The 115,343-nt window shown below is 61.2% G+C and carries 102 protein-coding genes (2 of these 102 cut by a window edge); 55 read left to right on the top strand and 47 right to left on the bottom strand.

Translation table 11 applies throughout. The features are described from left to right. From HP556_RS09585 to HP556_RS09565, 5 genes are all read left to right on the top strand, one after another. On the top strand, nucleotides 1–257 hold the end of the coding sequence (locus HP556_RS09585) for an N-acetylmuramoyl-L-alanine amidase (protein ID WP_175366790.1). The gene continues 694 nt to the left of window position 1, outside the view; the window shows 257 of its 951 coding nt (coding positions 695–951); its start codon lies off the left edge, out of view; the stop codon is at nucleotides 255–257. Further along, on the top strand, nucleotides 257–706 hold the full coding sequence (locus tag HP556_RS09580) for a hypothetical protein (protein ID WP_175366789.1): 450 nt from the start codon (nucleotides 257–259) through the stop codon (nucleotides 704–706). Before HP556_RS09585 ends, HP556_RS09580 begins: the two co-directional genes overlap by 1 nt. Beyond that, complete coding sequence (locus HP556_RS09575; RefSeq protein ID WP_175366788.1) at nucleotides 660–902, top strand: hypothetical protein; 243 nt, start codon at nucleotides 660–662, stop codon at nucleotides 900–902. The genes HP556_RS09580 and HP556_RS09575 overlap by 47 nt, the downstream gene beginning before the upstream one ends. Before the next feature lie 74 nt (nucleotides 903–976). Then, nucleotides 977–1,288: a hypothetical protein gene (locus HP556_RS09570; protein WP_175366787.1), complete on the top strand. Its 312-nt coding sequence runs from the start codon at nucleotides 977–979 to the stop codon at nucleotides 1,286–1,288. Between the two features lie 520 nt (nucleotides 1,289–1,808). Next, nucleotides 1,809–2,084, top strand: coding sequence for a hypothetical protein (locus HP556_RS09565; protein ID WP_093760270.1), 276 nt, complete (start codon nucleotides 1,809–1,811; stop codon nucleotides 2,082–2,084). A 354-nt stretch (nucleotides 2,085–2,438) separates the two neighbouring features. Here the strand turns inward: HP556_RS09565 and HP556_RS09560 are convergent, their stop codons facing one another. The 9 genes from HP556_RS09560 to HP556_RS09520 form a co-directional block, all read right to left on the bottom strand. Further along, nucleotides 2,439–2,675 (bottom strand): hypothetical protein, encoded by a 237-nt coding sequence (locus HP556_RS09560; RefSeq protein ID WP_175366786.1) that lies wholly within the window; start codon nucleotides 2,673–2,675, stop codon nucleotides 2,439–2,441. Nucleotides 2,676–3,016: 341 nt separating this feature from the next. Continuing rightward, nucleotides 3,017–3,436 (bottom strand): hypothetical protein, encoded by a 420-nt coding sequence (locus tag HP556_RS09555; protein ID WP_175366785.1) that lies wholly within the window; start codon nucleotides 3,434–3,436, stop codon nucleotides 3,017–3,019. Between the two features lie 328 nt (nucleotides 3,437–3,764). Then, on the bottom strand, nucleotides 3,765–4,511 hold the full coding sequence (locus HP556_RS09550) for an SDR family NAD(P)-dependent oxidoreductase (RefSeq protein WP_175366784.1): 747 nt from the start codon (nucleotides 4,509–4,511) through the stop codon (nucleotides 3,765–3,767). A 39-nt stretch (nucleotides 4,512–4,550) separates the two neighbouring features. Further along, a complete protein-coding gene (locus tag HP556_RS09545) occupies nucleotides 4,551–5,510 on the bottom strand; it encodes a sugar kinase (RefSeq protein WP_175366783.1) in 960 nt (319 codons plus the stop codon). Nucleotides 5,511–5,543: 33 nt separating this feature from the next. Beyond that, nucleotides 5,544–6,230, bottom strand: a complete 687-nt coding sequence (locus HP556_RS09540; protein ID WP_093760258.1) for an L-fuculose-phosphate aldolase — start codon at nucleotides 6,228–6,230, stop codon at nucleotides 5,544–5,546. A 76-nt stretch (nucleotides 6,231–6,306) separates the two neighbouring features. Further along, complete coding sequence (locus HP556_RS09535) at nucleotides 6,307–6,876, bottom strand: peroxidase-related enzyme (protein WP_068738357.1); 570 nt, start codon at nucleotides 6,874–6,876, stop codon at nucleotides 6,307–6,309. A gap of 15 nt (nucleotides 6,877–6,891) precedes the next feature. Continuing rightward, the gene (locus HP556_RS30470) at nucleotides 6,892–9,204 is read right to left on the bottom strand and encodes a molybdopterin-dependent oxidoreductase (protein WP_175366782.1); all 2,313 of its coding nucleotides are present in this window, start codon (nucleotides 9,202–9,204) and stop codon (nucleotides 6,892–6,894) included. 33 nt (nucleotides 9,205–9,237) lie between these two features. After that, nucleotides 9,238–10,005 (bottom strand): CoA transferase, encoded by a 768-nt coding sequence (locus HP556_RS09525; RefSeq protein ID WP_175366781.1) that lies wholly within the window; start codon nucleotides 10,003–10,005, stop codon nucleotides 9,238–9,240. Further along, nucleotides 10,005–10,811: a CoA-transferase gene (locus HP556_RS09520; protein WP_175366780.1), complete on the bottom strand. Its 807-nt coding sequence runs from the start codon at nucleotides 10,809–10,811 to the stop codon at nucleotides 10,005–10,007. Before HP556_RS09520 ends, HP556_RS09525 begins: the two co-directional genes overlap by 1 nt. 251 nt (nucleotides 10,812–11,062) lie before the next feature. On the opposite strand from HP556_RS09520, the gene HP556_RS09515 reads away from it, so the two are divergent. From HP556_RS09515 to HP556_RS09495, 5 genes are all read left to right on the top strand, one after another. Further along, complete coding sequence (locus tag HP556_RS09515; RefSeq protein WP_175366779.1) at nucleotides 11,063–12,214, top strand: ABC transporter ATP-binding protein; 1,152 nt, start codon at nucleotides 11,063–11,065, stop codon at nucleotides 12,212–12,214. Further along, on the top strand, nucleotides 12,211–14,007 hold the full coding sequence (locus HP556_RS09510) for an ABC transporter permease subunit (RefSeq protein ID WP_175366778.1): 1,797 nt from the start codon (nucleotides 12,211–12,213) through the stop codon (nucleotides 14,005–14,007). The genes HP556_RS09515 and HP556_RS09510 overlap by 4 nt, the downstream gene beginning before the upstream one ends. 28 nt (nucleotides 14,008–14,035) lie before the next feature. After that, on the top strand, nucleotides 14,036–15,124 hold the full coding sequence (locus HP556_RS09505) for an extracellular solute-binding protein (RefSeq protein WP_089267920.1): 1,089 nt from the start codon (nucleotides 14,036–14,038) through the stop codon (nucleotides 15,122–15,124). An 82-nt stretch (nucleotides 15,125–15,206) separates the two neighbouring features. Continuing rightward, on the top strand, nucleotides 15,207–15,962 hold the full coding sequence (locus tag HP556_RS09500) for an IclR family transcriptional regulator (RefSeq protein WP_175366777.1): 756 nt from the start codon (nucleotides 15,207–15,209) through the stop codon (nucleotides 15,960–15,962). Between the two features lie 538 nt (nucleotides 15,963–16,500). Next, nucleotides 16,501–16,716 carry a hypothetical protein gene (locus tag HP556_RS09495; protein WP_175366776.1) on the top strand — a complete coding sequence of 72 codons (216 nt, stop codon included), beginning with the start codon at nucleotides 16,501–16,503 and terminating at the stop codon, nucleotides 16,714–16,716. Nucleotides 16,717–16,787: 71 nt separating this feature from the next. Here the strand turns inward: HP556_RS09495 and cysK are convergent, their stop codons facing one another. Further along, on the bottom strand, nucleotides 16,788–17,843 hold the full coding sequence (cysK, locus tag HP556_RS09490; protein ID WP_175366775.1) for a cysteine synthase A: 1,056 nt from the start codon (nucleotides 17,841–17,843) through the stop codon (nucleotides 16,788–16,790). Nucleotides 17,844–18,096: 253 nt separating this feature from the next. Here cysK and HP556_RS09485 point away from each other — a divergent pair, with 253 nt between their 5' ends. Next, the gene (locus HP556_RS09485; RefSeq protein ID WP_246297553.1) at nucleotides 18,097–19,878 is read left to right on the top strand and encodes an adenylate/guanylate cyclase domain-containing protein; all 1,782 of its coding nucleotides are present in this window, start codon (nucleotides 18,097–18,099) and stop codon (nucleotides 19,876–19,878) included. Between the two features lie 165 nt (nucleotides 19,879–20,043). Here HP556_RS09485 and HP556_RS09480 read toward each other — a convergent pair whose 3' ends face one another. After that, nucleotides 20,044–20,226, bottom strand: a complete 183-nt coding sequence (locus tag HP556_RS09480; RefSeq protein ID WP_175366774.1) for a hypothetical protein — start codon at nucleotides 20,224–20,226, stop codon at nucleotides 20,044–20,046. Between the two features lie 368 nt (nucleotides 20,227–20,594). Here HP556_RS09480 and HP556_RS09475 point away from each other — a divergent pair, with 368 nt between their 5' ends. The 4 genes from HP556_RS09475 (at nucleotide 20,595) to HP556_RS09460 (ending at nucleotide 24,081) form a co-directional block, all read left to right on the top strand. Then, the gene (locus tag HP556_RS09475; protein ID WP_175366773.1) at nucleotides 20,595–20,966 is read left to right on the top strand and encodes a hypothetical protein; all 372 of its coding nucleotides are present in this window, start codon (nucleotides 20,595–20,597) and stop codon (nucleotides 20,964–20,966) included. 92 nt (nucleotides 20,967–21,058) lie between these two features. Further along, complete coding sequence (locus tag HP556_RS09470) at nucleotides 21,059–21,709, top strand: glutathione S-transferase family protein (RefSeq protein WP_175366772.1); 651 nt, start codon at nucleotides 21,059–21,061, stop codon at nucleotides 21,707–21,709. Between the two features lie 44 nt (nucleotides 21,710–21,753). Beyond that, on the top strand, nucleotides 21,754–22,533 hold the full coding sequence (locus tag HP556_RS09465; protein ID WP_175366771.1) for an enoyl-CoA hydratase/isomerase family protein: 780 nt from the start codon (nucleotides 21,754–21,756) through the stop codon (nucleotides 22,531–22,533). 156 nt (nucleotides 22,534–22,689) lie between these two features. Further along, complete coding sequence (locus HP556_RS09460; protein ID WP_210269132.1) at nucleotides 22,690–24,081, top strand: hypothetical protein; 1,392 nt, start codon at nucleotides 22,690–22,692, stop codon at nucleotides 24,079–24,081. Here the strand turns inward: HP556_RS09460 and HP556_RS09455 are convergent, their stop codons facing one another. The 7 genes from HP556_RS09455 to HP556_RS09425 all read right to left on the bottom strand — a co-directional run bounded on the left by HP556_RS09455 (nucleotide 24,082) and on the right by HP556_RS09425 (nucleotide 33,006). Continuing rightward, nucleotides 24,082–24,765 (bottom strand): class I SAM-dependent methyltransferase, encoded by a 684-nt coding sequence (locus HP556_RS09455; RefSeq protein WP_175366769.1) that lies wholly within the window; start codon nucleotides 24,763–24,765, stop codon nucleotides 24,082–24,084. 13 nt (nucleotides 24,766–24,778) lie between these two features. Further along, entirely contained in the window at nucleotides 24,779–25,771 is a 993-nt protein-coding gene (locus HP556_RS09450; protein ID WP_175366768.1) for a glycosyltransferase family 2 protein, read from the bottom strand. 141 nt (nucleotides 25,772–25,912) lie between these two features. Further along, nucleotides 25,913–27,451 carry a hypothetical protein gene (locus HP556_RS09445; protein ID WP_175366767.1) on the bottom strand — a complete coding sequence of 513 codons (1,539 nt, stop codon included), beginning with the start codon at nucleotides 27,449–27,451 and terminating at the stop codon, nucleotides 25,913–25,915. 26 nt (nucleotides 27,452–27,477) lie between these two features. Next, nucleotides 27,478–28,491 carry a UDP-glucose 4-epimerase GalE gene (gene galE / locus HP556_RS09440; protein WP_175366766.1) on the bottom strand — a complete coding sequence of 338 codons (1,014 nt, stop codon included), beginning with the start codon at nucleotides 28,489–28,491 and terminating at the stop codon, nucleotides 27,478–27,480. A 128-nt stretch (nucleotides 28,492–28,619) separates the two neighbouring features. Next, nucleotides 28,620–29,585, bottom strand: coding sequence for a metallophosphoesterase (locus HP556_RS09435; protein ID WP_246297551.1), 966 nt, complete (start codon nucleotides 29,583–29,585; stop codon nucleotides 28,620–28,622). A 7-nt stretch (nucleotides 29,586–29,592) separates the two neighbouring features. Next, a complete protein-coding gene (locus tag HP556_RS09430) occupies nucleotides 29,593–30,024 on the bottom strand; it encodes a GlcG/HbpS family heme-binding protein (protein ID WP_175366765.1) in 432 nt (143 codons plus the stop codon). A gap of 12 nt (nucleotides 30,025–30,036) precedes the next feature. After that, nucleotides 30,037–33,006, bottom strand: coding sequence for an FAD-binding and (Fe-S)-binding domain-containing protein (locus HP556_RS09425; RefSeq protein WP_175366764.1), 2,970 nt, complete (start codon nucleotides 33,004–33,006; stop codon nucleotides 30,037–30,039). Nucleotides 33,007–33,238: 232 nt separating this feature from the next. On the opposite strand from HP556_RS09425, the gene HP556_RS09420 reads away from it, so the two are divergent. The 5 genes from HP556_RS09420 to HP556_RS09400 all read left to right on the top strand — a co-directional run bounded on the left by HP556_RS09420 (nucleotide 33,239) and on the right by HP556_RS09400 (nucleotide 38,847). Continuing rightward, nucleotides 33,239–34,438: a pyridoxal-phosphate-dependent aminotransferase family protein gene (locus tag HP556_RS09420; RefSeq protein ID WP_175366763.1), complete on the top strand. Its 1,200-nt coding sequence runs from the start codon at nucleotides 33,239–33,241 to the stop codon at nucleotides 34,436–34,438. 110 nt (nucleotides 34,439–34,548) lie between these two features. Further along, nucleotides 34,549–35,346, top strand: coding sequence for an enoyl-CoA hydratase/isomerase family protein (locus tag HP556_RS09415; RefSeq protein WP_175366762.1), 798 nt, complete (start codon nucleotides 34,549–34,551; stop codon nucleotides 35,344–35,346). A gap of 183 nt (nucleotides 35,347–35,529) precedes the next feature. Then, nucleotides 35,530–36,537 (top strand): Bug family tripartite tricarboxylate transporter substrate binding protein, encoded by a 1,008-nt coding sequence (locus HP556_RS09410; RefSeq protein WP_175366761.1) that lies wholly within the window; start codon nucleotides 35,530–35,532, stop codon nucleotides 36,535–36,537. A gap of 239 nt (nucleotides 36,538–36,776) precedes the next feature. After that, nucleotides 36,777–37,319: a tripartite tricarboxylate transporter TctB family protein gene (locus tag HP556_RS09405; protein ID WP_175366760.1), complete on the top strand. Its 543-nt coding sequence runs from the start codon at nucleotides 36,777–36,779 to the stop codon at nucleotides 37,317–37,319. 10 nt (nucleotides 37,320–37,329) lie between these two features. Then, entirely contained in the window at nucleotides 37,330–38,847 is a 1,518-nt protein-coding gene (locus HP556_RS09400) for a tripartite tricarboxylate transporter permease (RefSeq protein WP_089267956.1), read from the top strand. 29 nt (nucleotides 38,848–38,876) lie between these two features. Here the strand turns inward: HP556_RS09400 and HP556_RS09395 are convergent, their stop codons facing one another. Next, the gene (locus HP556_RS09395; protein WP_175366759.1) at nucleotides 38,877–39,806 is read right to left on the bottom strand and encodes a glycosyltransferase family 2 protein; all 930 of its coding nucleotides are present in this window, start codon (nucleotides 39,804–39,806) and stop codon (nucleotides 38,877–38,879) included. 122 nt (nucleotides 39,807–39,928) lie between these two features. Then, on the bottom strand, nucleotides 39,929–41,122 hold the full coding sequence (locus HP556_RS09390; RefSeq protein WP_175366758.1) for a CaiB/BaiF CoA transferase family protein: 1,194 nt from the start codon (nucleotides 41,120–41,122) through the stop codon (nucleotides 39,929–39,931). 507 nt (nucleotides 41,123–41,629) lie between these two features. Between HP556_RS09390 and HP556_RS09385 the strand changes: the two genes are divergently transcribed. The 18 genes from HP556_RS09385 to HP556_RS09300 all read left to right on the top strand — a co-directional run bounded on the left by HP556_RS09385 (nucleotide 41,630) and on the right by HP556_RS09300 (nucleotide 62,363). Then, a complete protein-coding gene (locus HP556_RS09385) occupies nucleotides 41,630–42,622 on the top strand; it encodes a glycosyltransferase family 2 protein (protein WP_175366757.1) in 993 nt (330 codons plus the stop codon). After that, nucleotides 42,609–43,226: an acyltransferase gene (locus tag HP556_RS09380; RefSeq protein ID WP_175366756.1), complete on the top strand. Its 618-nt coding sequence runs from the start codon at nucleotides 42,609–42,611 to the stop codon at nucleotides 43,224–43,226. The genes HP556_RS09385 and HP556_RS09380 overlap by 14 nt, the downstream gene beginning before the upstream one ends. A gap of 77 nt (nucleotides 43,227–43,303) precedes the next feature. Further along, nucleotides 43,304–43,849: an acyltransferase gene (locus tag HP556_RS09375; protein ID WP_175366755.1), complete on the top strand. Its 546-nt coding sequence runs from the start codon at nucleotides 43,304–43,306 to the stop codon at nucleotides 43,847–43,849. Between the two features lie 212 nt (nucleotides 43,850–44,061). Continuing rightward, nucleotides 44,062–44,919, top strand: coding sequence for a class I SAM-dependent methyltransferase (locus HP556_RS09370; protein WP_175366754.1), 858 nt, complete (start codon nucleotides 44,062–44,064; stop codon nucleotides 44,917–44,919). Next, entirely contained in the window at nucleotides 44,919–45,794 is an 876-nt protein-coding gene (locus HP556_RS09365) for an ABC transporter permease (protein ID WP_175366753.1), read from the top strand. Before HP556_RS09370 ends, HP556_RS09365 begins: the two co-directional genes overlap by 1 nt. Continuing rightward, complete coding sequence (locus tag HP556_RS09360) at nucleotides 45,791–47,161, top strand: ATP-binding cassette domain-containing protein (protein ID WP_175366752.1); 1,371 nt, start codon at nucleotides 45,791–45,793, stop codon at nucleotides 47,159–47,161. Before HP556_RS09365 ends, HP556_RS09360 begins: the two co-directional genes overlap by 4 nt. A gap of 98 nt (nucleotides 47,162–47,259) precedes the next feature. Continuing rightward, nucleotides 47,260–48,108, top strand: coding sequence for a methyltransferase domain-containing protein (locus HP556_RS09355; protein ID WP_175366751.1), 849 nt, complete (start codon nucleotides 47,260–47,262; stop codon nucleotides 48,106–48,108). A 107-nt stretch (nucleotides 48,109–48,215) separates the two neighbouring features. Beyond that, nucleotides 48,216–49,106 (top strand): class I SAM-dependent methyltransferase, encoded by an 891-nt coding sequence (locus tag HP556_RS09350; protein WP_175366750.1) that lies wholly within the window; start codon nucleotides 48,216–48,218, stop codon nucleotides 49,104–49,106. 91 nt (nucleotides 49,107–49,197) lie between these two features. Beyond that, nucleotides 49,198–51,882, top strand: a complete 2,685-nt coding sequence (locus HP556_RS09345; protein ID WP_246297549.1) for a methyltransferase domain-containing protein — start codon at nucleotides 49,198–49,200, stop codon at nucleotides 51,880–51,882. Next, entirely contained in the window at nucleotides 51,879–53,024 is a 1,146-nt protein-coding gene (locus HP556_RS09340) for a glycosyltransferase (RefSeq protein ID WP_338117554.1), read from the top strand. Before HP556_RS09345 ends, HP556_RS09340 begins: the two co-directional genes overlap by 4 nt. Nucleotides 53,025–53,159: 135 nt before the next feature. Then, nucleotides 53,160–54,320, top strand: coding sequence for a glycosyltransferase family 4 protein (locus HP556_RS09335; protein ID WP_338117553.1), 1,161 nt, complete (start codon nucleotides 53,160–53,162; stop codon nucleotides 54,318–54,320). A gap of 32 nt (nucleotides 54,321–54,352) precedes the next feature. After that, nucleotides 54,353–56,212, top strand: coding sequence for an asparagine synthase (glutamine-hydrolyzing) (gene asnB / locus HP556_RS09330; protein ID WP_175366748.1), 1,860 nt, complete (start codon nucleotides 54,353–54,355; stop codon nucleotides 56,210–56,212). 46 nt (nucleotides 56,213–56,258) lie between these two features. Beyond that, a complete protein-coding gene (locus HP556_RS09325) occupies nucleotides 56,259–57,185 on the top strand; it encodes an NAD-dependent epimerase/dehydratase family protein (RefSeq protein WP_175366747.1) in 927 nt (308 codons plus the stop codon). Then, the gene (locus tag HP556_RS09320; RefSeq protein ID WP_338117552.1) at nucleotides 57,182–58,114 is read left to right on the top strand and encodes a glycosyltransferase family 2 protein; all 933 of its coding nucleotides are present in this window, start codon (nucleotides 57,182–57,184) and stop codon (nucleotides 58,112–58,114) included. The genes HP556_RS09325 and HP556_RS09320 overlap by 4 nt, the downstream gene beginning before the upstream one ends. A 2-nt stretch (nucleotides 58,115–58,116) precedes the next feature. Next, on the top strand, nucleotides 58,117–59,217 hold the full coding sequence (gene gmd, locus HP556_RS09315; protein ID WP_175366746.1) for a GDP-mannose 4,6-dehydratase: 1,101 nt from the start codon (nucleotides 58,117–58,119) through the stop codon (nucleotides 59,215–59,217). 279 nt (nucleotides 59,218–59,496) lie between these two features. Beyond that, nucleotides 59,497–60,435 (top strand): GDP-L-fucose synthase family protein, encoded by a 939-nt coding sequence (locus HP556_RS09310; RefSeq protein WP_175366745.1) that lies wholly within the window; start codon nucleotides 59,497–59,499, stop codon nucleotides 60,433–60,435. A 10-nt stretch (nucleotides 60,436–60,445) separates the two neighbouring features. Then, on the top strand, nucleotides 60,446–61,195 hold the full coding sequence (locus HP556_RS09305; protein WP_175366744.1) for a glycosyltransferase family 2 protein: 750 nt from the start codon (nucleotides 60,446–60,448) through the stop codon (nucleotides 61,193–61,195). 16 nt (nucleotides 61,196–61,211) lie between these two features. Next, entirely contained in the window at nucleotides 61,212–62,363 is a 1,152-nt protein-coding gene (locus HP556_RS09300; protein ID WP_276509732.1) for a glycosyltransferase, read from the top strand. Between the two features lie 20 nt (nucleotides 62,364–62,383). On the opposite strand, the gene HP556_RS09295 is transcribed toward HP556_RS09300, so the two are convergent. After that, complete coding sequence (locus tag HP556_RS09295) at nucleotides 62,384–63,295, bottom strand: alpha-1,2-fucosyltransferase (RefSeq protein WP_175366743.1); 912 nt, start codon at nucleotides 63,293–63,295, stop codon at nucleotides 62,384–62,386. A gap of 222 nt (nucleotides 63,296–63,517) precedes the next feature. Here HP556_RS09295 and HP556_RS09290 point away from each other — a divergent pair, with 222 nt between their 5' ends. After that, entirely contained in the window at nucleotides 63,518–64,471 is a 954-nt protein-coding gene (locus HP556_RS09290) for an NAD-dependent epimerase/dehydratase family protein (protein WP_175366742.1), read from the top strand. 106 nt (nucleotides 64,472–64,577) lie between these two features. Here HP556_RS09290 and HP556_RS09285 read toward each other — a convergent pair whose 3' ends face one another. The 6 genes from HP556_RS09285 to HP556_RS09260 form a co-directional block, all read right to left on the bottom strand. Further along, complete coding sequence (locus tag HP556_RS09285; protein ID WP_175366741.1) at nucleotides 64,578–65,354, bottom strand: SGNH/GDSL hydrolase family protein; 777 nt, start codon at nucleotides 65,352–65,354, stop codon at nucleotides 64,578–64,580. A gap of 100 nt (nucleotides 65,355–65,454) precedes the next feature. Then, nucleotides 65,455–66,267 carry an FkbM family methyltransferase gene (locus tag HP556_RS09280; protein WP_175366740.1) on the bottom strand — a complete coding sequence of 271 codons (813 nt, stop codon included), beginning with the start codon at nucleotides 66,265–66,267 and terminating at the stop codon, nucleotides 65,455–65,457. Between the two features lie 89 nt (nucleotides 66,268–66,356). Then, nucleotides 66,357–66,845, bottom strand: coding sequence for a GtrA family protein (locus tag HP556_RS09275; protein ID WP_175366739.1), 489 nt, complete (start codon nucleotides 66,843–66,845; stop codon nucleotides 66,357–66,359). Beyond that, on the bottom strand, nucleotides 66,826–68,487 hold the full coding sequence (locus HP556_RS09270) for a hypothetical protein (protein WP_175366738.1): 1,662 nt from the start codon (nucleotides 68,485–68,487) through the stop codon (nucleotides 66,826–66,828). The genes HP556_RS09275 and HP556_RS09270 overlap by 20 nt, the downstream gene beginning before the upstream one ends. 7 nt (nucleotides 68,488–68,494) lie before the next feature. Further along, on the bottom strand, nucleotides 68,495–69,232 hold the full coding sequence (locus HP556_RS09265) for a class I SAM-dependent methyltransferase (protein WP_175366737.1): 738 nt from the start codon (nucleotides 69,230–69,232) through the stop codon (nucleotides 68,495–68,497). Nucleotides 69,233–69,243: 11 nt separating this feature from the next. Next, a complete protein-coding gene (locus HP556_RS09260; RefSeq protein ID WP_210269130.1) occupies nucleotides 69,244–70,695 on the bottom strand; it encodes a glycosyltransferase in 1,452 nt (483 codons plus the stop codon). Nucleotides 70,696–71,111: 416 nt separating this feature from the next. Between HP556_RS09260 and HP556_RS09255 the strand changes: the two genes are divergently transcribed. After that, nucleotides 71,112–72,269, top strand: a complete 1,158-nt coding sequence (locus tag HP556_RS09255) for an AGE family epimerase/isomerase (RefSeq protein WP_175366736.1) — start codon at nucleotides 71,112–71,114, stop codon at nucleotides 72,267–72,269. A gap of 13 nt (nucleotides 72,270–72,282) precedes the next feature. On the opposite strand, the gene HP556_RS09250 is transcribed toward HP556_RS09255, so the two are convergent. Continuing rightward, nucleotides 72,283–72,735 carry a GtrA family protein gene (locus HP556_RS09250; RefSeq protein WP_089268162.1) on the bottom strand — a complete coding sequence of 151 codons (453 nt, stop codon included), beginning with the start codon at nucleotides 72,733–72,735 and terminating at the stop codon, nucleotides 72,283–72,285. Nucleotides 72,736–72,826: 91 nt separating this feature from the next. Beyond that, on the bottom strand, nucleotides 72,827–74,056 hold the full coding sequence (locus HP556_RS09245) for a phenylacetate--CoA ligase family protein (RefSeq protein ID WP_175366735.1): 1,230 nt from the start codon (nucleotides 74,054–74,056) through the stop codon (nucleotides 72,827–72,829). Between the two features lie 73 nt (nucleotides 74,057–74,129). On the opposite strand from HP556_RS09245, the gene HP556_RS09240 reads away from it, so the two are divergent. Next, nucleotides 74,130–74,756, top strand: a complete 627-nt coding sequence (locus tag HP556_RS09240; protein ID WP_175366734.1) for a TVP38/TMEM64 family protein — start codon at nucleotides 74,130–74,132, stop codon at nucleotides 74,754–74,756. Here HP556_RS09240 and HP556_RS09235 read toward each other — a convergent pair. The 4 genes from HP556_RS09235 to HP556_RS09220 form a co-directional block, all read right to left on the bottom strand. After that, nucleotides 74,753–75,592, bottom strand: a complete 840-nt coding sequence (locus tag HP556_RS09235) for an ATP-binding cassette domain-containing protein (RefSeq protein WP_175366733.1) — start codon at nucleotides 75,590–75,592, stop codon at nucleotides 74,753–74,755. The two genes, HP556_RS09240 and HP556_RS09235, sit on opposite strands and share 4 nt — an antisense overlap. Before the next feature lie 164 nt (nucleotides 75,593–75,756). Further along, nucleotides 75,757–77,037: an ABC transporter substrate-binding protein gene (locus HP556_RS09230; RefSeq protein ID WP_175366732.1), complete on the bottom strand. Its 1,281-nt coding sequence runs from the start codon at nucleotides 77,035–77,037 to the stop codon at nucleotides 75,757–75,759. A gap of 55 nt (nucleotides 77,038–77,092) precedes the next feature. After that, complete coding sequence (locus HP556_RS09225) at nucleotides 77,093–78,166, bottom strand: branched-chain amino acid ABC transporter permease (RefSeq protein WP_175366731.1); 1,074 nt, start codon at nucleotides 78,164–78,166, stop codon at nucleotides 77,093–77,095. A gap of 5 nt (nucleotides 78,167–78,171) precedes the next feature. Next, the gene (locus tag HP556_RS09220; protein WP_089268124.1) at nucleotides 78,172–79,065 is read right to left on the bottom strand and encodes a branched-chain amino acid ABC transporter permease; all 894 of its coding nucleotides are present in this window, start codon (nucleotides 79,063–79,065) and stop codon (nucleotides 78,172–78,174) included. A 77-nt stretch (nucleotides 79,066–79,142) separates the two neighbouring features. Between HP556_RS09220 and HP556_RS09215 the strand changes: the two genes are divergently transcribed. After that, nucleotides 79,143–79,550, top strand: a complete 408-nt coding sequence (locus HP556_RS09215; protein WP_175366730.1) for an endonuclease domain-containing protein — start codon at nucleotides 79,143–79,145, stop codon at nucleotides 79,548–79,550. Nucleotides 79,551–79,660: 110 nt separating this feature from the next. Here the strand turns inward: HP556_RS09215 and HP556_RS09210 are convergent, their stop codons facing one another. Continuing rightward, complete coding sequence (locus HP556_RS09210) at nucleotides 79,661–81,592, bottom strand: long-chain fatty acid--CoA ligase (RefSeq protein ID WP_175366729.1); 1,932 nt, start codon at nucleotides 81,590–81,592, stop codon at nucleotides 79,661–79,663. Next, nucleotides 81,589–82,410, bottom strand: a complete 822-nt coding sequence (locus HP556_RS09205; protein WP_093760123.1) for an ABC transporter ATP-binding protein — start codon at nucleotides 82,408–82,410, stop codon at nucleotides 81,589–81,591. Before HP556_RS09205 ends, HP556_RS09210 begins: the two co-directional genes overlap by 4 nt. A 227-nt stretch (nucleotides 82,411–82,637) precedes the next feature. Here HP556_RS09205 and HP556_RS09200 point away from each other — a divergent pair, with 227 nt between their 5' ends. Beyond that, nucleotides 82,638–83,312 carry a Crp/Fnr family transcriptional regulator gene (locus HP556_RS09200; RefSeq protein WP_093760121.1) on the top strand — a complete coding sequence of 225 codons (675 nt, stop codon included), beginning with the start codon at nucleotides 82,638–82,640 and terminating at the stop codon, nucleotides 83,310–83,312. 197 nt (nucleotides 83,313–83,509) lie between these two features. Here HP556_RS09200 and HP556_RS09195 read toward each other — a convergent pair whose 3' ends face one another. The 7 genes from HP556_RS09195 to HP556_RS09165 all read right to left on the bottom strand — a co-directional run bounded on the left by HP556_RS09195 (nucleotide 83,510) and on the right by HP556_RS09165 (nucleotide 92,115). After that, the gene (locus HP556_RS09195; RefSeq protein ID WP_089268120.1) at nucleotides 83,510–84,205 is read right to left on the bottom strand and encodes an ABC transporter ATP-binding protein; all 696 of its coding nucleotides are present in this window, start codon (nucleotides 84,203–84,205) and stop codon (nucleotides 83,510–83,512) included. Further along, on the bottom strand, nucleotides 84,205–84,954 hold the full coding sequence (locus tag HP556_RS09190) for an ABC transporter ATP-binding protein (protein ID WP_175366728.1): 750 nt from the start codon (nucleotides 84,952–84,954) through the stop codon (nucleotides 84,205–84,207). The genes HP556_RS09195 and HP556_RS09190 overlap by 1 nt, the downstream gene beginning before the upstream one ends. Continuing rightward, nucleotides 84,951–86,264, bottom strand: coding sequence for a branched-chain amino acid ABC transporter permease (locus tag HP556_RS09185; RefSeq protein ID WP_175366727.1), 1,314 nt, complete (start codon nucleotides 86,262–86,264; stop codon nucleotides 84,951–84,953). The genes HP556_RS09190 and HP556_RS09185 overlap by 4 nt, the downstream gene beginning before the upstream one ends. Beyond that, on the bottom strand, nucleotides 86,261–87,208 hold the full coding sequence (locus HP556_RS09180) for a branched-chain amino acid ABC transporter permease (RefSeq protein WP_068738207.1): 948 nt from the start codon (nucleotides 87,206–87,208) through the stop codon (nucleotides 86,261–86,263). The genes HP556_RS09185 and HP556_RS09180 overlap by 4 nt, the downstream gene beginning before the upstream one ends. 202 nt (nucleotides 87,209–87,410) lie before the next feature. Continuing rightward, entirely contained in the window at nucleotides 87,411–88,643 is a 1,233-nt protein-coding gene (locus HP556_RS09175; protein ID WP_089268117.1) for a branched-chain amino acid ABC transporter substrate-binding protein, read from the bottom strand. 128 nt (nucleotides 88,644–88,771) lie between these two features. After that, nucleotides 88,772–91,216, bottom strand: coding sequence for a CaiB/BaiF CoA-transferase family protein (locus tag HP556_RS09170; RefSeq protein ID WP_175366726.1), 2,445 nt, complete (start codon nucleotides 91,214–91,216; stop codon nucleotides 88,772–88,774). 62 nt (nucleotides 91,217–91,278) lie between these two features. Then, entirely contained in the window at nucleotides 91,279–92,115 is an 837-nt protein-coding gene (locus HP556_RS09165) for a uroporphyrinogen-III synthase (RefSeq protein ID WP_175366725.1), read from the bottom strand. Nucleotides 92,116–92,274: 159 nt separating this feature from the next. Between HP556_RS09165 and purU the strand changes: the two genes are divergently transcribed. Then, the gene (gene purU / locus HP556_RS09160; RefSeq protein WP_175366724.1) at nucleotides 92,275–93,135 is read left to right on the top strand and encodes a formyltetrahydrofolate deformylase; all 861 of its coding nucleotides are present in this window, start codon (nucleotides 92,275–92,277) and stop codon (nucleotides 93,133–93,135) included. A 33-nt stretch (nucleotides 93,136–93,168) separates the two neighbouring features. On the opposite strand, the gene HP556_RS09155 is transcribed toward purU, so the two are convergent. Together HP556_RS09155 and HP556_RS09150 are read right to left on the bottom strand one after the other, a co-directional pair. Beyond that, the gene (locus HP556_RS09155; RefSeq protein WP_175366723.1) at nucleotides 93,169–93,435 is read right to left on the bottom strand and encodes a hypothetical protein; all 267 of its coding nucleotides are present in this window, start codon (nucleotides 93,433–93,435) and stop codon (nucleotides 93,169–93,171) included. Nucleotides 93,436–93,547: 112 nt separating this feature from the next. Further along, nucleotides 93,548–95,272, bottom strand: coding sequence for a winged helix-turn-helix domain-containing protein (locus tag HP556_RS09150; RefSeq protein ID WP_175366722.1), 1,725 nt, complete (start codon nucleotides 95,270–95,272; stop codon nucleotides 93,548–93,550). A 213-nt stretch (nucleotides 95,273–95,485) separates the two neighbouring features. Here HP556_RS09150 and HP556_RS09145 point away from each other — a divergent pair, with 213 nt between their 5' ends. After that, the gene (locus tag HP556_RS09145; RefSeq protein WP_231077453.1) at nucleotides 95,486–98,281 is read left to right on the top strand and encodes an autotransporter outer membrane beta-barrel domain-containing protein; all 2,796 of its coding nucleotides are present in this window, start codon (nucleotides 95,486–95,488) and stop codon (nucleotides 98,279–98,281) included. A 231-nt stretch (nucleotides 98,282–98,512) separates the two neighbouring features. Further along, nucleotides 98,513–101,683 (top strand): autotransporter outer membrane beta-barrel domain-containing protein, encoded by a 3,171-nt coding sequence (locus tag HP556_RS09140; RefSeq protein WP_338117551.1) that lies wholly within the window; start codon nucleotides 98,513–98,515, stop codon nucleotides 101,681–101,683. A 534-nt stretch (nucleotides 101,684–102,217) separates the two neighbouring features. Here the strand turns inward: HP556_RS09140 and HP556_RS09135 are convergent. Then, complete coding sequence (locus tag HP556_RS09135; protein ID WP_175366719.1) at nucleotides 102,218–102,709, bottom strand: MarR family winged helix-turn-helix transcriptional regulator; 492 nt, start codon at nucleotides 102,707–102,709, stop codon at nucleotides 102,218–102,220. Between the two features lie 247 nt (nucleotides 102,710–102,956). Between HP556_RS09135 and HP556_RS09130 the strand changes: the two genes are divergently transcribed. The 6 genes from HP556_RS09130 (at nucleotide 102,957) to HP556_RS09105 (ending at nucleotide 108,905) form a co-directional block, all read left to right on the top strand. Beyond that, nucleotides 102,957–104,126, top strand: a complete 1,170-nt coding sequence (locus HP556_RS09130; RefSeq protein ID WP_175366718.1) for an ABC transporter substrate-binding protein — start codon at nucleotides 102,957–102,959, stop codon at nucleotides 104,124–104,126. A gap of 223 nt (nucleotides 104,127–104,349) precedes the next feature. Then, nucleotides 104,350–105,216, top strand: coding sequence for a branched-chain amino acid ABC transporter permease (locus tag HP556_RS09125; RefSeq protein WP_175366717.1), 867 nt, complete (start codon nucleotides 104,350–104,352; stop codon nucleotides 105,214–105,216). Between the two features lie 7 nt (nucleotides 105,217–105,223). Then, on the top strand, nucleotides 105,224–106,267 hold the full coding sequence (locus HP556_RS09120; RefSeq protein ID WP_175366716.1) for a branched-chain amino acid ABC transporter permease: 1,044 nt from the start codon (nucleotides 105,224–105,226) through the stop codon (nucleotides 106,265–106,267). Beyond that, entirely contained in the window at nucleotides 106,264–107,016 is a 753-nt protein-coding gene (locus HP556_RS09115) for an ABC transporter ATP-binding protein (protein WP_089268231.1), read from the top strand. The genes HP556_RS09120 and HP556_RS09115 overlap by 4 nt, the downstream gene beginning before the upstream one ends. Further along, a complete protein-coding gene (locus HP556_RS09110) occupies nucleotides 107,009–107,755 on the top strand; it encodes an ABC transporter ATP-binding protein (RefSeq protein WP_175366715.1) in 747 nt (248 codons plus the stop codon). The genes HP556_RS09115 and HP556_RS09110 overlap by 8 nt, the downstream gene beginning before the upstream one ends. Before the next feature lie 31 nt (nucleotides 107,756–107,786). Further along, nucleotides 107,787–108,905: a cobalamin-independent methionine synthase II family protein gene (locus tag HP556_RS09105; protein ID WP_175366714.1), complete on the top strand. Its 1,119-nt coding sequence runs from the start codon at nucleotides 107,787–107,789 to the stop codon at nucleotides 108,903–108,905. Nucleotides 108,906–108,993: 88 nt separating this feature from the next. Here HP556_RS09105 and HP556_RS09100 read toward each other — a convergent pair whose 3' ends face one another. Next, complete coding sequence (locus HP556_RS09100; protein WP_175366713.1) at nucleotides 108,994–110,304, bottom strand: UDP-glucose dehydrogenase family protein; 1,311 nt, start codon at nucleotides 110,302–110,304, stop codon at nucleotides 108,994–108,996. 179 nt (nucleotides 110,305–110,483) lie between these two features. Between HP556_RS09100 and HP556_RS09095 the strand changes: the two genes are divergently transcribed. The 3 genes from HP556_RS09095 (at nucleotide 110,484) to ahcY (ending at nucleotide 114,657) form a co-directional block, all read left to right on the top strand. Continuing rightward, nucleotides 110,484–111,839 carry a hypothetical protein gene (locus tag HP556_RS09095; protein WP_089268228.1) on the top strand — a complete coding sequence of 452 codons (1,356 nt, stop codon included), beginning with the start codon at nucleotides 110,484–110,486 and terminating at the stop codon, nucleotides 111,837–111,839. Between the two features lie 60 nt (nucleotides 111,840–111,899). After that, the gene (gene metK / locus HP556_RS09090) at nucleotides 111,900–113,093 is read left to right on the top strand and encodes a methionine adenosyltransferase (RefSeq protein WP_089268239.1); all 1,194 of its coding nucleotides are present in this window, start codon (nucleotides 111,900–111,902) and stop codon (nucleotides 113,091–113,093) included. A 142-nt stretch (nucleotides 113,094–113,235) separates the two neighbouring features. Continuing rightward, nucleotides 113,236–114,657: an adenosylhomocysteinase gene (gene ahcY / locus HP556_RS09085; RefSeq protein ID WP_175366712.1), complete on the top strand. Its 1,422-nt coding sequence runs from the start codon at nucleotides 113,236–113,238 to the stop codon at nucleotides 114,655–114,657. Between the two features lie 54 nt (nucleotides 114,658–114,711). Here ahcY and HP556_RS09080 read toward each other — a convergent pair whose 3' ends face one another. Further along, a protein-coding gene (locus HP556_RS09080) for an LLM class flavin-dependent oxidoreductase (RefSeq protein WP_175366711.1) crosses the window boundary here: on the bottom strand, nucleotides 114,712–115,343 show its 3' portion. The gene runs 394 nt beyond the window's last position; 632 of the gene's 1,026 nt are visible here — the last part of the coding sequence; the start codon falls outside the window, past its right edge; its stop codon occupies nucleotides 114,712–114,714.

Raw genomic sequence — 115,343 nt, 5'->3', positions numbered from 1 at the left:
GCGACGAGCTCGCGCCCGTCACGCCCGGCACCGACTACGCCGCGCCGATCGGCACCCGCGACACCGACGAGAGTGCAGGCGGCGTTCCCGCGCTTTGGCGCCTGGCCAAGAGCCGGATTACCCAGGCGACAGCCGGCATGGGCCTAACCTCCGTTGTCGGCCTGTTGAGTGACTGGCGATCGCTGGCGGTGATCTGCGCATTCATCGTGATCGCCTGCTGCGGTTACATCATCTATCGCCGCAGCCTGGTGCAGTGATGCTTGTCGATCTGTTTTGGACCGTTGCGACATCGAACCTGGTGCTGGCGATCGTCGGCATCGTGGCGCTGGCCTGTATCGTGGTCAGCCACGTGCCGTTGATCCGTTGGATCCCCACCATCGATCACTGGATGAAGCTCGCCACGGCCATCGGCTATGTCGCGCTGTTCCTGCTGGGACTGCTGATCGGGCATCGCCTGTCGGACGAGCGCGCTGAAACGAAGCGATTGAAGGGCGAGCTTGAATGGTCGCGCAATCAGTTGGAGCAACAGGAGGCACAGGCGCAGGACGCCGAGCGCCTGAAGGAGGAGGCCGAGACCAGGGCGGCAGCCATCAAAGGAGAGTTGGATGACTACCGCAAAAGCTTCACTGGCCGTCCGGACGGTAAGTGCACTTTCACTGATGACGATCTTCAGCGGTTGCGCCAGCTCCGGCGTCACACCCGCTAGTACATCGGTGCAGATCTCGCGGTCCTGCGAGCAGCTGGCGCAAACCGTCGACCATCCGGAACCGACGATCGAAACCGATCCGCGCGTGACGGTCGGCGAATATGCCGTGGCGCTCGACACGGCCAACACCAATCTGGACGCGACGCGGACCTGCCAGGTGCGCCAGCGCGAGCGGATGAAGGCCGGCCGGCTGTGAGCGACGCGGATACGCAGGCCGCCATTCGGGACCTTTGCAGCCAGGTTGGCGAGCTGACCGGGACTGTAAAATTGATGACAGACACATGGCGAGGTCAGGAAGCCTCAGCCTCGGCCGGCCGCCGCGAGGTCTATCAGAAGCTCGAAGCGGTGAAGGCTGAGGTGACCGGACTACAAAATCAGGTGGGTGGCCTCAGCAAGGAGGTCGCTGTGCTCGCGCCTTCAGTGAAGGCCTTCGACAATGCCCGGCAGCAGGCCAAGGGAGCGCAGACGCTGGGTAAGATCATATGGGCGGCGATCGGCATCGGCGGCGTCGGGCTGGGCTCGTTACTCACCTGGGCACTCGCAAACTGGATCTCGATCACGCCGAAATTCCCGCCGCATTGACCGTGCCACACGCCGTGCGACAAACGCCGGATTTCGTCGGAAAAGCTCTGTGGTGCGACACGTAAGTCATTGATAGAGCAGGTGAACCAAGTATCTCTTAATCACCGGGTCCTAGGTTCGAGCCCTAGTGCGCCCACCAAAAAATCTCAACAAATCAGATTGTTAGAATTTCGGTGGTCAGTCATTCCGACCGGACGTCGTCTGTCATTCTGACGGGTCACCTGCTTTTGGTGTTTCGCTGAGCCAACCATCAACCAGACGGCCAAGCCACGAAGAAACGTCGAAAACCCGTTGAGCCCCCTCCGCGCGCTGTAGCGACCTTTCCGGAGCTCTTTGCAAACCCGAGCGAAAACGCGGACCGAATTTTTCTATTGGTCCCGAGCCCTCTGTGGGAGGTGGCCAGGTGGAACCGCCGGGATGCGTGCACGTTCCTACATCTGGAGAAACAGCATTCTGGTGCCGTCGTGCGGCGCGCTTTGCATTCAAGTCCAATCACCAAGCAGCAAATGGGAGTTTGTCGATGCTCAGCGCCTTCATCAACGGAAAAGATATCAAAACCGGTACCGTGATTTCTGTCGTCGCCAAATCGGTGGCGCCGGGAGAAACGCTTGCGCTCGAATACCCAAACAAAAGTCGGGTGTCAGGTAAGGTGATCTCAGCTTCGCACAGCGAGCTCGAATTGGAGATCAATTCGGAGGCCTGGCGGCTGCGTCCACACGCCCCGAGCGACAGCACCATCCACAATGACCTGTCCGATAAGGATGCATCATTCTGGACGGTCCAGGCGAAGCTCTAGACTATTCGTCCTGGCCGGTTTGCGACCTCAGCGGCCCGGTTTGAAAACCGCGGTGGCCGAATTTAAGAAACGTTAGGGGCAGACGGGCCACTATCTGCAGATGAAGCTCTTTTTGTGGTTTTGCGCGGGGTCGGCGGCCGGGATTCTGGCGACGGTAATCTTGTGTCTAGCGCTCGTGCTGGGCGTCAGTCAGTTCGGAATACCCAACGATCATCCTGTGGTGAAGTACATGATCCATGGCATCGCAACGATATGCTGGGTGTTGGGAATAGGCGCCGGCCTGTATTTTCATTTTCGGCACCGATCTGGTTTTAGGCTTCCCAAGCAGTAAGGCAGCCTCAGTGGGCGGCTCTTTCATTTTGGCGACCTGGGGGCGGATCGATGGATAGTCTCAAAGCCCACGCGCGGTTCGTTCAGGATCTTCGCTAGAGGATCGTGTTTCGGAGGCGTCCGAGGGGATGCCGTCGGTTTGTGCCGGCGCTCGACGACCATGGCGCGCTCGGCATTGGCCGCGCGCGAACCGTGCTCTTCAACAAAGCCGATCCTGGGTTCGTCGAGCAGCTTGGACTGCCATGCTTTTGTATTCGTCATCCCGTCATTCTAGCCGATGGCGTGCGGCTCTGCAAAAGCCCGCGGGTGAGGGCGGGTGGAGACCGCACGCGCAACGCCGCCCTGGGCGGAGTATGATCGCCCCGGCGACGTTGGCTAAACACTGGGCCCTCAAATCCCCAGTTCAAATTGGTACGATGGACGTGGCTGAAAGGTTCAAGGGAGCCAAAGAAAAAACGCCCGAGGGTATCGAGCGGGCTGTGGCGGTGTTCGGTTCGGCGATATGCCGCGAGACGTCGAGCATAGCCAAGACCCTGCCAATGCAATGAAAACCCGCCGAGCTGCGCCGGCGGGTTTCTTCTGCCTACTGGCGATACGGCTCGTCAGGGAGTGGTCCGAGCGGCCCGCGGCGTCGCTGCAGGCGCAGCGGTCCTGGTTTTCTGGATTGCCTGGCTGACCGGTAATTGCAGCACGATTGCCTTCTGCCCGGGCCTCAGGTCGGTGACGAGAACAATCCTGCCATTTGAGAATTCCAGCGCGTCGTGGTGATTGTGATACTGGCCCATGTCAATTTGACGAAACCGTGCTAGTCGATCGTTGACGTTGCGGCGAAACACCCATCCATCGACTCGGACGTTTTCTTCAAAAGCGATCTCGGTGCCAGGGCGAAGGCATACCGCAACGTTTGGATCGTCGAAGCTTGCGAACCCTTTGGTCGTCGTCGAAGGAAATCTTGTCGATACCAACCTATCCGCCACCTCTGCGGGACGGTTGGCGACCGCGTGCAGGCTGTAATCACACATGGATGCGCTCCTATGGACGGCCACCCAGCAAATGCTGCAACATCCGTGAACCTCGTTGGTTGCAGCGCGGGGCAAAAAAAGCTGTCGGCCCAGGCGTCACCTCATTCTGACCGCGCCAAAATTCCAAGCCTAACGTCCAGATAGGCGCGTCCAGGATCGCTTCGACGTTCGACCGCCGCCTTCACGCGTCTGGTCGAAGCGCTGCGTTATCGTTTGTGAGTATGGAGCAGGGGCCGCCGTATCATTGCGCGGTCCCGGATACGCACGTCCGCGAAGTCCGGCAGGGTCGTGCGTTCGTTGCCGGGCGTCGATCTCGGATTGAGGTCGATTAGCTGTAGAAGATACCGCCATCCACGTTGAGTGCCTGGCCCGTCACGAAGGCGGAATCGTCGGAGGCGAAGAATGCGACTGGGCCGACGACGTCTTCCGGCTCGCCGAGCCGATGCAGGTCGGTGATCTTCTCGAAATAGGTGACCCGCTCCGGATCGCGCAGGTTGTTGCGGCCCATCTCGGTGAGGATGATGCCGGGGCATACGGCATTCACCGTGATGCCATGGCCACCGAATTCCATCGACGAGACCCGCGTGAAGCCCACCACAGCGGATTTCGACGCGGCATAATGCGACTGGCCGGGGCCGCCGGTGCGCGCGGCCAGCGATGCGATGTTGACGATGCGCCCGTATTTGCGCTCCTTCATGTGGACGACCATCGCCTGGGTCATCTGGAACACGCCGCGGACGTTCACGGCGAAGGTCTGGTCCCAGTGTTCGGGCGTGGTTTCTTCGATGGTCGCGAGACGCAGGATGCCGGCGTTGTTGACGAGAACATCGACATGGCCGAGACCCGCGACCGCTTCCGCAACCGAGCGCTGGCAATCCTCGAGCTCGCTGACATCTGCCAGAACAGGAATGCAGTTGCCGCCGAGCTTCTTCACATCCGTGACGGTCTCCAACAGCGTGCTCTCCTGCGACGCGATGTCCGTCAGAGCGAGATTGTAGCCGCGCTTGGCGAGGCCAAGGGCGATGGCACGTCCGATTCCGCGGCTGGCCCCGGTGACGATGGCATGTCTGGTCATGTGATGTTCCTGCTTCTATGAAAGCTGTCGATGGATGGATTAGGTGCGTGCGCCGCGGACGGGCAGCGTGTTCATCGCCTTGACCGTCTCCTCGAAGGACACGAGATTGGCGCCGGAACCGAGCCCCGTCGCGACGATGGCGGCCGTGGCTGTCGCCAGTTTTGCGCAGTCCAGCAGGTCCCAGTCGCGGACCAGGCCGGCGATGAAGCCGCCGGTATAGGAATCGCCGCAGCCGGAGGTGTCGCGCACCGTCACCTCGAAGGCCGGTACCGTGAACTGCCGCCCGTCGCGCGTCATGATGAAAGAGCCGTGTTCGCCGAGCGAGATCGCGCAGGCACCGGCGCCCTTGCCGATGAAATACTGCGCGCAGGCCGCGGGATCGTCGGTGCCGACCAGCGCGTGGGTCTCGTCGATGCTCGGCATGAAGAAGTCCGTATAGGGCATCAGCGGTTCGACCAGTGCCAGCGTCTCGCCGCGTGCCTGGATGAGATCGACGGTGGTGATGCAGCCGGCCGCCTTGGCATCGCGCAAAAGCGCCACCGTCGGCTCGCCGTCCATCGCCAGCAGCGAGCCGACGCCGCCAAGATGCAGCACCTTGCTGCGGCAGGCGGCTTTCTGCGCTTCGGGCGAAATCTTCCAGCGCGCGGAGGCGCCGCGCGCATGTAGCACCGGGCGCGAGCCATCCGGACGGATCGGCAGGATGGTGGCGGAGGTCGGCACGCCGGCCATCCGCTCCATCACCGAAATATCGATGCCCTCGCGTTCCATCGCATTCAGCACCCAGTCGGCCTTCTCGTCGGCGCCAACCGCGCCGACGGCGAGCGCCTTCAGCCCGAGGCGCGCGCAGGGCACCACGGTGCCGCCCGCGGTGCCAGCGACCGTGAGCCGGATCTCATCGATCAGCGCGCGGCCGCCGCCGGCCGGGATTTCAGTGATGGGGACGCCGAGGATGTCCAGGATGTAGGTGCCGCAGACGCTGACGTCGTGGGGATGGGCCATGTGGCAAGTCTCGCAATTGTTGGTGCTGGTTTGTTAGGTCGAGGTTTTCGGCGTGCCGTCGGTGTCGCGCAGGCCGTATTGTCCCCATCGCTTCAGGATGCTGTCGATCTCGGCATCCGGCAGCAGCGGCGGCGTGCCGAGTTGCAAGCAGCCGTGATACTGCTTGGCGAGCACCTCGACCTCCACTGCAAGCCACATCGCCTTGCGCAGATTGGGGCCGATGGCGATCAGCCCGTGATGGGCGAGCAGGCAGGCGCGGCGATGGCGCAGCGCCTCCAGTGCCGCTTGCGACAGTTCCGCGGTGCCATATTGCGCATAGGGCGCGCAGGGGATGTCGTTGCCGCCGGCCGCCGCGATCATGTAGTGGATCGCGGGAATGCTGCGGTTCATGATCGCGATGATCGTGCAGAAGATCGGATGCGCGTGCACGACGGCATTCGTTTCGGGCTTGGCCTTGAGTATGTCGAGGTGGAAACGCCATTCCGTCGAGGGCACGCGGCCAGCCGGCGCCGTCCACGAGCCATCCCATTTCATCGCGACGATGTCTTCCGGCCGCATGCTGTCATAGGGAACACCGGACGGCGTCAGCAGGATGCCGTCCCCGGTGCGGACGCTGATATTGCCGGACGTGCCCTGATTGATACCGGCAGCCGACATTTCGTGGCAGGCATCGATGATGGCCTGTCGGGTTGCGACGTCTGCGGCGCTTGGATGCGTCATGGCTTGTTTCCTCGAAAGTCGTCGCTGCGGCTCTTACCGGCCGCTGCGGGCGATCGTTATATCGGTGCGAGGCGGGTCAGCGCCCCATGGCGAAGAATTCGTCGTTCGGCCGCATGCTGGTGACATTCGCCAACCGGTTCGACATGCCGAAGAAGGCGGCGATGGCAGCGATATCCCAGACGTCGTCCTCCGTGAAGTCGTGGCGCTTCAGCGCCTCGATATCGGCATCGCCGACCTCGTAAGCCTGCATCGAGACCTTCATGGCGAAATCGAGCATCGCGCGCTGCCGCGGCGTGATGTCGGCCTTGCGATAGTTCACCGCGATCTGGTCGGCAATCAGCGGGTTCTTGGCGCGGATGCGCAGGATGGCGCCATGCGCCACCACGCAATACTGGCACTGGTTGGCATTGCTGGTGGCCACCACGATCATCTCGCGCTCGGCCTTGGTGATTGGGCCTGGCTTGTCCATCAGCGCATCATGATAGGCGAAGAAGGCGCGGAATTCGTCGGGCCGGTGCGCCAGCGTCAGGAACACGTTGGGCACGAAGCCGGACTTTTCCTGCACCGCGAGGATGCGCGTGCGGATGTCCTCCGGCAGGCTGGAGATTTCGGGGACGGGGAAGCGGCTGATGGCTGGGGTGGTCATGGTTTGTGTTTCCTCTCAGGCAGTCGCGAGTGCAACCAGTCTGTCCTGGTATTCTTCAAAAGCGTCGCGTTGATCTGCAATATGGGGTTCGGTGCGGACCAGGCATGTATGCGCCGAGCAGCCCTGGCCGAATTGCGAGGTGCCGATGTCGAGCGTCAGCACGTTCGGATTGCCGGCGACTTCGAGACCAGTCTCAGCGCGCGGGGTGAACCAGGCGCCGGTCGGCAGCACCAGCACGCCGGAGCGCACGCTGTCAGTGATATCAGCAGTGGCGAGACAGGCGCCGCGTGCATTCCAGATGCGGATGGTCTGTCCGTCGCTGATGCCGCGCGCCGCGGCGTCGTCGGGATGCAGCCGTGCCTGTTCGCGGCCGTTGCGCTTGTTGGCCACGCTGGCGACGCCGGTTTCGATCTGGCTGTGCAGCCGGCCGGCCGGTTGATGCGAGATCATGTGCAAGTCGGACGCATCGCTACCGTTTCCGAGCCATTCCGCCGGCTCAACCCAGGCCGGATGCGACGGACAATCGGCATAACCGAGCCGGGCGAGGGTCTTGCTGCCGAGCACAATCTTGCCGCTTTCGGTCTTGAGCGCATGCGCCTCGGGATCGATGCGGAAATCGGCGAGGAAAGTGTGGTCGGCGCGCACCGGGCAGCGCGTATAGCCGTCGTGCCAGAATGTTTCGAAGTCGGGCATGTCGAAGCCGAGCCGCTCGGAGGCGTCCTGCCGGCTCGCCTCATAAAGATGACGGACCCAGCCGATTTCGTCGCGGCCTTCGTTGAAGCGGTCGGCAACGCCGAGCTTGCCGGCGATGCGGTCGAAAATCTCGAAGTCGGGCAGCGAGTCTCCGACCGGCTTGATGGCCTGTTTCATCGCAATGATGAAGTCGGAGCGCCTGTTGCCGGCAAGGTCGTTGCGTTCGATCGATGTGGTCGCCGGTAGCACGATGTCGGCGCGCTGTGCCGTCGCGGTGAACATCGGATCCTGGACGATAATGGTCTCGGGCCGCGTCCAGGCTTCGGACAGCCGGTTGAGATCCTGATGGTGATGATAGGGATTGCCGCCGGCCCAGTAGACCAGCCTTGTGTCCGGATAGGTTCGCGTCTCGCCCTCATAGGTGAAGGTCGCGCCGGGATTGAGCAACATGTCGCTGATGCGCGCCACCGGGATGAAACTGTCGATCGGGCGCGTCAGTTGCGAGATGGCCGGTGACTTGCCGAGATTGGAGGGCGAGCCGACGCCGCCGAGCGAGGCATAGCCGTAGCCGACACCGCCGCCCGGCAGCCCGATCTGGCCGATGATGGAGGCGAGGCCGAGCGCTGCCCAGAACGGCTGCTCGCCATGATGCGCGCGCTGCAGGCTCCAGCTCACGGTAAGCATGCTGCGGGTATCGACGAGGCGTCGCGCCAGCTGGCGGATGCCGTCGGCATCGAGCCCACAGATCTCCGCGGCCCAGGCTGCATCCTTGCGAATGCCATCGGACGAGCCGTCGAGATAGCCGAGCAGTTGCTCGGCGCCGCTGGTGCAGCGATCGAGGAAATCCCGAGCGTGCCGGCCTGCCTTCACGATCTCGCCGGCGAGGCCCAGCATCAGCGCGGTATCAGTGTTCGGGCGGATCGGCCACCATTCGGCATCGACCCAATCCGGCATATCGTCCTTCAGCGGCGAGACGTGAACGATGCGGATGCCGCGCTCGGCGATTTTCCTGAGATAGGATTCGAGGCGGTGGGCGCCGATGCCACCGGCTTCGGTCTGCGCGGTGCGTGGCGATAGTGCGCCGAACACCACCAGCGTCTCGGTGTGTGCGGCTATGGTGTCGAGCGTATTGGCCTGGCCGTCGCAAGCATCGGAGCTTCCCAGCGTATGGCGCAGGATCACCGGGCCGGCAGCAATGGAATATGTATCCACATGCCGGGTGAAGCCGCCGACCAGATTGAGCATGCGCTTGAGCAATGACGACGCATGATGCAGGCGGCCCGAATTGGTCCAGCCATAGGAGCCCGCGAAGATCGACGCATTGCCGTGGGTGCTGGAGACGCGACGGATTTCGTCGGCCACCAGCGTGGTCGCCTCATCCCAGCTGACGGGCACGAACTTCTCCGCGCCGCGCTTGCGCCGATCGCTGTGCTCGCGCTTGTCGAGCCAGCTGGAGCGCACCATCGGACGCAGAACGCGGCGTTCAGGATTGGCCCATTCCGGCACCGAATGGATGATCGGCGAGGGGGCGGGATCATGGGCGAACGGCTCGATGCCCACGATCTGTTCGTCCTGCACGAGGATCGTATAGGCGCCCCAGTGACTGCAATGCGGGATTCGCTTGATCTCACTCACGCATCGTCTCCGTGTCGTTGCTCGCCGGTCCTGTCAGGATGCATGGGACAGCGGCCGTTCGATCTCGCGCCGCATCTGCGCGGCGAAGTCCGGATAGGTTTCGGCGACCTCGTCGTAAACACGCCCGCGCAGCAAAGCCAGCGTCTGCGGATCCGGCAGCGCGGTCTGTTCCGGCTGGCTTTCATGGGTGAACTGGAAGCCGGTGGCGTCCTTGATACCTGCGAGGTCGTGTCCGGGATGGACACTCTGCAGGTCGAAGCCCGGACGCGTCTTGTCGAAGCGGAACAGCGCCTTGCTCGTCAACAGCGCGATCGGGCCGCCACTGCGGTAAACGCCATCGTCGCTGACGCCGGGCGCGCTGATGAAATCCACCTTCTCGACCAGAGTGCGTGGCGTGTGCTCCTCGCGAAACAAGATCACGCGCGGCACCACGTAATAAAGATAGGCCGATCCGAACGAGCCGGGCCATCGCACTGGCGTCTGCGGATAGTCGCCGGTGCCCACCAGATTGACATTGCCGCGGCCGTCGATCTGGCCGCCTCCGAGGAAGAAGGCATCGATGCGGCCCTGGCCGGCGCAATCGAACAGTTCGGCCGAGCCGTTGGTGAAGAAATTGTGCTCCACCGATCCGAGGATCGAGATGCGCGGGCCTTTCTCGCCGGCCTGCTGCTTTAGCGCTCGCAGCAGCATGGCGCCGGCCGCGGGGATCGGTGAGGACGCACCGACAGCGACATGCCGGACGCCGTCGAGCAGCTTGGCGACGGTGCAGATCAGGATTTCGCGCGGGTGAACCTCGCTCATCATGCGGGTTCCATCTGTGCGTTCGTCATGTAGTCGGCAAAACCCTCGGCGCTGCGCGCGGCGCGCGCATAGCGCAGGATCTCGGCCGTGTCGGTCGGATACTCGCCCCACAGGCCGTAGGGCCAAGCGCCCTTCGGCGCGACGGCGACTTCGGTGACATAGAGCGCCGGCAGCACGCCCGCTGCGCTCATCTCATTGGCGAGCAGGCTGTCGTCCACGATGCGCTCGACAGTGACAAGCGTGGTGGCCGACGCATAGGCCATCGCGGCGAGTTCGCGGCGTCGCCCAATCCACACATTGCCGAATCGGTCGGCCATCGGTGCATGGAAGATCGTGATGTCGGGCTTGATCGCGGGGATGAGCACGATGGGATCGCCGCCATCCGCCAGCGGATTGTTGATGACGCGCCAGTCGCTGCGGTGGTGCAGCAGGTCGCTGCCGATCAGCCCGCGCATCGGCATGAATGGGCTGCCCTTCTGCGCGGCCATCAGGCCGGCATGGATAGCGGGGCAGGTGGCGTCCTTCAATGCGATCGCGCCGTCCTTGACGGCTGCGTTGAAGCGCGGCGCGCCGCCAGCTTCGCCGAGCGAGACGGCGCTGGTCTCGACCGACCGAACCAGACCGGCACCGACGAGTTGGTCCACCTGAAGGCCACCAGTCGGCACGCAGACGAGATCGAGATTACGCGTGTTGCGCTCTATGATCGGGCGCGTCATTGCCATCGAGACGCCGGCATAATCCACCGGCAGCGCTAGCCGGATTCCCGGCTCCACATACTTCGCCAACGCGCGAAGATCGCTTACCACAATTCGCCTCCCGATTTTATTGTTCTATATTGTAGAACGTAGTTCTAAATAAAGTTAGTCGCGCCGCGCCGCGGCTGTCAATCCGTTTGTGTCGCGAAGCGCTTTGCCCATAGGGGAAAATGCAAACCCGTCGGTAAGTCGATGATGACCGACGCGTCGTCGCATCGCGCATTCACTTGACAAGACGATGCGTCGCGCCAACAATAATTGGAATAACGTCTCATAATATAGAACGACCAGGGAGGTTGATGATGGCTGAGCCATTGGCGCTGCGCGTGGGACATTCCGGCGCGGGTGTTCCGGCGTCGCAGTCGGGTGGCGCTAGCGAGCGTCAGGTCATCGGTTCGCGCATCGTAGTTCGCGATGCCGAAAAACGGTACGGCCAGTTCCATGCCGTCAATCGTATCAATCTCGATATCGAACCCGGCGAATTCATCACACTGCTCGGCCCGTCCGGCAGCGGCAAGACCACATTGCTGAACCTGTTGGCCGGTTTCCAGAACCTCGACGGCGGCGAGATTCTCGTCGACGGCAGGCCGGTGCACAACGTGCCCACGCATAAGCGCGGATTCGGCATGGTGTTCCAGAGCTATGCGCTGTTTCCCAACATGACGGTGACACAGAACGTCGCGTTCCCGCTGCGCATGGCCGGCGTTGATCGCGCCACCACCGAGCGGCGTGTTGCCGAGACGCTGGAAATCATGCGCCTGTCGGATCATGCGAACAAATCGCCGTCGGAAATGTCCGGCGGACAGCAGCAGCGCGTCGCGATTGCGCGCGCCATCGTGATGCGGCCGAAGGTCGTGCTGATGGACGAGCCGCTCAGCGCGCTCGACCGTCGGCTGCGCGAATCGATCCAGATCGAGATACGCGATCTGCATCAGACGATCGGCAGCACGATCCTGTTCGTGACGCATGATCAGGGCGAGGCGCTCACCATGAGCGATCGCATCGCCGTGCTGGATGCCGGCAGGATCGTGCAGATCGGCCGCCCGCTCGACATCTATCGTCACCCGTCCAATCGTTTCGTGGCGTCGTTTGTCGGCGAGAGCAATCTGATCGAAGCCGAGATCATGCAGAAGCGCGGCACCACCGTGACGCTGAAGAACCGCGCCAGCTATGTGTTCGATGCCGAGAGCCGCGACGCCATCGATGTCGGCCGCGTCACCGTGCTGGTGCGGCCCGAGCGCATCGCGATCGCCAACGAGCCGACCGCAAGCTCGACGCCGGTGACCGTGACGTCGGCGATCTTCCTTGGCGAGATCTTGCGCATCGAGGCGCAAATGGACGGCGGCGACACGCTGCTGATCCGCTGCACCGACACCGCCAGGCGGCCGCTGCCCGATGTCGGCGATCGCCTGCATGTGAGCTGGGGTCCGGAAGACTGCTGGGTGCTGACATGACGACGATCTCGCTGTCCGAGGAGCCGCGGCATCAGGCGAGTTCCAACCTGGCCATGAAGCTCAAGAACCCCGCGCTGCTACTGCTGCCCGCGGTCGCTTTCCTGTCGTTCATCTATCTGCTGCCGCTGGTCGATCTCATTCGCATCAGCATCAGCGGGCCAAGCTGGCTGACTTATTTTCAGCGCGTCTTTGCGGTGCCGCTCTATTGGGAATCGCTGGTCCGGACCATGCACATCTCGGTCACGGTCGCATTCCTGTGCCTGTTGTTCGGCTATCCCACCGCGCTGCTGATCCATCGCACCCGCGGCATCACCCGTGCTCTGATCGCCACCGCGATCGTGCTGCCATACTTCATCGCGATCCTGATCCGCACCTATGCCTGGATGGTGCTGCTCGGCCGCAACGGCCCGGTCAACAAGTTCCTGGTGTCGATCGGTATCCTGAGCGAGCCGGTCCAGTTGCTGTTTCACCGCGGCACCGTGCTGCTCGGCATGACGGCGGTGCTGCTGCCGCTGATGGTGCTAACCATCTATTCGAGTGTGTCGCGGCTGGATCCCGGCTTGACGCGCGCGGCGCTGGCCAGCGGTGCCGGGCCTATCGCCGTGTTCTGGCGGGTTTTGCTGCCGCTGACGCTGCCCGGCATTGGCGCCGGCTTCCTGCTGGTTTTCGTGGCCGCGATCGGCTTCTTCATCACGCCGACGCTGCTCGGCGGCCCGGGCGACCAGATGTTCGCCATGCATATCACGCAGCAGGCGGACTCGGTGACGTCTGAGGGCTTCCTGCAGGCGCTGGGCGTCGTGTTGTTGTTGATCACGCTGCTGGTGGTTGCCATCGCCGGACGTTTCCTTGGCCTGGAATTCATCTGGGGCGGGCGCAAGCTCACCGAGACGACAGCAGGGAAGGTCGCGCCAGCGGCAACGTCCGCCACCGCGCGTCGCAGTTTCGGCAGCGCATTCGCCGACGCCATCGGCTGGCCGCTGCTCCGGCTGTTCGGCATGCTGCCGGCCAGTTGCGGCACATGGACGGTCCGTCTGATGGGTGGCTTGGTGGTCGCGCTTCTGATCCTGCCCATTATCGTGGTCATGATCATCTCGTTCAGCAGCGCCAGCTATCTGACCTTTCCGCCGCCGGGCTTCTCGCTGCGCTGGTACGAGCAGTTCTTCTCCGACACCAACTGGATGCGCGCGTTCTGGACATCCGCGCTGATCGCGGCGGTCTCGGCCTTCATTGCGGTCGGTCTCGGTACATGCGCGGCGCTGGGCATCGTCAGGGGTAATGTGCGCGGCAAATCCGCGATCATGCTGCTGCTGGTCAGCCCGATCATCGTGCCGCCGGTGGTGCTCGGCTTGTCGCTCTACACGCTGTTCCTGAAGTTCGATCTGGTCGGCTCGGTGTTCGGCCTTGCGGCGGCCCATGCTATCGGCGGTTTGCCGATCGTGGTGGTGATCCTGTCTGCTGCGCTGCAGAACGTGGACTCGCGGCTCGAACAGGCCGCCTCGGTCCATGGCGCGTCGTCGCTCACGGTGCTGCGGCTGGTGACGCTGCCGGCCATCGCGCCGGGCCTTGCGGCCGCGACCTTCTTTGCGTTCCTGCATTCGTTCGACGAATTGGTGCTCACCCTGTTCCTGTCGAGCGCGCAGCTGAAGACGCTTCCGTTGATGCTGTGGGGCGACATCTATTACCGGCTCAATCCGGTACTGGCTGTCGTGTCCACGCTCGAAGTGCTGCTGGTCGTGGGAGGACTGTTCCTCGCCCGGCCAGTGCTCGCAACGTCGCAAAAAGCGACCCGATGACCAACGATCAAACAGGAGGAAACATACTATGCTGGGAATGAAACGCTTCAGGCTGCCGGCCTTGGCTTCGGCGGCGTTCATCGCCATGGGGACGGGTCTGGCCGTTGCCCAGAGCAACGTCGTCATCATGCAGGATCCGGGCGGCGGCTATGGCGATGCGCTGCGCAAGGTGATGTACGATCCGTTCGAGAAGGAAACCGGCATCAAGGTCGTCACCGTGCAGGAAGCGCGCAGCGGTCCGCGCATCAAGGCGCAGGCCGAAGCTGGCAAGGCGCAGTGGGACCTGACCTTCATTTTCGATCAGGAAACCAAGCTGCTCGGCGACTGCTGCCTGGCTGACATCGACTATTCCAAACTGTCGGAATCCGCGCAGAAGACCCTGGCGGCGATGCCGGACAATCTGAAGCGCAAGAAGGGTGTCGCGCTGCAAGTGATCGGCGTCGGCCTCGTCTACAACAAGGACAAGTTCAAGGGCGATAAGGCACCGCAGAACTGGGCCGACTTCTGGGACGTGAAGAAGTTTCCGGGGCGCCGCTGCATGCCAGCCTGGCCGCGCTTCACCTTCGAGGCCGCGCTGATGGCCGACGGTGTCGACAAGAGCAAGCTGTATCCGATCGACATGGAGCGTGCGCTCAAGAAGATCAAAGAGATCAAGCCGCATATCGTCAAATGGTGGACCACCGCCGCGCAGCCGCCGCAGCTGATCCTCGATGGTGAGGCCGATATGTGCCAGGCCTATACAGGGTCGATGAGCAAACTGGCGCTGGAAGGCGCTCCGATTGATCTCACCTTCAATCAAGGCTTCGTCTATTACGACTTCTTCTCGATTCCGAAGGGCGCGCCGAACTATGATAACGCGCTCAAGCTGCTGTCCTGGCGTCTCGACCCCAAGCGCGCCGCCCAGCTGACCTCCACTTTCCCGGTCGCGCTTCCTTCGAAGGTCGTGTTCGATGCGGCGACGGACAAGAACGTCGCGCGCTATTGGGCGAACAATCCCGAGAACATCTCCAAGGCGATCGAATGGAGCCCGGACTTCTGGGGGGCGCCATCGCCCGCGGGCAATTCGACCAATGAAGAATATGCGCAGGAAAAGCTGAACGCACTGCTTGCCCAGTAAATCGCGCCATACAACAATGAGGCCGGCGGCCCAGGGCCGCCGGTCTGTTCGCAACAGAGAACTCCCCACATCGGCTGCTTGGATGGATAAGGCATTTATCAAGGGACTGAGGCTCGTCGAGGCGCTCGCGATGAGCGAGCAGCCGCGCGGGGTCACCGATCTCGCCAATGAGCTGAAGTTCACCAAGAGCAATGTGCATCGCCTGCTGACGACGCTCCAATCGCAGGGCTTCGTTCGCCAGATTCCGCCGCACAGCACCTACGAGCTCACAACCAAGCTATGGGTGCTCGGCAATCACGTCATTCAGCGCATGGATCTCATCCATATCGCACGCCCGGCGATGACGGCGCTGGCCGAAGTTACCGGAGAGACCGTTCATCTGTCGGTGCTCGAGGGCACCGACGTTGTCTATGTGGACAAGATTGAAAGCGCGCATCATATCCGCGCGCATACCAGCGTCGGCATGCGTGCGCCTGCATTCACCATGGCAACCGGGAAGGCGATGCTCGCGCAAATGCCAGACGAATATCTGGAGAACTTTCGCCCGCATCTCAGGCGTTATACGGATACGACGCGAACGACCATCGAGGAGTTGCGCGAAGACATCCATGCGGCACGGGTACAAGGTTACTCGTCAGTGCTGCATGGCGAATGGCGAGAAGGTATCGCCGCCTGTGCTTGCGCCATCGTTGGACGCTCCGGTGAACTCGTTGGAGCCATCGGCATGTCTGGCCCGGACATCCGGGTCAAACGAAAGCAGATCAAGGAATACGCCGTTCACGTGATGGAAGCGGCGCGCGCCATCGGCCTAGCGCTCGGCCATGTTCGTGCGATGTGAACAATGGCTGCCCATTCGAAGTCCGTGATACCGCATCGATGCTTCGGTTTGGACGCCTGAATCACGTCTAAGCCGATGCCTTCAATCGGCAAAAAACGGAAGACCGTACTTGCGAGATTACCCCGTAAGCGGACATATCCGGACATGTCAAAATCGACCCGAATGACCCACACCAGACATGGGCTGTTTCGATCTCCTGGGCACCGGCGCGCGCGGTCGCAGGAGCGCGGCGAGCACAGGGACGTCACCCGCGACGCCGCGAAATAACTGGTAGTACTCTCGCAAACCGTCGCGTTCGCTGTGAAAGCGAAAGTTGATCGACTGCCGCTATTGCGTGGTGGCCTTGGCTGAGCATCGTCGGCCACGGCCATCACCAGTGATCAACAAGGTGTCCGCTGCACGCGTTTTGCATGTCCTGCTTCGAAGTCGCTGGCGTCGAATCTACTTTCAATGGCGACAACTGAATCGCCACGATTTTGCCTCCGAGCGATCGGCTAATCTCGCAACGTCACGCAATGATTCTCGCGAGGCATTTGGGATGAATGATTTGATCCTCTGGAACGAGCTAACGCGCCGCGAACAGCGAATTATGAACAAGCTGTTCGGCGGCGGATCAGCCTATGGTGATGGTCCGATAGAAACAGTCAACCTCATGCGGCTCGGTCTGATCACCGAAAGCGGATTAACCTCGGCCGGCCTCGAGTTATTCATTGCTGCTTTCAAAGCGCAACGAGACGTCTGTCGGGCGAACTGATTGCGCGCAGAGCATCGCGTTCCGGTCCGGGCCTCATAACGTCGGATGTTTTTTTATTCGATCTTTGCAAATCAAGAGCCAGGCTTGAGCTGTCCGTTCGGCGTAGAGCGTGAGATCTCAAGCTCTTCCTCGTTCATGTCTGCCGACACATCAGCGAAAAGGGGTGTGCTTAAATAGCGCTCGCCGGTATCGGGAAGCATGCAGAGAATATTTGCCCCTTTCTCTGCCTCGGCTGCAACCTTGAGCGCGCCCGCAAAGGTTGCGCCTGAGGTAATACCCACAAAGATGCCCTCTTTGGTAGCAAGGTCCTTGCTGCAGCGAATGGCATCCGGACCGGAGATCGCTAAGATGCGATCGATGACCTTCATTGCGACGGCATCGTCGGTGAGTTTTGGGATGAAATCCGGCGTCCAGCCTTGCATCGGATGGGGCTTGAATGTCGGATGCGGGGCGGCCGGAGTTCCATCTGAGTTTCGCGACTGCGGGGTGCCACTGGCCAACAACTGCGCATCCTCTGGCTCGCAAACCACTATCTTCGTTTCGGGACGCTCCTCTGCGAGCACCCGCGCGACGCCCTTTAACGTTCCGCCCGTTCCATAGCCCGTGATCCAATAATCCAACCGTTCTCCGGAGAAATCGTCGAGTATCTCACGCGCTGTCGTACGCGAATGAATATCGGGATTGGCTTCATTCTCAAACTGCCTAGTCATGTACCAGCCATGCGCCCTGGCGAGCTCGATGGTCTTGTTGATCATGCCTACGGCGCGCTCAGCCGCGGGAGTTACGATGACCTTCGCTCCAAGGAACCGCATGAGCTTACGCCGCTCGACGCTAAATGGCTCTGCCATGGTGATCACAAGCGGGTATCCCTTGGCGGCGCAGACCATGGCAAGACCAATGCCCGTATTTCCACTTGTCGCCTCTATGACCGTCTGACCAGGCTTGAGCTCTCCGGATTTTTCGGCCGCCTCGATTACTCCGAGAGCCAATCGGTCCTTCACTGAACTAAGCGGGTTGAAGGCTTCAATTTTTACGAAGAGATTCACGCCTTCCGGCGCCAGACGATTGATCCGCACTACCGGCGTATTACCGATCGTTTCGACGATACTTTGATATTTCCGTCCCATGATGCATTTCCCGACATTGCGTTGTTTGCGACGGCTCCAATTGCCATGCATTGCGTCGAAGCTGCCCTCGGTTATTGGGGACAATCATTGGGCGCGCAAGAGTTAGCTTTCAGGGCGTACCCGACTTCACCGCCCGTCCTGATTGATCGTAGCGCGGCAAATGGACCTGTTTTGAACATTGTACCTAGCGGAACAGCCACCGCCTATGCTTTGGTAGAGGCAGATAGTTTTTCACCGAGCCAGGGAGCGTTTTTTGCCCGGCGAGCGCGTGGAACGGCGACTGGCGGCTGTGCTGGCGGCGGATGTCGCCGGCTATAGCCGGTTGATGGGTCATGCCGAGGAGCGCACGCTTGCGGAGCTAAAGGCGTTTCGAAAGACGCTTGTCGATCCCAGGATCGCCACGCACTGCGGTCGCATCGTCAAGACCACTGGCGATGGCATGCTGGTCGAATTCGCCAGTGCTGTCGATGCAGCGCGCTGTTCGGTGGAAATCCAGCAAGAGATGGCTCAACAAAACGCCGCCGTTCCGCCGGAACTCAGGATTGAATTTCGCATCGGCATACACGTTGGGGACATCATCATCGACGACAACGATATTTTCGGCGATGGTGTCAACATCGCAGCCCGTCTTGAGGGAATTGCCGAGCCAGGCGGCATCTGCATCTCCGATGATGCACACAGGCAAATTCGCGGCAAGCTCGACGTCGCCTTCGACGACATCGGCGAGCAGACTTTAAAGAATATTGCCGAGCCAATGCGCGTATGGCTCATACGGCTTGCCCGCGAGAGCGCCCCTGCGATCCCGTCAAATTCGTCTGCGAAACAAGTTCGAGATCTAGCGCTACCTGACAAACCGTCCATCGTCGTCCTGCCGTTCGACAACATGTCCGCTGAGGCGGGTCAGGATTACCTTGCTGATGGTATCGTCGAGGCAATTACCGCAGCTCTTTCGTGCATTCGCTCTTTTTTCGTCATCGCCCGTAGCTCAGCGTTCACCTATAAGGGCCGCGCGATAAATGCGCGCAACGTCGGTAAGGAGTTGGGCGTTGCTTATTTGCTTGAGGGTAGCGTGCAGAAAGTCGGCAATCGCCTCCGCATTATCGTTCAGCTAATCGAAACCGAGGGAGGGGCACATGTTTGGAGCTCACGCTTTGACGGCGCAGTCGACGAGTTCTTTGACCTCGAAGACCGAATAACGGAGCAGGTGGCAGGCGCTCTACAGCCTTCCATCCGCATTGCCGAGATTGAGCGGTCGCGACGCAAACGGCCGCAAGACCTGAGCAGCTATGACTATACTATGAGAGCGATGCCTCATGTCTGGGCGTTGGAGAAGGAAGAAAGCGCTAAAGCGATTGAACTTCTCGAAAAGGCGCTCGCGATTGATCCCGAATATCCCCTAGCTTTGTCGCTTGCTGGTTGGTGCCACGCCCAGCGCTCGGTCTATAACTGGGCGGACGACATCGTTGGAAGCCAGGCAATGGCGCGATCGCTCGCCGAGCGGGCAGCAGAGATGAGTGGCGATGACCCTATCATTCTGGCGGTACTCGGCGCAGTGCACACATTTGTACGCAACCATGGAACCGCGCGTATACTGCTTGAGCGAGCCGTCAGCCTCGACCCCAACGCTGCATGGGCCTGGAGTAGGCTCGGATGGCTAGAGAACTATGCCGATCAGCCTCAGAAGGCGATTGACAATTTCGAGCGCGCTCTGCGCCTGAGCCCGATTGATCCAATGAATTTCAACAACTATGTAGGAATAGCCTCTGCGCATGAAGTAGCGCAAGAATACGACAAGGCTGCCGCGTTCTATCGGCGCGCCCTCGAAGAACGGCCAAACGCTAGTTGGATTTATCGCAATTTGGCGTCGGTCCTGTCGGGAGCCGGCCGGGTCGGCGAAGCTAAACAAGCATTCGAGGAGTTGATGCTTACTTACCCCGATCTGACGATTTCAAAATTCAAACAGGCAATGGTGTTTTCGCCTGCTGTTCTGAACCGTATGGCAGAAAACCTCCGAAAGCTCGGGTTGCCTGACTAGAACGACCGGAGAGAGCCGGCCGGCATCGATACCTTTCCGAGCACATCTCGATGAGTTGACTTCCGCTTGTGGCACTTTCGGACCTGAGGCGATGTCCGACCTGAGTCCGTAATCGGCACCTAAGCGGACGTCCGCCGTCCCGCTCCAAGTTTATGTGTTCACGCCCTAGTGAGGCATCCGCATCGTTGTCGCCTGATCGCTCGCCTCGTGTTGCTCAAGGCGATCGGCTTCCTGGCGGTATGCGTGCGATGCTTCGACAAGTCGCGTGACGGTGACGGCATCCAGAATAGTCTTTGCCAACCGTTCGGCGCGGGTCGCTTGTTCTCTGAGATACTGAACCCTGGTCATCTAGTGCCCTCACACTTGTCGATACAAGTTGAGTCAATTTCGATCGTTCCCAGCCTGTTCCCAGATCCTTAACGGATCGTAAGCGGTGTTGGAGTCGCAGTGAAGTTTGTCCAGGTTGTGGTAAACGCGGCGGCGTCGACCCTAATACTCCCGCGCAAACGGACATTCACGTTAAGCCCGAACATTTCGCCTGAGGTGGTAGGCCTGTAAATCGCCTTCACCCTCGTTATTCGCGCCGTTGCTATCCCCGGTTCAAACGGGGAGATCGCAATGTCGGAGAATGCAGGCGTCGCCAAGCGGCTGGAGAAATTTCCGGCGTTCGACGGCTTCCGGGGGATTGGCGTGGTGGTGTTTACCCAATCACGCGTTTGCTGCTACGCGAACGGGCCAAGACCGGCCGCATCAAGGACTTCTATATGCGCCGGGCGCTGCGCATCTTCCCGGTCTATTACCTCACGGTGCTCGTCTGCTACTTCATCTTCAGATTGGGTCCGGCGCATACGCTGAGCCTTCTGACCTACACGTTCAATTTCTATCATCCACTGCATGCGGTGCCGAACCCGCTGGAACACACCTGGTCATTGTCGGTGGAGGAGCTTTTCCGCTGGCCGCATCAGTTGCAACCGAGGCGCGAAGCCGTCGTGATCGGCCTCGGTGACGTGCGCGTGGTGATGGGTGTCGTCGGATCGGGAAGGGCGAAGCCGGTTTGCCGGGACCATGTAGCGAAGGGCAAGTCTTGACGAAGAAGGGCAAGACTTGACGAAGCGTCGCGGCTGCTTCTCATTGGCTGGCAGCACAGCGATAGTCCGTGCCTGCTTGGAGGTCTCGCCCGATGATCACGCTCTATCACTGCGCCCGCGCGCGCTCGTTCCGCCCGCTATGGACGCTTGAAGAGCTCGGGCTGCCCTATGAGCTGAAGATGCTGCCGTTCCCGCCGCGTGTCTTTGCGAAGGAATATCTCGGCATCAATCCGCTCGGCACCATCCCGCTGATGCTCGATGGCGAGACCCGGATGACGGAATCGGCGGCGATCGCGCAATATCTCGTCACCAAACATGGCCCGACGCCGCTGGCCGTCGGCATTGACGAGCCGGACTACGGCGCGTTCCTGAACTGGCTGCATTTCGGCGAGGCCACGCTGACCTTCCCGCAGGCGCTGGTGCTGCGTTATTCGAAGCTCGAGCCGGAGGAGCGCCGTCATCCGCAGGTGGTCGAGGACTATTCGAAGTTCTTTCTTGGACGGTTGCGTATGATCGAGACCATCACCACCGGCAAAGACTATGTCTGCGCCGGCCGTTTCACCGCCGCGGACATTTCTGTCGGCTATGCACTGTTGCTGGCCAATCGTCTCGGGCTTGCATCGCAATTCGGGCCGAGCGTCACAGCCTATTGGGCGCGATTGCAGCAGCGCGAGGGCTACCTGCGTGCGGTTGAGTCCGAGAACCGCGCCGGCGACGCGCTGGGTTTGGCGCGCCGCTTCTGAGCGGCTATACCAGCCGCATCAACTTCAACCAAGCGAGCAGACCGATGGCCGATGATAGAGTAATCCTGGAGAAGAAGGGCGCCGCACTCTGGATCACCATCAACCGGCCGGAGAAGCGCAATGCCATGAATGGCGATGTCATCGCCGGCATCGCCAACGGCTATCACACCGCCCACGAGGATGCGGGCGTACGGGTGATCGTTCTGACCGGCGCGGGCGAGAAGGCGTTCTGCGCCGGCGCTGATCTGGCGAATGCGGGTGCGGCCTTCTCGATGGATTTCTCCAAGCCCAATGGTGATCTCGCCGATCTCATGCGGCTGTCGCAAAACGCCACCAAACCCGCCATCGCCCGCGTTAACGGCGTCTGCATGGCCGGTGGCATGGGTTTGCTCTGCATGACCGACATGGCGGTGGCCGCGGACAACGTGATCTTCGGTTTGCCCGAGGTGAAGGTCGGCGTGTTTCCCATGCAGGTGCTGGCGCTGCTGCAGTCCATTGCGCCGCGTCGCCTGGTCAACGAATGGTGCATCACCGGCGAGCCGTTCGACGCGCAGACCGCGCTTGGCGCTGGCCTGCTGAATCACGTGGTGCCGGCGGCCGAGCTCGACAGCAAGGTCGACTGGCTGATCGCGCGCATCACCGACAAGTCGCCGACCGCGATCCGCCGCGGAAAATATGCGATGCGCGCCATCGCCGCGATGTCGTTCGACGAGAGCATCGCCTATACCGAAAGCCAGATCGCGATCCTGTCGATGACCGAGGATGCGAAAGAAGGCCTCAAGGCGTTTGGCGAGAAGCGCAAGCCAGTGTGGCCAGGCAAATAGGGCGGCTCTCGGTGGCGCGCCACGACAGACCATCGAGCCGGCGCACGGGCGCATCGTCAGCCTTAAAGTGGAATTAACAGTGTCGCCGTACCCTCGTAGCCCGTGAGCGACCAGGCCATCAGCAGCCCAGCCAAACAGTTCCCGGTGCGGGCAACGATGCCTTTGCTGGTGAGCGCGTGCGTCTATGGCCTGCTGCTGGCGCTCGGGCCGCGGCTGCTGAACGATCCGGACAGCTATTCTCATATCGCGATCGGCCGCTGGATCCCGGCGAATGGCGTCATTCCGTCGACCGACTCGTTCTCCTTTTCCATGCATGGCGGTCATTGGCTTGCCTTCGAATGGCTCTCCGAGGTCATTTACGGGGCGGTCTATACGTTTGCCGGCTGGCAAGGCGTCGTGGCGCTCGCTGCCGCGGCCATCGCGCTTTCCGTCGGGATTCTGACCCGGTTCCTGCTGCGCGAACTTGCGCCGAAGCCGGTATTGATCATCGTTACAGCCGTGGTCGTTCTTCTCGCGCCCCATCTGCTGGCGCGGCCGCATGTATTGGCACTTCCGGTCATGATGACCTGGGCGACCGCGCTCGTTCGTGCCATGGATACGCGTGCACGACCGCCTTACTGGGCGTTACCGCTGCTGGTCCTTTGGGCCAATCTCCACGGCAGCGTCATCCTGGCACTGGGGTTGATCGGACCCGCAATCCTCGAAGTCCTCATACGAAACAAGCTCCGCGAGCGGCCTCGCGAAGTGCTCCATTGGCTCGCTTTCACGGCTCTCGCTGTTGCCGCATCCTGCCTGACCCCTTACGGGCCCGGCACGCTGTTGATGCCGCTGACGACGCTGGGTCTTGGCGATGCGCTCAACTGGATCGGCGAATGGCGGCCACAGAATTTCGGCCGCATCGGGGTCTTTGAGATCCTGCTGCTGGCGGGAATCTTTGCGCTGTCGCGGGGCGTGACGCTTCCCGTGGTGCGGGCTCTGGTCTTAATCGGCCTGTTGCATTTTGCTCTGGCGCAGGTGCGCAACGCGGATCTGCTTGCCATGCTGGCGCCACTCTATCTTGCCGCGCCGATCGCGCAGCAGTTTCGCAGCTGGGCCGCATCCAATGAGGCCGGCTCAGGTCGGGCGCTGCAGGTCGGTGCCCTCGGTGTCATGATCCTGGCGACCGTAATCGCTTCGGCGCGCGACGTTCGCCCCGCCGCGCGAAATACGCCACAGGCAGCGGTGGCCAGCGCCGGTCTGACCGCGGCGAACCGCGTGCTCAACGATTATTCGTTTGGCGGCTATCTGATCTTCGCGGGAATTCCCACTTTCATCGATGGTCGCGGCGAACTCTATGGCGGCAGATTTCTTCATCGCTACAACAGCAGCCTATCGCTGGCGGACCTGAATGATTTTCTGAAACTGCTCGACGATTACAAAATAGATGCCACGCTGCTGGAGCCGGAAACTCCGGCGGTGGCGTTGCTCGATCGGCTGCCAGGCTGGAAGCGCGTCTATGGCGATGACGTCGCGGTGGTCCACAAGCGGCAGAATGCAACGGCGAAGTAATTAGGCCGTGGCGAAAGTGGCGTATTGTGCGCCAAGCGGCAGGCCACTGAAGGCGTTTTCGACACGCCGCGCGGCTTTCGCTTCCCAGGGCAGTAGCAGGAAATGACGCGAAGCGATGTCGCGGAGGCCGGCGCCTGCCATGATCTTTTGCGTCTTGCCCGCGCCAAGCAATATCGCGTCGCGATCGAACTCACAGCGCGCGACAGCAAGACGGGTCAGCGGATTGAACGGGTTGTGTTCGATGACACAGACCAGCCCTCCTGGCCGCACAACGCGCCGCATCTCACGCATGAAGCCCGCCCATTCGGCGGGCGGGACGTGATGCATGACGCAGATCGTGGTGACGAGATCGAAGCTGGCATCGGTGAAAGGAAAAATGCGGCCATCGAACGCTTGGTAGGCGACATCGGGGTTGTCGACCTGTGCCTGCGCAATACTGGCGGAGGATACGTCTATGCCGCTGAGTTGACCGACCATGCCGCGCAGCAGTGGATGGAAGCTGCCAACGCCGCACCCGACATCGAGCATGTCAGGCTTTTTTGATCGAAGTCGCTCTGCGATCAATTCGCGCAGCAGATCGGCCTTTGCACGCATGAAGAAGCTATGTGGCAGGCCGGAAAAGTCGATCGAGGATTGAACGACGTCGCGGTAGTTGCTGCGGTAGCTGTCGAACAGCTGGCTCATGACATCCGCTCCGTCAGGCGCTGCGCGAGGTGCGGTAAGATGTTTCGGCTTGATCGCGGTCGAAACCGACGCGGTTCTGTACGACATAAAGTGGACGATGTTTCGCTTCTGCGTGGATGCGCCCGACATAGAGGCCGACGATGCCGGTCATCAGCATGTTCAACCCGCAGAGCAGCGACACGATGACGATGATCGACGACCAGCCGGCAACCAGATGCGGGTCGTTCGTCATCCAGAGCAGCAACACCCAGGCGCCGTACAGCAGGGCCATGCCCGACACCGCGAGACCGCACCAGATCGCCAGCCGCAGCGGCGCATCGGAAAAGCCGAGAGCGGCCGACATGGCGAGCCGGGCCATCTTGAACAGCGGATATTTGGTTTCGCCGGCGGCGCGCTCAAGGCGATGGAAACTCACTTCGGCCTGGCGGAAACCGAGCCAGGCGATCATGCCGCGCACGAAGCGATCGCGCTCCGGCATCTGGCGCAACGCGTCCAGCACCTTGCGGTCGATCAGTCGGAAATCGCCGACGTCTGCCGGGATACGAACCGAGGTCATACGGCCAAGCACCCGATAGAACACATGGGCGGTGGCGCGCTTGAACGCGCTTTCACCCGCGCGGGACAGGCGCCGCGCATAGACCACGTCATTGCCTTCGCGCCACTTGGCGATCAGTTGTTCGACGACTTCAGGCGGGTCCTGCAAATCCGCGTCCATGACGACGATCGCGTCGCCTTGCGCGGCGTCCATGCCGGCGGTGATGGCCACCTGGTGGCCGAAATTGCGCGACAGGCCGATGTAACGGAAGCGTGGATCACTCCTGGCGAGTGCCTGCAGCACGATGGGGCTGGTGTCGCTGCTGCCGTCGTCCACGAAGATGGCTTCCGCGGGCGCGTCGAGGCGGTCGAGCAGCAGTCCCAGCCGGCGGACCAACACAGGCAGCACGGCCTCCTCGTTATAGACCGGCACGACGATGCTGTAGATGATCCGCCCGCCATCAATCGCCATTTTGGAGTTCCGCCCTGCTGAATGGCGGGATCCTAAGCCCTGATGGTTAAGGCGGCCTTGCAAAGCGCCTTGAAATCAGGCGCCTTGACCGCCTTTGCGCGGTTCCATGAGGCAGGCCCAGGTGCGAACCAGACCGCGTGGCTATGGCCGCCTGTCAATCTTGTACAGGACAAATCGTGCTGACCTGTCCACCTCTTGCAGTCTGTCGGGCAGCGGGTTCGCCGCAGCGGGGCCAAGCACATAGAGATAGTCGAAATCGCGGTGCCAGGTCTGGATGAACGATGGCACGGCTGCTGTCGTACCGCCGGCCGCAATCGCGCTGAGCAGCCGCATCGGCACAGGGCCGCCATATGGAATGGCGAGCCGCTGCATGTCGACACGGGGGCGAATGGGCTGCTTGCCAATCTCGGTGAACACGTTGGGGACGAAAGCATTCGCGTAATGCACGGCCAGCGTCGGGGCATAGGCCATTGGATACTGCGTAAGGTCTTTGAATGGCGGGTCGTCGCCATCGCCGCTCGTTCCCACGAGTACCCGCGAACCGCGGTCAAGCTTTTGAAACGAAGCGATCAGCGCCGCATAGTCTGCGCGATAAGAGAGCCAGACCGCAAATACGGTTGCGAGATTGGCGATGATGACGCCGCTGACGACCAGCAATACGGCAGCCAGCCATTTCCGGTTCGGTAGCGATAGCGAGCAGAACGCTGCAACGATGATCACTGCGGCAGGGATAATCCGGAGATCGGCAAATGACGTGCCGAGAAGCTTCGATGGAATGACGAGGTAAAGAAGCGCAAAACCGGCGGCGAGCCAAATGCCGACCGGTTCGATCTTCAAGACGTTGCGCTTGAACGCCAGATACGACAACCCCAGCAGGGCCAGAACGCTGGCGGCGGACACCGTCAAATCATAGCCGTTCATGATGCGAAACAGCCAGAGCGGTTTGTACTGCAACAGCCACTCCGTCCCCTCGCTGCCAACAGAACCGGCGGTGGCGCGCATAACCAGAAGCAGCAGAGCGACCGGCAGGCCGAGAAGCACCAGTCGCAATGCGGTGACGTGATACGGCGCCCTCCGTTGATGGGCGCGCCATAGCTCATAAAGACCGATCGCTGCGCCATAGATGCCGAGCGAAAAGAAATGAACCGCGAAGAGCGCCGAGACGAAAAAGGTATTGACGACGAGCCGCGTCAGGAACGAACGCTCGATGACCATCAGATAGAACGCGATCCCCCAAAGCGAGACGCCAAGACCGAATTCGAAATTCAGAAAACCCCAGCTGAAGGGCAGGCAGTAGACGAACAAGAGCGCGACGAAGCCGCCAATCTGAACTCGGCCCTTCACGACCCGTTCGAGGGCCAGTGCGCCACCAATAATCAATATTTGGCTGCAGAGCAGAAACAGCCGGGTCGCGCTCTCGACGCCGACCCACTGCGCGAGCCGTGGGACAAGCAAATCCATCCCAAGATTGGAATACAGCGCCCAGCGGACTTCATAATATGGATTGGCTCCTGGATCCCCATTCTGGGCCAGAAGATACATGCGGGCGAGGTGATTGGGGTAATCCACCATCGCCGGAATCGGAGTCAGCAATGTGGGAAGAAGCGAGGCTGCCGCCAGCACTGCGAAAATGATGATTCCTGCAGATCGATTGGGATCCGCCTGCGTTCGCGCAGACATGGCCTTCGAATTTCGCGTAATCATGTTCACTGGTCGAGATAGCCGTTGGGATTTTTCCGCTGCCAGTTCCAGGCGTCACGACACATCTCTGCAATGCCGCGCTTTGCGTGCCATCCGAGAACATCTGCTGCAAGCTCTGCGCTTGCATAGTAGCTGGCGATATCGCCAAGGCGTCTCGGCGCAAAAGTGACAGGGATCATCTTTCCGCTCGCACGCGTATAGGCGTCAACCAACTCCAGAACGCTGGTGCCTTGGCCGGTTCCCAGATTGACCTTAAGGATCCGCTGCTTGTCGACACAGTCGAGGGCTGCAATATGGGCGGCGGCCAGATCGACCACATGGCCGTAGTCACGTATGCCAGTGCCGTCCGGTGTCGGATAATCGTTGCCATAAACATTGAGCGCGGGCAGTCGCCCAATAGCGACGCGTGAAATATAGGGCATCAAATTATTCGGAACGCCATTGGGATCTTCTCCGATCAGCCCGCTTTCGTGGCTGCCGACCGGATTAAAATAGCGCAGAATCGCGACGTTCAGCGGGCTTAGGGAATGGGCAATGTCGATGAGCAATTCCTCGGCCTGCATTTTAGTGCGGCCATAGGGGCTGACTGGTGCGAGCTTGTGGTCCTCCCGCAAGGGCAGCACGTCCGGCTCGCCATAGACGGTCGCCGACGATGAGAAGACGATATTGCGCACGCCGGTCTGCTGCATGGCCTGCGCCAGCCTCAGGGTTCCGACCACGTTGCAATCGTAATACTCAGCCGACTTGCTGACGGAATCCGCAACCGACTTTAGTCCGGCAACGTGAATGACAGCGCTGCAGCCATACGCCGACAGGGTCGATATCAACGTGTTGACATCGCGCACATCGCCTTTGACGACATCCGGCGCCGTGCCGGTGATCCGCCGAATCCGATTGATGACTTCCGGATGGCTGTTGCCGAAATTGTCATAGATCACGACCTGACGACCGGCGTGCATGAGCTCCACGCAGATATGCGAGCCTATAAAGCCGGCACCGCCTGTAATCATCACCGTCATGTCGGAATGGTCCTGCCTGGAAGCTGTCGGGCAACCATCGACACTAGCCCTGTCAGCTTAATAAACGGCAGCTCGTGGTGACAGGTGGCGGCTGACAGCCGCTTTGGTTAGTAAATCGTATCCAAGAACTAGCCGGTGCGTTTCAGCCGGTGCAGCGTCACTTCCGGAGGGCAATTCAGTCGCACCGGGAGCAGGCTGGTGCCGACGCCGACGGATGTATAGCCGGCCATGCCTTCATGGCGCCACGCGCCGTTCCCCATATGGCGCGGCAACACGGCCTCCAGCTTGATGGCGTAGCCGCCGGGCAGGCAGAGCTGGCCGCCATGGGTGTGGCCGCTCAACATCAGATCGAAATCGTGCTCGGCCGCCTCGGCATAGGTCTCCGGCGTGTGCGATAGCAGGATCGAGAAGGCGTCCTTCGGAATTTGCGACGCGACCTTCGGGATGTCGTCAGCAAGGTAGAAATGCGGATCGTCGACACCGGCGAGATAGATCCTCTCGTCGCCGCGAGCGATCGTCTCGCATTCGTTGAACATCATGCGGATGCCCATGGCTTCCAGCGCCGGCGTCATGCGGATGCTGTCGTGATTGCCGAGAACGCCATAGACGGGATCGTGCAGCCTCGTGCGAAGTTCACCGACACCTTCGGTAGCGCGCTGATACGGCCCATAGGTCTTGCCGCGATAGTCGCCGGTCAGCACACAGATGTCGTAATCGAGATCGCCGACGAAGGAGATCAGGTGGTGCAGCGCATCCTCGCTGAGATCGACGTGGAGATCGCTGATATGCAGGATCGTGAAGCCGTCGAACGCGGCGGGCAGGCGCGGTGAGGCGACGATATTCTCGCGGACCAACACGCGGTTAGCCTCGCGGCGGGCGCGGCCATAGAGGCCGGTGAGTTGCAACGCGGTGCGGATGATCGGTGGTGCGGTGAGCCAGTTCTCCAGATTGAAGAACAGGCGGCCCTGGCCGAACAGCTGGTGATCGCGATGGGTCTCGATCTCCAGCCGGGCCTTCACATGCGCATCGCCGATACGGTCGATCAGCGGGCGTAGCGCGCTGTCGTCGATCGGGGGATGCGGTGGCTGAGTCAACGTCGATCTAGCCGGTCGAGGCCTTGAGGCCGGCCGTCTCGATGCCCGCGACGGCTGCGATCTCGTCATTGTCGGATGTATCGCCAGAGATGCCGATGGCGCCGAGCAGGCTGCCCGATGTGTCATGAATGAGAACGCCGCCCGGCACCGGGATCAGCGCACCGCGTGCCATGGTATTCACGGCATCGATGAAGAACGGCTGTTCCTCAGCACGCTTGAACAAAGCCCGCGAGCCGAGCCCCATGGCCAATGCGCCATAGGCTTTTCCGTGGGCGACTTCGCCGCGCATCAGGCTGGTGCCATCCTGCGCGATGGTGGCCTTCACGCAGCCGCGAGCGTCGAGCACCGTAATGACCATGGGCTTGAGCTTCATCTCGATCACCTTGGCGAGAGCGCCATCGATGATCTTGCGGGCTGTATCGAGGGTGAGGTCGGCCATATCGGTTGTTTCCTAGTTGAGCGTGGAAGAATGGACGTTTGTTGCGGCGCCGTCGAGGCTCATGGCCAGCACGCGCGCGACATGCAACGCGTGACGGGAGGCGCCGTCAGCGATCTGGTGCCGGCAGGATGTGCCGTCGGCGATGATTAGCGTATCGGCGTCGGCCTTGCGCACGGCGGGTAGCAACGACGCTTCGGCCATCTGGATCGAGACGTCATAGGTGTCGGCACCATAGCCAAACGCGCCCGCCATGCCGCAGCAACTGGATTCGATGGTCTCGACCTTCAGATCCGGGATCAGGCGCAAGGCCTGTTCGACCGGCTTGAACGCACCGAATGACTTTTGATGGCAGTGGCCGTGAACCATCGCCTTCGGCGCGATGGGCTTCAGCGGCAGTTGCAGCCGGCCGGCCTCGGCCTCGCGGACCAGGAATTCCTCGAACAGCATGGCGTGCGCGCTAACGCTCCTGGCCGTATCGTCGGAACGTAGCGACAGCAATTCATCGCGTAGCGTCAGCAGGCAGCTCGGCTCAAGGCCGACGATGGGGACGCCGCGTGCCGCGAAGGGCGCAAAGGTGGTGACGAGACGGTCGAGTTCGGCGTGGGCCTGATCGATGAGGCCTGCCGAAAGGAAGGTACGGCCGCAGCACAGGGCACGACTGCTGCGATCCACTGGCTTCGGCAGATGCACGCGGTAGCCGCCGGCGGTGAGCACGCGCAATGCATCGTCGAGATTCTCGCGCTCATAGGCGCGGTTGAAGGTGTCGGCGAACAGCACGACCTCGCGGCCATCGATGGGACCGACGGCTTCGGCGTCGCTGTGAAACACGTCGCTGCGCCATTCCGGCAGGCTGCGCTTGGCGCTGATCCCTGCATAGCGTTCCAGCAGGTTGCGCAGCAGCGGGCTCTTGTTGCGCAAATTCGCAAGCGGCGCGGCACGCGCGGCCAAAGCGGCATAGCGCGGCAGATACCCGACAAGGCGATCGCGCAGGGTGAGACCATGTTTCGCGACGCGTGCGGACAGAACCTCGATCTTCATCTTGGCCATATCGACGCCGGTTGGGCATTCATGGCGGCAGGCCTTGCACGACACGCAAAGTTTCATCGTGTCGGCCATGGCATCCGACGTCAGCGCATCCGGGCCAAGCTGGCCGGAGATTGCCAGCCGCAGTGTGTTGGCACGGCCGCGGGTGACGTCTTTCTCGTTGCGCGTCGCGCGATAGGACGGGCACATCACGCCGCCCTCTAACTTCCGGCATGTGCCGTTGTTGTTGCACATTTCGATGGCGCCCTGGAAACCGCCGCCGGCGCCGGGCCAGGCGGACCAGTCGAGAGCAGTCTTGAGCTCGCCGACGCGATAATCCGGCGTGTAACGAAACAGCGAACGATCATCCATCTTGGGCGGATCGACGATCTTGCCGGGATTGAGGACGTTCTGCGGATCGAAGCGATGCTTCACTTCGGCAAAGTCGCCGATGATCCGCTCGCCGAACATTTCGGCGTGGAATTCCGAGCGCACGAGTCCGTCGCCGTGCTCGCCGGAGTGCGAGCCCTTGTATTCCCTGACCATCGCGAAGGCTTCTTCGGCGATGGCGCGCATTGCCTTGACGTCCTTGTCGAGCTTCAGGTTCAGCACCGGGCGGACATGCAGGCAGCCTTCCGAGGCGTGTGCATACATGGTTCCGGTCGTATCGTGCTTCCTGAAGATCGCGGACAGGCGGTCGGTGTAATCAGCGAGATGCGGCAGCGGCACCGCGCAGTCCTCGATGAAGGAGACCGGCTTGCCGTCCTGTTTCATCGACATCATGACATTGAGGCCGGCGGCACGAAATTCGGCGATGCCCGATTGCAGAGCAGGCTCGGTGACATCGACGACGCCGCCCCATTTGCGCGTCGGGTTGTTCCAGCCAAAGCCGAGATCGCCCATCAATGTGCCTAGCTCTTTCAGCTTGGCGGCATTGGCGGCCTGATCCTCTTCCGCGAATTCGACGATCAGGAGTGCATCCGGATCTCCGCGCACCGCGCTCTTGATGATCGGCTGGAACATCGCGATGTCGCGGCCGAGTGCGATCATGGTGCGGTCGACCAGTTCGACGGCGATGGGCTTGAGCTTGACCAGATGCTGGGTCGCATCCATCGCTTCATAGAAGCTGCCGAAGTGACAGACACCGAGCGCCTTGCTGCCGATGAGCGGCCACAGCTTGAGTTCGACCTGTGTGGTGAAGGCGAGGGTGCCTTCGGAGCCCACGAGGAGATGCGCCAGGTTGTTGGCGGTGTTGCGCGGTGTCAGCGCATCGAGATTGTAGCCGCCGACACGGCGCTGCACCTGCGGGAAGCGCTCAGCGATCTCGGTCGCTTCACGCTCACCGAGCGCCAGCATGTCGCGAAACAGGGCAGGCGCATCGTCCCCGGAATTTACTTCGCCGAAATGCAGCAGGCTGCCATCGGCCAGTGCGGCATCCATCGCGATCGTGTTGTCGCGCATGGTGCCGTAGCGCAGCGAGCGACCGCCGCATGAATTGTTGCCGGCCATGCCGCCGATGGTGGCGCGTGACGCGGTGGAGACATCGACTGGAAACCACAGCCCGTGTTTCTTGAGCTGCCGGTTGAGATCGTCCAGCACAATGCCGGGCTCGACGATGCAGGTGCGGTTCTCGACGTCGAGCGAGATGAGCTTGTTGAGATGTTTGGAGAGGTCGATGACCATGCCGTCATTGACGGTCTGTCCGCATTGCGAGGTACCGCCGCCGCGCGGCGTAACGATGCGGCCATCGTCGCGGCAGATCGCCAGCGCGCGCAGCGCCTCGTCGATGGTGCGCGGAACGACCACACCGAACGGTACGATCTGGTAGAACGAGGCATCGGTGGCATAACGGCCGCGATTGAACAGGTCGAAGAACACATCGCCGGAGACTTCTCGTGACAGCTTGGCAGCCAGCGCGCTGTCTGCAGCCGTGCTCCGAATGATTGCCGCCTTCGCCATGGATTCCCGCCTTGTCCCTCTATCGTCCTGTCTTGCATCCGGATTCCGGCTTGGCAACCCGGAGGTGCCGCGCTCCGGCAGTGGCAATAAGGAGCTACGGGAGGGATAAGAAATCCTCATGGCTGCCCCACGTTTTTCTTCGGCGCTCTGGTATACCAGACGCGGGACAAGCCGTTTGAAAGGTGCTATCCGGGCGTTTCAATAAAAATGGACTCCCTGGGAAGGACGAGACATGACCGTGCACACCGGAAGGCATTTCCTGCAGATTCCTGGCCCGACCAACGTGCCCGACCGGGTGCTGCGGGCGATGGATATGCCCACGCTGGACCATCGCGGTCCCGAATTCGCCGAGCTCGGCCTCCACGTCATTGCTGCGATGCAGCGTGTATTCCGGACCAAGCAGCCGGTCATGATTTATCCGTCCTCGGGCACCGGCGCCTGGGAAGCCGCCATCGTGAACACGCTGTCGCCGGGCGACAAGGTGCTGATGGCCGAGACTGGCCAATTCGCGACCCTGTGGCGCGGTCTCGCCGAGAAATTCAAGCTCGATATCAATTTCGTGCCGGGCGACTGGCGCCACGGCGCCGATCTCGCCGAGATCGAGAAGCGTCTTGCCGCCGACAAGTCGCACGCCATCAAGGCCGTGATGATCGTCCATAACGAGACCTCGACCGGTTGCGTCACCCATCCGCAGGACGTCCGCAAGATCATGGACCGCGTGAAGCATCCGGCGCTGCTGATGGTCGATACGGTGTCCGGCCTCGGCTCGCTCGAATATGAACATGACGCCTGGGGCATCGACGTCTCCGTCGCCGGTTCGCAGAAGGGCCTGATGCTGCCGCCGGGCCTCGGCTTCAACGCCGTCTCCGAGAAGGCGCTCGCAGCCTCCAAGACCAACAACTCCTTCCGCTCCTACTGGGACTGGGAAGAGATCATTGCCGCCAACAAGCTTGGCTCCTGGCCCTACACGCCTGCGACCAATCTGCTCTATGCGCTGAAGGAAGGCGTGGCGATGCTGGAGGAGGAGGGGCTCGACAACGTGTTCGCGCGCCACAAGCGCCACGGTGCGGCCGCTCGCGCCGCCGTCAAGGCCTGGGGTCTCGAGACGGTCTCGATCGAGTCGCATGATCACTCGCCCGCACTGACCGCAGTGCTGATGCCGGAAGGGCATGACGCCGACGTGTTCCGCAAGGTGGTGCTCGAAAACTTCGACATGTCGCTCGGCACCGGCCTCAACAAGTGGAAGGGCAAGATCTTCCGCATCGGCCATATCGGCCACTTCAACGACCTGATGCTGATGGGCACACTGGCCGGCGTCGAGATGGGTCTCGAACTCGCCAAGGTCCCGCACCGCGCCGGCGGCGTGATGGCAGCGATGGATGTGCTGACCGGCAAAAGCGTGGTGCCGATGACCAAGGCGGCGGTGGCTTAAGCGCGCGAATTCTCGCCTTTGAGGCCTAACAATCTACTGGAGGCTGGAGCATAATCGCTCCAGCCTTTTCAACATGTTGCGGCGGAATGCTGCACCAGAGGACGAATCACATGAACGTGCCAACGCCTGCCAATGAAGACCTGCTGTATTCCGTCGAGAACGGGATCGCGAAGATCACGTTCAACCGCCCGCAGGCGCGCAATGCCATGCTGTTCTCGATGTATGAGCGGATGGCAGAGATCTGCCAGGCCGCCAATGAGGACCGCTCGATCAAGGCGATCATCCTGACCGGCGCCGGCGACAAAGCCTTCGCTTCGGGTACCGACATCTCGCAATTCCGCGAATTCAAGACGGCGCAGGACGCCCTCGATTACGAAGCGCGGATCGACCGCGTGCTCACCGCGCTGGAGACCTGCCGGGTGCCGACCATCGCCGCGATCGCCGGTGCCTGCACCGGGGGCGGCGCCGGCATTGCCGCCTGCTGCGACCTGCGCATCGGTACGGCTGCCACGCGCATGGGCTTCCCCATTGCCCGCACCCTCGGCAACTGCCTGTCGATGTCCAATATCAGCCGCGTGATGGCGCTGGTCGGACCGGCCCGCACCAAGGACATGATCTTCACCGCCCGCCTCATCGAGGCTGACGAGGCGCTGGCGCTGGGTCTGATCAACGAGATCGTGCCCGATGTCGAGACGCTGCAGCGCCGCGCGTTGGAACTCGCCCAACTGGTCGCGAGCCATGCCCCGATCACCCTCGAAGTGACCAAGGAAGCCGTGCGCCGGCTGCGCCCGACCCTGACCCGCGAGGAGGGCAAGGATCTCGTGCTCAAGGCCTATATGAGCGAGGATTTCCGCGAGGGCATGGATGCCTTCCTGAACAAGCGCAAGCCGAACTGGCAGGGGAAATAACGGGCGGGCGGCGGTCTCGGGCGATCGCCTCATTCCGCCGCCCGGCAGCTAAACAGCCGGCCCCTGACCAAAGTCGGCCTTCGCATGCGCGGGACATGCTTGAAGTCACGGTCAATACCCCGCACAATAGAACCAACGAAAAGTGGCGGGCAGCCAACGTCCGCGTCTACAGGGAAGAAACCAATGTCCAAGTCGATCAGGGCCACAGCTGCGCTTGCAGCCGTGTTCGCCAGCGCGCCCATCCTCTCATTGGCCACGTCGCCGGCTACGGCCTGGGAGCCCACGAAGCCCGTCGAAATCGTCGTTGCAGCGGGCGCCGGCGGCGCCTCCGACCAGATGGCGCGCATGATGCAGGCTGCCATCCAGAAGAACAATTTGATGAAGGCGCCGGTGGTGGTGTCGCTCAAGGGTGGCGCATCCGGTGCGGAAGCGCTGATCTACATGAAGTCCAGCGAGGGCGACGCCAACAAGGTGCTGATCGCCTATTCGCTGATCTACATGCTGCCGCTCTCGGCCAAGATCCCGTTCAACTGGCGCGACCTGACGCCGGTCTCCGTCGTCGCCATGGACCAGTTCGTGCTGTGGGACAATGCGGGCGGCGCCAAGACGGTGAAGGAATTCATCGCGGCGGCCAAGGCTGCATCGTCGCCGTTCAAGATGGGCGGCACCGGATCCAAGCGTGAAGACCATGTGCTGACGGTGTTCATGGAAAAGCAGACTGGCGCCAAGTTTTCCTATCTGCCCTACAAGTCGGGCGGCGAGGCGGCGACGCAGCTGGTCGGCAACCACACCGAAGCCAACGTCAATAACCCCAGCGAAAATCTCGAAGTCTGGCGCGCCGGTCAGGTGCGGGCGCTCTGTGTCTTCGACAAAGAACGTATCGCCTACAAGACCAAGGTGACCGAGACGCAGTCGTGGAACGACATCCCGACCTGCAAGGAAGAGGGCCTCGACGTGCAGTATCTGATGCTGCGCGCCATGTTCCTGCCCGGCAAGGTGACGCCCGAGCAGCAGGCCTTCTATGTCGACCTGTTCGAGAAGGTGACCAAGACGGCCGAATACAAGGACTACATGGAGAAGCAGGCGCTGAAGCCGATCTTCCTGAAGGGGCCGGAGATGCTCAAGTTCCTCGAAGAGGACGATGCGCTCAATAAGTCGCTGATGACCGAAGCGGGATTCGTGGCGAAGTAAGTAACTGCGAAGCGACGTCTCTTCTCCCTCGCCCCGCCCTTGCGGGGAGAGGGGTGGGGTGAGGGGCTCTTCGATCCGCAGGCTCGGCGATTTGCTTTGCGTTCGTGCCTCGCCCCTCACCTGAAGCCGTCGCTTCGCTCAGGCTTCGACCTCTCCCCGCCTAGCACAGCTCCGCTGTGCACGGGAGCGGGGAGAGGTTAGCACCATATCATTCCGCCAGTTCCCATCTGCGAGACCCCATGTCCAACACCGACCTCGAAATCATCGTCGAAGATCCGACCGCTCCGGAGGACGACTCGCCCTCCGTCGTCAGCACGCGCACCGTCGAGATCATCGCCTCGCTGGTTCTGCTGGCACTCGCCATCGTGCTTGGCTTTGACAACTGGCGCACCGGCATAGCCTGGGACTCCACCGGGCCTCAGCCGGGCTATTTCCCGTTCTATCTCTCGGTCATTCTGGGCGGCGCCAGCCTTTACGGGCTGATCACGACGTTCTTCGCCCGCAGCGGCAGTTCCGACACTTTCGTCACCCGCGCACAATTGCGGCGCGTGGCGTTGGTCTTCGTGCCCACCGCATTGTTCTGCCTAGCCACGCAGTTCCTCGGCATCTATGTCGCGAGTTTCGTGCTGATCGCCGGCTTCATGCGCATGGTCGGCAAGATCGCGCTGTGGAAGTCGCTGCTGACCGCCTTCGTGTTCACTGCGATCATGTTCGTCACCTTCGATGTCGCGTTCGACGTCATCATGCCGAAGGGGCCGATCGAATCGGCTCTCGGTCGCTAGGACTTTAACTATGGAAGCCTTTGGATTGTTGATGCACGGCTTTGCCGTGCTGATGACCTGGAAGATCATCTCGCTGATGGTCGTGGGTCTCGTGCTCGGGATCTTTGTCGGCGTGCTGCCGGGCCTCGGCGGCCCCAATGGCGTCGCCATTCTGTTGCCGCTGACCTTCACCATGGATCCGACCTCGGCCATCGTGATGCTGTCCTGCATCTATTGGGGCGCGCTGTTCGGCGGCGCCATCACCTCGATCCTGTTCAACATCCCCGGCGAGGCGTGGTCGGTGGCCACCACCTTCGACGGCTATCCGATGGCGCAGCAAGGCAAGGCTGCGGAGGCGCTGACGGCGGCGTTTACCTCGTCCTTCATCGGGTCGCTGGTGGCGGTGATGCTGATCACATTCCTGGCGCCGATGATCTCATCCTTCGCGCTGAAATTCGGCCCGCCGGAATTCTTTGCGGTCTATCTTCTGACCTTCTGCTCCTTCGTCGGTCTCGGCCGCGAGGCCAAGCACAAGACCGTCATCTCGATGGCGCTGGGGCTGCTGATCGCCGGCATCGGCATGGACACGGTGTCGGGCAATCTGCGCATGACCTTCGGATCGGACAATCTCCTGCGCGGCATCAACTTCCTCGTCGCCGTGATCGGCCTGTTCGGCATCAGCGAAATCCTGCTCACCATGGAAGAACGCCTCGCGCTGCGCGGCCATGCCGCCAAGATCAGCCTGCGCACGGTGCTCAAGGTCTGGATGGATCTGCCGAAATACTGGGTGACGCTGCTGCGCTCGTCGGTGATCGGCTGCTGGCTCGGCATCACGCCGGGCGGCGCCATTGCGGCGTCCTTCATGGGCTACAACCTCGCCAAGCGCTTCTCCAAGGATCCCGAGAGTTTCGGTAAGGGCCGCATCGAAGGCGTGTTCGCACCGGAAACCGCTGCGCATGCGTCGGGCACCGCAGCGCTGCTGCCGATGCTGGCGCTCGGCATTCCCGGTTCCGGCACCGCGGCGATCCTGCTCGGCGGCCTGATGGTGTGGGGGCTCAATCCCGGACCGCTGTTGTTCGTCGAGCACAAGGACTTTGTGTGGGGGCTGATTGCCTCGATGTATCTCGGTAATGTGGTCGGTCTCGTCATCGTGTTGACGACCGTTCCGGTCTTCGCCTCGATCCTGCGCGTGCCATTTGCGGCCGTGGCGCCAATGATCGTGGTGTCCTGTGCCATCGGCGCTTATGCGATCCAGAATGCCATGTTCGACATCTGGCTGATGCTCGGCTTCGGCGTCGTCGGCTATGTCTTCAAGAAGATCGGCATTCCGCTCGCGCCATTCACGCTGGCGCTGGTGCTCGGCAGCCGCGCCGAGGATGCGTTCCGCCTCGCCATGATCGGCTCCGGCGGTAGTGTCGGTGTGTTCTGGTCCAATGGCCTGGTCGGCACCATCACCACGCTGGCGATCACGCTGCTGTTCTGGCCACTGATCGATCGTGCCTTTACGGCCGTTGCACGCATCTGGCGGCCGACGCCGGTGACGACGTAAATCGTGCTCGCGCGTGGCTTGATGGAGACCTAATCCGGCAGTGACGGATGCGCCAGATATGCCAGCAGCTTTATCTCGCGGCGTCCGCGGGTGACAGTGTCGAGCACGAGGCCCGACGAAAATGAGAGCACGCCGACGATCATCAGGCCGGTCGAGAGCACGGCGGTGGGCAGCCGAGGCACCAACCCTGTTTCCAGATAGGTGACGGTGACGGGAATCGCGAGGCCGATGGAGACGATGCCGAAAAACAGGCCAATCGTGCCGAAGAAGCGCAGCGGCTTTTCCGAACGATAGAGCTTCATGATGGTGCCGAGGATCCGGAAGCCATCCTTCCACGTGTTGAGCTTGCTGATGGAGCCCTGTGGTCGCGCGAAATATGGCGTCTCGATTTCAGCGACCGGCAGTGCGAGCTGCAGCGCATGAACGCTCAGTTCGGTCTCGATCTCGAAACCATCGGACAGCACCGGGAAGGATTTGACAAAGCGTCTCGAGAATACGCGATAGCCTGACAGCACATCCTTGAAGTTCTGACCGAACGTCATTGACAGAAAGCCGGTGAGCAGTGAGTTACCGGCACGGTGACCAAGGCGATAGGCGGCAACCTGCTGTTCGATGCGGCGGCCCACCACCATGTCGAGGCGATCGTTTAACAGCGCTTCGATCATGGCTGGTGCAGATGTCGCGTCGTAGGTCGCATCGCCATCGACGAGAACATAGACATCGGCATCGACGTCACCGAACATGCGGCGGACGACATGACCCTTGCCTTGACGCGGCTCGCTGCGAACAATCGCACCCGCCTGCGAGGCTACTTCGCGCGTGTGATCTGTCGAGTTGTTGTCGTAGACATAAATCGTGGCGGCCGGCAGCGCCCTGCGGAAATCGTTCACGACTGTTGCGACTGCGACCTCTTCATTGAAGCAGGGGATCAGGATAGCCACGCGGGGCGGTGCGGTCATGGAGCCTTCCTGCGGGTTCGAGGGGCAGCACGATCTCCGATCGACTGCGCCTGGACGAAGATGTGCTCCCGATTAATGCAGCCTCTGGCGTTAATTTTCATAGTACTTGATGGTTCACCGCCTCAGACCACCTTGCCGCGCCGCAATTCGGCGATCTCTTCGGCACCAAAGCCAAACTCGGCGAGTAGCTCCTCAGTCTGCTCGCCGACTTCTGGCGGCCGAGCGGCCATGTGGCTCGGCGTGCGTGACAGCGTGAAGGGCTGACCGACCAGCGTGATCTTGCGGTTCTGATCGTTGGGAACGTCTTGCGCGAGGCCCAGATGCTTGACCTGTGCATCTGCGAACATCTGGTCGACGGAGTAGATGGGCCCGCAGGGCACGCCGGCGGCATTGAGGTCGTTGACCCATTCCTCGGTGGTACGCTTTTCGGTGCAGGCGCTGATCGCGTCGTTGAGGGCGTCGCGGTTCTTCGAGCGGGCAGGGCCGGTGGCGTAATCGGGATGGGTGATCAGTTCAGGCGCACCGATCGCCTGGGCGCAGCGCTCCCAGATCTTGCCGCCGGTGGTGGCGATATTGATGTAACCGTCGGAGGTCTTGAACACGCCGGTGGGAATACTGGTCGGGTGATTGTTGCCGGCCTGTTTGGGCACGTCTTGTTCCATCAGCCAGCGCGCGGCCTGGAAATCCAGCATGAAGATCTGGGCCTGCAGCAGCGAGGTCTGCACCCACTGGCCCTGGCCGGAGACATCGCGCTCCAGCAGCGCTGTGAGCACGCCCAGCGCGCAGAACAGCCCGGCGGTGAGGTCGGCAACGGGAATGCCGACCCGCATCGGGCCCTCGCCGGGGGCGCCTGTGATCGACATCAGGCCGCCCATGCCCTGGGCGATCTGATCGAAGCCCGGTCGCTTGTGATAGGGGCCGTCCTGGCCGAAGCCGGAAATGCTGCCATAGACGATGCCGGGATTGATCGCCTTCAGGCTCTCATAATCGATGCCGAGCCGCGCCTTCACGTCGGGCCTGAAATTCTCGACCACCACATCGGCTTTCTCGACCAGCCGCTTGAACACCGCGAGACCGCGCGGGTCCTTCAGGTTCAAGGTCATGGCCCGCTTGTTGCGGTGCAGGTTCTGGAAATCCGAGCCCTGCCGCGGGCCGCCGGGCTGCTCGGAACCCGCGTCATCGCTCAGCGCGTCGATCTTGATGACATTGGCGCCCCAGTCCGCGAACTGCCGCACCGCTGTCGGGCCCGAACGGATCCGGGTGAGGTCGAGAACGGTAAACCGTGAGAGGGCCTGCGAGGCGCGCGGGAAGGGCATTCAGAGGGCTCCGACTCGCACGGCATGGGCGCACGAGAACCATTGTGGTGATAATGTCTGTACTCGTGCGATCCTGCAAATCTGGGATCTCGCCAATAGTTCCATGATTGCGTTGCACCACTTACGCGCAGGTTCTGGGATTGCGGCGGAATCGGTCGGAGCGAAATTCAACAATGAGTCTAACCGGTTATGATTACGGTCGGTCGCCCTTGCGAAGCTTGCGAGTATGGTAACGACCCTGTAAAAGGCCGGAAACGAGTTGATGGCGCCCAAACCAGACCGTTTATCACCGCGTCGCGCATCGGAGCGACTTCTCGCATTATTGGCGATGAGAATACTTAGAATGCAAGGTGTCTCGATGGGGGCGTTTGTTTCGAGGATGCGGCTGGTGGCGTTGATATGAAATCGGAGGCGGTGCAGCGATCGCACGTTGCGTGCCCTAAACTTCTGTATCAGCGGGTGTTTTTCCTCGCGTGTGTTGTGGGAGCACGGTAGAACCGCTGCAGCATGCTCATAAATCATACCGAACGAGCAATGAATCGTACTCCCATCGCATTTTTTGCCTACAACCGACCGGAGCATGCAGATCGTGCGTTGCGGTCACTCGCGGCATGCCGACGCTTCGACGAATGCGATCTGTTCCTATTCGCCGATGGGCCCAAGACTGAGGCAAGTGAGGCGTCACGAGCGCAGATTGAGGCCACGCGTGCTGTGCTGCGTGACTGGGCTTCGCGTCTCGACGCCGAACTGGTTGAGCGCGACGTGAATCTGGGTCTTGCCCGCTCGATACACGCCGGCGCAACGGCGCTTTGCGAGCGCTATGGGCGCGCCATTGTCATCGAGGACGATCTCGTTCTCGGTTCGGACTTTCTCGACTTCATGATTTCCGCGCTCGATCGATACGCGGACGATGCGGCAGTCATGCAGGTTGGCGGTTATACGCTGAGCCCGCCGAAGAATCTGTCGACGGATGCATTTCTACTGCCGGTGACGACGACTTGGGGTTGGGCGACCTGGAAACGCGCTTGGGAGGCTTTCGCCTGGCAGCCGCATGCGCTGGATGAGGCTCGGCGCGACGCTGAATGGAAGCAGTTGTTCGATCTTGCCGGTCCAGGCTTCTATAACGGCATGCTGGACGATCGTCTTGCCGGCCGCAACGATTCCTGGGGTATTTTGTGGTGGTATGCAGTTTCTCGCCGCCGAGGACTGGTGGTTTATCCCGCGCAGACACTGGTATGGAACGGGGGGTTCGATGGATCCGGTGTCCATTGTGGCGATGCAGATTTCACGGGGCAGGCAGGTATCAATCCGGATGCCTGGCGCATGCAGCAGCCGCCGCGGTTTCCGGAAAAGGTTTCGTTTGAGCAAGAGCATCTGGAGCAGCTCGAAGCTTTCGTCGCCGGTACGGCTGCGGTTGCACCGGCAAACCCGCAGACAAGATCGGGGTGGCGTTCCCAGCTGGGACGATTCAAAGCAAGGCTCGCGCATGCGTTTAGTTGATCGCGTGAAGCGTGGCGTCGTTTCTCGACTCGCGCGCGCTTTCGAGCGCGAGCGCGTTTCCTCGTCGCTCGTCACGAATTTCATCCTTCATCCGGGAGCGACAGTGCTGCCCGAGGGCAGTGTTGAAAACCTGACGGAAGATCGAGCCAACATCGAAATTGGACGCAGCAGCTATGTACGCGGGCGTCTGCTGACCTATGCACATGGCGGCAGAATCCGCATCGGAGAGTGGTGCTACATTGGGGTGAGGTCGGAAATCTGGTCGATGGATTCCATTGAAATCGGCAATCGTGTACTGATATCGCACAATGTGAACATCCATGACGGGACGGCGCATTCGGCTAATGCGGTGGAGCGGCATGAGCACTTCCACACGATGATCACACGCGGTCATCCGAAATCCGCGGATGAGTTGCCTGGCGTCCACTCGGCACCGGTGATTATCGAGGATGACGTCTGGATCAGCTTCGGCGTGACAATCCTGCGCGGCGTGAGAATTGGCGCTGGAAGCATCATTGCTGCGGGCGCAACGGTCGTTGACGATGTGCCGCCGGGTGTCGTTTATCGCTGTAACATCACACCTCAGATTGTCCCACTGAAATGATCAGGCGCTTTCTCATTCGCGGCAGGGATGCCGTTCTACGCCGGCGCGATGCGATTGCTCGCGTGGCGACCGCTTCAATGATCTCGGCCGACTCGGATGCTCCGTTACTGGAAGGTGCGGTCATCGACTGCCGCTCCGGCAATGCCAAAGAGCGGGTTTCCTTCGGCAAGCAATCGGTGATCGGCTGCCGGATCGTGCTCGAGAGGGACGTCGGCAACGTTTCCATTGGCGAGCGAAGCTATCTCGGTTCCTCGACGATTATCTGTGCGATAGGCGTCAGCATCGGCGACGATGTTCTGGTGTCTTGGGGGTGCACGATCGTAGATCATGATTCTCATTCGCTGGATTGGCGTCGCCGCAGTCAGGACGTGGCGGATTGGCGCGCCGGCCTCTTGTCGGGCGGACTGGCCGATGCTAGCCGCTCAAAGGATTGGAGCGTCGTTGAGATGGCTTCGATCTCGATCGGGTCAAAGTCCTGGATCGGCATGAACGCAACTGTGTTAAAGGGCGTCACCATCGGTGAGGGGGCAGTTGTCGCAGCGGGATCTGTCGTCACGAAAGATGTTGCGCCGTGGACCCTTGTTGCGGGAAATCCAGCCCGTCCGATCAAGGAACTCCGGTAAGAAGTTGGCCCCCCCTCGGGACGTCGTTCTCATCGCGTGGGTTCTTGATATGTTTCGAGGTCGCATCGCGATTGTGGCCTGCGCGACGTTGAGTTAACTGGGGCGCTCGGTAGAAGTCGCCTGCGGCAAAGCTTGGATGCTCCGTCGTGCTGGCGGTGTGACGACGATCGTCGGCGATGTCGACATGGGACACTTCGGTAATGGTGAGTCAGATGACCTGGGAAGAAGCTGTCGAGTGGCTCCGCGATCAGCCCGAACAGCAGGTTTTGGTCCGCGCCTGTTATTTCGACGACCCACTCGCCGAAGCCGCCGAGCGCTTCTGGAACAGTGAAGAGTGGAAGGCGATTGCTTCATTGCTGCCGCCGGCGTCTGGGCGCGCGCTTGATATGGGGGCGGGGCGAGGCATCAGCAGCTATGCCTTAGCCCGGGATGGCTGGCAGGTGACCGCGCTTGAGCCGGATCCAAGCGACCTGGTGGGTGCAGGCGCAATTAGGATGCTATCCCAGGCGACCAGTTACCCCATCGAAGTAGTCGCAGAATACTCGGAGAGGTTGCCATTCGCCGATGCGACTTTCGACGTCGTCAATTGCCGACAGGTTCTGCATCACGCCCGCGATCTCCAGCAAACATGTCGTGAGATATTCCGCGTGCTCAAGCCCGGCGGCGTGATGGTCGCCACGCGCGAGCATGTGCTGACACGTCGCGCCGATTTAAACACGTTTCTACAACAGCATGCGCTTCATAAATTCTATGGCGGCGAGAACGCGTTTCTTCTCTCTGAATATCTCGATGCCATGCGAAGCGCCGGGCTGCGGGTCGACAACGTGATGGCGCCGCTTGATTCCCCGATCAACTATTTCCCGATGACGATCGATCAACACTTCCTCTATTGCACGCGTCCCGTCGCAGACAAGATCGGCCGGCCCGTGACGAATGCGCTGTTCGATCGTCGCCACCCGCTCGGCAGATTTTTGTTCAGCCGTCTCGTTGCGGCAATCAATGCACGCGACAATACGCCTGGGCGTCTTTATTCCTTCCTGGCGGTGCGGCCGACAGACGGGAACATATGATGGCGACCGATTTCCAAGGCGACCTTCGGTCGCGGACAGTAGTGCGCACTTATACCGCGATGGGTCCGTCACTCAGTCCGCTAACGTCTTTGCGCATGGCTTTCGGCGAGCTGTACTGGTCACGTCATGTCGTATGGCATCTGTTTAGACGCGATTTCGTTGTAGGATTCCGGCAGAAGCTGCTTGGCTATCTCTGGATCGTGCTTGTTCCCCTAATTGGCATTGCCAGTTTTGTCTTCATGCAGTCGACCGGCATTCTGAATCCGGGCGACATCGGCTACCCGTATCCGGTTTTTGTTTTCATTGGCACGACGTTGTGGGCGATTTTCATGACTGCCATGGGCAATGTGGCAAATGGCCTGATCGGCAACACCGATCTTGTCATGCGTACGAACATCCCAAAAATCGGCCTAGCCGTCACTGGACTGGCGCCGCTGTCGTACTCGGTGCTCGTGGGTTTCGTCGTGCTGGCGATCGTCATGATGACGGTTCGTATGCTGCCGTCGGCTTGGGCAGTTCTTTATCCGTTCGCGATACTCCCGATTATCTTGTTGGGCGTTGGTATGGGTCTGATTTTATCCGTTGTCGGCGCCGTCGCGCGCGACGTCACCGGGATGGCCACGACCGTGATCAACCTCGTGATGTATGTCACCCCGGTCATCTACGAGACCAAGTTCGAGCACCCGGTGCTGCAATTCATCGTTCTCTGGAATCCGCTGACCTATTTAGTAGACACGCCGCGCTCGCTATTTGTGCTCGGTCGGGTGCCAAATCCACTTGGCTTCACACTCTCGACGATATTTGCCCTGGTGGTGTTCTGCGTGGGCATCCACGCCTTCTATATCATCAAGGACAAGGTTTCGGAGCGCCTGTGACAAGCAAAGATTGGGCTATCCGCGCCGAAGGGGTGTCGAAAAAGTTTGGCCTGACACTTCGTCAGTCGATGAATTATGGCCTGCGCGACATCGGCGCGCGGCTGCTCGGCCGCTCCAATAGCGAAACGCTGCGCGAAGGCGAATTCTGGGCCGTGAACGACGCCAGCTTCGAGGTGCGCGGCGGGCAGGCGCTCGGGATCATGGGTGTGAACGGCAGCGGCAAGACGACTCTGCTGAGAATTCTCAACGGTGTATATGCGCCTGATCGTGGCATGGTCCAGATGAAGGGGCGGGTCGGCGCGCTGATCGCCGCCGGGGCCGGTTTTGCCCCGATGCTGACCGGCCGGGAGAACGTTTACGTTAATGGTGCGTTGCTCGGCCTGTCGACCCGCGAAATCGATGGCTTGATGGACGAGATCGTTGCTTTTGCGGAGCTCGGCCAATTCATCGATTTGCCGGTGAAGAACTATTCGAGTGGCATGTATGTACGCCTTGGCTTCGCGATTGCTGCGCTCAGCCGTCCCGATGTGCTGCTGATGGACGAGGTGCTCGCCGTCGGCGACATGAATTTCCAGAAGAAGTGCTACGACCATATTCTGCGTCTGAAACGCGACGGTGCAGCGATCATTCTGGTCTCGCATTCCCCGGGCGCGATCTGGTCCGTTTGCGACCGCGGCCTCTTCATGGACAAGGGCAAGGTGCTCGTCGAGGGGCCTGTCGAGGACGTCATCCGCGCCTATGACGATCAGAATTCGCGAAATGCCAAAACGTCGGCCGCGCAGTTCGAAATCGCGGCCGGTACGCACGCCGGGAAAATCGAGTCGGACAATGAGGCCGGCACGAGCGCCGAGGAAGTCATTCCAAATTCCTATGGCCACAACAAGGGCGGCACCGGCGACGCCATATGCACCAATGTGGTGTTGCGCGATGTCGGCACGGAACAGCCGAAGGAGGAATTCGGTTTCGGCGAACCGATCCTTATTACTGCGGACGTAGAACTGAAGGAGACGCAAGAAGACCTGCTGATCAGATTCACGGTCGATGCGGTTCATTACCGTTTCATCGTAACAGTCGACAATTATGAGCAGGGGCTGGAATGGAAGCGTGTCGAGGCCGGACGATATTCGCTCAGGGTCGTCATGAAGGATCCCAACTTCCGGCCTGGGGCCTACACGTTCAATATGGGAATATCCCGCAAGACGGTGGGCGTTCATCTCTTCTATTGGTTCGGTGCAGCCCGTATGGTGGTGCTGCATCCGTCCGACAAGTTCCTGTATTCGGACAACAATGCAATCATGTTCATCAACAGCGATTTTGCGCTGGAGGCCGTGGCGTCCGGGAGTATCGTTGGGGCACCGGTTGCCTAACAATGTTTACTGCAACCCAATCAGCGCGGGGACGCGCAGCAACAAACGCCGAGGGTGACCGTGGCCTTTGCCTCTATGTGTGACAAGGAGCAGCTTCGGTGGCATTGATCCGTCGATTAGCAAAGAGATTGTCGGGATTGATAAGCGGACCGCAGCCGGAGCGTCCTCGCATTCCCTATTCGGAAAACGGCTGGGATCACATCCCAAAAGGGGAATACGACTACGTGCCGAAAGGAACTCACGTGTTCGGTCCTGCTGACCGATTCTTGCTGGTGCCCAAAAATCGATATCGTGCAGTGCTGCTACCGGGCCAGGAACGGCGGACGGAGCTTGGCGTTGGATGGATCACCGAAGATAACAGTTCGGAAGGTTATGATCTGCTGTGGGGAGAGGCCGACAACCTGCATGAATATCGGATCGAAGCCGACAGTGTGCGGGAGAAGCTGAAGGTCGAAATCGTTGACCGTATCGAACATCGCATCGCTGCTGACGCCAATATCGTCGATATCGGTTGCGGGGTCGGGGATCTGCTGGGAGAGATTCGACGGCGTCGACCGGGCGTCCGTGTGTCCGGTCTAGACTTTTCCGGCAAGGCTGTCGAGAACGCACAGCGCACTTATCCGGACGGGGCGTTCCAGCAGTTCGTTATTGACCGCACGCTGCCTTATCAGACGGCCTCGTTTGATGTCGTCTCGTGCACGGATGTGCTGGAGCACCTGGAGTATCCGCAAAGCGTGGTGGCGGAACTGGTGCGCATCTGCAAGCCTGGAGGGCTTGTCGCGATTGTGGTGCCGGACGGAACGCTCGACCAGTTCCTGGGACATAACTGGTTTTGGAACGTCGAGACATTTGCCGCCCTTCTCGCCGAATGGGCGCCGCAGGTCGCACCGCTGCCGGTCACCGGAGAATTGATGGCGACAATCGAGGTTCCAGGGGAGGGCGTCTAGTTATGGGACGGCTCGCAGAGAAACTAGGGCGGATTCGCATCAGAGCGGCGGCTTGGCTGCAGGATGGTGCTGTTGCGGACAGTGGAGAAATCCGCGGTCGCCGTGCAATGGTCGCAGATTTTACGCGCATCCTGCTTGGCGGCGCCGAAAGCGGCGACGTCGAGGTCAGGCTGGCAAGCGCGCTGATCGAACGGATCGCTACTGAAGGCAATGGCGCTGCACGCGTGCAGCAACTACTGCCGTCATGGCAGCGCCTTGCCACCCCGGATCAATCTCCGGAGAGCAACGACGCGCTACGGCTTGCTGCCCGGCAGTTGCTGATCGACCAGTTGCCTCGCGATAGCTGGGAGCTTGTACCGGTGCTGGAGCGTCGCACGGCGCCAGTCATGAGCACCTGGACCTATCAGAACGAGGTGATGGAGTTCGACATCCGTGAAGGTGACCTCGTACTGGATGTCGGCTCGGGCGGCTGGCCGTTTCGCCGCGCCAACCACCTTGCCGACAAATTTCCCGATCACACCACGCATCGTGTGGAGACGATGGTGCGCGACGGCCGGACCTTCTTCGAAGTCGATATTGAGAACCTGCCATTCAAGGACAAGGAATACGATTTCGTATTTTGCTCGCACGTCATCGAGCACCTCGACAATCCCGGAAAGGCGATGCGCGAACTGATGCGCATATCCAAACGAGGTTACCTCGAAGTACCGACACGCCTCTCTGACGTCATGTTCAATTTCACCCGTATCAAGGACCACCATCGCTGGCATAGCGTCAGGCAGGGGCCGACGCTGCTGTTGACCGAATGGAACGAGCGGGAGCGCCGCGAACTCGGCAACGAGTTCTTCAACGCGCTTCACAGCGAGTATTCGAACCAGTTTCAGAGTTTCTTCGAGCGCAACCGCGACCTCTTTTTCACGTCTTATCATTGGACCGATCGCATAGAGTTCATGGTCATCGATAAGGATGGCGGCATCTACGACAGTTCAGAGCGGTAACATGGACGGCTTGCGCACCAGCGATCTAAGATGCGTTAAGTGTTCAGGCGGTCCGATATCGCCGTCTACAGCGGACGCATATGCATGCGGCATGTGCCACGCGCAGTATCATGATGCCTTGGGTGTTCCGTTCTTCGGCGACTTTGAAGCGGACGATGTCCTGGGCCTAATCGAGATTGCTGCGAATGCAGTGAATCGCGGCAACTTCGGGGTCACGCCTAGCGTGGTCGAAGAATGGAACGACCGTCTTTCACGCTATCATGCGGCCGTCGACAAAGAGCGTTTTCTCGACGAAGTGCCGGAAGGCCACGCGCCATATTTCCAGAATCGTTACGGCGAGTGGCTGGAGATAGAAATGCTGGCGGAGAAACTCGATCTTGCAGGCAAGGCTGTTCTCGACCTTGGCGCGGGTCTTGGCTTTGACAGTCATCGGCTCGCGCTTCGTGGGGCGCATGTCACCGCGCTCGAATTCTCGCCGCTGCTTGCGGAATCCGGCCGGAAGAATTTTCCCCACATCAGGTGGATCGGCGGGTTCTCGCATTGTTTGCCCTTCAAAGAGCGTAGCTTTGACTTCGTCTTTTGCAACGCGGCGCTGCATCACATGCGGGATATTCCCGCTGCGATCTCCGAGGCCTTGCGGGTGTTGCGGCGGGGCGGTGTCCTCATCACCACCTGCGACTCGTTTCGCCCCTCGAACTCGCCACCTGAGGCAGAGCTCGACATTTTCGACGCTGACACCGCGGTCCTGCTTGGCGTGAACGAATGCGTGCCGCGTTTTTCGGATTTTGTTTCGTCGTTTGCTGCGCATCTCGATGAGGTCGATGTCGAGCTTCACACGCATGTGCTCTACGGCGGTCTCGATGGTGGCACGTCGACTGAATTAACGCGATGGGACTACCCCCGCGATGTGGCTCGCCTCGGTGCCAGGGGTGGCTCCATCGCGATAAAAGCTTTCCTGAAGAAGGAGTGGTCCGGAGCTCCGCGCCTGCAGACGGCGGGCATCGTCTCGGCCCGGGATTACATATCCTGGATGGACTCGGCAGCTACCGCGCTTAGCCGGCTTACGCCATTGTTGTCGCCCGACCTCGTCGATCTTCCGTTTCCGGGCAAGCGGGCAAGCAAGTTCGAGCTCCTGAACGGCTGGCGTCGACCGCAGGCGCACCGTCACGCACGATCGGCCTATCATCGCGGGCGATGGTTTCTCACAGCCCCGACCATTCCGGGCAAGCTCACCTTCGAAGTCGCGCGGCCTCAAGGCTCCGCCGTCGAAACCATCCGTATCTTGCTCAACGGCGTGCCGGTGCAGAGCGAGGCTGTCCCTCCGGTTGGCTGGGCGGAGGTGTCGGTCGATCTGTACTCGATCGCGCCTGGCCATACGTTCTGCGTCGAGATCGAACAGACCGGCGACGATCGGAGCCTGCTCGGTGCATCCTTCGAGGTCCGTCGACGCCGCGTCTGGAATCTCGGGGAGGGACCATCCAAGGCCCCGCATGCGCCCGTCCACGTGGTCATTCCGGTTTTTAACCGACTGCACTTCACACGCTCCTGTATCACCGATCTCAAGTCGCAGACCTACGCGCCGCTCCACATCATTGTCGCCGACGGCGGCTCGACTGACGGGACTGTGGCGGCGATCCGCACGGATTTTCCGGACGTCACGGTCCTGACGACCGACACCGAGCTCTGGTGGACCGGCTCCATGCAGATGGGGATCGCGTATGTCCTCGAAAGCAACACCGGCACTGATGGCTATGTGCTGATGCTCAACAACGACACCGAGCTTGTTGGCGACTATGTCGAACAACTTGTGATGGCCTCGCGCGAGTTCGATGCGGCCGTCTGTGGATTGATCGTCGATAGCCGCGACCCCGATCGAATTCTGGACGCGGGCGAATATGTCGACTGGCAGAACTATGCGTTTCCCGTAAAAAATTCCATCGATGCCGGCGACCGTTTCGTCGGCGACGTCGACGTGTTGCCGGGCCGCGGCAGCCTAGTGCCGCTGCATATGATCCGTGCCGCCGGCAACGTGGACGCGGAGCTGCTGCCGCATTATCTCGCGGACTACGAATTCTTTACCCGCCTGAAACGCGCGGGCTTCAGGCTCGGGGTGTGTTGTGAGACGAAGATTCTTGCGCATGTCGAAGAGACCGGCATCATGCCCTCGGGCGGCCGTTCCAGCCTTCGGCAGTTGTGGCGGGAGGCTTTCTCGCGCCGATCGATGAACAACGTCCGCGACCACTGGCGCTTCGTGAACCGTCACGCGCCCGATAAGTTGCGTGGTTGGATTAAGCGAAGGCTGGCACGTCGTGTGTTTTTCGATTTCGCGTTGCGGAGCCAGTTGCGGCCGATATTTCTACCCTTGCTCTGGATCGTACGGTTGCCTGGCCGGATCATGATGATAGCTCGAGGCCAATGGTACAAACTTCGCGGTCTGCAGAGTGCAATCGATCGCCATGGTTGGGATGTGCTGTGCTTTCCCGGCGAGTTCCCGGCATTCCTCCGGGGGCCCTCCTACCTGCTCCTTGCCCCTGGACCGATCAGCGAGGAGATGGTGCTGCTTGCCGGGCTCGATTCCGGAAAACTGGTGTCGGATGGAACGCTCCGCCGGCTCCAGTGCGGTGACTGGTTCGCGTTCCAGAAGGTGATGTTCGGCAATCACCCACAGGCGAGGAAGCTTGCGCGCCTTCGGCGGATGGCCTGGAATCCTTTCCGCAAGATCTCCAACACGCTTGCATGGCGACGTGCGCGCGCGTCGATTGGAGGGCCATCGTGATTGGTTCCCCCGTCATCGCGCTCGAACTGATCGACGATCCTGCCTGGATGGGCGGTGTCCTTTATCTGCGCAATCTCGCAATCTGTCTGTCGCGGCTTCCCGCCGGTGAGCGGCCCGAATTGCGCCTGCTTGGGCCTTCCAGCGCCGTTGATCGCGTCGCCGCTGAGATCGGCGCCAGCGTCCCCGCCGCGGGCGGGATGCTGGGCCGTATCCTGTCACGCTTGATGCCGCAGGCGCGCGGTGAACAGCCTGTTGATCTCGTCTATCCCGGTTTCGGCGCGACCGTTCCTGGAGCCGTCACGCTGCGCTGGGTTCCGGACTTTCAGCACCGCCATCTCCCGCATCTGTTCGGGGAGGCCGAGATCGCCGCCCGCGACGAGGCCATAGGTGCCATCGCGGCGCGGCCCGGTCCGTTCGTGCTGAGCAGCGAGACCGCAGCGCAGGACTTTGCGCGATTTTTCCCGGGCCACCATGCGCGTCCGCGTGTCTGGCGGTTCCGGTCGCTAGTTGACACGACAGCGCCGGCCAATCCTGCGACGTTGCGCAAATATGGGGTGCCGGAAAAATTTCTGTACCTGCCCAATCAGTTCTGGGTGCACAAGAATCACGTGATGGTATTCCGCGCGCTTGCGAGGCTGCGCGCCGAGGGCGGCCCGGAGATCCCGTTGGTATGTACCGGTGCGACCGCGGATCGGCGCAATGAGGCGCATTTCGGCCTGCTTGAGACGCTCGCCCGGGAGAGCGGGATTGTGCCGCAGCTCCATTTGCTAGGTCTCATCGACCGTAGCGAGCAGCTGGACGTGCTCCGCCATGCCGCGGCTGTCATTCAGCCGTCGCTGTTCGAGGGCTGGAGCACTGTCGTCGAGGATGTACGCGGAATCGGGCGCCCAATCTTTCTCTCAGGTATCCCGGTGCACCGCGAACAGGCTCCGCCCCGCTGTACCTATTTCGACCCCGCCGATGATGCCGCACTCGCACGCCTGCTCGGTGATGCGTGGGATGGGCTTACTTCAGGTCCCGATCACACCGCCGAGCGCCGAGCCGCCGAACGACTGGACGAACTGGTTCTGGAGGCCGGTCGCACTTTCATGTCGATCGCCACGGAAATGATCGATATGAAGGACAGTCGTGGTAGCCCGTGACGTGCCACGGCGCCGTTGCGTGCTGGTGGAATAAAAAATCCCCAGGAGCTATGCTGTGGCCCCACGCGCGTAGCTGATGGCCTGCAGGGCCCGGCTCCTGTGCAGCATCGTTCAATCTTCCGCGCGGTCTTTCCAGTGTCCATTCGTATCGCGATCGAAATGTTCGAGGACGCCCGCTGGCTGGGTGGCTCGATCTATATCGAGAACCTACTCTCCGCGCTTTCGGCCTTGCCCCAAGACGAGAGGCCCGAAGTTGCAATGCGCTTCTTGTCCGACCCGACGACACCACTGGCGCAGCGCCTGCGGGCCTTTCCCGTCGCGCAGACAATCAAAGGCTCCTCGCGTCTTTTGGCTCGTGCGCGGAGGCTCCAGCGCGCGGTTTTGCGCCGTGCGCCGGCGCTGACCAGGCTGTGCCCGGGCGATCGCGACGAGGTATTTTTTCCCGTATTCGATGCGTCTCTGCCGAGCCGCCGCAACCTATATTGGATTCCGGATTTCCAGCCGTTGCGGCTGCCGGATCTGTTCGACGCAGATGAGCGCCGGGTGCGCAAGGAAGCTATGGCTGCCATCGCCCGCACGCGCGGAACTCTGCTGCTGTCCAGCCACGCTGCTTTGGACGACTTCCGGACATATTTTCCGGACGCCACCGTCCGGCCCGTTGTCTGGACCTTCTGCAGTACCCTGGTGGCAGGCTCGGCAGAACAGGGCCAACTGGCGCGCGCGCGGCACCAGCTTTCGGAAAAATTCCTTTATGTCGCGAACCATTTCTGGCGGCACAAGGACCATGCGACGTTGTTTGAGGCGCTCCACCTGCTTCGTCAGCGAGGTCTCGTGATTCCCGTGGTCTGCACGGGATTGATGGAGGACCGGCGCGCGCCCGACCACGTGCCGGCGCTGCGGCGGCTGGTCGAACAGTGGGAACTGGACGAGCAAATCTGTTTCCTAGGGCTGGTGTCACGCGCCGAGCAGGTCGAACTGTTTCGGATGGCGGCAGCGGTTGTACAGCCGTCTCGTTTCGAGGGCTGGAGCACGGTGATCGAGGATGCGAGGGCACTTGGGAGACCGGTAATCGCGTCTGATATTCCCGTGCATGTTGAGCAGCTTGCGGATTATCCGAGCAGCTGCATCTTCCCGGTTTCCGATCCCGCTGGACTGGCCTCGGCCCTCGCGGATGTATGGCCGAAGCTTGCATCGGGACCTGACCTCGTGCAGGAAGAGCAAGCCGCCGCGCGCCTTGTTGACCGGCGGCTGGAACGGGCACGCGCCTTCGTTGCGCTGGTGCAGTCGGTGGCCTGATCGGCTAGTTGCAGGCAACGGAGAGCGCAACCATGTGCGGCATTAGCGGCCTCATTTCGTCGGATATATTGTCGGCGAACGATATCGCTGCGGTGCGTGCAATCAATGCGCGCCTGTTGCACCGCGGACCCGATTCCGACGGTGACTACCAGACCGATCATGCCATGCTGGCAATGCGGCGCCTGTCGATCATCGATCTTGCCGGTGGACGGCAGCCGCTGTTCAACGAAGATGGCGATATTGCAATCGTTTGCAATGGCGAGATATACAACCATGACGTGTTGCGCGACGAACTGAAGTCGCTTGGCCATCGATTTTCGTCCATGAGCGATGTCGAAACCATCGTGCATGCGTATGAGGAATGGGGCAACGACTGCCTTGCACGCCTGCGCGGCATGTTCGCCTTCGCGCTTTGGGATGGCCGCTCCAACAAGTTGCTGCTCGCTCGTGATCGTCTCGGCGAAAAGCCGCTGTTCCTGCACCGCTCACCCGATGGCAGCCATCTCTGGTTCGCCAGCGAACTCGCCGCCGTCTCTCACGTCATGCCGCGGCCGCTGCGCTTGTCGCCCGAGGCCTTCAATCTTTTCCTGACGTTCCAATATGTGCCCGAGCCAGTCACACCGCTGATCGGTTTGGAACAGCTCCCAGCAGGCCACTATCTGGAACTGACGCCTGCCGCGCTCGACGCCCGCCCGGTTTCCTACTGGAATCTTTTGGACATCCGTGAGGATCCATCAGAGCCGGTGCGCACCACCGAGGAAATTCTCGACGACGCTTGCCGGCTCATGGGCACGGCGGACGTGCCGGTGGCCGTCGCATTGTCAGGCGGTATCGATTCCAGTCTGGTTGCTGCACTGACCGCGAAACATTTCCCCGGTCAGATCCACGCTTTTACAATTGGCTATGAAGGCAGGCCCGAGAGCGACGAGCGCAATTTTGCCCAGACGCTGGCCCATGAGCTGGGCATCGGCTTCACCGAGGTGGAACTACGCTCGGCCGACGTCGTCGACCGCTTCCCGCAACTGATCAGCGCCATGGACACGCCCATCGGCGATATCGCGGCCTTCGGTTATTACTCCGTGGCGGAAGCCGCGCGCGCCGCCGGCTATCCGGTGCTTTTGTCCGGCCTCGGCGGCGACGAGTTCTTCTGGGGTTATGAGTGGGTCCGAGAGGCCATGACGCGCAATGAGACGCTGCAGGCTGGGAAGCCTGTCCGGCAGTCCTGGTGGGATCGCCTGCTTGGCCGTGAAGCGCCGACGACATTGGAGTTCTTCGGGGTGCATCCCGATCTCCGCAATGGCGACGCGAACTCACGGCGCATTATGCCCGAAGCCGCGCGCCAAGCCCTGCCGCACGACTTGTGGCTTAGCGAAACGCCGCTCGACACGTCGCTACCGCTGCATCTCGCCACGGCGGAATTGTTGAACAGGACGTGGTTGCGCTCAAACTGCCTGGCGCTGATCGATCGCATGACAATGGCACATTCCGTCGAGGGGCGATTGCCACTGCTCGACGTCCAACTCGTTGAACGTGTGACCGGCATGCGCAATTCCGGCCTTACCGACTGGCACCAACCGCACAAGCATCTGCTCGTCGAGGCACTGCGGGACGCGCTGCCTGCGGATGTTCTGTCGCGCAAGAAGCAAGGATTTACGCCGCCGATCGGCAAATGGATGAGTGGGATTGTGCAGCGCTATCTGCCGCTTCTCGCCGACGGGTCGTTGGTTCGCCAGGGGTTGATCCGGCCAGAGGTGGCAGACGGCGGACTGGGCGGCTATGACCAGTTCTTCCTCTATAAGCTGGTACTGCTTGAGTGCTGGTCCCGCCAGCACATCGAAGGTGAAGAGCTGACCGTCGGTGCGCCGTCGAAGCGTGAACACGTACGCGTGTAATTCAGGGCAGCCTCGGCCCGCCGACTCTTCATTGTGAAAGGCAATCGTGACCAACAGCAATCAGGTGGCGCTCGTGACCGGAGCGCGGGGCTCCATAGGTCGGCATGTGGCGCAGGCGCTGTCGTCCTTCGGCTGGCAGGTGCATGGCCTTGGCCATGGCGAGTGGGCAGAAGGCGCCGTCAGCGCCGGCCTGCGCCGCTGGCACGCCGGCACCGTGGATCTGCCAGCGTTGCGCAGGCTTGCGCTAAAGCCAGACCTGATTGTGCACTGTGCCGGCAGTGGATCCGTTGGCGCGTCACTCGTCGACCCGTTAGCCGATTTTCAGCGTACGGTCGGGTCGACGGCCGCGCTGCTCGAATATATGCGTGCCGATTGCCCGGCAGCGGCGCTGGTCTACCCGTCGAGTGCGGCGGTTTATGGTCATGCCGAGCGGCTGCCGACGAAGGAAGACGGGCCGCTATGCCCGGTCTCGCCCTACGGCTTCCACAAAAAGATAGCCGAGGAATTGATCCGCGCCCATGGCGTGATGTTCGGCCTTCGGGTCTCCATCGTGCGCCTGTTCTCGATTTATGGAGAGGGCTTTCGCAAGCAGCTCCTATGGGACGCTTGCGGCAAGATTCTCGCCGGCGAGCGGGAGTTCTTTGGCACCGGTGACGAGACACGCGACTGGCTGCATGCCGACGATGCTGCTGCTCTGCTGATCCGCGCAGGCGAGGTGGCATCGCCCGAATGCCCGACCATGAATGGTGGTACAGGTGAGGCCGTTACGGTCGCAGCGATCCTGAACGAGCTCGCGATTTTGCTCGGCGTCGATGAAAAGCCGCGTTTTGTAGGTGCCACGCGCGCCGGCGATCCTCGGGATTATCAAGCCGACATGACGCGTGCGTTGCAATCGGGATGGGCGCCGTCCACCAGTTGGCGTGAGGGCTTGCGCCGCTACGTTGCCTGGTATCTTGAGGAGCGCGCGCGGTGATCCGCGCATGGCTCTCCGCCCTTGGCCTCGGGACGGCCTTGCGCCGGGCATTCGGCATTCGGCTGGGCCGGTTGTTTCAGTACCCGCCAAGAGCCCTATCGGTGCCCTCGATTGCAGCCCCTGGGTTGGACCAAAATCTGCCCTCCATTGCAATCGTGACGCCCTCCTTCAACCAGGCCGCGTATGTCAGAGCGACCATGGAAAGCGTGCTGTCGCAGGGCTACCCGCACCTGGAATACATCGTCCAGGACGCAGGCTCGACGGACGGCTCGCTGGATGTGCTCGCGGGTTTTGCCGGCCGTGGCGTAACCGTCGTGGTCGAGCCCGACCGCGGACAGTCGGATGCGCTCAATCGCGGTTTCGCGCGCACTTCCGCCGAGGTTCTGGCCTATTTGAACTCCGACGACATGTATGTACCGGGAACACTGCATCGGATTGGTCGCTTTTTCCGGGACAATCCTTCCGTGGATGTGGTCTACGGCAATCGATTGGTGATCGACGACCATTCGCGCGAGGTCGGCCGCTGGATCCTGCCGCGGCATGATGCGCAGGTACTGCCACAAATCGACTATGTTCCACAGGAAACGATGTTCTGGCGCCGCAGGATCTGGGAGCGTTGCGGCGCCCGTTTTGACGAGAACGCAACCTTTGCGCTGGACTGGGACTTATTGCTGCGATTTCTCCAGCAACAGGCTGTCTTTCGTCATTTGCCATGGCTGTTTGCGTTGTTCCGCGCCCATGCCGGGCAAAAAACCCAGGCAAGTTTCGTCGCTGACGGGGCAGGCGAGATGCGACTTTTGCGATTGCAAAACCGTGCACAAAGTGGGAACTACTTCCAGCGCTTGGCATCGCATGGCTTTTTTCTCTTTGCCCACCAGCAAGCGGACAAGCAGTTCGCTCGTGAATTGCGAGATAAGTTGACAAGATGACGATGAAGAAAGCTCTGATCACTGGCGTCACCGGACAGGATGGATCCTATCTGGCCGAGTTGCTCCTCCAGAAGGGCTACGAGGTGCATGGCGTGAAGCGCCGCGCTTCGCTTTTCAATACGGATCGTATCGATCATCTTTATCAGGACCCCCATGAAGAGGATCGTCGACTGATCCTGCACTATGGTGATCTCACCGACTCATCAAGTCTTGTGCGCATCATTCAACAGGTGCAGCCGGAGGAAATCTACAATCTGGCAGCTCAGTCCCACGTTGCCGTGTCGTTTGAGGAGCCGGAATACACGGCCAACTCCGACGCGCTGGGTGCGCTGCGTATCCTAGAGGCCATTCGTATTCTTGGCCTCGAAAAGAAGACCCGATTTTATCAAGCGTCGACGTCGGAGCTTTACGGGCTGGTTCAGGAAACGCCGCAGACCGAAACTACGCCGTTTTATCCGCGCTCGCCCTACGCGGTGGCCAAGCTGTATGCTTACTGGATTACCGTGAACTACCGCGACGCCTACGGGATTTTTGCTTGCAACGGCATCTTGTTCAATCACGAAAGCCCTGTTCGCGGCGAGACCTTCGTAACGCGCAAGATCACGCGTGCGCTCGCGCGCATCAAGCTGGGTCTGCAGGAGTGTTTGTATCTCGGCAATCTCGATGCGCTCCGCGATTGGGGGCATGCGCGTGACTATGTCGAGATGCAGTGGCTGATGCTTCAGCAGGAACACCCAGAAGATTACGTGATCGCGACCGGCGTTCAATATTCGGTACGCCAGTTCGTCGATGCCGCGGCGAAGGAATTGGGCATCTCAATTCGCTGGGAAGGCAAAGGCGTCCAGGAACGCGGTTATTGGGAGAATCGTGTGGGCGCAGATCCCTCTCAACCGATCGTTCGCGTTGATCCACGCTATTTCCGGCCTGCCGAGGTGGAAACACTGTTGGGCGATGCCAGCAAGGCGCGCAAGCAGCTTGGCTGGGTGCCGAAGACGACGTTTGCAGAGCTGGTCTCGGAAATGGTTCGCGAAGATCTTCGGTCGGCCGAGCGTGATGAACTGGTCAAGCGCCACGGCTTCAAGTCGATGAACTATCATGAATGAGCGTCCGGCTGGCCCGCGAAGGTAAACGTGTTGGGCCTGGACGTGTGAAGGGGCATGCGTCCGATTACGATCGGAGCATGAGGACTGATATCTGGAGAGTGAGCTCACAGCGCACTTCGGCATTCCATGATCCGATCAGGCCTTCCGGCCGGATAGGGTGCTTCAGTAGATGCCGTATCGGCAGACTTCTCTAGATCTTGCGACGTTGCACGCACGTAATGTGCTCGCTTCTAATGACTGTCCGTGCCGGTGTTGGTCGGTGAGAGTTGGAAACTGCAGATGGACAAGAATACTCGGATCTTTGTCGCCGGTCATCGCGGCATGGTCGGCTCCGCGATCGTCCGCCGGCTGCTTGCTGCAGGCTATGCGGATATCGTGACTCAGGCGAGGTCTGAACTCGACCTGACCGATTCCGTCGCCGTCTCAAAGTTCCTGGCAGACACCCGACCTGGCTACATCTTCATGGCTGCCGCCAAAGTCGGTGGCATTCATGCGAATGATACTTATCGCGCCGAGTTCCTCCATCAGAACCTGATGATTGAGGCGAACATGGTCCACGGCGCCTGGCAAGCTGGCATCAACCGGATGCTATTCCTGGGGTCGAGCTGTATCTATCCGCGCGATTGTCCGCAGCCTATCCGTGAAGACTACCTGCTGACTGGTCCGCTCGAGCAGACCAACGAGGCTTATGCGATTGCCAAGATCGCCGGCGTCAAGCTGTGTGAGAGCTATAATCGCCAGTACGGCACGCATTACGTCTCTGCGATGCCGACCAATCTGTTCGGGCGCAACGACAATTATGATCTGCAGAACAGCCACGTGCTTCCGGCGCTGATCCGCAAGACCCATGAAGCCAAGGTCGCGGGCGCGAGCGAACTCGTCGTGTGGGGATCCGGCACGCCACGCCGCGAGTTTCTCGATGTGGACGATCTTGCCGACGCCTGCGTGTTCATGATGGAAAGAGGCATCGAGGGAGGGCTCTACAATATGGGCCGCGGCACCGATGTGACCATCAGCGAGCTCGCCAGGACGATCATGGAGATCGTTGGCTTCAGCGGCCGGATCGTATTCGATGCTTCCAAGCCGGACGGCACGCCCCGCAAACTGCTCAATATTGACCGTCTGCGCGAACTCGGCTGGTCGCCGCGCATCTCGCTGGAAGACGGTATTCGCGAGGCTTATGCCGACTTCCTTGCTCGACATCAGGATGCGATGTAAACGATCAGGCATGACCAATCCGCTCGTCACTGTGGTGGTGCCGTCCTTCAACCAGGCGCAGTATCTTGAACAGGCCTTGAAGTCCTTGACGGATCAGGACGTGCCGCTTGAGATCTTCGTCATGGATGGTGGATCGACTGACGGATCGGTGGGAATTCTGCAGCGCTACGCTCCGCATCTGGCGAGCTGGCGCAGCCACAAAGACGACGGACAATCAGCGGCTATCAACGAAGGCATTGCGCTTGGAAGTGCCCCCTTCGTAACGTGGCTCAACAGCGATGATTTGTTGCTCCCCGGGGGGCTGCACAGGCTGATCGATGCGCTTGAGGCTGCCCCATCCGCCCCGGCTGCGTATGGTCGCGCCTGGAACCATAACGAGGCCAATGGCCGGCGCACGCCGGTTTGGGTCGAGCCGTTCGAACTGCGACGTCTGGCTCAACGCTGCATCGTCTCCCAGCCTGCGACCTTGATCCGCCGATCGGCATGGCAGCGGGTCGGTGGACTCGATATCTCACTGCGAATGGCGATGGACTATGACTTGTGGTGGCGGCTTTATCACGCAAGCGGCCCCCTTGCCTTTGTTCCCGACTACGTCGCCGTGAATCGCGATCATCCCGGTACCAAGACCAACACGTATCGCAGCCAGCATTATCGCGAGGCGATTGCCGTGGTGCGCCGGCATGCGGGCCGCGTTCCGCTCAAGTGGTGGCTGCTGCAACCCTATGCGGTCTGGTACAAAGTACTGCGTGGGATGCGTTGAGCGCACAGTGCAGGTCATGACAACACAAGCAGAAATTGTACGGGACGATCACGCCGGTCGCCGGTTGAAGGTACTGCACGTCTTCAAGACTTATCCGCCAGATACGTTCGGCGGCATTGAACGCGTAATACATGGCATCATACGCTTCGGCCGAGCGTTTGGCATCGACGGTGAGGTCTTTACCGTCAGTCCGTCGCCCGAACCTGCCGAAATCGATTTTGATAGCGTGCGCGTGTTTCGCGCGCGCCAGGATGCGTTCGTCGCATCCACGGGCCTGTCGCTGTCCGCCTTTCGCCGGTTTCGCGACCGCGTAAGCCAGGCCGACGTCATTCACTACCACTTCCCGTGGCCATTCATGGATCTGTTGCATCTGGCTCACGGGCGCGGGCGGCCTGCAATCGTCACCTATCATTCTGACATCGTGCGTCAGTCGGGGCTGCTCGCGCTGTATCGGCCGTTGATGATGCGTTTCCTCGCTTTGCAGAGCGCAATTGTCGCGACCTCGCCGAACTACATCGAGACCAGTCCGGTGTTGCGGCAATTTCCGCTGGTGACTGAGGTTGTGCCTATCGGCATTGACGCAGATCCGGGCAGCATCGATGCCGCGCTGCGGACATCATTTGCCGTGCGTCTGCCGCCGCGCTTCTTCCTTTTCGTCGGTGTGTTGCGTTACTACAAGGGCGTAAGCTTCCTCATCGAAGCCGCGCGGCAAAGTGGCCTGCCAATCGTGCTCGTTGGCGATGGTGAAGAGCGCGCTGCGATCGAGCGTGCAGGTTTGCCAAATTTGCATATGGTTGGCGCAGTCGGCGACGCCGAAAAAACGGTTCTGCTCGACTTGTGTTGCGGGTTCATTTTTCCCTCGCATCTTCGCTCCGAAGCATTCGGTGTTGCTCTTTTGGAGGCGGCACGTGCCGGCCGCCCGATGATCTCTTGCGCCATGGGCACGGGAACGGACTACGTCAATATCGACGGCGAGACAGGGATCACCGTGCCTCCTGCAGATCCGCCTGCTCTGGCGTCTGCGATGACGCGGATATGGGATAACGCGGAGCTGGCTGCAGCAATGGGACGTGCTGCGCGCGAGCGCTTCGAGGCGCTGTTCCGGGCAGAGAGGATGGCAGGGGCCTATGCGTCGATCTACAGGCGGGTTGCAAAGGCCCCCGGATAAAAAGGCGTTCTAGGCGACGACTACCTGGTCCAAAATTCTTTGGCAGCCTCGCGAATGGTCGCCGCTGGCATTCCGCTTTCGATCGGAAGCAGCGGGATATTTCCTGCGAAACATGCCCACGCGGCGAAGGTGGAGTGGCAGCCTATGACGCCGTTGCATCTCGACAGCAGGGTAAGGTCGTCGGCCGGTGATGTGCCGGTTGCAATCGTCACATCGAGACCGGGAAACTCGGCTTCATTACGCCGTTCATCGGAGCAGACCAAGAACGAAATCCTGTGCGGCGTCGACTTCTTGACCTCCAGCATTGCGCGGGCATAATCGGACGTCGGCACGAATAGAGCGCCGCCCGCGAATGTTCGGAAATCGCCGTGCCGGATGTGCACTCCGATCAAATAGTCGCAGTCAGACCGGGCCCTTGCGGCGATCTCATCGACGAGCTCTTGATGGTATCGCAGCGCAATACGTTCGAGAACCCCTTCCCGATGCCGGTGAAGGAGAGAGGCATCGCAGTCTCGCAGGCCGTGAAGAACAACGTGCCGATGTCGCGCGAGCCAATCCGGGCGGGCAAGACTGTTTGTGCTTGGGGGAATCAATTTCGTGAATCGCCTGATGCTCCATCTGGCAAATAGCAGGCGTGCTACCAGCGTGAACGGTCGAGCAGGGACTCCGAACACTTCGGTGCCACGACCAAGGTGCTGGCGAAAAGGCGCGAGTGATTGATTGAACAGCGAGAAGCGAGGTGAGTGCTCCAGGCAGAATGCCAGGAGATGAGCATGGCTGAAGAGTTGATTGGCGAGCCGACCCTGATCGTCGGTATAAACGAGTGTGGTGCTGATCTTGGCCGCTTTAGCAGCCCGTTGGTCTGTGCACATCAAGATCTCAACCAGGGCATGGGCGTTGTGATAGCGAATGCGTATGGAGATAATGGTCACCAGCCAATGGATATTGGGACGAGCGGCGTATGCTCGGATGGGTTGTATTGGCTGTGACAGACATATATCGCATAGCAGATCGATGCACGCACGCAATGGATGTCAGCCATGTGCAGGCGTGATTGGCGTCGTTGCGGTTCTCATGTTCCCCAGATTCTTTGAACTGACGTTGCTCCGCTGCACGGTCCGCCATGGTCGGCTGCGCTTTCAATAGGGGATTTAATGGCGTTGCGCGTGTTAGTGACCGGCGCTTCCGGCTTCATCGGAGAGGCTCTTGTTACGGCTCTGGTCGCGTCCGGCCATCGGGTGCGCGCCGCTTCGCGGCAGCGCGCGAACTTTCCATCAGGACGGGTCGAATGGGTTCAATTGCCGGATCTGCGGGGCGCGGTTGAATGGTCTTCGCTGCTGGCCAATGTGGACGTTGTCGTTCATCTGGCCGGAATTGCCCATCGCAATGGCGTACACGGCGACGCGATCGATAGGGTCAATCGAGGTGCCGTTGCGGCTCTTGCGGCGGCTTGTCAGCGGCACGACGTCAGGCGGCTGATCTTCATGTCGTCGGCCGGTGTGCATGCCGGGTCCACCTCGAAAGCTGCTGTAATAGAAAGTCACGCGCCGGATCCGGTGACCGCATATGACCGTGCCAAAATCGCAGCGGAACGTGCTGTGGAAGACAGCGGCGCGCCTTACACTATTCTCCGTCCCGTCGTCGTCTATGGCGCAGCTGCCAAGGCGAATTTCGCGCTCGCTGTCCGACTTGCCCGTTTGTCACTGCCGCTTCCCTTTGGCGCGCTTGAGATTCGTCGGTCGCTTCTCGCGATCGACAACCTGATCGCGGCCGTCATCTTTTGTCTCGACGGCGAGGCGACTCTCAATCAGACGTTTCTCGTGGCCGATCCCGAAGCGATCACGGTCTCCGCAATGTTCTTGGAGCTTCGTCGCGGCCTCGGCAGGCAACCCTGCCTCGTTCCGGTACCGCCGGCGTTTTTCGAGCGTCTGCTCCGTATCGTCGGGCGCCCGGATATTTGGGGGCGTATTGGACAGGAATTCGTCGTTGATTCCACAAAGCTCCAGAACGCCGGTTTTCGGCCCTTGGTTTTGACCGAGGAGGGCCTGAGGGCGGTTGGCGCCTTTTACAGAACGCGCCGACGTGCAGGCTGTTCTTCAGGACAGTGACGGCAGACGAGACGCACCGCGCAAATTGTCGTTCGGGCGGCAGACGTGTCGCTGCGGCGTTGAGAGTGCTTGCCTTGAAAACGGTAGATGCCGTTTAGCGCCGCGTCTATTTGCTTCCGACGTTGCATCCGAGCTTTTGTTGGATCGTGCCGACCATGGCCGTCAGCCATGGCTTGTATGAATCCGCAGTCAGGTGGACGCCATCGGTCGTCAGCTTTTCGCCCGACATCTTTGCTCTGAAGTCAATGAAGGCGATAGAGCGCGCATCGGCCAGCTTTCGTATGTCGCTATCGTTTTGATCCGCCAACGCTGTGGAAAAGTACATGTCGGAAAGCGGTGCTTTTTCGATCGGGGGGATCCCGGCATAAACGAATGAATCGGTTTTGGCCGTCAGCGCCGCTGTCAACGCAGTGTATCGTTTGGCAATTGGCGCAGCGTCGCGATATGCCTTCTGGGAATCATTCGTGCCCAGTGCGACGACGATCAGCGGCACCCGTTTGTTTCCGAAGATCGCGTCGACGAGTGGCAAGTAATTGGAGATCGCCAGCCCGCCGATGCCTGCATTAATCACGGGCCTGCCGCAGATCGCGGCCGGTAATAGCGCAAGTTCAGTGATGCTGTCGCCGACCACGACGACGGGATCCGTCACCTGGTCCATCTGACTGTGAATCGCACTCACGCGAACATCGGTGTGCAGGTGTCCTGCCTCCGGCCTGGCGTTTCCGCGAAGGTTTTCCAGCAGGAGCTCGGTCTTGCTTGAGAGCGCAGAAATTTGCGCTGTCTGAGCGCTGATCTTGTCGGAGATGGCCCGGCCGCCGACATAGACCGACCCGGAGAGTGCGCCAAGAGCGGCAACCAGCGCCGCGGACCAGATCGTCTTCATGGAATTAACCCGTTTTAGCGCAGATCACTCGATGCTCGATGATCTTCTGACCTGTAGCGAAGAGAACCCGTCGTGTCATCGGTACGCCGCATACCATGTTTTAGAGCGGTAGCGGACGCAATTCGAGATCAATGCTGGCCCCGTCATCCACGATCTGATCGAAGGCATCGGTCGTGGCCATTACTGGCGTCTCGCCATCTGTCTTGTAGAGCGCATATCTTGCATCCCCGATGAATTGCAGTAGAGCTTCGAAGCCTCCCGGGACACTGCGATGCAGATACGGCGCAAATTCGACCACCATCTTGGGTCGGTAACGGCGAATTGTCTCAGCGCCAGATCTGAGAACGCTCAATTCATTGCCATCAACATCCAACTTGATGAAATGGACATTGGGCAATCCGAGTTCGGCTACAAGTGCGTCCAGGGAGCGAAACGCTCCGTTGGTCGATTTCAGGACGCCGCCGTGCACGCCATGCCGGTCAAGATCCTCCGCCGTGCTGGTGATCGGCCAGCTCGAATAGATGCTGTTGTTTTCGCTGCCGTCGGAATCGCTGAGGATTGCCTGAACGCAGGTCACGCGGCTCGTCAGGCCCGGATTGAGCGACAGGTTTCGCTGAAGCTTGCTCATGGCGTAGTCGGTCGCTTCAACGGCGATAACACGCCCGGTGTCGCCAACCGCCTGGGCCATCGGGAGCGTCTGTGCTCCGATATTTGCCCCGAGGTCCAGCGCGATGTCGCCGCGCTTCAAATGCGTGGTGAGAAAGCGCGTGGTCCGACGCTCGTATTGCGCGACGTATAGCGAAAAATCGATTCCCTCGCGCAGATCAAGCTCCCAATTGAAGTCGCTCCGCCGCGTTCGGACGATAGGGCCGACTCCAAGGCCTCCGCGCAGTGCGATCAGCGGCTTCGCCATGAAGCCGGCGATGGCTATTTTGGTTCGCGTCTTCATTTCAGTTCTGGCTACTCCGAGACGTCCGTCGTCAATGCTTCGCTGAAAGTCTCTTACCGCTCGGGACGCGCAGGTTCGGACACATCGTAGCGATCTCGCGATCCCGGACTAAACACGTAATATCGGCTGAAGAGAAACGACGTAAATGGAATGATGGTGATGACGATGAACGTGGTGACGAGATAGGGGAGGCGAAGAATCGAATGGGTGCCGTAGGTGATGAGCTGGATCATCATCAGATTCCAGCCGACCAGGCAGAAGAACTTGACGACCGTAATGGGTCGAATGACGGATCTGTAGGTCACTAAGCCGTGGCCCATAAACGACACGAAAACTGATCCGATGCCGCCGACCAGAGAACTCTGCCATCCGTTTCCAGTCTGATTGTAAACGAGGTTGGAAATCACCAAAAAAATCAGATTGGAAGCTAATCCGATAAAAATGTAGCGAAGCAGCAGGAAGCTACCACGCTGACTGAACCGCATTGTTCGCCACAACTGATGCATGCCTGAACCTGCGCCTCTAATTGCTGCCCTTGCCATCTAGATGATCCATAACACGATACACATGTGTCCCATCAAACAGCTCGCGTTCCAACTGCACCTGCACGTCGAGGCTCTGCGGGCTCAAGTCGTTCGGCAACAGCATAAAAACGGATTTCCCCCGACGTACAAGCTCCGTGATGACCTGTCCGGGCACCCATTCGCCGTTCAGCCAGAATTTGTTATTCCAGCGATTGTATGAGGCGACGAGCGGGCTGCGCCCAGCCATCTGGCGCGCAATTCGTTCGCCCGCGTACCCGATTCCGAACGCCACGGCATAATTGACATCGTGAACATCGTAGGCTCCGATCCAGATCGAATTCGGAAGTTCCGCCTTCAGGCTGGCCATCGATTGCATGAATTTGGATCGACGCTGAATTTCATCCCGCTGTGACAGGCTCGTCGGCAGTTCCGGCGCCCGAAAGGCGGCAAACCATACGGCATAGCACGCCAGGGAGCCAGCCAGGATCGCGCGGCGCGACGACCGTGGCAGCAACTCGCTGAAATGCAGGAAGATGCAGAGGCCCAGAAGCAGGGATGATACGATGACACACGGCACGAAGTAGCGGAAACCGAAATGCTTCAGAACCAGGGCGGTCAACAGCAGCGATGCGGCTAGCGCTGCGATGACAAAGCGGCTGCGCCAGTCGGACATCCTTTCTTTGAAGGAGTTGTGGCTGGCTCTGACAGATGAAGCGACGATGACGGATGCAGCGACGAGCAGCAGCCCAGTGAGCCAATAATTCTTCAGCAAGCGCGATGCATTGCCTTTGACCGTCACCCACTCCAGGACACCCGTCGAGCCACTGCCATATTGCCCCGTGTGGGTCGCGAGTTCCACATACCAGTTGGCCATTGCGAGGAGGCCGGGCAATATCGGAAGCAGCAGCAGCACAATTCCCGCGACGGCCCCGGCGACGCCGAGCAATAGCCTTCGTCGACTTTCTATCGCTCCAAGCAGCAAAAGAAGCGGAGCGCTCGTTATCTTTGCGACCAGCATGGCGGCGATACACAAGCCGATTGCGAATGGAAGCCAGCGTTTTTTGTCAAGCGTGTCGTCTCGATAGACCGTCCACTCGAGCAAGAATAGCGACAGCAGCAGGACGCCAAAAACCATGAGCGTTGCTTCGGCTCCAATCATGCCTGGGCGAACGAACTCGGCATATAGAATAGGGAGTGTTTGGATGAGGAGCGCTGCCTCCGTGTTCCGGAGCGCTTGCTTTGCCACAAACCCGAGCCATAACACGCAAAAAGCGAAAAGTACCATATTCGCGCGAGATACGAACCTGAGAGCCGCTTCAGGATCGCTCAGGATGATGGTAAGAAGGTTTTGCTGGCCTGCCGTCGATATCCAATTCCACGCCTGATACAGGCGAAGATAGCAGGCGATCAGGATAAATGACGTCGTGCCGGGATGAACGACGATGCCTGGCGAATGCAGATCGGCGACGGCGGCCCCATTGAACAGGTACGCGTAGCTTGGGTCGTAGTCATAGCCAAAGGCGAGGTTCGTAAAACCGAAATAGATTGGCTCATACGATCGGAGCAGGATGTGGCCGACCACGAAGCAGAATACGGGAACGATCAGGAGCAGACCGGTGGAGATAGAACGGTTCATCTCAAATGCCTTCACATCGTCCATTTGCAGATCATCGTTTCTCGATCGAGATCAGAGCAAACAGGCCAAGCAGCCTGTCGAGGCCGGTCCATTTCTCGATCGTCCGGCACGCCGGGTAAAGCGGTGCTGGCAACAAAGATGGTCCGGTATACCCGCCCGAAATGAGATAGCTGGCCGGCATCAGGGGCGAGGTCTTTCTCAAAACAAGATCTGGAAACAGGCGGTCAAAGCGTTGCCTGTCGCGCTCGAACACAATCCAGGGCAGCGCTCCGTTGGCGTCCGAAAGCGGACCGGACGATTCGAAATCCCAGTCGGTCCTCGTATCCTCAAAAGGTTCGTGATGGAGTTTGCGGTAGATGAGGGTTGACCACGGCGTTTTCCATGGCTCGATCATGATCAAGCGGCCGCCCGATTTTAGTGACGTGGAAACGTTTGCAAGGAAACGTTGCGAGCGTGGCAGGTGGTGAAATGCGTTCACCATGACGACCGCGCGCAACGCCTTGCAATCCTCCGGTAAACTCTCGCACGCATCGAACACGCGCTGCACGCCGCGCACGGGCATGACATCCGACGTGATCAGGTCCGGAATATACTCGTTGAGAAATCCGGCGCCCGAACCAATCTCGAGCACCGGTCCCGAGATCGCGGGAAGTTCGGCTTCAATCGTCGCGTACCATTCCCGATATATCCTATTCAGAAACTTCTTTTTCTGCAGGGTTTCGATGCGTTGATTGGTGACTGCGGGATCGTCGAGATCGGCGGTCTTCACATTTTCACCCTCTATCGGAATTTGAATTTGCGCGCCGCGAGCAGAACCATCTTCAGAAGGATCACGCCGTGCCGCCATCTCGCAATATTGGTCTCGCCGTAAACACGCTCGTGATAGCGAATCGGCAAATCAATGATTTGCAAATTCTGCTTGGCTGCACCGAAAATCAGGTCGAAGTCGCCGAACGGGTCGAAGTCGCCGAAATACGATCTGCTGGCAACAATCTTCGCATACTGATCCCGATGCAGAACTTTCGTGCCGCAAAGAGTGTCCTGCAATTTCTGCCCCAGCACCCAGGAAATCGCGAGGCTGAACGCGCGATTGCCCAGCAAATTGAGCGGGCGCATGGCATTGCCTTCCATCGGATACACAAGACGCACACCGTTTATGAATTCGCCGGCGCCGCTGGACCATGCTCGCAGAAATTTGGGGAGATCTTCTGGCAGGACAGAAATGTCCGCGTCCAAGATCATCAGGATGTCGCCGCTGGCTTTGGCGAAGCCGAGTTCGACAGCGTTGCGCTTGCCCTTCTTGTCCTGCTTGTAAAGTGCAGAGGTGATGTCGGTGCGCGAGGAGAGTTCGCGCTGAATGACCTCGAACGTATCGTCCGTCGAATTACCTTCGACAAAAATGACTTCCGTCTCGCGGCCCATTTTTGGGATTCGCCGAAGCAGATCGGCGATATGTCCGGCCTCGTTTCTGGCTGGCACGATCACGCTGACCGTGAGTTCCGCCTCGGGGCGGAGCGTCCGTTTGCGCAGCACGTAAAAATTGGTCAATGCAAACAGCCGAAACGGCCACAGACGAACCAAATATCTGTTGAACAGCGTCGACAGGATCGGGATGTCCAGTGGCAACAGAATTTCCGGCGACGTGCTGACGCATTCAAAACCCGCAAGTCTTGCGATGTTTTGAATGTCGTGCGGCGAGAGCCAGTTCTGTCGCAACAGGGGTGTCGCCAGCCGAAACTTGCGGGCAAGCCAAAGCGGCCATTCCCAGATCTTGCTGTAGGAATTGATGATGACTCGGGTATCCGGCGAGATCTGTCCGGCAAGGTTACGAAGGGCGGCTTCGACATCCCAGAGATCGTCAACCAGATCAGACAGGATGACGTAGTCGATAGCCTCGTCGACTCTGAAGGAATGGGCGTCCTGGTTATGAAAGGTCACGCTCGGAAGGGTGGTCGCATTGACACGCTCAAGTCTCTCTTCCGAAAAATCGATTCCATAACCGCGTGACGGTTGTACGGCCGCAAGCAAATCTCCTGAGCCGCATCCGACTTCCAGAACACGGGCTCCCTGAGGAACCAGAAAGCGGTACAGATGGGCGAGTGTCCGTCGATAGGCGCGAGGCGCGGCGTTATTTCCACATTCAATGGTGGTTCTTGAACCCCAATGCCTTTTTCTCTCCGCAGTATAAACCTCCATGGGGGAAAGAGAGGACTCAGGTGCACGCTCGTTCATGAAAAACTGGTATCCAAAGTTGGCAATCGGGTTAGCTGCCTCCAATTAGTCTTTTTTGAAACACGATACTATCTGGAAACACCTAAACCGCATTTTTGAGCCATCTGCGGTTAGAGTTATTTGTCAACCTGGAGTTGTTATTTGTTGTATTTGCATCTAAAGGCGGTGCAGGCCGGGCGCGACCGTCGCCTACAACATAAAAGCATTTCACGCAGATAGATTCAAAGGCGGTCTTTGAGATAGATGGTTCCGTCTTGCTCGATCAGGGGAGTAAGCGTCCCGTTGAAGGTCCGCCTTCGCCTCTGCTGGCGGACGGTCTATGCTTAAACCATAAATCAGCTAGTTAATGCTTGACCGCGAGGTCATGCGAACGATCCCCGAGCCTTGCAGGCACCGCATCATTCTCAAGGACTGAAATGGCCGAGTCTGGCAACGCAGCAAATCCGGTAACCGGCCTCACCGACATAGTCCGGGCGCTAAAATTACATATGATCGAGGACGCGCTTTCTCTTTGGGCAGCAGAAGGCTGCGACCCGCGATCGGGTGGGTTCGTCGAGAGATTGAGTTCGGCAGGCGCCCCGGATCTTGCGGCGCCCCGCCGTGTCCGCGTGCAAGCCCGCCAGATCTATTGCTTCGCGAAGGCCGCACAACTTGGCTGGTATCCTGACGGCGCCGAGATTGCGCGTAAGGGTCTCGATTACATGCTGGCCAAAGCTAAGGCGCCGGATGGCAAGCCGGGCTTCGTGCATATTCTCGCGCCCGATGGTTCGGTGCTGAACCCGCTGCGTGACACTTATGATCACGCTTTCGTCCTGCTGGCGATGGCGACGGTCTATCAGCTGGATCGCGATGCAAAGGTGCGCGCCGAGATCGACGAATTGATGCAGTTCATCGATACGCAACTGCGCTCGCCAGACGGCGGTTATCTCGAGGGCGTGCCGGCTTCGATGCCGCGTCGGCAGAATCCGCAGATGCATCTTCTGGAAGCCTTCATCGCGGCCTTCGACGCGACCCATGATCAGGCGTTTCAGGCGCGGGCCGGCGATCTCTTCGGTCTGTTCACGTCGAACCTGTTCGATGCGAAAAAGGGCGTGCTCGGCGAGTATTTCGAACAGGACTGGTCGCGGATCGAACCGGTCAGCGTCGAGCCCGGCCATCAGGCCGAATGGGTCTGGCTGCTCAAGGGCTTTGAGCGCATCACCGGCTGTCCGACCGGCAAACAGCGTGCCGCGTTGCTCGAATCCGCGCTGCGCTATCGCGATGCCACCGGCTGTTTGGTGGACGAAGGCGACGCCCAGGGCAATATCGTCAAGGCGACACGGCGCTGCTGGCCGCAGACCGAGATCATCAAGGCCTTCGTCGCGCAGGCGGAGTCAGGCGTCGAGGGCGCGGCCGACGAGGCACGGGCGGCGCTGATGCGGCTCGACAAATATTATCTGCAGCATTCCGTCAAAGGCGGCTGGTACGATCAATTCGACGGTGAGGGACGCTCGCTGGTCGATACGATCCCGGCGTCATCCTTCTATCATATTCTATGTGCGGTTGCTGAAGCTGAACGGGTGCTCGGCGCCTGACTGCCTGTGCGATCTAGCGGATGGCTTCGTTCGGATCCGTCGGCTTGGTCCGGAACACCACGAAATGCGACATCGTGAAATTCACGATGAAGCTGACCAAAATGGCCAGAAGCTTGGCGGCATAGACCGGCATGAAGTGCGACAGCACCACCAGTGTGGTGGTGGTCGCGATCACGCCCAATACACCGGAGGCGACGAAGCTGAGATAATCTTTCCGGCGCAGCACGCGGCCGGATTCGGCGCGGAACGTGATCATGGTGTTCATCACGTAGGAACACGATACGGCCACCAGCCACGCTATGACATTGGCGGGCACCAGCGGCAGCTTCAGCACCTGATAGGCGAGGGTGAAGATGGCGAGATCGATGAGGGTGTTGCCGAGGCCAATCACGCCGAAGCTGATGATCTTCGACACCGTGGGGCGCGACAGCCAGGTCTCGACAATTTGTGGTAAAATCAGTCTCACGGCAGCAGGCATCCTCGATCTGGGCGGCTGCATAGCAGGATCGCCCGGGGAAGTCCGGCTTTTTATGATGCGCCGCGGCAGTCCTGCGCGGTCAGTTCCCGCGCTCGTCCGCGATGATCTTGCCGTCATTGGGCAGCGAGGCCGGCGCCACCAGCTCCACGGCCCCACCGAGCTTGCTGACGGCCCGGAGCGTGGCCGTGACGGCTTCCTGCAGCCCGGGGCTGTCCGGCGCCGCCGCTTCGGCTTTCAGCACCATGGCGTCATTTTCACCGTCTCTGGACACCACCAGCCGTAGCCGGCCGAGTTCCGGGTGACGCTTGCCGATTTCGGCGACCTGTTCGGGCCGCACGAACATGCCCTTGACCTTGGTGGCCTGGTCGGCCCGGCCCATCCAGCCCCGGATGCGCATATTGCTGCGACCGCAGGTGCTGGGGCCGGGCAGGGCGGCCGTCAGGTCGCCGAGTGCCAGCCGGATCCACGGGTGGTGTGGATCCAGTGATGTGACCACGATCTCGCCGACATCGCCCTCGGCCACGGGTTCACCGGTCCCGGGGGTCACGATTTCCAGGATCAGGTCCTCATTGACGATCAGGCCGTCCCGGGCGGTGCTCTCATAGGCGATGAAACCAAGATCAGCTGTGGCGAAGGCCTGATAGGCCTCGACACCGCGCGATGCGATCTCGGCCTGCAGCGAGGGTGGGAAGGCCGCGCCGGACACCATGGCGCGCTTGATGGATGACATGTCGCGCTGGGTAGCCTTGCCGGCATCGAGCAGAATCTTCAGGAAATCCGGCGTGCCGCTATAGGCTGATGGGCGATAAGCCTCGATCAATTCCAGCTGCTGCTCGACATTGCCGGGACCCGCAGGGATCACGGCGCAGCCGAGCGCCCGCGCAGCGCCGTCGAAGATGAAGCCGCCGGGGGTCAGGTGATAGCTAAAAGTATTCAGCACCACGTCGCCCGCGCGGAAACCTGCGGCATAGAGCGCCCGCGCGCCGCGCCAGGGATCAGCCTGTTTTGACTCCGGCTCGAAAATGGGCCCCGGCGAGGTGAACAACCGGCCGAACGAGCCGGTCGCGCCTGACACGAAGCCGCCGAACGGTGGGCTGGCCTTGTGCAGGGCCGGCAGGTCGGATTTGCGCAGCACCGGCAGGTGCGCCAGTGCCGCGCGGCTGACGATCGCAGCGGGATCGATGCCCTTGAGATGCTCCGCATAGGCGGGTGCCTGCATCGCGTGGCGCAGCACATCCGGCAGGCGCGAAAACAGATTGGCCTGGCGCTGCGACGGATCGCAATTCTCGAGTGTGTCGAAGTGGCGCATCTGGATGAATCCTGGTGGTTTGGCGTCGTCGCGATTATTCCGGTAGCCTGTCGCGCCGTGCTAGTGGGAAATCATGTCGTCAGAACGTATCGTCCAATGGCTCGAAAGCTTCGGCCAACTCGATCTTCCTGCTGCCGTTGTGCTGGCCGCATTGGTGGTTGCCTCTTCGTTTTTGCCGGTCCCGCGAACCTTCATCGTGCTCGGTGCCGGTGCTGCATTCGGCTTGCGCTCTCTCGTTGTCATTGTTCCAGTCGCCGCGGCTGCATCCGTTCTGGCCTTCATGCTGGCGCGCTCCGTTCTGCGCGGTTGGGTGGAACGGCAGACCGAGAAACGCGTGGCCTGGCGCCTCATTGCCCAGGCCGTCGATGACGAGGGCTGGCGCATCGTCGCACTGATGCGGTTCGGCGGACCATTGCCCAATTCGGTGCAAAATTATCTGTTCGGTTTGACAAATATCGGACTGCTCCCGTTCGCCCTGGTCACTTTCGTGTTCACGCTGCCGCAGATCGTGCTTTACGTGTATCTCGGTGCGTCCGGACGGGCGTTGTTGCTCGATGATGGACCAGTGCCGCTCAACCGTGTGCTGATTGCCATGGCCTTGGTCATTGTGCTCGTCATCCTGTTGCTGGTGTCGCGCCGCATTCGCGCGATCCTTGCGTGCAAGACCGGCGTCATGACGGCAGAGGCTGCCAGCAGCTAAAGCCATCGCTTGCGTCGCTTGAAGCTCTTCAGATTCTTGAAGCTCTTGCGCTGGTCGCCGGCGCCACCGAGATAGAACTCCTTCACGTCCTCATTGTCGCGGAGTTCGTCGGCGGTGCCGTCGAGCACGACCTTGCCCTGTTCCATGATGTAGCCATGGCTGGCGACGGAGAGCGCTGCACGGGCATTTTGTTCCACGAGTAGAATGGTGACGCCGAGATCGCGGTTGATCTTCTTGATGATCGCGAACACCTCTTTCACTAGCAGTGGCGACAGGCCCATGGAGGGTTCGTCCATCAGGATCATCTTCGGCCGCGCCATCAGCGCTCGCCCGATCGCCAGCATCTGCTGCTCGCCGCCGGAGAGATAGCCGGCGAGGCCGGTGCGCTCCTTCAGGCGCGGGAAATAATCGAACACCATGTCGATATCGGAGGCGATCTCGTTGTCGCGCCGGGTGAAGGCGCCGAGGCGGAGGTTTTCCAGTGAGGTCATGTCGGACACGATGCGGCGGCCTTCCATCACCTGGAAGATGCCGCGGCGGACGATCTTGTCGGGATCGATGCCGTCGATGCGTTCATTGTCGAACAGGATTTCGCCGCGCGTGACTTCGCCGTCTTCCGTTTTCAACAGACCGGAGATCGCCTTCAATGTGGTCGACTTGCCGGCACCATTGGCGCCGAGCAGCGCGACGATCGCGCCCTTCGGCACCTCCATGCTCAACCCGCGCAGCACCAGGATCACGTCGTCATAGACGACCTCGATGTTGCGGATGTCGAGGAGCGGGGAGGTGGCGGGGGCCACTGCAATCTTCGTCTCGGGCTGAAGTGTAGTTTGCACAGTTGTCACTCCGGTCGCTGTTCTTTTCCCTCCCCCTTGCGGGGAGGGTGGCCGGCCCACTTGGGCCGGTCGGGTGGGGGTGCCACAAGCGCCGTCGCTCGTGGCACCCCCACCCCTGACCCCTCCCCGCAAGGGGGAGGGGAACATCGGCGTCTTAGTTCAAACTACCACCCATGCCATTCCGGCTTGCGCGGCAGCTCCACGGTCTTCACCTTCTCCAGCTTGATCGTGCCCTTGGCCATCAGATCGTTCAGATCGCCATCGGTCGCGCCGGAGACCTTCGAGCGATACAGGTCGACCTTGGTGGTCGGGCGGTGATCCTTGTGGGTCCAGGTCGAGGGATTGCAGACGCCTTCCATGCCGGCCGGTACCCAGTCCTTCTTCTGGTAGAAGCCCTTGGCGACGTTCTCGCCGGTAGCGCCGCCGTTCTTCGCGGCCCAGTCGAGCGCTTCCTTCATGTAGAGCGAGGTGCAGACCGCGGCGATGTAGTGCACCGGGCGATAGATCTTGCCCGAAGGATCGGAGATCTTGGAAATCTCCTGCACCGTCTTCATGCCCGGCGCGTTGCCGCCCCAGCTCACCGCCGTGCGCAGCGGGAAGATCACGCCATCGGCAGCATCGCCTGCGGCCTTTGCCGCGTTCTCGTCCATGCCCCACACATTGCTCATGAACTGTACGTCGACGCCGGCAGCCTTGCAGGCCTTCATCACCGAGATGTTGGAAGCTGCGGTGTTGCCGAGATAAGCATAGTTCGCGCCGGCGCTCTTCAGGCTCAGGCACTGTGCGCTGTAGTCACCGGGCGCGAGTGCGAAGACCAGTGGCGGCAACACGTCAAAGCCGAGTTCGGCGGCGAGCGCTTCACCAGCCGCTTTAGGCGCGTTGGGGTAGGGATGATTGGCGCCCATATGGACATATTTCGGCTTGCCCGACTTGCCCTTGGACTTCCAGTCCTCCGCTGCCCAGGTCAGTTCGGCGCGTAGTGCGTCCGAATAGGACGGGCCGTAGAAGAAATTATACGGCGCGGGCTTCGCCTTGCCGCCGGCACCGGTCGGGTCGGTCAGCGCGGCCGAGTAGGAGCCCGAGATATCCGGGATCTTGTCCTGTGCGAGGAAGCCGGTGAGCGCCTCGGTATCTGCCGTGCCCCAGCCCATGATCGCCGCGACCTTGTCGGCGCCCGACCACTTCTTGTACAGGGCTATGGCGCGCGGCACCTGATAGCCATAGTCGTTGCTATCGAGATTGACCTGCTTGCCGCCGACGCCGCCATTCTTGTTGATCCAGGCATAGGTATCGACCACGCCCTGGCCGTAGGGCGTACCGACGTCGGAGGTGCCGCCGGAATAATCGGCGAGGTGGCCGACGGCGATCTGCGCCTGCGCACTGGCGGACGCACCCGCGATCAGAAGGGCAATGGACGCGGACGTTAGAAATGATTTCATCGTCATGAGCATTCTCCCGTTGGATTTTATATTTTGTCGTTTCGTCCAGTCCGTCCCGTTCTCAATGCGAGAACGGGTAGAGTTTCCAGTAGGTCTTGATCTGCCGCCAGCGATGCGCGAGCCCGTCGGGTTCGAACACCAGGAAGGCGATGATGATGAGGCCGATGGCGATCTCGCGCAGAAAGGTCAGATTGTTGTTGAGCGCCAGCGCTTTGTCGATGACGCCGCCCTTCAGCTCCATGCTGATCCATTCCATCGCTTCCGGCACCAGCACCACGAAGGCCGTGCCCATCAGCGTTCCCATGATGGAGCCGGTACCGCCGATGATGACCATTGCCAGGAACAGGATCGAGCGCTCGATGCCGAAACCCTCGTTGGAGACCACGAGCTGGTTATGCGCGTACAGCGCGCCGGCGATGCCGGCGAAGAACGCGGCGAGCCCGAAGGACAGCGTGCGATATTTGGTGAGATTGATGCCCATGATCTCGGCCGAGAGATAGTGATCACGCACAGCCACCAGCGCGCGGCCGTCGCGCGAGCGCATCAGGTTGGTAACCAGCAGATAGCTCGCCACCACATAGGCCAGCACCACATAGAAATACTGCCGGTCGCCGCGCAGCGTATGGTCGAAGATCGAGAACGCTTTGGCCGTCGCCGGCACCGAGCCGCCGCTGAACCAGTCGGCGCGGGAGAAGAAGTCGAGCAGAATGTATTGCGCGGCCAGCGTGGCGATCACGAGGTATAGCCCCTTCAACCGCGCCGCCGGCAGGCCGAAAATGAGTCCCACGATGGCCGTTACCACGCCGGCGATGGGAATCGAGAAAAACACCGGGATCGGATAGTTGTTGGAGATATAGGCCGAGGTGAAAGCGCCGAACAGGAAGAACGCGGCGTGGCCGATGGAAATCTGGCCGGTAAAGCCGACCAGGATGTTGAGCCCCAGCGCCGCGATGCCGTAGATGCCGATCATGATCAGCTGGCTGAGCCAGTATTCGCTGAGCAGTTGCGGCGCGAAACAGATCAGCACCACGCCGAGGATCGCCGCGTTGCGGCTGGTCTTGGTCGGGAAGATGGTGGTGTCGACCGCATAGGAACTGCGGAAATCGCCGGCCGGGATGAGGGAGGGACTGGCCATGATGCTTACACCCGCTCGATGTCTTTGGTGCCGAACAGGCCGTAAGGCTTGATCATCAGGATGATGATGAGCACGTAGAACGGCGCGACCTCATAGAGATTGCCCCAGTGCAGATATTCGCTGTCGATGAATTGCGCGAAGTTCTCCAGCAGCCCGATGATGATGCCGCCAACCACGGCGCCGCCGATGGAGTCGAGGCCGCCGAGAATAACCGCCGGAAACACCTTGATGCCGTAGATCGACAGGCCGGATGACACGCCGTTGACGACGGCGACGACGACGCCGGCGACCGCGGAGACCATGGCCGAGATCGCCCAGGCCATCGCGAATACGGTTTTGACGGAAATGCCCAGCGATTGCGCGACCTGCTGGTTGAACGCGGTGGCGCGCATCGCGAGGCCCCATTTTGAGACCTTGAAGAACCACGCCATGCCGATCATCATCGCGACGGAGACAACCAGGCTCATCACGTAGACGGTCTGGATCTGTAGGCTACCGATCGTCACCGACTGGCTGGTGAAGACACGCGGGAATGGCTGCGGGTTGACGCCATAGATCCATTTCAGTGCCGCCTGAAACACGGCGGACAGCGCGATGGTCACCATGATCACCGAGATGACCGGCTCGCCGACCAGCGGCCGCAGGATCACGACCTGGATCAGGATGCCGAAGGCGAACATGAACACCAGCGTCATCGGCATGCCCAGCCAGAACGGCACCTGGTATTTGGTCAGCAACGTCCAGCACACCCAGGCCCCGATCAGCAGCAATTCGCCCTGCGCGAAATTCACGACCTGCGTCGCCTTGTAGATCAGCACGAACGACATCGCGACCACGCCATAAAGCGTGCCCACCACGAGGCCGTTGACCAGAAGCTGGAGGAGGAACTGCGTGTTCATGCGATGGCCGGAGTGCTAACCTCTCCCCGCTTGCGGGGAGAGGTCGGCGCGCAGCGCCGGGTGAGGGGAGCTTCCACATGCGCAAGGCCAATGCGGTCAGAACCACACGTGCCAGAAGGCTGCGGCGAGATTCGACCGATGCCGAGAATGCGCTTTGGTATCGCCTTCGCGCACGTTCCTTGGACGGGCACAAGTTTGTGCGACAAGAGTCGATCGGCAACTACATCGTCGATATGATCTGCCGGGAGCGGCGTCTGATCGTTGAGGTGGATGGTGGGCAACACGCTGACAATGTGCGCGATGTTGCCCGTGACCAGTGGCTGGTCGAGCATCATTACCGGGTGCTCAGATTCTGGAACCATGATGTCTTGGACAATATCGAGGGTGTTGTCGAAGTCATTGCGACGGCGCTTGCGGAAGCTCCCCCTCACCCGGATCGCAAGAGCGATCCGACCTCTCCCCGCAAGCGGGGAGAGGTTAGCTAGAACCGAGACGCCGCAGTTTCTTAACCTCCCCCCGCTTGCGGGGAGAGGTCGGCAGGCGCGCGTTAGCGCGCGTGCCGGGTGAGGGGGGCTATCGGTAAAGCTCAGGTTCTTCATTCCGCCGCCTCCATGCGCGCGCCATCCCGCGCCATGTCCACCACGACCAATCGCGTGCGGATGCGCTGGGAGGTGCCGTCCTGGAAGCGGATGGTGGTGTCGACGGGGATATCCCGGGCGCCGCCATAGATGCCGTCGATGATATCGGCGTATTTCTCGTTGATGACGCTGCGGCGGACTTTTCGGGTGCGGGTCAGCTCGCCGTCGTCGGCGTCGAGCTCCTTGTACAGCAGCAGGAATTTGGCGATCCGCTGCGCAGGCGGCAGCGTGGCATTCACCGTCGCGACTTCCTTGCGGATCATCTCATAGACCTCCGGGCGAGACGACAGGTCCGTATAGGTCGTAAACGAGATGCGGTTCTTCTCGGCCCATTTCGAGATGATCGAGAAGCGGATGCAGATCATCGCCGCGAGTGCATCGCGGTTGTCGCCCAGCACCACGGTCTCGGCGATATAGGGCGAGAATTTCAGTTTGTTCTCGATATATTGCGGGGAGAAGCGCTCGCCGCGCGCGGTCTGTGCCAGATCCTTGATGCGGTCGATGACGACGAGCTGCTTGTTGTCGTTGAAATAGCCGGCATCGCCGGAGTGCATCCAGCCATCGCGCAGATCGGCGGCGGAAGCCTCGGGCGATTTGTAATAGCCAAGAAACATATTGGGATGCCTGACCACGATCTCGCCGACGCCTTGCACGTCGGGATCGCGGACTTCGATTTCGATGCCGCTGCCCATGGCGATGCCGGTGGTGTCGGGATCGACAGCGTCTGGCGGATGCAGCGTGAAGGCGCCGAGTGTTTCGGTCTGGCCATAGAGTGTGCGCAGCGGTACGCCCATGGCGCGGAAGAATTTGAATGTATCGGGGCCCAGTGCGGCGCCGCCGGTGGCGGCCGAGCGCAGCCGTGTGAAGCCGAGACGATCACGCAGGGCACGAAACAGCAGCGTATCGGCGACGGCCGAGCGCTTGCCTTGCGCAAGTGCGGACAGGCCCGACTTCATGCCGAGCTCATACAGGCTTTGCTTCAGCGGCGACGAATCCATCACCCGTGCGCGCACGTCAGCTGCGATACCTTCCCAGACCCGCGGGGCGAACAGCACGAAAGTAGGCGCGATCTCACGAAAATCGTTCATCATGGTGTCGGCTTGCTCGACGAAGTTGACCTTCATCCGGCTCAGGAGACCTTTGCCGAGCGCATAGACCTGTTCCATGATCCAGGGCAGCGGCAGCACCGAAACATATTCATCATCCGGTCCCTTCGGATCGAACGACAGATACACCGCGCAGTGGCCGAGCACGCGGCCCGCCGCGAGCATCGCCAGCTTGGGATTCGACGTGGTGCCCGACGTGGTGCAGAGGATCGCGACATCCTCGCCCTGCGTCGCATCGACCAGTTGATCGTAGAGGCCCGGCTCGCGCGCCGCACGGTCGCGGCCCATCTGGGCGAGCCTGTCGGCCTCCAACAGGCGCGGGTCGTCATATTTTCGCATGCCGCGCGGATCGCTGTAGACGATGTGCTTCAGCGCAGGGACTCGCTCGGCGAGGGTGAGCAGCTTGTCGACCTGTTCTTCATCCTCGGCGAACACGATCTTGGCTTCGCCGTAGTTGAGGAGATAGGCGGCTTCCTCATCCAGTACGTCGCGATAGAGACCGAGGCTCATACCACCGATGGCATGCGCGGCGATCTCGGCAGCGACCCAGTCCGGCCGGTTATCGCCGATAATGCCGATGACATCACCACGCGCGATGCCGAGCGCGACCATGCCGAGCGTGAAATCCTTCACCCGGGCATGGTAATCGTTCCAGGTGAACTCCCGCCACAGGCCGAAATCCTTCTCGCGCAGCGCGATCTCTTGGCCATGTTCTTTGGCGTTGAGGCGCAGCAGCTTCGGATAGGTATCTGCCTGTTTGACGCGTCCGGCATAGTCGATCATGCGGCACTCTCCGCAGCGATAGGCGCATGGTCGGGATCGACGAGGGCTTCGTCTTCTTCACCGAGATAGGCGCGCTTGACGTGCGGATCGGCGAGCACGGCAGCCGGATCGCCCTCGGCGATCTTGCGGCCGAAATCCAGCACCATCACGCGATGGGAGATATCCATCACGACGCCCATGTCGTGTTCGATCATCATCACCGTCATCCCGTATTCTTCATTGAGATCGACGATATAACGCGCCATGTCCTCCTTCTCCTCGAAGTTCATGCCGGCCATAGGCTCGTCGAGGAGGATGAGGTTGGGCTCCAGCGCCATCGCGCGGGCGAGTTCGACGCGTTTGCGCAGACCATAGGGAAGGGTGCCGGCGGTGGCCTTGCGCACGCTCTGCAGATCGAGGAAGTCGATGATCTCCTCGACCTTGCGGCGATGCTCGAGCTCTTCCTTGCGTGCGCCGGTCAGCCAGTACAGCGAGCCGGTGAGGAAGTTGTTCTTCAGGAGGTGATGGCGGCCGACCATGATGTTGTCGAGCACGCTCATATGATGAAACAGCGCGAGGTTCTGAAAGGTGCGGCCGATGCCGAGACCGGGGCGGGCATTCGGGTTGAGTCCGGTGATATCCTTGCCGTGATAGAACAGCTGGCCTTCGGTTGGGCGATAGCGGCCGGAGATGCAGTTGACGATGGAGGTCTTGCCCGCGCCGTTCGGCCCGATGATCGAGAACAGCTCGCCGTCATTGACAGCGAAACTCACATCGGTGAGCGCGCGAACGCCACCAAAGCGCAGTGACACCCCGCGCACGTCCAGAGCAACCGCCACTCAAATCCTCCCAGATACGGCGCTTGTCGCGCTCTTTATCCACGTTCCTCGGATGGTCCCGAGCCTATATCGCCCGGTCACGCTAAGCCATTCTACTAATGACCTTTCGCGGTGGTCTTCCCTACGTCAAATCGGTATCCTGAAATGTCTCGCGGCGGACAATCTGCCTGCCAATTTGTCGCGCGAGCGTTCTTTTGCGCTGCAACATTCGAAGTGAAGCGGACCCTATGATTGCTGCAGATCATCTCAAGCGCATCGCGGCCTGGGCGCGGGACCTGAACGAGAAGGAGATCGAGGTCGCGCGCGCCGGCATCGTCGAGAAGTCGTTCAAGGCGAATGAATTCGTCTGCATGCGCGGTGACCAGTTCGAATACTGGACCGGCGTGGTGAGCGGTCTGGCGAAGATCGGTACCATCTCGCGCAGCGGCAAGGAGGTCAGTATCACCGGCCTGACGGCCGGTGCGTGGTTCGGCGAGGGCAGCGTGCTGAAGAACGAGCCGCGCCGCTACGACATTGTCCCGCTACGCGACTCCAAGCTCGCATTCATGGAGCGCCCGGCATTTATGTGGCTGTTCGAGAACAGTGTCGGCTTCAACCGCTTCCTGGTTTCGCTGTTGAACGAACGGCTCGGTCAATTCATCGCACTGACTGAATATGGCCGCAGGCTCGACGCCACAGGACGCCTCGCGCGCTGCATTGCCTCGCTGTTCAACCCGATCCTCTATCGCGACGCGACCAGGCATCTGGACATCACCCAGGAAGAGCTCGGTGCCATCAGCGGCATTTCGCGGCAGAGGGCGAACCAGTGCCTGCAGACGCTGGAGAAGGAGGGTCTGCTGCGGCTCGAATATGGCGGCGTGACAGTGGTCGATCTCGAAAAGTTGGGTAGCTACGGCGACTAGGCCGTGGCTAGGACGCAGCGGTGGCGCGTTTCCTCTCCCCGCTTGCGGGGAGAGGGTGGCCGCGCGAAGCGCGGTCGGGTGAGGGGGACTCTCAGCGGGCTCGAAGCATGTGGAGATTCCCCCTCACCCGACGCCCGCAGGCTTCGCATGCGGACATCGACCTCTCCCCGCAAGCGGGGAGAGGTAAGGAAGAGCGTTCAGACTTCCAGCCATTCCCTGCGCACGGCGTCATTGGCCTTGAGTTCGGCGGGCGTGCCTTCGAACACGATACGGCCGTGGCCCATCACATAGACCCGGTGCGAGATGCGCAGCGCGATCGACAGCTTCTGTTCGACAAGCAGGATCGCCACGCCGCGGCGTGCGATCTCGGCGATGAGGTCGCCGACCTGCTGCACGATGATCGGTGCAAGGCCCTCGGTGGGCTCGTCGATCATCACGAGTTCAGGATCGCCCATCAGCGTCCGGCAGATCGTCAGCATCTGCTTCTCGCCGCCGGACAGCACGCCGGCCGCAGTGTCGGCGCGCGCGGCGAGGTTCGGAAACATGCCGAGCATGTCGTCGAGTTTCCACTTGCCGGGATGACGCGGATCCTTGATCCCCAGCATCAGGTTCTGCCGTACCGTGAGGCCCGGAAAGATGTCGCGATGCTCCGGTACATAGCCGAGGCCGAGATGCGCGATCCTGAAGCTCGGCAGGCCGGCGATATTGGCGCCCTTGAAGGTGATGGTGCCGTGTGGCGGCACTTCGCCCATGATGGCCTTCACGGTGGTGGAGCGCCCGACGCCGTTGCGGCCGAGCAGGCTGACGACCTCGCCGGCATCGATATGCAGATCGACGCCCTGCAGGATGTGGCTCTTGCCGTAATAGGCGTGCAGGTCCTGAACTTGGAGCATCACGCCACTTCCTCGCCGAGATAGGCTTCCTTGACCTTGGGATTGCCGCGGATTTCCTCCGGCGCCCCCGACGCGATGATCTGGCCATAGACCAGAACCGAGATGCGGTCGGCGAGGCCAAACACCACGCTCATGTCGTGCTCGACGATCAGCAGCGTGCGGCCCTCCGTCAGCCGCCGGATCAGTGCCACGGCGCGTTCGGTCTCGGCATGGCTCATGCCGGCCGTGGGCTCGTCCAGCAGGATGACATCGGCGCCGCCGGCAATGGTGATGCCGATTTCAAGCGCGCGCTGTTCGGCATAGGTCAAAAGACCCGCGGGTACGTCGCGGCGCGATACGAGGTTGATATCCTGCAGGATTTGCGCGGTGCGGTCGCGCACCTCGGGCAGGTTGTCGACATTCTTCCAGAACGCGTAACGATGGCCGGTGGCCCAGAGTACGGCGCAGCGCAGGTTCTCCCACACGCTCATCTTGGCGAACACGTTGGTAACCTGGAAGCTGCGCGACAATCCGCGCCGGTTGATCTGGAACGGCGGCAGGCCGGAGATCACCTGATCGCGCAGCAGGATGCTGCCGACTGATGGCTTCATATAGCCGCTGATGAGATTGAACAGCGTCGACTTGCCGGCGCCGTTGGGACCGATCAGCGCATGGCGTTCGCCCTGGGCGACCGTGAGGTTGACGTTGCGGATCACGGAGGTGATGCCGAAGGTCTTCTCGACGCCGCGCAGCTCGATGGCGGTGCTCATGCGGCCACTCCCTTCTCGCGCGCGGCGGTTAGGGCATCGTCCCAACTGCCGGCGACGCGCGCCCAGGTCTTGCGCGCGATGATGAAGCCGCCGATCAGCAGCACGGCGGCAACGGCCCAGATCGCAGGGTTCGCTGCATCGAATGGAATCCCGAAGGCTTTGATATGCGAGTCCTCGCCGGGATTGACGGTGAAGTGGACGGTCGTCTCGATCGCCAGCATCAGGCCGGTGATCATCGCCAGCGTCGGTACGAAGGCGACGAGATAGCTCGGTAGCACACGGCTGAGCGTGCCGCCTTTCAGCAGCGGTCGGTGCATCATCAGAAGGCCGGTGATGCCGCCGGGCGCGAACATCACCACGGCGATGAAGATCAGGCCGAAATAGAGCTGCCAGACCTGCGTGAGATCGGAGAGGCCGAGCGACAGCAGCGTGACGAAGATCGCGCCGACGATTGGACCGATGAAGAAGCCGACGCCGCCGATATAGGTGGCGAACAACACGGTGCCGGATTGTACGGCGCCGAGATAGGCCGAATTGGCGATCTCGAAATTGATCGCGGCTAGCGCGCCCGCTATGCCGGCGAACAGACCGGAGAAGCAGAAGGCGATATAGCGGATGATGTGCGGATCGTAGCCGACGAACTGCACACGCTCGGGATTGTCGCGCACTGCGTTGCACATGCGCCCCAGCGGCGTGCGGGTGAGGGCATACATCGCGATGACGGCGATCAACGTCCAGGCCGCGACCAGATAATAGATCTGGATCTGCGGGCCGAAGCTCCAGTCGAACAGACGAAGCACCTTGGTGCGGTTGGCGGAGACGCCGGCTTCGCCGCCGAAGAAGGTGCGCAGGATCAGTGCCGAGGATGCGACGAGTTCTGCGACGCCAAGGGAGATCATCGCAAAGGCCGTACCGGAGCGCCGCGTCGACACCCAGCCGAGCAGCATGGCGAAGACGAGGCCAGCCGCGCCGCCGACCAGCGGCACGAGCGGCAGCGGGATCGCGAACTTGTTCCTGGCGATGATGTTGATGGCGTGGATCGCGAGGAAGCCGCCGAGGCCGTAATAGACCGCGTGGCCGAACGACAGCATGCCGGTCTGGCCGAGCAGGATATTGTAGGACAACGAGAAGATGATCGAAATGCCGATCAGGCTGAAAGTGGTCAGCGATCCGCCCGACGAAAACAGTTTTGGCAGCACCAGCAGCGCCAGCGCGGCGCCGATCCAGATGCCGTAGAACTTCAGCCGGTCGGAGGCGGCGGGGCGGGGCGGCGCGATGGTTGCCGGAATCTTGGCTAAGGCGTCGCTCATGTGTCGCGTGTTCCCAGCAGGCCCATCGGGCGGAAGATCAGGATCAGCACCAGCAGCAGATAGGGCATGATCGGTGCGATCTGGGCGACGGTGACGTTCCAGATATCGGAGAGCCAGGTGGCGGCATAGTCGGGGCTGAGCGGGCCGAAGGCGCCGGCCAGCGAGCCGTTCATCGACACAGCAAAAGTCTGCACGAGGCCGATCAGCAATGAGGCAATGAAGGCACCGGGCAGCGAGCCGAGGCCGCCGACCACCACGACGACGAACAGGATCGGACCAAGCAGACCGGCCATGTTGGATTGCGTCACCAGCGCCGGGCCTGCGATCACGCCGGCGACGGCGGCGAGCGCAGTCCCGACGCCGAACACCAGCATGAAGATACGCCCGACATTGTGCCCGAGATGGCCGACCATATGCGGATGGGTCAGCGCCGCCTGCACGATCAGGCCAATGCGCGTGCGCTTCAGCACCACCAGCAATCCGATGAAGATCACGATGGAGACGACCAGCATGAAGATCTTGAAGGCCGGGTAGTTGGTGGAGAACAGCGTGAAGGCCGGGAAGTCGAGCAGCGGTGGTACGCGGAAATCGACCGGGCTCTTGCCCCAGATAATCTGCACGATCTCCTCGATGGCGAAAGCAAGCCCGAAGGTGAACAGCAGCTCGGCGACGTGGCCGTTCTTGTGAACGTGACGCAGGCCGTAGCGTTCGACGGCGGCGCCGAGCGCGCCGGCCAGCAGCGGCGCAAGGATCAGCGCCGGCCAGAAGCCGAACCAACGGCTGATCTGAAAGCCGAAGAAAGCGCCGAGCATGTAGAAACTGGCATGGGCGAAGTTCAGCACGCCGAGCATGCTGAAGATCACCGTCAGGCCTGAGGCCATCAGGAACAGCAGCATGCCGTACAGAACGCCGTTGAGCGTGGAGATGACGATCAGTTCAAGCACGAAGTATCTGCCTCTCGGGTGAGGAGTGTGCCGGAGTGCGGCGGCGTCTTAACCTCTCCCCGCTTGCGGGGAGAGGTCGGATTGCGCAGCAATCCGGGTGAGGGGGAGGCAGTGAGTGAAACTGAGAGTCCCCCTCATCCGTCCCGAACTTGCTCTGCAAGTTCGGTCCACCTTCTCCCCGCAGGCGGGGAGAAGGCAGGGCTTACGGCCGTTCCATCTTGCAGGTTGTCGGCAGCACCGTCTGCGGCGTGTCGATCTTCGCGGCCAGCTTCCAGCCCCAGCCGGTCTTTTCCTCGTCGAACGGCTCCTTGTCGGTGCGCTCGCCGAACGAGGCGATATACATCGGCTGGAAGAACTGATGGTCGTCCTTGCGCATATTGCCCTTGCCGCCGTCGAACACCTCGAACTCCATGCCTTCGAGCGCAGCAGCCACCTTCACCGGATCGAGCGACTTGGCCTTCTCCGCCGCGGCGGCGAACATGCGCATCTCGTTCACGGCGCGCGGATAGAACAGGCTGAAGTCATACTTGGCGCGCAGTGCCTTTTCGAACACGTCGGCCGAGGCGTGGCCGAGATTCGGGATGCCTTCGGCGATCTGGAACACCTGATGGTTCAGGCCGGCCTGCTTGATGGCGGTCGGGCCACCGGTGCCGCCGGCGTAATAAGTGAACCAGCTCACCTTCAGGCCTGCGTCAGCCGCAGCCTTCAGCAAGAGGGCAAAATCCTGACCCCAGTTGCCGGTGATGACGCTATCGGCGCCGGAGGCCTTGATCTTCGCAATGTAGGGCGCGAAGTCGGTGATCTTCAGCAGCGGATGCAGTTCGTCGCCGACGATCTTCACGTCGGGCCGCTTGGCGCCGAGCATGGCGCGCGCCTGGCTGCGCACCGACTGACCGAACGAGTAGTCCTGATTGATCAGGTAGACGTTCTTCACCGCAGGCACGGTCTTGATGTAGTTGGTGAGCGCTTCCATCTTGATGTCTGAATTGGCATCCCAGCGGAAATGCCAGAAGCTGCATTTCTCGTTGGTCAGAACCGGATCGACCGCCGCATAGTTGAAGTACAGGACTTCCTTGCCAGGATTGCGGTCGTTGAACTTGGTGACGAAATCAGACAGCGCACCGGCGACCGACGAGCCGTTGCCCTGGGTGATGTAGCGAATGCCGCCATCGATCGCCTTCTGCGCCTGGATCAGGCTCTCTTGCGGATTGGTCTTGTTGTCGAGTGGGACGATCTCGACCTTCTTGCCGAGAATGCCGCCCTTGGCGTTCAACTCATCGGCGAGAAACTGGAAGGTCTTGAGGCCGACTTCGCCGACGCTGGCGCCGCCGCCGGACAGTGGATCGATATAACCGATCTTCACGGTCTCCTGCGCCATCGCCGTGCCGCCGAGCATCGGCAGCGCAATGGACGCAATGAGGGCTAGTTTGCGCATGGTGTTTCTCCCTGGAAGCATTTGTGCTGGCCGTTGTCGCGACGCCGAATCTTTTGATCCATCCGTCGCTGGCCTTATGCCGGGAGTGTGAGCCATGGCGGTAGAAGCTGCAAGCCTCACTTGCAGCCTCACTTGGTCGTAGGCGTGGCCTTCGCTTTCTTGGATATTGCAGCGTCGCCAATGATTTCCGCGGCGCGCAATTCGTCGATGTCCGCTGCGCTGAGGCCCAGGAGATCGCGCAGGACTTCCTCATTGTGCTGGCCGAGCGTGGGCGCGAGACGGGTGATCGGGTAGGGCAATTTGGCACTGCCTTCGCGATAGGCAACGGAAGGCAGCAGATGCGGGCCCATAAATACCTTGGTCACAGGCTGCCAATGTCCGACTGCGAGCAGGTGCGGATCGCCGGCCAGGTCCAGCGGCAGTCGCGCGGTACCCGCGGGCACGCCGGCGTCCTGCAGCGTCACCATGGCCAGATCCGGTCGCACGGTCGTCGTCCAGTGCCGGACCGCGACCTCGATACGGTCCTCTTCGGCGCGGCGTCCCTCGGTGGTGGCAAGTGCAGCATCTTCAGCCAGGTCGTTGCGATGCATGACCTTGCACAGCGCTTGCCATTCCTCGTCGCTGCGCACGGCAATGGTGATCCACTGATCTTCGCCAAGACAGGGAAAGCAACCATTCGGCACGAAGCGCGGATGCCGGTTGCCGATGCGCGGGCCGGATTTGCCGGTGGCTGATTGCTCGATGACCGAGGGTGCGACAAGAGGCAGCAGGGCTTCCGTCGCACTGAGATCGATGTGTTGGCCGAGGCCGGTATTCTTCTGATGCATGAAGCCGAGCATCAATGCTGCCGCGGCACTGACGCCGCCGAAGGGATCGCCGAGCGCGGCATGCAGCATGGTCGGCGGATCGCCTTCGCGGCCGGTGACAGATGGCAGGCCTGAGGCCTGTTCTAGCGTCGAGCCATAGGCGCGCACGCCGCTCCATGGACCGGTCATGCCGAAGGCGGGCATCGTCACCACGACGAGACGCGGATTGATCTTGTGCATGGCTGCGGCATCGAGGCCCATGCGCGGCAGCACGTCGGCGGCATAGTTGTCGATCACAGCATCGGCGCCGGCGAGCAGTTGTTTCAGCAGCTCCTTGCCGCGCGAATTGGTGAGATCCAGCGTGATGCCGCGTTTGTTGCGGTTCATCTGCTGAAACCAGTAGATCTTCTCGTAGGTGCGTTCCGGAAAATACGGGCCGCGCGGATCGGTGCCGCGAAACCAGTCCGGATATTGGCAGGACTCGACCTTGATGACGTCGGCGCCGAGATCGCCCATCTGCCGCGTTGCCGATGGACCGGCCCAGCCCATGGTGAGATCGATAATGCGCAGGCCTTTCAGCGGCTGCGGATCGTCAGGTGTTGCCTGCCTCGTCGCCACGCGCTGATGCGCAAGCAGGGCGTCGATGGTGTCATCGCCGGCAAATGGCGCGCGGCCATTGGGCTTCGGCCGCGAGCCGGTTAGCGTTTGCGGCAGCACCGGCGCATCGAATGATGCCGTCCCGATGTCGACCTTCGCGAAGGCGCCGCGGTCGCGGTAGTATTGCTGCTTCAGCAGCGTCTCCATGTCCGGCACGACAGCGAGCGGAAGACGCAGCTCGATGCCCATCTCGAACCATTCGTTTGCGCTCTTGTGCATCAGGATGGGCTGGAAGATATCGAACAGCGCTTTGGAATTATTGGTGCGCGCGAGACCGTCGTTGAACTGCGGCTCTGTCTCCAGTTCGGGAAGGCCGAGCATCACGCAGAACGCAGCCCATTGCGCCGGTGTCACGACCGTGATGCCGAGCCAGCCGTCCTTGGTTGGGAAATTGCCGACGGGATAGCCGCGGCCGAACCGGTTGATGGCCATGCGTGGCCGCGTGAAGCCGACTTCCAGCGCGAGTCCTGTGTCGAATTCGCTGATCTGCAACATCGCCTCATGCGCGCTGACGGCAAAGCGCCGCGCGCCGGTGTTGCGACCATACATGCCGGCCAGTGTCGGAATGAACGCGGTGAGGCCGGCCATGACGGCGATCTGTCCGTCGCGCGGCAGCACCGGCGGGCCTGCCTGCGCACCGACCAGCTTCACGCTGCCCGAGAGACTGCGGCAGACGGAGTCCGTCGTCTGATAATTGCTGTAGAGGCCGTGTTCGCCGAACCACGAGATCGCGGTGATCGCGAGGCCCGGTTGCTCCTTGCGCAGATCATCATGCGTCAGGAGTGAGTTGGGAATCTCCGACGGCGTGCGCGCGTCGATCAGCAGGTCGCATGTCGCAAGCAACGCGCGGACACGCGCGACATCGTCGGACTTGTCGAGATCGGCGATGACGCTGCGCTTGTTGGTATTCAGCCAGGCGAAATATCCGCTCTCGCGGCGGCCATCGCCGGCATCGACGAGCGGCGGATATTGCCGCGCAGGATCGCCGCCAGGCGGTTCGATCTTGATGACCTCGGCGCCGAAATCGGAAAACAGTTTGCCGCAGTAATCCAGCGTGTCGCCGGATCCGATTTCCGCGACACGCAAATCCGATAGTGGCAAGTTTGGCATTTCCGCCCGATCATTTTTTTTATGTGTCGGGGCATCATGTCGAGATGTGTGCGGGCGTCAAGTCATTCGGCGCGCGCTGCAGCCTTGTCGAGCGCAATCGACATCGCCGAGATCAGGGGCTTCATGAAGAACGCATCATTGGCTGGATAGATGTCGGCCTCGAGGCCGTATGATTTCAATTCATCAGACACGACGGGACCAACCGATGCGATCGGTGTTTTCGCAAGTGCACTGCGCAATTGATCCTCGCGGTCATGCGCCTTCGCAGCATCGACGAGACGACGCACCTGACCTGAACTCGTCAACGCGATGGCATCGACGCGGCCGGCTTCCATTTCGTCGATGGCCGAGAGGATGTTCGTTTCAGCAGCCTTGGAGTCGTAGACGTAAGGCAGCACCGTATCGACCTCGGCGCCGCAGGCGGTGATCGCTGATACCAGAACGCTGTGATCCTTCTCGGGATAGAGCTGCAGGCCGAGGCGATGGCCTTTGAGATCGAGCCGCGACAGCATCTCGGCGACGCCTTCGGAGGTCGGCTTCTCGGTCGTGACGTCAGCCTCGAGTCCGATTTCGCGCAAGGCGCGACCGGGTTTCGGTCCGCGTGCGAATTTGCGTGATTTGCCGACCGCGGCGACGAACTCTTTTTCGATGCCGCGGTAACGCACGATTTTCATCATCCGGCGAAGCCCTTCGCCGGTCATTAAAACGAGGTCGTCGAACGGGTTAGCGATGAACCGGCCGATCCAGGCCTCGACCGGGGCAGGATCCGGCGCGTCCTCGATGGTGAACATCGGACATTGCAGCACATTGGCGCCCTGTTCGGTCAGCAGGCGGGAGAACTGCGCTTCCTCGCGGGTCTCCAGGATCAGGATGCGGTAACCGTTGAGCTTGTCAGCCATCTCTGTTTTCTGCCTGTTTTCGCACGTTAATTCGCTGGCAATGACGTCCATATTGCAGCGCGCAATTGGATTGGCGCAAGGCCGTCGCGGATGATAGAGCAGGGCTCCAATTTCCGCTTCACTTGAAGCAGATCAGCTCGCCCCAGGTTCTTATAAGCCATGTCCCATCAATTCGTCCTGACCCTGTCCTGCCCAGACCGCCCTGGCATCGTTTCCGCGGTATCGACCTTCCTAGCCCAAAATGGCCAGAACATTCTCGATGCCCAGCAATTCAACGATGTCGAGACCGGCCACTTCTTCATGCGCGTGGTATTCAACGCCGCGGATGTGAACGTCGAGCTGGCGGCGCTGAAGACCGGCTTCGGGGCCATTGCAGAGCGCTTCAAGATGGACTGGCAGATGCGGGACCGAGCGACCCGTCGCCGGGTCATGCTGCTGGTGTCGAAGTCCGATCACTGCCTCGTCGATATCCTGTATCGCTGGCGCACCGGCGATCTCGACATGATCCCGACCGCGATCGTCTCGAACCATCCGCGCGAAGCCTTCAAGGATCTCGATTTCGGCGACATCCCGTTCCACCACATGCCGATCACCAAGGAGACCAAGCGCGAGCAGGAGCAGGCGATCTGGGATCTGGTCGGCACGACCGAGACCGAGCTCGTGGTGCTGGCGCGTTACATGCAGATCCTGTCCGACGAGATGTCGGCCAAGCTGTCCGGCAAGTGCATCAACATCCATCACTCGTTCCTGCCGGGCTTCAAGGGCGCGCGGCCCTATCACCAGGCGCACGCGCGCGGCGTCAAGCTGATCGGCGCCACCGCGCATTACGTGACCAGCGATCTCGATGAAGGTCCGATCATCGATCAGGATGTCGAGCGCATCAGCCATCGCGACACGCCGGAAGAACTCGTGGCCAAGGGCCGCGACATCGAGCGCCGCGTGCTGGCGCGCGCCGTGCGGTATCACCTCGAGGATCGCGTGATCCTCAACGGCAAGAAGACCGTCGTTTTCATGAACTGAGCGACGCCGTCGCGGCGTCGGACGATAGCGCGATCAGCGAACAGCCTCTGCAGAGGGCGATGTGGCGGGGTCCGGCCCCGTCATGGCGCCGGATTGCTGCTGCTCGTGCCGCTTCGCATAGGCTTCGTATTCGGGAGAGCCCGGACGCGGCGGCGCGTCCGCTGGCAGGCCGCCAGCCCATGCCGGGATCAGGTCGGCCATGCCGCCGGCCATGAATGAACTGATCGAGCCACAACCGCCAAGGCTGCAGGACAGCAGTACAAGACAGACAAAAGCGGGGACGCGGCGGACTACTGGCATGATGGCAACGTTGTTTGAGGCGGTCTGCGGAATATAGCAGATCTGCGACGGGTTTTGCCGAGAATTCACGGCAAATCAATGGTCAAATATTACCGAGCGTGGCTGGACGGCCTCAGCGCTCCGGCAATCCGGCCGCGATGAGCGCCTGTTCGATCCGGCCGCGCGCTTCCATATATGCGGCGCTGACATTCTTGGTCGGGATCCCGATGTTGCTCACTGTCGAACCGGGCCGCAGCTTCAAGCCTTGCGTCAAAGCCGCCTGTGCTTCGTCCGTGCGGCCCAACCGCTGGTAGGCCGCGGCCAGCAGCACAAGCGGACGCCCGGAGGCCGGCGTGATGGCGATGGACCGTTGCAGCCAGGGCAATGCTTCTTCGTCGCGGCCCATCATCAGGTAGCTCACTCCCGCGCCAAGCAGCCAGGTCCAGCGCGACACCGGCGGCGTATCAAACCGGTTGGCTTGCTTGAACGTTGCCAGCGCGTCCTCGAACCGGCCAAGCGGAAGTTGCCCGAGGCCTATGTGGTACAACGCCATTCCGTTCCAGGGATCGAACGCCAATGTTCTGGCGCAAACCACCAGGCTTTCGACAAATTCATTGGTCGCGTTGAGAAAGCGGCAATAGGCTTCGAGCACCGGAATAGAACTGGGTCTGGTCCGCACCGCGCGCTCCAGCATGGCCTTGGCATTTTTCTCCGCTGCGGCGGCGTCGTCCGGGCCGTACCAGACCATCTGGATGCCGCGCATTTGCAGCGCCGCGAGCGCGACTTGCAGGTCGGCATTGTTGGGCTCTTCGGCGAGCGCTTTTTCCAGCATCGCCTGCGCCGTGGCGAAACGCTCGCGTGTGGTCTGGTTGATTGAGGCGATGGCCTGCTCGATCGCAACCCTGGCATTGCCGGGCGAACGGCCGACGGTTGCAGCGGTTCGTGCACCCGGCTCAAGAAGCGCGTTGATGCGAAGCGCGAGCGGATGTCCAAGTCCCGCCGCCAGCCGGGACCGTTGCATCCCGAGGTCTGGCTCTTCCAGGTCTGAATCCTTGAAGCTGACGGCCACCGGCACAGTCCACACCACTTCGCCGGTCGCCGTCCTAGTCATGCGCGCACGCAGCTCCCACGACCGCTCGCCTTTCGCCAGTTCGCCATTCACGACGAAGTCCGGTTGTGTCGCAAGTGGCGATGCCGGCTGCGGCGCGGTTTGCGTCATCACGCGAATATTGTCGATCTTCGCCAGGCCATCGACGAGACGCGTGGTCACGTTCGCTGCCGTCTCGGCGACCTGACTGTCGCTGCCCACACCGGCGATCGGCATCACGGCGATGGTCGGCGGCGCTCGCCCGAAGATGACATCCGGACCGAAGATCGGGGCGGCAACGGCCAGTCCAACGATCGCGCCGAGCCCCGCCATTGCGGCGAGCGCCGCGGGTCCGCGCAAGCCGAACAACCGCCGCCGTTCGACGGGTTCAGCGGCGGCCACGGCGCGGGCAGGCTCCCCGCTCAAGGCGGCCAGCGGCAACGCGGCTGGCGTCTCCACGGCGGCCGGTTCGGCCAACATCTCGACATCGAACATATAGCCGCGGCCGGACACGAGCTTGATCACCTGCCGCTGATCGTCGCCCAGCGCGGTACGAAGCTCCCGGATGCACTGAAACAGGCTGTCTTCGCCGACATGGACGTTCGGCCAGACCGCCTCCATCAGCTCCTGTTTGCTGATGATGCGGCCGGCGTTGGCTGCGAACAGCGCCAGCATATCGAAGGTTTTCGGCCGAAGCTTGATGGCTTTGCCGTCTGGCCCGCGCAGCTCGGCGCGCAGCCGATCAAATTCAAAGCCAGCAAAACGGTACACCGTGCCTCCGCGGTTTCCCGAAACCGTCCGGGGCCAGCAATTACCAGAAAACGCGCCGTGCGGGCGTCTGATCGCAAGATATCAGAAAAACTTCAGAAAATACGCGCGCTGCTTCAGGACGCCCGCGCGCCACCCGTGCGACGTTGATTCTGCCGTCTCGGGCCTTCGGTTGCCGAAATGCCCGAGCGACGGCGAACTGGAATGGGGTGGCGGGTGGCGCTAGGGCTTTTCAACCAGAGACTCGCCAACCAGAGACTTGGGCCGGCGCGCCGGCTGCGGGCCATTTTGCTGGCGTCGTCGGCACTGGGCCTGGCGCCCGTTTTGGCGGCGCTGCCGGCGGCGGCGCAGGATTCGACCTGGCTGCTCAATCCCGGCTCTAACAACTACAACCTGGCTGGTAACTGGAGCGCGGGGGTGCCGACCGGCACCGCGACATTCGGAGTCACGAACGCCGCCTCTGTGGTTATCACTGCCGATATTGTGTTCGACAGCTGGATTTTTTCCGCCGGGGCGCCGGCCTACACGTTCTCAAGCGACAATCTCAGAACGCTTGAGTTCAGCGGCGGCGGCATTTCCGTCCTTGGCGGCAGCGTCAATTTTATCAATGGCGGACTGCTGAATTTCAACAATGCCAGCACCGCTGGCAGCGCCACGCTGACGAACCCGGGTATTTTGTCTTTTAATCAAACCAGCACGGCCGGCAGCGCCAATATCGTCAACACCTACGTTTTGGGGTTTTATAATAACAGCACGGCCGCAAACGCTACCATCAACAGCAGCAATTCGATGTCGTTCAACGGAACGACGACAGCGGGCAATGCGAGGATCACGAATACCGGCAATCTCGCTTTCAACGCGAGCAGCACAGCCGGCAGCGCGACCATTACCAGTACCAATGACCTGTTTTTCAGTAATAGTGCGACGGCTGGCGGCGCCACGATCACCAATTCAAACTTGCTGCGTTTTCTTGACACAAGCAGCGCCGGAAACGCGTCCATTCTCAATGTCAACTTGATGTATTTCTACAACGCCTCCACGGCCGGCAGTGCGGCGATAACCAACGGCGGTTTGCTAAACTTTATAAGTACGAGTACGGGTGGCACCGCTGCGATTACCAATGGCGCGGCAGGCGTCACGGATTTCAGCGCTCATGTCGGCGCGCTTGGCGTCGGTTCGATTGCCGGCGGCGGCTCGTTCACCCTCGGCGCCAACCAACTGACCGTCGGCGGCAATGATCTGTCGACCAATGTCACCGGAATCATTGCTGATGGTGGCCATGGCGCCGGCGGCATCGGCGGGTCGCTTGTCAAAGCCGGCACCGGCACGCTGACATTGTCCGGCGCCAACACCTATACCGGTGCGACCACGGTCAATGGCGGCGCGCTGATCGTCAATGGCTCGATTGCCTCGTCATTGATGCTCACCGTCAACAATGGCGCCATGCTCGGTGGCACCGGCACGCTCGGCAACACGACGATTGCATCGGGCGGCACACTGGCGCCGGGCAACTCGATCGGCACCATCACCGTCAATGGCAACCTGACCTTCGGCGCCGGGTCGAACTACAATGTCGAGGTCTCGCCGTATTCATCCGACCGCACCAATGTCACCGGCAGCGCTACGCTGAACGGCGGCACTGTCAATGCCAGCTTCGCGGCGGGCTCTTACGTTGTCAGGCAATACGCCATCCTCAACGCTACCGGCGGTCTTGGTGGCACCACCTTCAACGCGCTCGTTAACAGCAATCTGCCGTCAGGCTTCAGGACCAGCCTGAGCTACGACGCCAACAATGCCTATCTGGATCTGGCGCTTGCCTTCATCGCGCCGCCGAACACGGGCCTCAGCGGCAATCAGTCCGGCGTCGGTAGCGCGCTGGTCAATTACTTCAACCGCAATGGCGGCATTCCGCTGGTCTATGGCGGACTGACCGCCACCGGGCTGACGCAGGCCTCCGGCGAGACTGCAACGGGATCGCAGCAGATCGCCATGGGGGCGACGACGCAGTTCATGGGATCGATGACCGACGTCTTTGCAGCAGGTCGCGGCGGCACGGCGCCGGGCGCGATGGGATTCGCCGACACCAACGCTGACACATCGACAGCGAAGAGCCGTGCGGCGCGCGATGCCTATGCGATGTTCACGAAAGCACCACTGGCGCAAGCCTATGATCCGCGCTGGAGCGTGTGGGCGTCGGGCTTCGGCGGTACGCAGACCACCGATGGCAATGCGGCCGCCGGTTCGAATACATCGAGCAGCCGCATCGGCGGCGTCGCCGTCGGCGCCGACTATCTGATCTCGCCCAACACCGTCGCCGGTTTTGCGATGGCCGGCGGCGGCACCAGCTTCAGCGTGACAGGCGGCGGCTCCGGTCGCTCCGACCTGTTCCAGATCGGCGGCTTCGTGCGCCACGCGATCGGCTCGACCTATCTGTCCGGCGCACTGGCCTATGGCTGGCAGGACGTCACCACCAACCGCGCTGTGATGACGGATCAGTTGCAGGCGCGTTTCAGCCCCAATACGTTTTCGGGACGTTTTGAAGTCGGCAATCGCACCGTCACGTCATGGCAGGGCGGCCTCGGTCTCACGCCTTACGCCGCCGTCCAGTTCACCGCCGTCATGTTGCCGGCCTATGCGGAAACCGCTGTCGCCGGCAGCAACGCCTTCGCGCTCAGCTACACATCCAAGACCGTGAACGACACCCGCAGCGAACTTGGCCTGCGCACCGACAAGTCCTTCGCTGTCAACGATGCGATCCTGACGCTGCGCGGCCGCGCGGCTTGGGCGCATGATTTCAACACCGACCGCGCCGCATCGGCGACGTTCATGTCGCTGCCCGGCGCGAGCTTCGTCGTCAACGGCGCAGCGGCGGCGCATGACGCCGCGCTGACCACGGCCTCGGCCGAGATGAGCTTCACCAGCGGCCTCTCGGTGGCGGCGACATTCGAGGGTGAGTTCTCGGATGTCACGCGCAGCTACGCCGGAAAGGGCGTTGCGCGCTACACATGGTGATCGCGCCTGTCTGATGGGTGACGTCGGCTTGGTCGTCGTGCAAGGACGCGCCAACGGGCTGTGACTTTCCGGCGACATTGCCGGGAAATCACCTGCCGAACCGACCATTTTGGGGTACCGCGCGTCGCTTTGCGCAAAATGCGACGACGGCGCGGTTCCATTGTGGCAGGGTCCGCTCCGATACACGGCTTCGCCGCGCCCTTGAGCGTCGAAATGCAACGGGGTGAGCGGGTGGCGATACGGGTTCTCAACGATCGTTTCGGCGCGGCGCGCCGGTTACGGGCCATTTTGCTGGCCTCGTCGGCGCTGTGCATCGCGCCCTTTTTGGCGGCGCTGCCGGCGGCGGCGCAGGACGCCACCTGGCTGAACACGCCCGGCAGCGGCGACTTCAACACGGCAGCGAACTGGGGTCCGGCCGCGGTGCCGACCGGCACCGCGTTCTTCGGCACGTCCGGCGTCGCCGCGCTGTCATTTTCGGCCTCTACGACCCTCGGCGGCTGGACCTTCAATGCCGGTGCTTCGGCTTACAGCTTCACCGTCGGCAGCAGTCTCTTTTTCGTCGGCGCCGGCATCGTCGTCAACGGCGGCTCAGTCGACATCACCAACAACAGCGTCATGACTTTCGCCAACTCCAGCACGGCCGGCAGTGCCACCATCGCCAACAACTTCCAACTGCAATTCATTAACACCAGCACGGCCGGCAACGCGGCTATCACCAATGGCGCGGCGGGTACCACGGATTTCGGCGGATCGACCGGCCCCCTTGGCGACAACAAGCTCAGCGCCGGCTCGATCAACGGCGGCGGCACTTTCAGACTGGGCCAAAACGAGTTGACGGTCGGTGGCAACAACTTCTCCACCAACGTCACCGGCGTCATCGCCGACGGCGGCACCGGCGGCTCGCTGGTGAAGACCGGCGCCGGCACGATGATCCTGTCCGGGATCAACACCTACACCGGCGGCACGACCTTTGCCGGCGGCACGATTAGCGTCGCGCAGGATGCCAATCTCGGCGGCGCAGCGGGGGCGCTGACCTTCACCGGCGGCACGCTGCAGACGACTGCCGGCTTTTCATCGGCGCGCAGCATTGCTTTGGGCACTGGCGGCGGCACCCTGCAGGTCGATACCGGCACTCTCGAACTGTCCGGCAATATCGCGGACAGCGGCGGGACGCCTGGCGCATTGACCAAGACCGGCGCCGGTACACTGTCGCTCACCGGCAACAGCATTTATACGGGCGCCACCAATATTCTTGCCGGCACGCTGCTCGCGAGCGGCTCGCTCAGCCCGGACAGCGCCTATGCGATCGCGGCCGGCGCCACGCTGGCCCTCGACAGCCCGTTCCAGTTCATCGGCTCGCTGGCCGGCGCCGGCAACGTGACCAATGCCAACGCCGCCGATGCGGTTCTGGTCGTCGGCCTCAACAACAGCAGCACGACCTTTGCCGGCGTGATCAGAGATGGCGCGGCGGCGAAGATGTCGCTGTGGATCGACGGCACCGGCGTCACGACACTGACCGGCGCCAACACCTATACCGGCGGCACCGCGATCTGCTTCTGCTCGACGCTGCAGATCGGCAATGGCGGCACCACCGGTTCGATTGTCGGCGATGTCGCCAACGGCGGCACGCTGATCTTCAATCGCTCGAACTTCTACAGCTTCGACGGAGTCATTTCCGACAGCGGCGCCGACCAGGGCAAACTGGTGAAGACCGGTGCGGGCAACACCGTGCTGAGCGGGATCAACACCTATACCGGGACGACGACGGTCGACGCCGGCACGCTCAGCGTCAACGGTTCGATCGCATCGTCGTCGCTGACTACGGTGAATTCAGGCGGCACGCTCGGCGGCAACGGCTTTGTCGGCGACACGCTGATCAATGGCGGCGTGCTGGCGCCGGGCAACTCGATCGGCACGCTCAATGTCACTGGCAGCCTGACGATGACGGCGGCATCGACCTATCTGGTGCAGATCTCCGGAGCATCATCCGACAAGACCATCGTCACCGGCACCGCGACGCTGGCTGGCAAGGTCACGGTCGATCCGCTGGCGCGCATCGCCACGACGACGACCTATACGATCCTCACTGCCGGCACGATCAGCGGCAGCTTCGACACGACAACCCTGCTCAACAACTTCGCGCGCAATGCGCGGCTGAGCTATGTGGGCAACGACGTGTTGCTGACCGTCGATCCCGGCCTGCTCAGCCCGAACCTGCCGGACAGTGCCAGCCGCAATCAGAAGGCCGTCGCAACTGCCATCGACAATGCGCTGGTGAGCGGCGGCACGATGCCGAGCCAGTTCAACGCGCTGTTTGCGCTCACCGGCGACGCGCTGCGCAATGCGCTGACGCAGACCTCGGGCGAAACCGCGACGGGATCGCAGCAGACGACCTTCAACGCCATGACGCAGTTCATGGGCATGATGACCGATCCGTTCAGCGCGGGCAGGGGATTCGATGCGCCGGGCGCGATGGGATATGCGGATGCGCGCAAGCCGCGTGATGCCTTCGCGATGTTGACCAAGGCGCCGCCGCGCGCGCCGTCCTTCGAGACGCGCTGGAGCGTGTGGGCGTCGAGCTTCGGCGGATCGCAGACCACCGACGGCAATGCGGCGACGGGATCGAACACCGCGCGCAGCAGCATCGGCGGCACCGCTGTCGGCGCCGATGTGCTGTTGTCGCCGACCACCATCGCCGGCTTCTCGCTCGCGGGCGCCGGCACGAATTTCTCCGTGGCCAATGGCGGCAGCGGTCATTCGGACATGTTTCAGATGGGCGCCTTCGTGCGTCACAGCGTGTCGTCTGCCTATATCACCGCCGCGGCAGCCTATGGCTGGCAGGACATCACGACCGATCGCATCGTCACCGTCGCCGGCCTCGATCGCCTGCATGCGCAATTCAATGCGAATTCCTATTCGGCGCGGGTCGAAGGCGGTAACCGCACTGTGAGTTCATGGCTCGGCGGCGTCGGCGTGACGCCCTATGTCGCCGCGCAGGTGATCGCATTCGACCTGCCGTCCTATGCGGAAACCGTCAATGGCGGCGCCAGCACCTTTGCGCTGAACTACGCGGGCAAGACAGTGACATCGACCCGCAGCGAACTCGGCCTGCGCACCGACAAGTCCTTCGCCGTCAACGATGCGATCCTGACGCTGCGTGGCCGCGCGGCGTGGGCGCATGACTTCAACAGCGATCGCAGCGTGGCCGCCACGTTCCAGTCGCTGCCCGGCGCATCGTTCACGGTGTCCGGCGCAGCGCCGGCACGCGATGCGGCGCTGACCACGGCCTCGGCCGAACTGGCATGGAGCAACGGCTTGTCGCTTGCGGCGACGTTCGAGGGCGAGTTCTCGGACGTCACGCGCAGCTATGCCGGAAAGGGCGTTGCGCGTTATACGTGGTAGCAGGTGCCGAGGGTGCGGTGCGCATTCGTTCGGCAGAAACCTGAAAATAATCCTTGACGCCATTCCAATGTAGATTATATTCTCTTGCATCCCGTCCCACTTTGAGGGGCGTTGCCAGGGACGCTTGTTAGCGCGGGGCGGGATGTGGCGCCTGCGGGCGGGAGGAAGACGTTTCCTCACGCACTCGGGAGGCCTTGGGTCACCGTCCGGCCCCACTACGGGGGTCTGCCACTCATGCTGGCTGGACGTGGCATTGGTGAACGGCGGGAAACCGTCGGGATAAGCGGACTGCGGAGGTCTGCGCCTTTGCCCGGAAGAACGGTCCCGGGGACAGAAATCGCCACGGTGGAGCGTCGAAAGGCGTTTCCGCGGCCTCTGTGGTCCGGCGATCCGGACAGCACGCTGCGGCACTGTACCCAAGTCGCGCCTTTCGGCGCTTCATCTCCCTCATTTTCGAGGGAGACCCCCGGGACCGCCACGCACGCGCTCAGGCGCGGGCAAGGACGGCGCGTGACCGTACTCAGCCATGTCGTCTCACGCCGTGGTCTTGCGCTTCGATGCAGCGGGTTTGCGAACCTGTACCGCGTTGACCGCCGGTGCCTGTGCCAGCAGGCGGCCCAGCATGTCGATCAGCTTTTCGACTTCCTTCTCATCGAGGCAATCCAGCAGGACCCGTTCGCGATCCAGCGCCAGCTCGATGATCCGGTCATGCAGCGCGCGGCCGGATTTGGTCAGGATGACGACGCGCCTGTTGTCGCCGGCCAGGTCACTGACCGTTACGCTGCCGTTGTCCACCAGTGATTTAAGGGTGCGGCTGACCAGCCCCTTGTCGAGATCGAAATACTGGCAAATCTGTTGTGCGGTGCACGCGTCTTCGCTGGCGAGTTTCGAGAGGATCCGCCATTCGGTGACGCCGACGCCGAATTCGCGCCGATAGGCACTTGAGGCACCCGCAGCGAGCTTGTTGCCCAGGAAATTGATGAGCGCCGGTACATATCGTCCATGGTTGATCACCGGCTTTGTCATCTGGATACGATCTGCAATCTGAATGAACGGAAATCGAGCGGCCCGTGAATGCTTGGCTAGACTTTAGCAGCATGCCACGATGCGTCGGCATTACGCAGTTCAACAGACCGCGTTGTGTTGTCAACCCAGCCGTTGACAGGTCAACATGGCTCCGTTATCGCGGGCGATCATCATCGCGGGCGACAGCGTATGGGGACTATGACTTCACGGCCTTGAAGAGCCGGCATCACCTACAGAGGAGGAATTAATGCTGAGGAATTTGATTTCCGCGACCGTGACCGCTGTCAGCGTGCTGTCCATCGGCGGGCTCGCGCAGGCGCAGGAGACCGTCAAGATCGGCCTGATCGTGCCCATGACTGGCGGCCAGGCTTCGACCGGCCAGCAGATCAACAATGCCATCAAGCTCTATCAGCAGAAAAACGGCGACACTGTTGCCGGCAAGAAGGTCGAAATCATCCTCAAGGATGACGCGGCGCTGCCTGACAACACCAAGCGCCTCGCGCAGGAACTGATCGTCAACGAGAAGGTCAACATCATCGCCGGCTTCGGCGTGACACCGGCTGCGTTGGCCGCTGCGCCGCTCGCGACCCAGGCGAAGGTGCCGGAAATCGTGATGGCTGCCGGCACCTCGATCATCACCGAGCGTTCGCCCTATATCGTGCGCACCTCGTTCACGCTGGCACAGTCCTCCACCATCATCGGTGACTGGGCTGCAAAGAACGGCATCAAGAAGGTCGCTACGCTGACCTCCGACTACGCACCGGGCAACGACGCGCTGCAATTCTTCAAGGAGCACTTCACCGCCGGTGGCGGCGAGATTGTCGAAGAGGTCAAGGTGCCGCTCGCCAATCCCGATTTCGCGCCGTTCCTGCAGCGCATGAAGGACAGTAAGCCCGACGCGGTGTTCGTGTTCGTGCCCGCCGGGCAGGGCGGCAACTTCATGAAGCAGTATGCCGAGCGTGGCCTCGACAAGTCCGGCATCAAGGTGATCGGACCCGGCGACGTGATGGACGACGACCTGCTGAACAACATGGGCGACGCAGCGCTTGGCGCCGTGACCGCGCATCTGTATTCGGCAGCGCATCCCTCGGCGATGAACAAGGAGTTCGTTGCGGCCTACAAGAAGGCGTACAATACGCGCCCGGGCTTCATGGCCGTTGGCGGCTGGGATGGCATTCATCTCGTCTACGAGGCACTGAAGAAGACCGGTGGCAAGGCCGATGGCGACAGCCTGATCGCTGCGATGAAGGGCATGAAGTGGGAGAGCCCGCGCGGCCCGATCTCCATCGATCCGGAGACCCGTGATATCGTGCAGAACATCTATATCCGCAAGGTCGAGAAGGTGGACGGCGAACTCTACAACATCGAATTCGCGACGTTCGAGGCGGTGAAGGATCCCGGCAAGACGAAGAAGTAAGCGACACTTTTTCCGAAGTGTAGTAAGCTCCGCCATCGGCAATTCCCCCCCCCCCGCGCTTGCGTGTGGAGGGGTAGGGTGGGGGTGCAACACGCGCCGCTCTTTATGCGGCACCACCCCCACCCGACCGGCCTTGCGGCCGGCCACCCATAGCGGGCGAGGTCGCCCGCTAGACCCCACGCAAGCGCGGGGGAGGGCCAAGAAAGAAAGCACCTGTCGTTTCATGACCCTTCTCACCATTCTGTTCGACGGCATCGCCTACGGCATGTTGCTGTTCGTGCTGGCGTGCGGGCTGGCGGTGACGCTTGGGCTGATGAACTTCGTCAACCTCGCGCACGGCGCCTTCGCCATGGCGGGCGGTTATGCCTGCGCGATCCTGGTCAATCGCGCCGGCCTGCCATTCTTTGCGGCTTTGCCGATTGCTTTCGTGGTGAGCGCTGCGATCGGCGCCGTGCTGGAGCGTTCACTCTATCGGCACCTCTATACGCGCAGTCATCTTGATCAGGTGCTGTTCACCATCGGCCTCGTCTTCATGTCGGTGACCGCGGTAGACTACTTTATGGGGTCGTCGCAGACCTTCATCCATCTGCCGGATTACCTGCAGGGCCAGATCAATCTCTTCGGCCTCGGCGTCGGACGCTATCGTTTGATGATCATCGTCATCTGCGGACTGCTCACGGTGGCGCTTCAGATGATCCTGTCCAAGACCCGCTTCGGTAGCCGGTTGCGCGCCGCGGTCGATGATCCGCGCGCCGCGTCGGGTCTGGGCATCAACGTGCCGCAGGTGTTCGCGCTGACCTTTGCGTTCGGCTGCGGATTGGCTGGCATGGGCGGCGCACTTGGCGCAGAAATCCTCGGCCTCGATCCGTACTTCCCGCTGAAGTTCATGATCTACTTCCTGATCGTGGTGACCGTCGGCGGTTCGTCCAGCATCACTGGGCCATTCCTGGCTTCGCTGCTGCTGGGCATCGGCGATGTCGCCGGCAAATATTACGTGCCGAAGCTCGGCGCCTTCGTGATCTACACCATGATGATCGTGATCCTGATCTGGCGCCCGAACGGCCTGTTTGGCCGCACCGCAGCGCGGTGAGGGCGTCATGACAGCCAACAGCACCACCCATCCGGAAGTCGGCACCTTCGCCATGGCGCGCGCGCAATGGCGCTGGCCTGAAGTCGTGTTCTGGCTCACCGCCGCGGGCTGCATCCTGCTGTTCCCGAACCGTTACCTGATCCTGACCGAGATCGCCTGGCTCGCGCTGTTCGCGCTCTCGCTCGATCTCATCCTCGGCTATGCCGGCATCGTTTCGCTCGGCCATGCCGCATTCTTCGGCTTCGGCGGCTATGCGGCGGGACTGCTCGCATTGCACGGCATCGTCACCGAACCTGTGATCGCATTGGTAGTTGCCGGTCTTGCCGCGATGGCGCTCGGCTTCGTGACGAGCTTTCTCGTCATGCGCGGGTCAGATCTGACGCGGCTGATGGTGACGCTCGGTATTGCGCTGTTGCTGCGCGAACTCGCCAACCGCTTTTCAAATATCACCGGCGGATCCGATGGCCTTCAGGGCATCGAGATGGCGCCGATCCTCGGCCAGTTCTCGTTCGATATCTTCGGCAAGGTCGGCTTCATCTATTGTCTCTGCGTGCTGTTCGTCTTGTTCCTGCTGGCGCGACGCATCGTGCATTCGCCGTTCGGCCTGTCGCTGCGAGCGATCCGCAACAATCCGCTGCGCGCCTCGGCGATTGGCATTCCCGTCAATCGCCGGCTGATCGCGATCTACACCATCGCCGCCTTCTACGCAGGCGTTGCCGGTGCACTCTCGACGCAGACGACGGCGCTCGCCTCGCTCGACGGTTTTGCCTTCGATCGCTCGGCTGACCTGATGCTGGTCCTGATCATCGGCGGCACCGGCTATCTCTATGGCGGCTTGATCGGTGCGGTGATCTTCAAACTGCTGCAGGAGCTGTTCTCGACGTTGACGCCGCAATACTGGCAGTTCTGGATCGGCGCCGTGCTGGTGGTCATCGTGCTGATCGGCCGCGACCGCATGCATCGCTGGGCGATGTTCCTGCCGCGCCTGATCGCAAGCAAGTTCAGCCGCGCCAAGACGCCGGTCGTTGCGCCGGAAAGTGAGGCGCCATGACCATCGCGCTGGAAACCGTCAATCTCGAAAAGTCCTTCGGTGGCCTCCGCGTCACGCGCGATCTGTCGCTGAAGATCGAGGCCGGCGCGCGTCACGCGCTGATCGGCCCGAACGGTGCCGGCAAGACAACCGTGATCAATCTTCTGACCGGTGTGCTCAAGCCCAATTCCGGCCGCATCTTGCTCGAGGGCAACGACATCACCGGACTGCCGGTGCACAAACGCGTCTTGCGCGGGCTGTCGCGCACCTTCCAGATCAATCAGCTCTATCCCGACATGACTCCGCTGGAGACGGTCGGTCTCGCTGCGTCCGAACATCTCGGCCATGGCAGCGACTGGTGGCGTCGCATGGGCACCCGCAGTGACGTCAATGACGCGATCGCGGAAAACCTCGCGCGCTTTCACCTGCTCGACGTCATGAATGAGCCGACGGCGACATTGCCCTATGGCAAGCAGCGCCTGCTCGAGATCGCCGTCGCCATTGCCACCAAGCCGCGCGTGCTGCTGCTCGACGAGCCGGCTGCGGGTGTGCCGGAAAGCGAGCGCCACGATATTCTCTCGGCCGTCGCCAGCCTGCCGCGCGACGTCACGGTGCTGCTGATCGAGCACGACATGGATCTGGTATTCTCCTTTGCCGATCGCATCTCCGTGCTGGTCGCGGGCGCCATGCTGGTGGAAGGTCCCCCGGACGAAGTCGCGCGCGATCCGCGCGTGAAGGCCGTGTATCTGGGCGAGGGCGCCGATGTCTGATCTCCTCGACATCAATGACCTGCGCGCGGGCTATGGCGAAGCCCTGGTCATTCCCAAGATGACGCTGCAACTCGGCGAAAGCCAGGTACTGGCACTGCTCGGGCGCAACGGCACCGGCAAGACCACGCTGATCAATTCCATCGTCGGCGTTACCCGCCGCTTCAGCGGCACGCTGAAGCTCGGCGGGAAGGACATCACGTCGCTGCGGCCGGACCAGCGTGCGCGAGCCGGCATCGGCTGGGTGCCGCAGGAGCGCAATATCTTCCGCTCGCTCACCGTGGAAGAAAACATGACCGCCGTGGCGCAGCCCGGGCCATGGGACGTCAAGAAGATCTACGAGATGTTCCCGCGGCTCGAAGAGCGCAAGAACAATTTCGGCAATCAACTGTCCGGTGGTGAACAGCAGATGCTAGCGATCGGCCGTGCACTGACGCTCAATCCGCAGGTGCTGCTCTTGGACGAACCGACCGAGGGCCTCGCACCGATCATCGTCGATGAATTGCTGGCGGCACTGGGCAAGATCACACGCGCCGGCGGCATCTGTTCCATCATCGTGGAACAGAATGCCCAAAAAATACTCGGGCTTGCCGATCGTGTCGTGATATTGGAACGCGGCACCATCGTGCATGATGCAACGAGTGCAGCGTTGAAATCCGATCCTGCCGTGCTGGAGCATTTCCTCGGCGTCGCCGGCGCGGCCGGCAGCAAGAATAAACACGCGGCCGGTACACCCGGCTGATCTGCAAACCGAGCATTCTGGAGTAACGACTATGCAGAGAACCAAAGCCCCGTTCCGTGCCGACGAAGTCGGCAGCCTGTTGCGGCCCGCATCGATCAAGGAAGCGCGCGCCAAGCTGGAGAAGGGCGAGATTTCGGCCGACGACCTGCGCAAGGTCGAAGACATCGAGATCGAGAAGGTTGTGCATCGCCAGGCCTCGACCGGCCTCAAGCTCGCCACCGACGGCGAGTTCCGTCGTTCGTGGTGGCACTTCGACTTCCTCGCCAAGCTGACTGGCTGCGAACTCTATCATCCTGACACCGGCATCCAGTTCACCGGCGTCGAGACTCGTCATGACTCGGTGCGCGTGATCGGCAAGGTGGATTTCCCCGACGATCATCCGATGCTGGCGCACTTCAAGTTCCTGAAGAAGCATTGCGACACCGCGGGCGTGACCGCGAAGATGACCATCCCGTCGCCGGCAGTTCTGCATTTCCGCGGCGGTCGCAAGGCGATCTCCAAGGAGGTCTATCCGGATATCGAAGTGTTCTTCGAGGATCTCGCCAAGACCTATCGCAAGGCGGTGAAGGCGTTCTATGACGCTGGTTGTCGTTATCTGCAGTTCGACGACACGGTTTGGGCCTATCTCTGTTCGGAAGATGAGCTGAACAAGGTCCGTGCGCGCGGCGAGGATGCTGACAATCTGCAGCAGATCTATTCGCGCATCATCAATTACGCGATCGCCGAGCGTCCTGCGGATATGGTGATCACCACGCATGTCTGCCGCGGCAACTTCCGCTCGACCTGGATTTCGTCGGGCGGCTACGAGCCAGTGGCTGAAACGCTGCTCGCCGGTACCAACTATGACGGCTACTTCCTCGAATACGATTCGGATCGTGCCGGCGGTTTCGAACCGCTGCGCTTCCTGCCGAAGGGCAACAAGGTCGTCGTGGTCGGTGTCATCACCTCGAAGTTCGGTGAGCTCGAGAAGAAGGAAGACATCAAGGCTCGCCTCCAGGAAGCTGCGAAGTTTGCGCCGCTCGACCAGCTTGCCGTGTCGCCGCAATGCGGCTTTGCGTCCACCGAGGAAGGCAACATCCTCAGCGAAGAGGAGCAGTGGGCCAAGCTCAAGCTCGCCGTCGATGTCGCGAACGAGCTTTGGGGCAAGTAAGCCCGCTGTCGCCTGACCAGCGGACTCGCCAACAAAGATGCCCGGCTTTTGCCGGGCATTTGCATTTCAGTCTCCGGACGATGAGCTCTCAGGACTTGCCGCGGCCTACGCTTTCATAGGTGAAGCCGGCCTTGAGCATCTCCTCGGGGCGGTAGATGTTGCGCAGATCCACGATGACCGGCTGCTTCATCTTCTTCTTCACTTGCGCGAGGTCGAGTGCGCGGAACTGTTCCCATTCGGTCACAATCACCAGCGCGTCGGCGCCAGTCGCGCATGCATAGGCATCGTCGCAATAGGTGATATCCGGCAGTTCGTGCTTGGCCTGTTCCATGCCGACGGGATCGTAGGCCTGCACGGTCGCGCCGAGATCCTGAAGCGCGGTGATCAAGGGGATCGACGGCGCCTCGCGCATGTCGTCGGTGTTGGGCTTGAACGTCAGTCCGAGCACGCCGACGGTCTTGCCGCGCAGATTGCCGCCAAGCGCGGCAGACACCTTACGGGCCATGGCGCGCTTGCGGTTATCGTTGACGGTGAGGACGGCCTCGACGATCCGCAGTGGCGCGTCGTAGTCCTGACCGGTCTTGACCAGTGCGCGGGTATCCTTCGGAAAACACGAGCCACCGAAGCCGGGACCAGCATGCAGGAACTTCGCGCCGATGCGGTTGTCGAGGCCGATGCCACGCGCGACGTCCTGGACATCTGCGCCGGTCCGCTCGGCCAGATCAGCGATTTCATTGATGAACGTGATCTTGGTCGCGAGAAATGCGTTGGCGGCGTATTTGATCAGCTCGGCGGTGCGCCGACCCGTATACATGATGGGCGCCTGATTGAGATAAAGCGGGCGATAGATCTCCGAGATCACCGTGCGTGCGCGCTCGTCGTCGGTGCCGACAACGATCCGGTCCGGATGCTTGAAGTCGCGGATCGCGGCGCCCTCGCGCAGGAATTCCGGGTTTGACGCCACGGCGACGTCGGCGTCGGGATTGGCTTCCTTGATGATGCGTTCCACATCGTCGCCGGTGCCGACAGGCACGGTCGACTTGGTGATGACCACGGTAAAATCGCACAGGTTGGCGGCGATCTCGCGCGCGGCGGCATGCACGTAGCTGAGATCAGCGTGGCCATCGCCGCGGCGGGACGGGGTGCCGACCGCGATGAACACGGCATCCGCCGTCTTCACAGCTTCACTGAGGTCGAGACTGAAGCCGAGCCGGCCGCTTTTCACATTGCTGGCCACCAGCGCGTCCAGGCCGGGCTCGAAGATCGGGATCTCGCCACGGAGCAGGGCGTCGATCTTGCTGCTGTCCTTGTCCACGCAGATCACGTGGTGCCCGAAATCGGCGAAGCAAGCGCCGGATACGAGGCCGACATAACCAGTGCCAATCATGGCGATATGCATGGGAGATTGCCTTTGTCTTGAAGATCATTCTGAAGAGCGCTTCGCGGCTGTGTTTTAGCAGAACACCGTGACTTGCACACCGCGGCGGCGATGCCGGATCACGTATATCATCTGTGGGCAGATCGTGCTAAAGAGTGGGCCAAGCATAATTCTGCCCACTTCCGGTCACATCCCCGCACATGAAGAACGATCAGATCCTCGGAATCATCTCGGATTTCTGCCGACAGGCGGAGATGGCGGAGTCGACCTTCGGTCGCCGGGCCGTCAACGACGGCAAGCTGGTGAATCGCCTGCGTGAGGGAAAGCGCATCACCATCGACACGCTGGAGCGAATTCAGGCCTTCATTGCCCAATCGATGCCGGAGGGCGTGCCGCCGCCACGCGGGCTGGAGCCGCCAATCGAACGGCGCGATCCGCGTAGCAATTTCCGCTTCTTCGAGAACCGGCAGAAATACCTGCTGTTCGTCCATACCTGCTCGGAAAAGCGGGTGATTGCCGATCGCGTCGGGCTCGAATTGGCCAGCATCCATCCGCGCCCGCCAGCGCTGCGGGTGTTCGATGCGGGCGTCGGTGACGGTACGGTGCTGGCGCGGGTGATGCGCTCGATGCACGGCCGGTTCCCGCATATGCCATTCTATATCGCCGGCAAGGAGCTCAGTCTCGAGGACGTCCGGCTGACCCTGGATAAGGTGCCGGATCGGCTGTTCGAACATCCAGCCACGGTCTTCGTGCTGACCAACATGCACTATGCCGAGGCGCCCACACTGACCCCGGCATCACCCGCCGCCGCAGCCGCCATGATCTGGCACGAAGTTCCGCTGCGGGGGGCTTCGTCCGGCGAATTCGCCGACCAGATCGCCGGACTTGGAGCTTTTCTTGAGGACAACTGGCGGGCCAGCATCAACCCCCGATCAGGCATGCCGACCTATGAACGGCCCGTGGCGCTGGTGGTTTATCGCGAGGATCACCGGTTCCTGCTGGATTCTATTATCCCCCGCGCAGGGCGCACGGAGGCCAATTTTGACCTGATTATCGCCTCCCAGCCCTATCGGGCGAAGTCTTCGGTGCAATTTCGGGCCAAACGGATCATGGCGCCGCTGGCCCGGGCGCTGCGGGCAGGTGGGCGACTGATCGGTATCCACTCGCATGGGCAGGACCCCGGTATGGAGATCGTTCAAGCCGTCTGGCCCAAAGAAAATCCTTTCGCCGTGAGCCGGCATGAGCTATTGCGGGCGGTGAAATATGAGCTGGGCTCAGCCGGCCGCGATCTGAACTTCAATGCCTATTCCGACCAGCGGTCGATCTTTCGCTACGCCATGGAGGCGTTGCCGAACGAGGTGACCGGATCGATCGGAACTTCGACGGCTTTTGCAGCGTGGAACGCGGCGGTTTACGTGGCCCAAATCGAGGATGACCGTTTGACGGAAGTGACGGAGAGCGGCCGTTACCTGGATGCCACCCGAGAGGTTCTGCGCAAGCACAACGGTCTCTGGTTCTACGACGAATCCTACGTCATCTCGCGGCGTCGCGACTGACATTTCCGGAACAATCTGACGAAGGCTGCCGGGCTCCGGCGCAACCTAGAGGACCAGTTGATGCGCGCGTCTTATCTCTTCACCAGTGAATCGGTTTCCGAAGGCCATCCCGACAAGGTCTGCGACCGTATCTCCGACGAGATCGTCGATCTGTTCTTCCGCGAAGGCCCGAAGGCGGGCATTGATCCTTGGGATATTCGCGCTGCCTGCGAAACCCTCGCCACCACCAACAAGGTTGTGATCGCCGGCGAGACCCGCGGTCCATCCACCGTCACCAACGACCACATCGAAGCCGTCGTTCGCGCCGCCATCAAGGACATCGGCTACGAGCAGGACGGTTTCCACTGGAAGACCGCCGACGTTGAGATTCTGCTGCATCCGCAGTCGGCCGATATCGCACAGGGCGTCGATGCCAAGCAGCCGACCAATGCCGAAGAAGGCGCTGGCGACCAGGGCATCATGTTCGGTTACGCTACCAACGAAACGCCCGAGCTGATGCCGGCACCGATCTTCTACGCGCACAAGATTCTGCGCCTGATCTCGGAAGCCCGTCATGCCGGTACCGAAAAGGTGCTCGGTCCGGACTCCAAGAGCCAGGTCACCGTGCAGTACGAAAACGGCAAGCCGGTCGGCGTGCGCGAAATCGTCGTCTCGCATCAGCATCTCGTTGAGGACATGACCTCGAACCAGGTGCGCGAACGCGTCGAGCCCTATGTCCGCAAGGCGCTGCCGGATGGCTGGATCAGCGACAAGACGATCTGGCACATCAATCCGACCGGGAAGTTCTTTATCGGCGGTCCCGATGGCGACGCAGGTCTCACCGGCCGCAAGATCATCGTCGACACCTACGGCGGCGCAGCCCCGCATGGTGGCGGTGCATTCTCGGGCAAGGACTCCACCAAGGTGGACCGTTCGGCCGCTTACGCCGCGCGCTACGTCGCCAAGAACATCGTTGCCGCTGGTCTGGCCGACAAGGCGACGTTGCAGCTCGCTTACGCCATCGGCGTGGCGCGCCCGCTGTCGATCTATGTCGACACCCACGGCACCGGCAAGGTCGCTGACGATGCCATCGAGAAGGCCGTTGCTGCCGCGATGGATCTGACGCCGCGCGGCATCCGCAAGCATCTCGACCTCAACAAGCCGATCTACGCCCGCACGTCGGCCTACGGTCATTTCGGTCGCACGCCGGATGCCGATGGTGGCTTCTCCTGGGAGAAGACCGACCTCGTCGATGCGCTGAAGCGCAACGTCTAACCACAAATTCGTCGTTCCGGGGCGTGTGCGCATCTTCGCGCATACGAACCCGGAACTCAGAAGTGACTATCACATCGAGATTCCGTGTTCGTTCGCGAAGGCGCGAGCGCTGCGGAATCGCTCTCTCATCAAGGATAAAAGCATGACCGCCCCCAACGGTTTCACGGACTACATCGTCAAGGATATCAATCTCGCGCCATTCGGCCGCAAGGAGCTCTCGATCGCTGAGACCGAGATGCCCGGCCTGATGGCCACCCGCGAGGAATTCGGCCCGAAGCAGGTTCTGAAGGGCGCGCGTATTGCCGGCTCGCTGCACATGACCATTCAGACCGGAGTGCTGATCGAGACGCTGAAGGCGCTCGGCGCCGACGTCCGCTGGGTCTCCTGCAACATCTATTCGACCCAGGATCATGCCGCTGCCGCGATCGCAGCCGCCGGCATTCCGGTGTTCGCCATCAAGGGCGAAAGCCTCACTGAATATTGGGACTACACCGCCAAGCTGTTCGACTGGCATGGCGGCGGTCATCCCAACATGATCCTCGACGACGGCGGCGACGCCACCATGTATGTCCATCTCGGCCTCAAGGCCGAGAACGGCGACACGGCGTTCCTGGACAAGCCAGGTTCGGAAGAAGAGGAAGTGTTCTTCGCGCTGCTTAAGAAGCAGCTCAAGGAGAAGCCGAAGGGCTACTTCAAGGCGATCGCCGACAGCATCAAGGGCGTCTCGGAAGAGACCACCACGGGTGTGCATCGTCTGTACGACATGCAGAAGGCTGGCACGCTGTTGTGGCCCGCGATCAACGTCAATGACTCCGTGACCAAGTCGAAGTTCGACAATCTCTATGGCTGCCGTGAATCGCTGGTTGACGGCATCCGCCGCGGCACCGACGTCATGATGTCCGGCAAGGTCGCCATGGTTGCCGGCTTCGGCGACGTCGGCAAGGGCTCGGCCGCTTCGCTGCGCCAAGCCGGTTGCCGCGTGCTGGTGTCCGAAATCGATCCGATCTGCGCATTGCAGGCGGCGATGGAAGGCTATGAAGTCGTGACCATGGAAGACGCCGCACCGCGCGCCGACATCTTCGTCACCGCGACCGGCAACAAGGACATCATCACCATCGAGCACATGCGCGCGATGAAGGATCGTGCCATTGTCTGCAACATCGGTCACTTCGACAACGAGATCCAGATCGCCACGTTGAAGAACCTGAAGTGGGACAACATCAAGCCGCAGGTCGACGAAATCACCTTCCCAGACGGCAAGCGCATGATCCTGCTGTCCGAAGGCCGCCTGGTGAACCTCGGCAACGCGACCGGACATCCGTCCTTCGTAATGTCGGCCTCGTTCACCAACCAGACGCTGGCGCAGATCGAACTCTATGCCAACAACAAGGACGGCAAATACAAGAAGGAAGTCTACGTCCTTCCGAAGTCGCTCGACGAGAAGGTAGCCCGTCTGCATCTCGCCAAGATCGGCGTCAAGCTGAGCACGCTCAGCAAGGAACAGGCTGCTTATATCGGTGTGAAGACCGAAGGCCCGTTCAAGGCGGACCACTACCGCTACTGAGTTTGTTTTGACGAATTGAAGAAGAAAAGCCCCGGAGTGATCCGGGGCTTTTTGTTATTTGAGCATCTCTCGGACCATCGGAATGACCTTTGTTCCGTATAGCTGGATACACGTCATTAGCTTCTCGTGTGGCAATGGTCCCGCGCTGTATTTCAGATCGAAGCGCGAAATTCCGAGCGTCTCTGCTGTCTTCGCAATCTTCTTTGCGACTGTTTCGGGCGATCCCACATAGAGCGAGCCGTGTTCGGCTTCCTGATCAAATTCGCGGCGCTGCATCGGCGGCCAGCCGCGCTCCTTGCCGATGCGATCGCGCATCTGCTTGTAGTCGGACCACAGTTCCTCGCGGGCCTGCTCGTCGCTGGCAGCGACATAGCCAGGTGAATGCACGCCTATCGGCTTCACCGGCCGATCAATCTGCGCATAGGCGCGATGATAGAGATCGACATAGGGTTTGAATCGCTCGGGCTCGCCGCCGATGATCGCCAGCATCAAGGGCATGTCATAGCGCACCGCGCGAACAACCGACTCGGGACTGCCACCGACGCCAATCCAGGTCATCAGCCTGCCGGCATCGATCGGTGGATAGACGCGCTGATTGGTGAGTGGCGGGCGGGTCGTGCCGCTCCAGGTTACTTCCGGCTCGGACGCGAGCGCGGCGAACAGATCAAGCTTGTCCTCGAACAGCG

Origin of the sequence: Tardiphaga robiniae (genome assembly GCF_013359755.1) — a bacterium.
In the GTDB taxonomy this organism is placed as follows: Bacteria; Pseudomonadota; Alphaproteobacteria; order Rhizobiales; family Xanthobacteraceae; genus Tardiphaga; species Tardiphaga robiniae.
Note: the sequence above shows the minus strand (reverse complement) of the source record. Positions and strands in the feature narration are given on the sequence as shown.

Bases quoted from the DNA above. Each gene is read 5' to 3' on its own strand.
- HP556_RS09580 (WP_175366789.1), top strand. From the start codon at position 257: ATGCTTGTCGATCTGTTTTGGACCGTTGCGACATCGAACCTGGTGCTG.
- HP556_RS09575 (WP_175366788.1), top strand. From the start codon at position 660: ATGACGATCTTCAGCGGTTGCGCCAGCTCCGGCGTCACACCCGCTAGT.
- HP556_RS09570 (WP_175366787.1), top strand. From the start codon at position 977: ATGACAGACACATGGCGAGGTCAGGAAGCCTCAGCCTCGGCCGGCCGC.
- HP556_RS09565 (WP_093760270.1), top strand. From the start codon at position 1,809: ATGCTCAGCGCCTTCATCAACGGAAAAGATATCAAAACCGGTACCGTG.
- HP556_RS09560 (WP_175366786.1), bottom strand. From the start codon at position 2,675: ATGACGAATACAAAAGCATGGCAGTCCAAGCTGCTCGACGAACCCAGG.
- HP556_RS09555 (WP_175366785.1), bottom strand. From the start codon at position 3,436: ATGTGTGATTACAGCCTGCACGCGGTCGCCAACCGTCCCGCAGAGGTG.
- HP556_RS09550 (WP_175366784.1), bottom strand. From the start codon at position 4,511: ATGACCAGACATGCCATCGTCACCGGGGCCAGCCGCGGAATCGGACGT.
- HP556_RS09545 (WP_175366783.1), bottom strand. From the start codon at position 5,510: ATGGCCCATCCCCACGACGTCAGCGTCTGCGGCACCTACATCCTGGAC.
- HP556_RS09540 (WP_093760258.1), bottom strand. From the start codon at position 6,230: ATGACGCATCCAAGCGCCGCAGACGTCGCAACCCGACAGGCCATCATC.
- HP556_RS09535 (WP_068738357.1), bottom strand. From the start codon at position 6,876: ATGACCACCCCAGCCATCAGCCGCTTCCCCGTCCCCGAAATCTCCAGC.
- HP556_RS09525 (WP_175366781.1), bottom strand. From the start codon at position 10,005: ATGAGCGAGGTTCACCCGCGCGAAATCCTGATCTGCACCGTCGCCAAG.
- HP556_RS09515 (WP_175366779.1), top strand. From the start codon at position 11,063: ATGGCTGAGCCATTGGCGCTGCGCGTGGGACATTCCGGCGCGGGTGTT.
- HP556_RS09510 (WP_175366778.1), top strand. From the start codon at position 12,211: ATGACGACGATCTCGCTGTCCGAGGAGCCGCGGCATCAGGCGAGTTCC.
- HP556_RS09505 (WP_089267920.1), top strand. From the start codon at position 14,036: ATGCTGGGAATGAAACGCTTCAGGCTGCCGGCCTTGGCTTCGGCGGCG.
- HP556_RS09500 (WP_175366777.1), top strand. From the start codon at position 15,207: ATGGATAAGGCATTTATCAAGGGACTGAGGCTCGTCGAGGCGCTCGCG.
- HP556_RS09495 (WP_175366776.1), top strand. From the start codon at position 16,501: ATGAATGATTTGATCCTCTGGAACGAGCTAACGCGCCGCGAACAGCGA.
- cysK (WP_175366775.1), bottom strand. From the start codon at position 17,843: ATGGGACGGAAATATCAAAGTATCGTCGAAACGATCGGTAATACGCCG.
- HP556_RS09480 (WP_175366774.1), bottom strand. From the start codon at position 20,226: ATGACCAGGGTTCAGTATCTCAGAGAACAAGCGACCCGCGCCGAACGG.
- HP556_RS09470 (WP_175366772.1), top strand. From the start codon at position 21,059: ATGATCACGCTCTATCACTGCGCCCGCGCGCGCTCGTTCCGCCCGCTA.
- HP556_RS09465 (WP_175366771.1), top strand. From the start codon at position 21,754: ATGGCCGATGATAGAGTAATCCTGGAGAAGAAGGGCGCCGCACTCTGG.
- HP556_RS09460 (WP_210269132.1), top strand. From the start codon at position 22,690: ATGCCTTTGCTGGTGAGCGCGTGCGTCTATGGCCTGCTGCTGGCGCTC.
- HP556_RS09455 (WP_175366769.1), bottom strand. From the start codon at position 24,765: ATGAGCCAGCTGTTCGACAGCTACCGCAGCAACTACCGCGACGTCGTT.
- HP556_RS09450 (WP_175366768.1), bottom strand. From the start codon at position 25,771: ATGGCGATTGATGGCGGGCGGATCATCTACAGCATCGTCGTGCCGGTC.
- HP556_RS09445 (WP_175366767.1), bottom strand. From the start codon at position 27,451: ATGTCTGCGCGAACGCAGGCGGATCCCAATCGATCTGCAGGAATCATC.
- galE (WP_175366766.1), bottom strand. From the start codon at position 28,491: ATGACGGTGATGATTACAGGCGGTGCCGGCTTTATAGGCTCGCATATC.
- HP556_RS09430 (WP_175366765.1), bottom strand. From the start codon at position 30,024: ATGGCCGACCTCACCCTCGATACAGCCCGCAAGATCATCGATGGCGCT.
- HP556_RS09425 (WP_175366764.1), bottom strand. From the start codon at position 33,006: ATGGCGAAGGCGGCAATCATTCGGAGCACGGCTGCAGACAGCGCGCTG.
- HP556_RS09420 (WP_175366763.1), top strand. From the start codon at position 33,239: ATGACCGTGCACACCGGAAGGCATTTCCTGCAGATTCCTGGCCCGACC.
- HP556_RS09415 (WP_175366762.1), top strand. From the start codon at position 34,549: ATGAACGTGCCAACGCCTGCCAATGAAGACCTGCTGTATTCCGTCGAG.
- HP556_RS09410 (WP_175366761.1), top strand. From the start codon at position 35,530: ATGTCCAAGTCGATCAGGGCCACAGCTGCGCTTGCAGCCGTGTTCGCC.
- HP556_RS09405 (WP_175366760.1), top strand. From the start codon at position 36,777: ATGTCCAACACCGACCTCGAAATCATCGTCGAAGATCCGACCGCTCCG.
- HP556_RS09400 (WP_089267956.1), top strand. From the start codon at position 37,330: ATGGAAGCCTTTGGATTGTTGATGCACGGCTTTGCCGTGCTGATGACC.
- HP556_RS09395 (WP_175366759.1), bottom strand. From the start codon at position 39,806: ATGACCGCACCGCCCCGCGTGGCTATCCTGATCCCCTGCTTCAATGAA.
- HP556_RS09390 (WP_175366758.1), bottom strand. From the start codon at position 41,122: ATGCCCTTCCCGCGCGCCTCGCAGGCCCTCTCACGGTTTACCGTTCTC.
- HP556_RS09385 (WP_175366757.1), top strand. From the start codon at position 41,630: ATGCTCATAAATCATACCGAACGAGCAATGAATCGTACTCCCATCGCA.
- HP556_RS09380 (WP_175366756.1), top strand. From the start codon at position 42,609: ATGCGTTTAGTTGATCGCGTGAAGCGTGGCGTCGTTTCTCGACTCGCG.
- HP556_RS09375 (WP_175366755.1), top strand. From the start codon at position 43,304: ATGATCTCGGCCGACTCGGATGCTCCGTTACTGGAAGGTGCGGTCATC.
- HP556_RS09370 (WP_175366754.1), top strand. From the start codon at position 44,062: ATGACCTGGGAAGAAGCTGTCGAGTGGCTCCGCGATCAGCCCGAACAG.
- HP556_RS09365 (WP_175366753.1), top strand. From the start codon at position 44,919: ATGGCGACCGATTTCCAAGGCGACCTTCGGTCGCGGACAGTAGTGCGC.
- HP556_RS09350 (WP_175366750.1), top strand. From the start codon at position 48,216: ATGGTCGCAGATTTTACGCGCATCCTGCTTGGCGGCGCCGAAAGCGGC.
- HP556_RS09345 (WP_246297549.1), top strand. From the start codon at position 49,198: ATGTGCCACGCGCAGTATCATGATGCCTTGGGTGTTCCGTTCTTCGGC.
- asnB (WP_175366748.1), top strand. From the start codon at position 54,353: ATGTGCGGCATTAGCGGCCTCATTTCGTCGGATATATTGTCGGCGAAC.
- gmd (WP_175366746.1), top strand. From the start codon at position 58,117: ATGAAGAAAGCTCTGATCACTGGCGTCACCGGACAGGATGGATCCTAT.
- HP556_RS09310 (WP_175366745.1), top strand. From the start codon at position 59,497: ATGGACAAGAATACTCGGATCTTTGTCGCCGGTCATCGCGGCATGGTC.
- HP556_RS09305 (WP_175366744.1), top strand. From the start codon at position 60,446: ATGACCAATCCGCTCGTCACTGTGGTGGTGCCGTCCTTCAACCAGGCG.
- HP556_RS09300 (WP_276509732.1), top strand. From the start codon at position 61,212: ATGACAACACAAGCAGAAATTGTACGGGACGATCACGCCGGTCGCCGG.
- HP556_RS09290 (WP_175366742.1), top strand. From the start codon at position 63,518: ATGGCGTTGCGCGTGTTAGTGACCGGCGCTTCCGGCTTCATCGGAGAG.
- HP556_RS09285 (WP_175366741.1), bottom strand. From the start codon at position 65,354: ATGAAGACGATCTGGTCCGCGGCGCTGGTTGCCGCTCTTGGCGCACTC.
- HP556_RS09280 (WP_175366740.1), bottom strand. From the start codon at position 66,267: ATGGCGAAGCCGCTGATCGCACTGCGCGGAGGCCTTGGAGTCGGCCCT.
- HP556_RS09275 (WP_175366739.1), bottom strand. From the start codon at position 66,845: ATGGCAAGGGCAGCAATTAGAGGCGCAGGTTCAGGCATGCATCAGTTG.
- HP556_RS09270 (WP_175366738.1), bottom strand. From the start codon at position 68,487: ATGGACGATGTGAAGGCATTTGAGATGAACCGTTCTATCTCCACCGGT.
- HP556_RS09260 (WP_210269130.1), bottom strand. From the start codon at position 70,695: ATGAACGAGCGTGCACCTGAGTCCTCTCTTTCCCCCATGGAGGTTTAT.
- HP556_RS09255 (WP_175366736.1), top strand. From the start codon at position 71,112: ATGGCCGAGTCTGGCAACGCAGCAAATCCGGTAACCGGCCTCACCGAC.
- HP556_RS09245 (WP_175366735.1), bottom strand. From the start codon at position 74,056: ATGCGCCACTTCGACACACTCGAGAATTGCGATCCGTCGCAGCGCCAG.
- HP556_RS09240 (WP_175366734.1), top strand. From the start codon at position 74,130: ATGTCGTCAGAACGTATCGTCCAATGGCTCGAAAGCTTCGGCCAACTC.
- HP556_RS09230 (WP_175366732.1), bottom strand. From the start codon at position 77,037: ATGACGATGAAATCATTTCTAACGTCCGCGTCCATTGCCCTTCTGATC.
- HP556_RS09225 (WP_175366731.1), bottom strand. From the start codon at position 78,166: ATGGCCAGTCCCTCCCTCATCCCGGCCGGCGATTTCCGCAGTTCCTAT.
- HP556_RS09220 (WP_089268124.1), bottom strand. From the start codon at position 79,065: ATGAACACGCAGTTCCTCCTCCAGCTTCTGGTCAACGGCCTCGTGGTG.
- HP556_RS09215 (WP_175366730.1), top strand. From the start codon at position 79,143: ATGCGCAAGGCCAATGCGGTCAGAACCACACGTGCCAGAAGGCTGCGG.
- HP556_RS09210 (WP_175366729.1), bottom strand. From the start codon at position 81,592: ATGATCGACTATGCCGGACGCGTCAAACAGGCAGATACCTATCCGAAG.
- HP556_RS09200 (WP_093760121.1), top strand. From the start codon at position 82,638: ATGATTGCTGCAGATCATCTCAAGCGCATCGCGGCCTGGGCGCGGGAC.
- HP556_RS09195 (WP_089268120.1), bottom strand. From the start codon at position 84,205: ATGCTCCAAGTTCAGGACCTGCACGCCTATTACGGCAAGAGCCACATC.
- HP556_RS09190 (WP_175366728.1), bottom strand. From the start codon at position 84,954: ATGAGCACCGCCATCGAGCTGCGCGGCGTCGAGAAGACCTTCGGCATC.
- HP556_RS09185 (WP_175366727.1), bottom strand. From the start codon at position 86,264: ATGAGCGACGCCTTAGCCAAGATTCCGGCAACCATCGCGCCGCCCCGC.
- HP556_RS09175 (WP_089268117.1), bottom strand. From the start codon at position 88,643: ATGCGCAAACTAGCCCTCATTGCGTCCATTGCGCTGCCGATGCTCGGC.
- HP556_RS09170 (WP_175366726.1), bottom strand. From the start codon at position 91,216: ATGCCAAACTTGCCACTATCGGATTTGCGTGTCGCGGAAATCGGATCC.
- HP556_RS09165 (WP_175366725.1), bottom strand. From the start codon at position 92,115: ATGGCTGACAAGCTCAACGGTTACCGCATCCTGATCCTGGAGACCCGC.
- purU (WP_175366724.1), top strand. From the start codon at position 92,275: ATGTCCCATCAATTCGTCCTGACCCTGTCCTGCCCAGACCGCCCTGGC.
- HP556_RS09155 (WP_175366723.1), bottom strand. From the start codon at position 93,435: ATGCCAGTAGTCCGCCGCGTCCCCGCTTTTGTCTGTCTTGTACTGCTG.
- HP556_RS09135 (WP_175366719.1), bottom strand. From the start codon at position 102,709: ATGACAAAGCCGGTGATCAACCATGGACGATATGTACCGGCGCTCATC.
- HP556_RS09130 (WP_175366718.1), top strand. From the start codon at position 102,957: ATGCTGAGGAATTTGATTTCCGCGACCGTGACCGCTGTCAGCGTGCTG.
- HP556_RS09125 (WP_175366717.1), top strand. From the start codon at position 104,350: ATGACCCTTCTCACCATTCTGTTCGACGGCATCGCCTACGGCATGTTG.
- HP556_RS09120 (WP_175366716.1), top strand. From the start codon at position 105,224: ATGACAGCCAACAGCACCACCCATCCGGAAGTCGGCACCTTCGCCATG.
- HP556_RS09115 (WP_089268231.1), top strand. From the start codon at position 106,264: ATGACCATCGCGCTGGAAACCGTCAATCTCGAAAAGTCCTTCGGTGGC.
- HP556_RS09110 (WP_175366715.1), top strand. From the start codon at position 107,009: ATGTCTGATCTCCTCGACATCAATGACCTGCGCGCGGGCTATGGCGAA.
- HP556_RS09105 (WP_175366714.1), top strand. From the start codon at position 107,787: ATGCAGAGAACCAAAGCCCCGTTCCGTGCCGACGAAGTCGGCAGCCTG.
- HP556_RS09100 (WP_175366713.1), bottom strand. From the start codon at position 110,304: ATGCATATCGCCATGATTGGCACTGGTTATGTCGGCCTCGTATCCGGC.
- HP556_RS09095 (WP_089268228.1), top strand. From the start codon at position 110,484: ATGAAGAACGATCAGATCCTCGGAATCATCTCGGATTTCTGCCGACAG.
- metK (WP_089268239.1), top strand. From the start codon at position 111,900: ATGCGCGCGTCTTATCTCTTCACCAGTGAATCGGTTTCCGAAGGCCAT.
- ahcY (WP_175366712.1), top strand. From the start codon at position 113,236: ATGACCGCCCCCAACGGTTTCACGGACTACATCGTCAAGGATATCAAT.